The organism is Streptomyces sp. NPDC051576, assembly GCF_040681835.1.
GTDB lineage: Bacteria > Actinomycetota > Actinomycetes > Streptomycetales > Streptomycetaceae > Streptomyces.
The window spans coordinates 1-114,903 of sequence record NZ_JBFAZO010000002.1 but is presented as its reverse complement, the minus strand read 5'-3'; the positions used below and the strand labels follow the sequence as shown (position 1 = coordinate 114,903).

The following is a 114,903-nucleotide window of genomic DNA, read 5'->3' as shown; positions in this document are numbered from 1 at the left end:
CCGAAGTCCGAGATGACGTCCTCGGTGGGCTCCTCCATCTTGGCCGTGAGCATCTTGGCCAGATAGCCGCCCAGCTTCGCGTTGGCCTCCCGGTCCTCCTCGGCGGTCTTGTCGCTGCGGGTCGCGAAGGAGGCCCACTCCTGGAAGAACTCGTGCTCCTCGTACGGCACACCGAGCAGCGCGCAGATCATCATCGAGGGCAGCGGCAGTGACAGCGCGGTCACCAGGTCGACCGGCTTCGGGCCCGCGAGCATGTCGTCGATCAGCTCGTCGGTGAAGCGCTGGATCTCCGGCCGCAGCTTCTCCATGCGGTTGCGCGTGAACGGAGCCGTCATCATGCGGCGGATCCGCGTGTGGTCGGCGCCGTCGGCGTTGAAGATGGTCAGCGGGTGGTGCTGGACGTTCTCCGCCATCGCCTGGTTCGGCAGCGGGAACCCGGGCTGCTTGTCGTTGGAGCTCACCCGCGGGTCGGACAGGATCGCGCGCTGCGCGGCATGCCCGGTCACCAGCCACGGGGTGGAGCCGTCCCAGATACGGCCCCGGGACACCGGCGCCTTGTCGTTCAGCTCGCGCAGCCCGGCCGGCGGCGCGAAGGGGCAGGTGCGGTCGCGCGCGCCCGGGTAGTCGAAGATCTCCGCGTCGGGGGCGGCGAGATCCGTCTCGGCCTCGGACATGGTCGTTCCTCCAGATGAGGGTGGGGTGGGGGGAGTGAGGGGGGTGAGGGGAGGCGTACCGGTGGTCATTCCTCGATACGGATCGCGAGCGCGGGGCACACCGCCGCCGCGTTCCGTACGTCGTCGGCCAGTTCGGCCGGCGGGTTCTCGTCCAGCAGGATGACGATGCCGTCCTCGTCACGCTGGTCGAACACGTCCATCGCGGCGGCGACGCACTGTCCGGCGGCGACGCACTTGTCCTCTTCGACGACAACCTTCATGACAACTCTCCTGATCGTTCAGTGGGCGGGGGAGGGGACCTGATCGACGATCTCCTGACGGCGCTGCCTGGCCTGCTTGGGCATGTTCCAGCCGAGGATCCCGGTGACCCGGCCGCCGCTGCGGTAGCGCACGACGAACCGGCGGGCCGCCAACTCGCCGTCCACGACGTCCACTTCGGCATCGGCCGGCAGGAAGCCGTGCACCTGGAGCTTGGCGTCGAACTGGTCGGTCCAGAAGTACGGCACCGGCTCGTAGGGCCGGTCCTCCCCGAGGATCGCGCCCGCGACCGCCATGGCCTGCTCGGTGGCGTTGGTCCGGTTCTCCAGCCGGATCAGCCGGCCGAGCCGCTCGTGGTGCCAGCGGGCCACGTCACCGACGGCGTAGATGCCCGGCGCGGCCTGGCAACGCGAGTCGCACACCACGCCGTTGTCGAGTTCGAGCCCGCTGTCGGCCAGCCACTCCGTCGCCGGTGTCGCTCCGATCGCGACCACTACGACGTCGGCGGGCAGCATCTCGCCGGTGCTCAACTCCACGCCGCAGACCCGGCCTTGGTCGCCGAGCAGGCCCACCACGCCGTTGCCGAGGCGCAGTCGCACCCCCCGTTCGGTGTGCAGCTCCGCCAGCAGCCCCGACACCAGCGGGCCCACCTGGAGGGCGAGCGGTCCCGTCAGCGGGCCGGCCAGGGTGACGTCCAGGCCCAACGTTCGTGCGGTGGCGGCGATCTCGGAGCCGAGGACCCCTTCGCCGACGACCACCAGCCGTGATCCGGCGAGCAGATCCGTCCGCAGGGCGAGCGCGTCGTCGAGGGTGCGCAGCACATGCACACCGGTCAACTCCCCTTGCCCGGGCAGCACTCGGGGCTGTACACCGGTGGCGATCACGATCGCGTCGGCGCTCAGCTCGCGCCCTGACTCGGTGCGCACGGTCCGGGTCGCCGGGTCCAGGGCGACCGCGGGGTCGCCGAGCACGAACTCGGTGTCCAGGCCGGACAGCATCTCCTCGCTGCGCAGGGCGGACCGGCCCGGTTCCCAGTCGCCGGAGAGGATCTGCTTGGACAGCGGCGGACGGTCGTACGGGGCGTGCGGTTCGGCGCCGAGCACCGTGATCCGGCCCGTGTACCCCTTGCGCCGGAGGGCCTCCACCGTGGTCAGCCCGGACGCGGAGGCGCCCACCACCAGCACGTGGGCCACGGCCCCGGTGTCGTCCTCGATGCTCATGTGCACTCCGTTGCAGCGTCGTTGCGATGTTCCGTGCGGGCTTACGCGAGGTAGCGTCCGCCGTTGGTGCTGAGGGTCTGGCCGGTGACGTAGGAGGCCTCTTCGGAGGCGAGGTACGCCACGGCGTAGGCCACGTCCTCCGGGGTGCCGGCCCGCTTCATCGGCATGTGGGCGGCGGCCGTCTCGATGTCGACCGGGCCTTCGCGGACCAGGGGGGTGTCGATGAAGCCCGGCGGGACGTGGTTCACGGTGATGCCCTTGTCGACGTACTCCATCGCGAGCGTCCGGGTGAGGCCGATGACGCCGCCCTTGGAGGCCGCGTAGTGGGCCATGGAGGGGGCCCCGGTCTGTGCCGAGGAGGACGAGATGTTGATGATCCGGCCCCAGCCCGCCGCCAGCATGTCGGGCACGAGTTCCCTGGTGACCAGGAAGGGGCCCTTGAGGTTGACGCCGATGATGCGGTCCCAGGACGCCTCGGAGATGCTCGTGAACGGCTCGTAGGCGGTGATGCCCGCGTTGTTGACGAGGATCGTGACCGGGCCGAGCTCCTCGCGGGTGCGGGCGGCGGCCGCCGCCACGGCGCCGGCCTCGGCCGCGTCACCGGGGACGGCGATCGCCGTACCGCCGGCCTCCTGGACGGCCGCCGCGGTCTTCTCGGCGCCCTCGCTGTTCAGGTCCCACACCGCGACCGCGGCTCCCCTGGCCGCGAGCACCTTCGCGATCGACTGGCCGATGCCGCGTCCGCCGCCGGTGACGACCGCGACCTTTCCCTGCAGTGACATGTGCGCTCCCTTGCGCTCGTGCGCGGTGCCGGAGGACGGACACCGGTGGTTCGTTCAGTACTCGCCCAGAGCCTCGCCCAGGGCCTCGCGGACCGCGGTGCGGGCCGCCACGGCCCGGGGGAAGCCGGTGTATCCGGCGGCGTGGTAGAGGACCTCGGCCAGCTCGTCCCTGGTCACTCCGTTGGTGAGGGCGACGCGGGCATGGGTCTTGATCTCGGTCTCGGCACCGAGCGCGATCAGGATGCCGAGGGTGACCAGGCTGCGGTCGCGCGGGGCCAGGCCCTCGCGGCCCCACAGCGCGCCCCACACGGTGGTCAGGCCGATCTCGACGAGATCCTCGCCGAGCTTGCCGTCCCGCATGTCGAGATCACCCTCCGCGGGAACCACCCCAGGGAGCGCGGCCCGCAGGGCTTTTACGCCCGCGGCACGCAGATCGGTGGTTTCCTTGACGTCTTCGGCGCTCATGCGCGACTCCCGGTCCATGCGATTGCATTCGTCCCAACCCGAAAGTTAGATCAAACGGTCGGTACAATCAATGCCTGCCGCGTAATGGCCGGTAGAAGCTCTCCGGTCCCCGCCATTGCTCGGGCTCGGGCCCTCATCTACTCTCGGTCTGAATATTCGACCGACTGGTCGAACTATCAAACCAGGCTCGCTGGGAGCCGCAGCCCAGTCACCTTGGAGGGCACATGAGCGCATCTTCGAAACCGGCGGTCCAGGACCGGGTCGACGTCCTCGTCATCGGGGCCGGCGTCACCGGCATCTACCAGCTCTACGCCGCCCGCGAGGCCGGGTTCTCGGTGCGGCTCCTGGAGGCCGGCAGCGGCGTGGGCGGCACCTGGTACTGGAACCGCTACCCCGAGGCGCGCTTCGACTCCGAGAGCTACACCTACGGCTACCTCTTCTCGAAGGAGCTGTGGGAGGAGTGGGAGTGGTCGGAGCGGTTCGCCGGCCAGCCCGAGATCGAGCGCTACTTCAACCACGTCGTCGACAGGTTCGACCTGCGGCGCGACATCCGCACCGGCGTCAAGGTCACCTCGGCCGTCTTCGACGAGCCCTCCGGCACCTGGACCGTCCGGGGCAGCGACGGCACCGAGGTCCGGGCCCGCTACGTCGTCGCGGCCACCGGCAACCTCTCGGTGCCGTTCATCCCCGCCATCCCCGGACGCGAGGACTTCCGCGGCGAGCAGCACCACACCGCGCGCTGGCCGAAGACCCCGATCGACTTCACCGGCAAGCGGGTGGCCCAGATCGGCACCGGCTCCAGCGGGGTGCAGATCATCTCCGCGATCGCGGACGACGTAGCGCAGTTGACGGTGTTTCAGAAGGACGCCGACTGGCTCACGCCGCTCAACAACGGGCCCATCACGCCCGAGGAGCAGGCCGAGCTGAAGGCCAACTACGAGTCCATCCGGGAGACGTTGGACACCTCGCCGAGCGGGTTCCTGCACCAGATCGTCATGCGCTCCGGACTCGACGACAGCCCGGAGGACCGCCAGGCGTTCTACGAGGAGCGGTGGAACGGCCCGGGCTTCACCAAGCTGACCGAGCACTACATGGACATGCTGTCGAACGAGACGGTCAACGCGGAGTGGTGCGCGTTCCTGGCCGACAAGATCCGCAGCATCGTCAAGGACCCGGAGACGGCGGACAAGCTGATCCCCAAGGCCCATGGCTACGGCGGCCGTCGGCCCCCCTTCGGCACCGGCTACTACGAGACGTACAACAAGCCGAACGTCTCCCTCGTCGACATCAACACGATGCCGATCACCCGCATCACCGAGGACGGCATCGAAACCGCCGACGGTGCCCGGGAGTTCGACATCATCATCTGGGCCACCGGCTACGACTTCGGCACCGGCGCCCTCAACAGGCTTGGCGTGCAAGGGCGTCAGGGGCTCTCGCTCAAGGAGTACTGGGCCGAGGGGCCGCGCACCTACCTCGGCACCGTGACGGCCGGCTTCCCCAACTTCTTCTTCCCCGGCGGCCCGCACGGCGCCACGGGCAACAACCCGCGCTACGCCGGCGACCAGGTGGACTTCGTCGTCGACGCCATCGTCCACACCCGGGACAGCGGCCACGACGTCATCGAGGTGACCGAGGCCGCCGAGACGGAGTGGACGGACACCATGAACAACAGCACGATGTCCTCCTTCCTGGAGAGCAGCTACTTCTCCGGCGGCAACATCCCCGGCAAGCCGGTCAAGCAGCTCCTCAACCCGACGGGCCGGTGGGCGCTCCAGGAGGCGATCGCCGCCGTCAAGCAGGAGGGGTTCCCGACCTTCGTCCTGTCCAAGGCCGAGACACCTGATGTCTGAACGCCTGGATGCCTGAACGGCCGGACGCCCGTGCCGCCCCGGACGTGGGCGGCACGGGCGTCCGGGTCTCCGTGCCCTACGGCACGAGGGTCGTGACGCGCTGCTGGAAGAGCCAGCGGCCCTCGTGCAGGCGCAGCACGTCGTCGTAGCGGCCGGTCATCTGGACGCTCCAGCCGGTCTCGCCGCGCGCGAAGAACGCCAGGTTGCTGGTGGCCGTGACCTCGTCCTCGGTCGCCGAGGTGATCACGGTGTTGCCGAGCATGTGCAACTGCGGCTGCTCGGGCGAGAAGCCGCCGAAGCCCTGCCGGATGGCCTCCCGTCCCTCGAACTTGGCCATGCCGACGATCTCGGCGGTGCCGTCGGGGGTGAACAGGTCGGCGATGGCGTCGGTCCGGCCGGAGTCCAGGGCCTGGGCGTAGGCGGCGACGGCGCTCTGTACGGCGGCCGTGACGGACGGGTCGATCGTGGTGGTCATGTCACTCCAAGGTCGAGAAGGCTGGGGAACGCCCAAGTGGGCTGGGGGTGAAGGCCGTTACGCCTGGTACGTCGTCTTCCTGCGGTGCAGCAGCCAGGCGCCGTTCTCGCGGCGCAGGGTGTCGTCGTAGTGCCCGACCACGCCCACCGCCCAGCCCGCCTCGCCGCGCTGGAGAAAGACCACGTCGCTCAGGGCGCGGGCCGTGCCCTCGCCCGTGGACGTCACGACGGTGTTGGTCACCAGGTGGAGCTGGGGCAGCGCCGGGGCCCACCCCTTGAAGGCCTCGCGGAGCGCGTCGTGCCCCTCGATCGGGTCCATGCCCGGCACTTCCAGGACGCCGTCGGGCGTGTAGGTCGCGACGACGTCGTCGGTGCGGCCGGCGTCCTGGGCCTGGGTGTGCGCGCCGAGCACGGCCCGGACGCCCGCCACGACCCACGCCTGTGTGGATTCGCTCATTCTTCGCTCCAAGGTCGGGTGTTTCGACCACTCAGTCTATTGATGAGTCGAAGATAAAGGGAGGGGTGCGCGTCGGATTCGTTGACCGATCGGTACAATTCCAAATAACATGCGGGCGGCCGGTCAACGGGGACTTGTCGCCGAAGGAGGCGTGAACATGACGAAGCGTTGGAAGCAGCGTCCGCCGGGCTCGACGTGGGGCGATTGGGGCGAGGACGACGAACTGGGTCGTATCAACCTGCTCACTCCCGAGAAGGTCCTCCAGGGGGTCCGCGAGGTCGAGGCCGGGGTCAGCTTCAGCCTGAGCCTGCCCCTCGACTATCCCGGTGGGTCCGCGCTGAACCAGCGGCGGTACCCGCCGATCCTCAGGCCCACCGAGGACCTGGCCCACAAGCAGGACGTCTTCTACAACGTCGTCGCCCGCGAGCAGATCGACCCGCAGTTGATCGACGTGTGGTCCGACGACGTGGTCACCCTCTGGCTGCAGTACTCCACCCAGTGGGACTCCCTCGCGCACCAGGGCGCCGAGTTCGACGCGGACGGCGACGGGGTCGCCGAGCCCGTCTACTACAACGGGTTCCGGCCGGGCGAGCACCTCGTGGGACCGCAGGAGGACGCCAAGGGCGACGGCAGCGGAAGCATCAGCTTCGCCCGCAACCTCGGCCTGGAGAAGATGGCGGAGCACGGAGTCCAGGGACGCGGTGTCCTCATCGACATCGCCCACCACCTCGGCACCGACTACCAGCCGGTCAGCTTCAAGCAGTTGCAGGACATCATGACCGCGGACAACGTGGTCGTGGAGCCCGGCGACATGGTCCTGCTGCACACCGGCTTCGCCACCCAGGTCCTCGCCTGGGAGAAGAACCCGGACCCGGTGGCGATCCACCAGACCGCCGCCTACCTCGACGCGGACGACCCGGAGATCCTGAACTGGATCACCGAGTCGCAGATGTCGGCGCTGATCTCCGACAACTACGCGGTCGAGGGCGTGGCCACCACCAAGGCCCAGGGCCCGCACACGCTGCTGCCGATCCACCACCTGTGCCTGTTCAAACTGGGCGTCCCGCTGGGCGAGTTGTGGTACCTGCACGACCTCGCGGCCTGGCTCCGCGAGCACAACCGCAGCCGCTTCCTGCTCACCGCGCCCCCGCTCAACCTGCCCGGCACACAGGGCAGTCCGCTCACACCGGTCGCGACCGTCTGAGAGCGCTACGACGGGAAGGGCCCCCGGAATCTCCGGGGGCCCTTCCCGTCGTAGCGTCACACCGCCGCGATCCTCCGCAGCGTCTCCGCGATCGTGTCCCGCGAGGGCAGCCAGACCCGCTCCAACGAGGGTGCGTACGGCGCCGGGACGGACGGCGGTGCCACCCGGGTGACCGGCGCGTCCAGGTGCCAGAAGCCCTCGTCGACGGCCATGGCGGAGAGTTCCGCGCCGACACCGAAGTCCCGCACCGCCTCGTGCGCGATGACCAGGCGGTTGGTCTTGGCGAGCGAGGCGAGGACCGTCTCGCGGTCCAGCGGGGCGATGGTGCGCAGGTCGATCACCTCGACGCTGATGCCCTCGCTCGCGAGCAACTCCGCGGCGGCCAGGCCGTCCTGGACCATCCGCGACCAGGACACCAGGGTGATGTCGGTGCCCTCGCGGACCACCTTCGCCTTGCCGAGCGGGATCAGGTGGTCGGCCGGCGGCATGGGGCCCTTGAGGCCGTACTGGAGCCGGTTCTCCACGAAGACCACCGGGTTGGGGTCCTGGATGGCGGCGCGCAGCAGGCCGTAGGTGTCCGCGGGGTTGGACGGCATCACGACCGTCAGCCCGGGGATGTGCGCGAGCAGTGCCTCCAGGCTCTGCGAGTGCTGGCTGCCCGAGGAGCGGCCCGCGCCGAACTGCGTGCGCACGACCAGCGGCATGGAGGCCCGGCCCCCGGTCATGAAGCGCAGTTTGGCGGCCTGGTTGAGGAGCATGTCGAGGCAGACGCCGATGAAGTCCATGTACATGATCTCCACCACCGGCTTCATGCCGGCCATGGCCGCCCCCACCGCCGTACCGACGACGGCGCTCTCGCTGATCGGCGTGTCCCGCACCCGGCCGGGGAAGGCCTGCGCCAGCCCGCGGGTGAGACCGAAGACGTTGCCGCCCGCGCCGACGTCGATCCCGGCGACGAACACGCTTGGATCGGCGGTCAGTTCATGCTCCAGAGCCAGTCGTACGGCGTCCATGGACCGGAAGATCTCGGCGTCGGCCGGGAGCGGCGCGGGCTCGGGGACGGGGAGGCGGGGCGCGGAGACGTAGTCGTGCAGGGTCTCGGGGTCCGGTTCCGGCAGGCTCCTCGCCCAGTCGACCGCCGCCTCGATCTCCTTGTCGATCTCCTCGTCCACGGCGTCGGCGGCCGCCGGGTCCAACTGGCGGCGGGCCACCAGCAGCGGGTCGCGTTCCTTGGCGGCGGCGACCTCCTCGGCGGGGCGGTAGCGTTCGGGATCGCCCTCGTAGTGGCCGTGCCAGCGGTACGTCTCGGCCTCCACGAGCACCGGGCCGCCGCCCGCGCGCAGCCGCGCGACCACCCCGGTCATGGTCTGCGCGACCGCCAACACGTCGTTGCCGTCGACGTGTTGGTAGCCGATGCCGTAGCCGGCGGCGCGCGCGGAGAGCGGGGCGCGGTGCTGCTCGGAGGCGGGGGAGAACTCGGAGTAGTGGTTGTTCTCGCAGAGGAACACCACCGGCAGATCCCATACGGCGGCCAGGTTCACGGCCTCGTGGAACATGCCCTGAGCCACCGCCCCGTCGCCGAAGAACGCCACCACCACGTCACCGGCCGCCCGCAGTTTCGCGGCGGTCGCGACCCCGGCGGCGATCGGGAGGCCGGCGCCGACGATGCCGTTGGCGCCGTAGATCCCGAGGCCGGGGTCCGCGATGTGCATCGAGCCGCCGCGGCCGTGGCAGGTGCCCGCCTCCTTGCCCATCAGCTCGGCCATCATCGATGCCGAGTCCAGGCCCTTCGCCAGGACATGGCCGTGGCCGCGGTGGGTGGAGGTGATGCCGTCGCGTGCGCCCAGCGGCCAGCAGGCGCCGACGGCACTGGCCTCCTGACCGATCGACAGATGCAGGAAGCCGGGGATCTCCGTCGCCTTGTACAGCTCGGACGCCCGCTCCTCGAAACGCCGGATGCGGCGCATCCGGCGGTACATCTCCAGGAGCTGGTCCGGTTGTGCGGAGCCGGTGCCGGTGTGATGCGATGCCTGAGTCATGCGGTCCTCGCTTTAATGTACCGTTTGGTCTAGCAAACTAGAGCGACGTCCCCGGATCCGCTTCCCCCAGGCGTGCCGCAGCGCGGCGCCTGTGCGGATACGGGAAGCGCGCACGTCGTCACAGCCAGGGGAGAGAACACATGCCACGACCGCCGGGTCATGGGCCGGGCTTCGAAGTCAGACGCCAGAAGATCATCGACACCGCGGCGTCCCTGTTCGCGCGACAGGGCTACGCGGCGACCTCCATCAACGACCTGGGCCGCGCGGTCGGGCTCGCCAAGGGTGCCCTGTACTACTACATCGGCTCCAAGGAGAACCTGCTCATCGAGATCCAGTCGCGGGTGCTCGGGCCGCTGCTGGCCCGCGCCAAGGAGATCGCGGCCCTCGACGAGGCTCCACTGCTGCGGCTGCGGCTGCTCTCCGAGTCGCTGCTGACGATCATCTTCCGCAGGCTCGACCACATCTGGGTCTACGAGCACGACTACCGCAGCCTCGGCGGCGACGAGCTGGCGACGGTGCTGCGGCAGCGCTCCGACTTCGAGCGGCTGATCACCGGCCTGCTCACCGAGGCCGTCGAGGAGGGGAGCTTCCGCGCCGTCGAACCGCACCTGGCCACCCTGGAGTTCCTCAACCTGCACAACCACACCTACCAATGGGTGCGGCCGGACGGCAGTTGGGACGCCGCGTACCTGTCCGGCGAGTACTGCTCGACGCTCTTCCGCGGTTTCGCCGCGTCCGAGGGCGCCCTGCCGGACGTCGAGGCGCTGGCCGCCGACTTCAAGCGGGCCCGACCCGAACTGCCCCTCGACCCCGAGGAGTTGTGGGAGGAAGCCGTCTCCGTGGCGAGCTGACCGGACCGGTGGTGCGCCCCCGCTCGGGCGCACCACCGGTACCGCCCCGTCACGCGCCCTTGACCAGGGCCCTGGCGATGACATTGCGCTGGATCTCGTTGGTGCCCTCGCCGATCTCCAGGATCTTGGCGTCGGCGTAGAAACGGGAGATCTCCGACTCGCGGACGTAGCCGTAGCCGCCGTGGATCTGGAGCGCCTGGGACGCGGCCCGGTTGGCGACCTCGGAGGCGTACAGCTTGGCCATGGCGGCCTCCGTGCTGTGCGGCCGGCCCTGGTCGGCGAGCCACGCGGCGCGGTACACCATCCAGCGGGCCGCCTGGTACTCCGTACCGATGTCGGCGATCTTGTGCGCGACCGCCTGGAAGTCGGAGAGCGGACGCCCGAACTGGTGCCGTTCCTTGGCGTGTTTGACCGCGAGCGCCAGCGCCGCCTTGGCCAGTGAGAGGCCCAGGGCCGCCACGCTGATCCGGCCGCCGTCGAGGACGGACAGGAACTGCCGCAGCCCGTTGCCCTCCTCGCCGATCAGATGGTCGTCGGAGACCCAGCAGTCGGTGAAGACCAGCTCCCGGGTGTCCATGGCGTGCCAGCCGAGCTTCTTCAGCTTGGCGCCGACCGTGTAACCGGGCGTGCCGGTCGGCACGTAGAAGGTCGCGTACCCCTTGCGTCCGTCCGCGCCCTTGCCGGTGGTGGCCAGCAGGGTGACGCCCTGGCTGATGTCGGTGCCCGCGTTGGTGATGAACATCTTCGTGCCGTTGATCACCCAACCGCCGTCCGCCCGGCGGGCGGTGGTCGCGATCCCGGCCGCGTCGGAGCCGGCCTCCGGCTCGGTCAGCCCGAACGCGCCGATCGCCTCACCCTTGGCCAGCGGGGTCAGCCAGCGCCGCTTCTGCTCCTCGGTGCCGTACGCGAGCAGCGGCAGGGTGCCGATGGTCGAGTGGGCGTTCCACGAGGAGGCCACCGACTGGTCGGCGGCGCCGAGTTCCTCCATCACCGCGACATAGGTGACCGTGTCCGAGCCCGCCCCGCCGTACTCCTCCGGTACGAGCATGCCCATCAGGCCGAGTTCGCCGAGCTTGGTGAAGACCTTGGTGGGGAAGATCTCGTTCTCGGACCACTCGGCCGCGTGGGGCGTGATCTCGTTGGCCGCGAACTCGCGGACCATGTCCTGCAGGGCGAGGGTCTCCTCGGGCAGGTCGAAGTCCATGTCACAGTCCCTTCGGGGTCAGCAGCACCTTGAGGTGCCGGGCCCGGTCGGCGGCCAGGTCCTCGAAGACACCGGCTCCTCCCGAGAGCGGAAAACGGCCGGTGATCAGGGGCGAGGCATCCAGTCGTCCGGTGCTCATCAGATCGATCACGCGCGGGATGTCGAAGTTGTAGCCGAGCGTGCCGACCACCGACCGCTCGTAGAACACGAGTTGGCCCATGTCGAACTCGACGCTGCCGTGTCCGACCCCGGCCAGCACGACCCGGCCGCCGCGCCGGACGATCGAGACGGCCTGCCCCGCGAGCGCGGGCACACCGGTCGCGTCGATGACGACGTCCGGGCCGATCCGCCCGGTCCGCACGAACACCTCGCGCCGTACGTCCGTTTCGCGCGGGTCGAAGGCCTCGGTGACGCCGATGCCGAGCAGCATCTCGCGGCGCCCGGCGAGGGGTTCGCTCACGAACAGCCCTGCCGCACCGGCGATCTGGGCCGCCAGGACGACCGCGACACCGATCGGTCCGCCGCCGACGACGAGAACGTTGTCGCCCGGTTTGACCCCGGCCCGGGTCACGGCGTGCAGCCCGACCGCCAACGGCTCGGCCACGGCGGCCAGTTCGTCGCTGACGTTGTCCGGCAGGCGGGTCAGACCGGCCAGCGGCACAGTGACGCGTTCCGCGAAACCGCCGGGTGAGGCGAGGCCCACGGAACCGCTCTTCGGACAGATGTGGTACTCGCCGCGCGTGCACCAGAAGCAGGTGCCGCAGCGCCAGACGGGGTCCGCGGTGACGCGGTCGCCGACCGCGATGCCGGGCACCTCCGCGCCCAACGCGACCACTGTGCCGCTCAGTTCATGGCCAAGGGCGAGCGGTGGTTTGGTGCCGGTGAGGGGATGCGGACCCTCGCGGATCATGTGCGGGCCTTCGAGGAACTCGTGCAGGTCCGTGCCGCAGATGCCGCACCACGTCACTTCCACGACCGCCTCGTGCGGGCCCGGGTCCGGGGGCTCGGGCACGTCTTCGAGCCGTAGGTCGAGTGCGCCGTGCCAGACGAGTGCCTCCATGTTTTCCGGCCCTTTCGTGTCGTGTGTCGTCTGCGGATCCGCCCCTTATGGGGCGCTTCTCTTGCCGCGATTCAGAAAGGAGTCGAGTCCGTCGGTCGCGTCCTGGGTGCCGAACACCCCGGTGAACAGCGCGCGTTCCAGTGCCAGCCCGGCCGACATGCCCGCGTCCGTGCCGTGGTCCACCGCCTCCTTGATCGCCTCCAGGGCGGCCGGCGGGCCCTCGGACAGCTGACGGGCGTAGGCCAGGGCGGCCTTCAGGGCGGCGCCCTTGGGGACGACCTCGTCCACCAGGCCCAGCCGCAGCGCCTCCTCCGCCTTCACCCGGCGGCCGGTCATCAACAGGTTCTTCGCGCGGGAGGGGCCGATCAGCCGGGCGAGGCGCTGGGTGCCGCCCGAGCCGGGCATGATCCCGAGCTGGACCTCCGGCTGGCCGAGCACCGCGTCCTCGGCGGCCACCCGGTAGTCGGCGGCCAGCGCCAGCTCCATGCCGCCGCCCAGCGCGTACCCGGTGACGGCCGCGATCACCGGCATCGGCAGGTGGGCCACCTCCTCGAAGGTGCGCTGCAAGGCGCGGTTCCAGCCGCGGATCTCCTCCGGGCCCATCGCGGCCAGGGCCTTGATGTCGGCGCCGGCGGCGAAGAGCCGCTCGCCGCCGTAGAGCACCACGGCCCGTACGGCAGAGGCGTCGGCCAGCTCGCGTACGCGGGCGGACAGCTCCTCCCGTTGCAGGGAGTCGAAGGCGTTCATCGGCGGATGGTCGAGGCGGACCGTGACGACCGGTCCGTCGGTGTCGAGCCGGATGCGTGGCACGAAGACCCCTCCTCGTCGGCGGATGCGACATCGCTGTGTGCGGACGGTTGTCGTCGCGGACGCTCCGTCGTAAAGTGCGGCTCCCAGGTTTTATAGACCAAGGGGTACACTAAATCTTGGGAGCGGGCAACCGACCGGTCGGGACATTTCCGGCCGCCGAGCGAGAGAGTCGCCGTGCACAATTTCGCGAGCATCCTCGACTACCACCTGACGCAGCGGCCCGACGCCGTGGCCGTGACGCAGGAGGGACGCGGTCTGACCGTCCGCCAACTGCACGAACGGGTGAACCAGTTGGCCGCCGGACTGGCCGAACTGGGCGTCGGCCGGGGCGATGTGGTGGCGCTGCTGCTCTACAACCAGCCGGAGTTCCTGGAGCTGGTGTACGCCACCAATCGGCTGGGCGCCGTCTTTCTGCCGCTCAACTACCGCCTCTCCGAGGAGGAGTGGCAGTACATCCTGGGGCACGCACAGGCCAAGGTGATCGTCACCGAGCCGGAGTTCGTGCCGGCCGTCGAGCGCAGCGCCGGGTGCCTCACCGATCTGGAGCACCGGGTCCTGATCGGCGGAAGTGATCCGGCCGAGGAGCCGTGGACCGGTTACGAGGAGCTGCTGGCCCGGCACAAGGGCGAGTGGGTGGAGCCCGTGGAGGTCGAGCCCGGTGATCTCCAGCGGCTCATGTACACCTCCGGCACCACCTCACGCCCCAAGGGCGTCCGCATCACCTACGGGAACCTAGAGGCCAAGAACCTGGCCCACATCGTGCACTTCGGTCTGACGGCGGCGGACACCACACTGGTCTGCGGCCCGCTCTACCACGTGGGTGGTCTGGACATGCCTGCCCTGGGGGTGCTGTACGCGGGCGGCGGCGTCGTGCTCCAGCGCAAGTTCGACCCGGTGGGCGTGCTGCACGCGATCGAGAAGCACCGGGTCACCAACGCGTGGCTGGCGCCCGCCATGGTCAACGCGGTCCTGGAGGTCCCCGACCGCGAGGAGTACGACACCAGCTCGGTCCGCTTCATCCTCGGCGGCGGCGAGAAGACGCCCGAACCGGTGCTGCGGCGCATCATGACCGCCTTCCCGAACGCCTGGTTCGCCGACGCCTACGGCCTCACCGAGACCGTCTCCGGCGACACCTTCCTCGACCGCGGGCACGCCCTGTCCAAGCTGGGCTCGGTCGGCCGTCCCGTCCCGCACACGCGCGTACGGATCGTCGACGACAGCGGCCACGAGGTCCCCGCCGGTGAACTCGGCGAGATCACCCTGCGCGGCCCGAAGGTCTTCGCCGGCTACTGGCGCGACGAGAAGGCCACGGCGGCGGCGCTGAAGGACGGCTGGTTCCACACCGGCGACATCGGACACCTCGACGAGGACGGCTTCCTCTACATCGACGACCGCAAGAAGGACATGATCGTCTCCGGCGGCGAGAACATCGCCACGCCCGAGGTGGAGCGCGTCCTGTACGAGCACCCGGTCGTCCTGGAGGCCGCCGTGGTCGGGCTCGACCACCCCCGCTGGGGTGAAGTCCCGCGCGCCTTCGTGGTGTTCAGGCCCGGCGAGAGCGCGGGCGCGGAGGAGCTGCGGGAGTTCTGCCGGGCCCGCCTCGCCAAGTTCAAGGTGCCGGCCCGCTTCGACATCGTCGACGAGCTGCCCCGCACCCCGTCCGGCAAGGTCCTCAAGCGCACCCTGCGCGACATCCCCGCGGAGGGCTGAACCATGACCGACGTGACCACCGAACTCCGGCTCGACGGCCGGACCGCCTGGGTGACGGGCGCGGGCAAGGGCCTGGGCCGGGCCATCGCGGTCGCCCTCTCCCAGGCCGGCGCGACCGTGGCGGCAACAGCCCGCACTGCGGCGGACCTTGAGAGCCTGGAGGCCGAACTCGCCGCGCACGGCGGCAAGGTGCTGGTCCTGCCCGGCTCGGTCGCCGACTCCGCCGCCGTACGGACCATGGTCGAGCGCATCACCGACGGCACCGGCCGCCTCGACGCGGTCGTCAACTGCGCCGGTACGAGCCCCCACTTCACCCGCAGCGAGCGCGTCACCGACGAGGACTGGCAGCAGGTCCTCGACGTCAATCTCCAGGGCACCTTCTACTGCTGCCGCGAGGCCGGCAAGGTGATGCTGGAGCAGCGCTCCGGCTCGATCGTCAACGTCTCCTCGGTGCACGCCCGCACCGGCTTCGAGCGGATCGCCGCCTACGCGGCCAGCAAGGGCGGGGTCGAGGCCCTCACCAAGTCCCTCGCCGTCGAGTGGGCCGACCGCGGGGTCCGCGTCAACGCCCTCGCGCCCGGCTACTTCCACACCGACCTCAGCTCCGGCCTGCTGGCCAGCCGCTGGGGCGAACGCATCGTCGACAGCACCCCGTTGGGCCGTGTCGGCACCGTCGGCGAACTCGGCGGCGCCGCCGTCTTCCTCGCCTCCGACGCCTCCCGCTTCGTCACCGGCACCACTCTCACGGTGGACGGTGGCTGGACCGCGCGGTGACGCCCGTGATCACCGCTCCGGCGCGGGCCGCACGGTGAGGATCTGCTGCGCGTGCCCGACCGGACCGTGCACGTCGTGCAGGACCGTGCTGGTGAGGCCCTGCCCGGTCGGCCCGAACGTGACCGACGTGTCCAGCCCCGTCCACTCGCCCTCGGGCTGCCGGTGCAGGTGGACGGTCAGGTCGAGGTTCGGGTAGATCCACGCGGTGGGCGGCTGTCGTACGGCGATGCCGTTCGCCGTGTCGACCAGCGCGAGGAAGGACGCGAGCGGGCTGCTGGGCTCACCGGCGACGAGAGCGTGCCGGGTGGAGACCCAGGCGGTCGTACGGCCCGGCCGGGGCGGTGCCAGCGGGCGGACGTCCACGGACGCGATGTATCCGCCGGGCCACAGCGCGCTCATCTCCCAGGGGGCGAGCCGCTCGGGAGGCGTGAGCCGGTCGCCCGTGCCGCCCGCGACGGCGGAGGTGTCGACCGCGGCGAGGTACCAGGCCCGGGCCCGCACCACCGGGCGCTCCGCGACCAGCACCACGGCCTCGACCAGCTCGATCGTGCGGCCGGGCCGGACGGTCTCCACCCGGATCTCGCACTCTTCGAGCGCGAGCCGCCCCAGAATGTCGTAGCTGATCCGCGACATCAGGAGGCCGGTCTCCGGCCGTACGGCCCGCTCGATGGCGTGGACGACGAGTCCGCCGAGCGGGCTGAAGTGCAGCTCGTCCGGGTCCCAGGCGCCGCTCGCGTGGGCGGTGGGCTTGTAGCGGTGTTCGCCGGTGCGCTCGTAGTAGCTGTCGGGGGCCGTGGTGCCGGTGTTCAACGGACGTCTCTCCTCGGGCTGTTCGATTCAGCAGCGTAGCCCGCGATCAGTCCGCCGACGCGCTCCGCAGCGGCGGCCGACTTCATGGCGGGTTCCGGCCACGGCGCGTAACGTGACGCACCATGAAGATCCTCATCAGCGCCGACATGGAGGGTGCCACCGGCGTCACCTGGCCTGCCGACGTGTTGCCGGGGACACCGCAGTGGGAGCGGTGCCGTTCGATGTTCACCTCGGACGTGAACGCCGCCGTCCTCGGCTTCTACGACGGCGGCGCCGACGAGGTGCTCGTCAACGAGGCGCACTGGACGATGCGCAACCTGCTCCTCGAACAACTCGACGAGCGGACCCAGATGCTCACCGGGCGGCACAAGTCCCTCTCCATGGTGGAGGGCGTGCAGCACGGCGACATCGACGGCATCGCGTTCGTCGGCTACCACGCGGGCGCCGGCATGGAGGGCGTCCTCGCCCACACCTACCTCGCGAACTCGATCACCGGCGTGTGGCTGAACGACGTCCGCGCCAGCGAGGGTCTGCTCAACGCGCAGGTCGTCGCCGAGTACGGGGTACCGGTCGTCCTGGTCACCGGTGACGACGTGGCCTGCGAGGACGCCCTCGGGTACGCGCCCGAAGCGCTGAAGGTCGCCGTCAAGGACCATGTGTCCCGGTACGCGGCCGTGTGCCGCACCCCGGCGAGGACCGCCGCCGACATCCGCGCGGCGGCGAAGGAGGCGGCGCGACTGGCGGTCCGTCAGGAACCGGTCCAGGCCGGGCCGTTCACCGTCGCGCTCGAATTCGACGCCGAGCACCTCGCGATGGCCGCCACCGTGGTGCCGGGGGTCGGACGGGTGGGAGAGCGGAAGGTGGCGTACACCAGCGACACCATGTACGAGGGGATCCGTACCTTCAAGGCGGTCACCACGATCGTCTCGGCCGCGGTGGAGGAGCAGTATGGCTGACATCGACGAGCGGGCCCTGGACGAGGTCGTCGCGTTCACCTCGGACCTCATCCGGATCGACACGACCAACCGGGGCGGCGGCGACTGCCAGGAGCGGCCCGCCGCCGAGTACGCCGCCGAGCGACTGGCCGGCGCCGGCCTCGAACCCACCCTCCTCGAACGCGTCAAGGGCCGCACCAACGTCGTCGCCCGCATCGAGGGCACCGACCCCTCGGCGGACGCGCTGCTCGTCCACGGTCACCTGGACGTGGTGCCCGCACAGGCCGAGGACTGGAGCGTGCACCCCTTCTCCGGGGAGATCCGCGACGGGGTCGTATGGGGGCGCGGCGCGATCGACATGAAGAACATGGACGCGATGATCCTCGCCGTCGTGCGGGCCTGGGCCCGGCAGGGTCTGCGGCCCCGGCGCGACCTCGTCATCGCGTTCACCGCCGACGAGGAGTCCAGCGCGGTGGACGGCTCCGGGTTCCTCGCCGACCAGCACGCCGGGCTCTTCGAGGGCTGCACCGAAGGCATCAGCGAATCAGGGGCGTTCACCTTCCACGACGGCGCCGGCCGGCAGCTCTACCCCATCGCCGCCGGCGAACGCGGCACGGGCTGGCTGAAGTTGACCGCGCGCGGCCGGGCCGGCCACGGCTCCAAGGTCAACCACGAGAACGCGGTCACCCGGCTCGCCGCCGCCGTCACCCGCATCGGCGAACACACCTGGCCGCTCCGGCTCACCCCGACCGTCCGCGCGGCCCTCACCGAACTCGCCGCCCTGTACGGCATCGAGCCCGACCTCGACGACGTCGACGGACTCCTCAGCAAGCTCGGACCGGCCGGAAAGCTCGTCGAGCCCACCGTCCGCAACAGCTCCAACCCGACGATGCTGAACGCCGGTTACAAACTCAACGTGATCCCCGGCGAAGCCGTCGCGTATGTCGACGGACGGTATCTGCCGGGCGGCGAGGACGAGTTCCGCGCCACCCTGGACCGGCTCACCGGACCGGACGTCGACTGGGAGTTCCACCACCGCGAGGTGGCCCTCCAGGCGCCCGTCGACTCACCGACCTACGCCCGCATGCGGGCCGCCGTCGAGGAGTTTGCGCCCGAGGGGCATGTCGTGCCGTACTGCATGTCCGGCGGCACGGACGCCAAGCAGTTCTCGCGCCTGGGCATCACCGGCTACGGCTTCGCCCCGCTGAAGCTGCCCGAGGGTTTCGACTACCAGGCGCTGTTCCACGGAGTCGACGAGCGGGTACCCGTGGAGGCACTGCACTTCGGCGTCCACGTCCTGGACCGCTTCCTGAGGACGGCCTAGCGAGTGGGGGAGAACGTGCGGACCTCGGCATACGGTTCATGGCCCTCGCCCATCGACGCGGCCCTCGCCGCCGCGCACGACGGACATCCCGAGTACGTCGGCTTCGTCGGCGACGAGGCCTGGTGGACCGAACCCCGGCCCACCGAGGGCGGCCGCCGCACCCTGGTGCGGCGCCGCGCGGACGGCACCCAGGAATCGGTGCTGCCCGCGCCGTGGAACGTCCGCAGCCGGGTCATCGAGTACGGCGGACAGCCCTGGGCCGGAGTCGTCGAGGACTCCCAGCCCCTTTTGGTGTTCGTGCACTTCGCCGACCAGCGGCTGTACCGCTACGACTTGCTCGGCGAGCCGAGACCGCTCACCCCCGTGTCGTCGGTGGGCGGCGGACTGCGGTGGGCGGAACCGCAGTTGCGCACGGACCTGGGCGAAGTGTGGTGCGTCCTGGAGGAGTTCACCGGCGAGGGGCCAGGTGACGTACGACGCGTCCTGGCCGCCGTACCGCTGGACGGATCCGCCGCCGAGGACCGGCACGCCGTACGCGAACTCGCCGACGAGCGGCACCGGTTCGTGTCCGGGCCCCGGCTCTCGCCCGACGGGCGGCGGGCGGCCTGGCTCGGCTGGGACCATCCGCGGATGCCGTGGGACGGCACGGAGCTGGTGCTCGCCGAGGTCGCGGACGACGGCACGTTCGGCGCCCCGCGGATCGTCGCCGGTGGCCCCGAGGAGTCGATCGCCCAGGTCGACTGGGGCTTCGACGGCTCGCTGCTGTACGCCAGTGACCGCACCGGCTGGTGGAACCTCTACCGGGACCACCGGCCGCTGTGCGTCCGCGAGGAGGAGTTCGGCGGGCCGCTGTGGAAGCTGGGCCAGCGCTGGTTCGCGCCCCTGGAGAGCGGTCCGATCGCCGTCGTGCACGGCCGGGGCGCCGCCCTGCTCGGCGTCCTGGACCCGGAGACCGGCGAGGTCGTCGACGCGGCCGGCCCCTGGACAGAGTTCACGTCCACCCTCGCGGTGCACGGCGAGCGGATCGTCGGCGTCGGAGCCAGCCCGCGCAGCGCCCACGAGGTCGTCGAACTCGACACCCGCACCGGCCGCGCCCGGGTCATCGGCGCCGCCCATGACGACCCCGTGGACCCCGCCCACTACCCCGAACCGCAGATCCGCACCTTCACCGGCCCCGTAGGACGCGACATCCACGCCCACATCTACCCACCGCACAGCCCCGGTTGGGCCGCGCCGGGCGACGAACTGCCGCCGTACGTCATCTGGGCGCACGGCGGACCCACCAGCCGGGCGCCGCTCGTCCTCGACCTGGAGATCGCCTACTTCACCTCGCGCGGCATCGGCGTCGCCGAGGTCAACTACGGCGGCTCGACCGGGTACGGCCGGGAGTACCGCAACCGGCTGCGCGAGCAGTGGGGCGTCGTCGACGTCGAGGACTGCGCCGCCGTCGCCCAGGCCCTCGCCGACGAGGGCACCGCCGACCGCGCCCGGCTCGCCGTCCGGGGCGGCAGCGCGGGCGGCTGGACCAGCGCCGCGTCCCTGGTGACGACCGACGTCTACGCCTGCGGCACCATCATTTATCCGGTCCTCGACCTGGCCAACTGGGGCTCGGGCGAGACCCACGACTTCGAGTCCCGGTACCTGGAGACCCTGGTCGGCCCCCTCGCCGAGGTGCCCGCCCGATATGCCGAGCGCTCGCCCGTCGAGCACGCCGACCGCATCACCGCGCCCTTCCTGCTGATGCAGGGCCTGGCCGACGTCATCTGCCCGCCCGCCGGATGCGAACGCCTCCTGGAGCGGATGCGGGGACGCCAAGTCCCGCACGCCTACCTCGCGTTCGAGGGCGAGGGCCACGGCTTCCGCCGCGCCGACACCATGGTCCGCGCCCTGGAGTCCGAACTCTCCCTGTACGCCCAGGTCTTCGGCATCGACCCGCCCGGCATCCCGACCCTGGAGCTCACCAAGTGACGGCACTCGTCCGGCCGTACCGGCTCGCCCCCGGCGCCCGCGTGGCCGTCGTCGCGCCCAGCGGCCCGGTGTCCGAGGAACGCCTGGAGGCGGGCCTCGACATCCTGCGCGGCTGGGACCTCGACCCGGTCGTCGCACCCCATGTGCTGGACCGGCACGGCGAGTTGGGCTATCTGGCCGGGGCGGACGCGGACCGCGCGGCCGATCTCCAGAACGCCTGGTGCGACCCCACCGTGTCCGCCGTCCTGTGCGCACGCGGCGGCTACGGCGTGCAGCGCATCGTCGACCTGCTCGACTGGGAGGCGATGCGCGCCGCCGGACCGAAGGTGTTCGTCGGCTTCAGCGACCCCACCGTGCTGCACCAGGCCTTCGCCACCCGGCTGGGCCTGGTCACCCTGTACGGGCCCGCCGCGGCCGGCGCCGACTTCATCAAGAACGCCCGCGCGCAGGAGCGGTTGAGGGCGACCCTGTTCGACCCGGAGTCCGTGCGGACCATCCGGGCCGTCCCGGGCGGGGGCGGTGCGCTGGTGCCGGGGCGGGCCCGGGGTGTCACCCTCGGCGGCTGTCTGAGCCTGCTCGCCACCGATGTCGGCACCCCGCACGCGCTGCCCGGTGCGCGCGGCGGGCTGCTGATCATCGAGGATGTCGGCGAACTGGTGTACCGCGTCGACCGGATACTGACCCAACTCCTGCGCTCCGGCTGGCTCGACGGGGTCGCGGGCATCGCGCTCGGCTCCTGGGCCGGATGCGGCCCCTACGAGTCGCTGCGCCCGGTGCTCGTCGACCGCCTCGGCGGGCTCGGTGTGCCCATGGTGGAGGAGTTCGGGTTCGGGCACTGCGACGGAGCGCTGACCATACCGCTCGGAGTGAGCGCCGAACTGGACGCGGACGCGGGCACGTTGACGCTGGACGAGCCCGCGCTGCGGTAGCCGCGCGCTTGTTGAATCGCTGTCAAGAAACACCCTGCACGGTGGTTGACCGGGGCTGACACGTGTCACACCATGGCAAGCGACCGGTACTTACTGGTCGGTAAGTCGGGTTGTCCAAGGTCTGGTTGTCCACAGCCTGGTTGTCCACAGCCTGGTTGTCCTCAGTGTGGAGGTCTCTTGTCCCGCCGCCTGCTCGGAATCTGTGCCGCACTGGCTCTCACCCTCACCGCACCGCTCGCACTCGGCGGGCCCGCCGCCGCGACCGACCAACAGACCCTCGACCAATACACCGTCACCGCGCTGAAGTTCACCGTCCCCGCGGGCGGCCGGAAGTGCACGGTCGACGCCGATCTGTACCGGCCCGCGGACGTGGACCGGGCCCACCCGGCGCCGGCCGTGCTGGCGACCAACGGCTTCGGGGGCAGCAAGTCCGACGGCTCCACGGACGGCATCGGCAAGGCCTTCGCGCAGCGCGGCTATGTGGGGCTCGTCTACTCGGGGCTCGGATTCGGCGGCTCGGGCTGTCTCATCTCGCTCGACGACCCGGACATCGACGGGACGGCCGCGTCGGGGCTGATCGACTTCCTGGCGGGGACACGGGCCGCGGACGACGGCACCAAGGCCGACTTCGTGACCCTCGACCGGAAGGGGGATCCGCGGGTCGGGATGATCGGCGGATCGTACGGCGGCGCCATCCAGTTGGCGACGGCGGCAGTCGACCACCGGGTGGACGCGCTCGTCCCGCTGATCACCTGGAACGACCTGGCCTACGCCCTCGACCCGAACAACGCGACCGGCAGCAGCGCAGTGCCCGGCGCCTTCAAGTGGCAGTGGACCAACGGCTTCTACCTCATCGGTGAGAGCCAGCCCCTCACCGCACCGAACCTCGACCCGACCCGCGTCAACTCCCTCACTTGCCTGCACTTCGTCACCAAGGCCTGCGACACCATCCGCACCCTCAACTCCGGCAGCTATCCCGCCAAGGCGACCGCGGACCTGCTCGGCTACGCACGCGGTGTCTCGCCGGTGACGTATCTGAAGCGGGTGAAGGCGCCGACGCTCCTCGTCCAGGGGCAGGCGGACAGCCTGTTCAACCTCAACGAGGCGACGGCGACATACCGGACGCTGAAGGCGCAGGGCACGACCGCGAAGATGATCTGGCAGTCATGGGGGCACAGCGGCGGGATGACGGACCCGGCCGCCGGCGAACTCGACCTGAGCAAGGGCGACTTGGAGTCGAGCTATGTGGGCCGGCGCATCCTGTCCTGGTTCGGCCGCTATCTGCTCGGGCGGAAGGCGGTGGACACGGGACCCGCCTTCGCCTACTACCGCGACTGGATCACGGACCCGGCCGACACCTACGCCACGGCGAGTCAACTCCCCGCGCTCGACGAGAAGTTGTACCTCTCCGGAGACGGGAAGCTGGTGGACGACCGGGCGAAGGTGGCGCGCGGCAGCCGTGGTTACACCAACTGGGCCGTCCCCACGAGCCACTCGGAAAGCTCCCTGAACGGAGTCATCGGCCTGCCCGACCCGGCGCCGTACGACATCGCGGGCACCTACCTGGGCTGGACCAGCGCACCCCTGACCCGTACGACGGACGTCGTGGGCGCCCCGAGGGCGACGCTCAAGGTCGTCTCCCCGCAGGCGGAGCGCACCCAGAACTCCGGCGATGCCGCCGACAAGCTCGTCCTCTTCGCCAAGCTGTACGACGTCGCCCCCGACGGCGGCAAGACTCTCGTCCACCGGCTGGTCGCCCCGGTCCGGGTCCCGGACGTGACCAAGAGCTTCACGGTCACGCTGCCCGGGATCGTGCACCGGTTCGCGAAGGGGCACCGGTTGCGGTTCGTGATCGCGGCGAGCGACGACGCGTACACCGGGAACCGGGGGATCAAGCCGGTGACCGTGGTCAGCTCGCCGCAGGACGCCGGTGTGCTGGAGCTGCCGGTCGTCGGCGGGTGAGCCGCCGGGTGCCCCCGGGGGGGGCAGGGGGCACCCCTTCACCGTGCGTGATGGTCGATTCGGGCTCACCCTGGAGGCATGAGCCCGAAGACCACCGAGAGCGGCGGCAGGACCGGCCGGCGGGAACCCATGCTGACGCCCGCCCGGATCGTCGTCCTGCTGCTCGCCGTCCTGGCCCTGATCTTCATCTTCGAGAACACCCGCGACACCAAGATCCGCCTGCTGATCCCCGAGGTCACCATGCCCCTGTGGATGGCGCTGCTGGGCACGGCGGTCATCGGCGCCCTGTGCGGGGCCTATTTCATGCGACGGCGCCGCTAGGCGGCACTAGGGTGACGGGATGCCGCACTCCGCATCCCGTTATCTCGCCGAGGGCCCCCGCGTGGGGATACGTCACTTCAGTCATGAGGACGGTGCCGAGTTCACCGCCCGGGCACGCGAGAGCAAGGATCTGCACCAGCCGTGGCTGTTTCCGCCGGCGAGCGGGGACGCGTACACCGCGTATGCGGGGCGGCTGATCCAGGATCCGACCAAGGCCGGGTTCCTGGTGTGCGAGCTGGACGGCGGGGGCATCGCCGGGTTCATCAACATCAACAACATCGTCGAGGGCGGCTTCCAGTGCGGTGCGCTGGGCTACGGCGTCTTCGCGCACGCCGCCGGGCGTGGGCTGATGCGGGAGGGGATGAACCTCGTGATCGGGCACGCCTTCGGGCCGATGCGGCTGCACCGGCTCGAAATCAACGTGCAGCCCACCAACGCCGCCTCGATCGCCCTCGCCCGCACATGCGGATTCCGCCTCGAGGGCTTCTCGCCGGACATGATCTACATCGACGGCGCGTGGCGCGACCACGAGCGCTGGGCGATCACCGCCGAGATGCGTGCTTCCGGTTGACCTTCATCGTGTCGAGGTCGGTGACCGTCGACTTCAGATCGCGGAAGCCGTAGCCGAGGTCCTTCAGCGCGGTCTCGGCGCGGTCCTCCGCGAGCGCGGCGGCCATCTCCTCGCCGTCAACCGCGTCCGACACCACCACATAGCGCCACGAGAAGTGCTTGAGCGGCGACGCCTCGTAACTGAGCGAGCCCTCCTCGCTGAACCGCATGCTCAGCATCCCGTGCTCGGCGGCCTCGCCCAGCAGCCGCTGCCGCGCCTCGTCCGTCAGCGCGTCCCAGGTGCCCCGGACGATCACCCGGTACGTGTGCTGCTCGCTCATCCGCCGTTCCACTCCTCGGTCCGTGCCGTCGGTCGCCCGACTCTACGTCGACCGGGACGAACCGCACGCGGAATTTCCCGCCCCCCGCCTTTGCGGAATCCTGACCGACAGCGCCCCTGGCCACCGCACCCGTTGCCGGGTTCCATGGTGATCGTGACGACGATCCGACGTGAGGTACTGACCCTGCCCACCGCCGAGTTGGGTCCGGACAACCCGCTGCCCCCACTGCGTCCCCTCGACGAGGTACACCGTATCGACGACCGGGACCGCGAGGACCTTCCGCGTGACATGGCCCGCCAGGTCGGCTACGAGCCGCTGCGCAGCCTGCTGCCCACCCGCGTCCGCGACGGATACGACAGAGAGCGCACACCCCGCCGGATCGACGCCCTCGTGATCGAGAACGATCGGCTGCGCGCCACCGTGCTGCCCGCCCTCGGCGGCCGGATCGCCTCCCTCGTGCACAAGCCCACCGACCGTGAACTCCTGTACCGCAACCCGGTGTTGCAGCCGGCCAACTTCGCCCTCAACGGCGCCTGGTTCTCCGGCGGCATCGAGTGGAACATCGGCGCCACCGGCCACACCACCCTCTCCTGCGCCCCTTTGCACGCGGCCCGCGTCCCCGCCCCCGACGGTGGCGAGATGCTGCGCCTGTGGGAGTGGGAGCGGCTGCGCGACCTGCCGTTCCAGGTCGACCTGTGGCTGCCGGACGGCTCCGACTTCCTGCACGTCGGCGTCCGTGTCCGCAATCCGCACGAACGGCCCGCGCCCGTCTACTGGTGGTCCAACATCGCGGTACCGGAGGAACGCCGGGTCCTCGCCCCCGCCGACGAGGCCTGGCACTTCGGATACGAGCGGCGGCTGCGCCGGGTGCCCGTGCCGTCGTACGACGGAGTGGACCGGACGTACCCCCTCAACAGCCCTTTCGCGGCCGACTACTTCTACGAACTGCCCGAGGCGCGGCGCCGCTGGATCGCCGCGCTCGACGGCGAAGGGCACGGGCTGGTGCAGACGTCCACGGACGTACTGCGGGGCCGCAAACTCTTCGTGTGGGGCACCGGGAGTGGCGGCCGGCGCTGGCAGGAGTGGCTCACCGAGCCGGGTACCGGCGGCTACTGCGAGATCCAAGCAGGCCTGGCCCGGACCCAGTTGGAACATGTCCGACTCGATCCTGAGAGCGAGGTGTCCTGGCTGGAGGCGTACGGACCGCTCGACGCACCGGCGGAGGGGGAGTGGCCGACCGTCGTGGGGGACGCGGAGGCGCGGCTCGAAGCGGTGCTGCCGCGTGCCGACGTCGATGCCGCCTACGCCGCCTGGAAGCCGTACGCCGACACCGAACCCGGCGAGATCCTCGCCACCGGATCCGGCTGGGGTGCTCTCGAAGTCCTGCGCACCGACTGGAAGTTGCCCGGCACGCCCTTCGAGGAGTCCATGCTCGGCGAGGACCAGCAGCCCTGGGTACACCTGCTGCGCAGCGGTGTCCTGCCCGAGCCGCGCCGGGTCCGGCCGCCCGGCGAGACGCTGGTCGCCCCGCACTGGCGGGACATGCTGGAGACGGCGCACGCCACCCCGCTCACCGAGTACCACCTCGGTATAGCGCAGTGGCACGCGGGCGATCGGGCACAGGCGGTGCGCAGTTGGGAGCGGGCTCTCGAACTCGCCCCGTCGCTCTGGCCGTTGCTGCGCTGTCTCGCCGTGGCGGACCAGGAGGCGGGGAACCACGAGCGGGCCGCGGACCGGTACCACGAGGCCTTCGCCGACCTGTGTCACGAGCGGCGGGACGCCGGGGAGCGGTGGACGGCGGCCACGGCGGCCCTCGGCCGGGAGGCCGTCGAGGCGCTGCTGCGGGTGCGGCGCACGGCGGACGCCCGCGCCGTCTGGGACATGCTGCACCCCGGCACCCGCGAACGCGGCCGATTCCTGCTGCTCCAGGCGGAGTTGCTGCTCGCCGAAGGTCGGCGCGACGACGCGTGGGCGGTCTTCGACGACGGGTTCGAGGTCGCCGACCTGCGCGAGGGCGCCGAGTCGATCGGCCGGCTCTGGGCCCGCCTCACCGACGAACCGCTGCCGGCCCGCTACGACTTCCGGATGCGGCCGCAGACGCCCTGAGACGTGGCGTGGACCGGTGGGTCAGCCCCGCCGGTCCACGTACTCGTAGACCGATCCGTCCGGATGCGCCGCGATCAGATTGCGGCCCACCGGTGTCGCCAGCGGGCCCGCGATGACCCGGGCACCGAGTTCGGTCAGGAGTGTGTGCGCCTCGTCGACGTCCTTGACGGCGATCGTCGCCGCGACCTTGCGCAACACCTCCAGCTCCGCCTCGGGCCCGCTCATCAGCAGGAAGAAACCGACCGCGGCCACCGACACCCCACCGCGCTCGAAACGGAGCGCCGAGGCACCCGTGAGGCGTTCGTAGAAGGGGACGGCGGTCTCCAGGTCGTCGACGCAGATACGCAGCGTGGCTCCCAGAATGTCCATACGGACGAGCCTAGTTGGGAAGACCGGGCCAGGGTGATCCATATCGACGAACCGGCGGGTGTTTGGGCCCCTTGATCAGGGGGACGCGGAATGCCTCGGACGACGATCCCCCCACCGAAGGAGCCGCATGGACACCGCCGAACTCGTCGAACTCGGACAGCAACTTCGGGTGGACAGTGTGCGGGCCGCCGACGCGGCGGGCTCCGGACACCCCACGTCCTCCATGTCCGCCGCGGACCTGATGGCCGTCCTCCTCGCCCATCACCTCCGCTACGACTTCGATCTCCCCGCCCACCCCGGCAACGACCGCTTCGTCCTCTCCAAGGGACACGCCTCGCCCCTGCTCTACGCCGCCTACAAGGCAGCCGGCGCCGTCGACGACGAGGAACTGCTCACCTTCCGCACCCTCGGCAGCCGCCTCGAAGGGCACCCCACCCCGCAGCGGCTCCCCTGGGTAGAGACCGCCACCGGGTCCCTCGGCCAGGGACTGCCGGTCGGCGTCGGCATCGCCCTGTCCGGCAAGCGGCTGGAGCGCACCGGGTACCGGGTGTGGGTGCTGTGCGGGGACAGTGAACTGGCCGAGGGGTCGGTGTGGGAGGCCGCCGAGCACGCGGCGTACGAACACCTCGACAACCTGACCCTGATCGTCGACGTCAACCGGCTCGGCCAGCGCGGCCCGACCCGCCACGGCCACGACCTGCACGCCTACGCCCGCCGCTTCGACGCCTTCGGCTGGCACACCATCGAGGTCGACGGACACGACGTGGAGGCCGTCGACCGCGCCTACGCGGAGGCGGCGGCCACCCTCGGGCAGCCCACCGTGATCCTCGCCCGCACCCTCAAGGGCAAGGGCGTCACCTCCGTCCAGGACCGCGAGGGCCTGCACGGCAAACCGCTGCCGGACGCGGACGCGGCGATCGCCGAACTCGGCGGCCGGCGCGACCTCCGCGTCCATGTCCAGGAACCCGGCGCCGCCCGCGCGCTGCACTCCGTGCGCGCCGACCGTCTGGAACTCCCGCGCTACGACCGCGGTGACGAGGTCCCCACCCGTGACGCCTTCGGCCAGGCCCTCGCCGTGCTCGGCTCCGCCCGCGCCGACGTCGTCGCCCTCGACGGCGAGGTCGGGGACTCCACCCGCGCCGAGTACTTCGCCAAGGAGCATCCCGACCGGTACTTCGAGTGCTACATCGCCGAGCAGCAGTTGGTCGGTGCCGCAGTGGGGCTCGCCGCGCGCGGCTGGGTGCCGTACGCCTCGACGTTCGCGGCGTTCCTCACCCGCGCGTACGACTTCGTGCGGATGGCCGCGGTCAGCGGTGCGGGGATCAACCTCGTCGGCTCGCACGCGGGCATCGCCATCGGGCAGGACGGGCCCTCGCAGATGGGCCTGGAGGACCTGGCGATGATGCGCGCGGTGCACGGCTCGACCGTGCTCTACCCGTGCGACGCCAACCAGACCGCGCGTCTCGTCGCCACCACGGTGGGCCTCGAAGGCGTCCGCTACCTGCGCACCTCGCGCGGCGCGGGCCCGGTGATCTACGGCCCCGACGACGAGTTCCCGGTCGGCGGCAGCAAGGTGCTGCGGTTCTCCAGCCGGGACCGGCTGACGGTCGTGGCCGCCGGGGTGACCGTGCACGAGGCGCTGGCCGCGGCCGACGCCCTCGACCGGGAGGGCATCCAGGTGAGGGTCGTCGACCTGTACTCGGTCAAGCCCGTCGACGTGGAGACACTGCGCCAGGCCGCCGAGGACACCGGCTGTCTGCTCACCGTCGAGGACCACCACCCGGAGGGCGGCCTCGGGGACGCGGTCCTCGACGCCTTCCTCGACGGCCGGCCGGTGCCCCGGCTGGCGCGGCTCGCCGTACGCACCATGCCAGGCTCGGCGAGCCCGGCGGAGCAGTTGCACACGGCCGGCATCGACGCGGAGTCGATCGCGGCGGCCGGGCGGCTGCTGGTGGAGACGGCGGTCGTGCGCTGAACGCACGGGCCCGGGCCGCGCCGATCTCTCGGCACGGCCCGGGCCCGACGTCTGTGCGGTGCCGCGGACGGCCCGCTACCAGCGGTACCAGCGTCCCCTGCCGCCGCTCGCCGAGGTGCCGCGCACCAGGAAGCCGAGCAGCCACACGGCGAGGACGATGAGCGCCACCCACCAGAGGATCTTCACTGCGAAACCGGCGCCGAACAGGATCAGCGCCAGCAGAAGGACGATCAGGATCGGAACCATAGTGTCTAACCTCCTGACCGCCGAGTGCCCCGGATGAGCCGGATCAGACGTCCTTGCGGCACAGGATCTCGCCGTGCAGCACCGCGAACCAGCCGTCCTCGCGCTTCCCCCACTCCCGCCACGCCTCGGCCACGGCGTTCAGCTCCTCCGTGGTCGCGTGGCCGCCGCCGGTCGCGATTCCCGCGTACGAGGACGCGACGGTGCGGTCCGCCCACAGGCCGCTCCACCAGGCCCGCTCCTCCGGTGTGGAGTAGGTCCAGGTGCCCGAGGTGGCGGTGATGTCCGTCAGACCCGCCCGCAGCGCCCACGACTTCAGCCGGCGTCCGGCGTCCGGCTCGCCGCCGTTCGCGCGGGCCACCCTTCGGTACAGGTCGGACCAGTCGTTCATCCCCGGCACCTCGGGATACCAGGTCATCGCCGCGTAGTCCGAATCCCGGACGGCGATGAAACCGCCGGGCTTGGTGACCCGCTTCATCTCCCGCAGCGCCTGCACCGGATCGCCCACGTGTTGCAGCACCTGATGGGCGTGGACCACACAGAACGTGTCGTCCGGGTAGTCCAGCGCGTTGACGTCGGCGACCGCGAAGTCGACGTTCGTCAGGCCGCGTTCGGCGGCGGTCGTCCGGGCCCGGTCCAGGACGTCCGGCGCGTGGTCGACGCCGGTGACGTGCCCGTCGGGGACCAGCGTCGCCAGGTCCGCGGTGATGGTGCCCGGACCGCAGCCGATGTCCAGGATCTTCATGTGGGGCTTCAGTGAACCGAGCAGATACGCGGCGGAGTTGGCGGCGGTCCGCCAGGTGTGCGACCGCAGTACCGACTCGTGGTGCCCGTGCGTGTAGACGGCGGTCTCCTGCGCTTTCGGCATGGCTCTACCTACCCCTTCGCGTCTTCTTCAGCGTAGGAGTCACGGTACGCGCGCATGTCGAATGATGAGACCCACGTTTTACGATGTGGACTGACGGGTGATCAGGGTCTCGGTCAGCGGGCGGTACACCGTCAGCGCCTCGGGCAGCTCCTCCAAGGTCAACTCGCCTTCCACGTCGATGACTTCGCCGTCGTAGGCGAGGAGCGTGCCGGGTTCGAGACCGGTCAGCCGCAGGCGGTGCACCTGGGCCGCCGCGTGGGCGGGGGAGCGGGTGAAGGGGCCCGCGAGGGCCGCCGCGAGGAGGCGCAGCGCGGGCCTGCGGCCGCCGTGCACGACCCGGATGTCGAGCCGTCCGTCCGCCAGGTCGACCCGGCGGCCCGACGCGATCCCCATCCGGTGGTAGGTGCCGTTGCCGGCGAACAGCAGCCACAACGGGCGGGTACGGCCGCCGAGTTCGGCCTCCAGCGGATGCCGGTCCGCGCGCAGCACGCGCAGCGCCGCGAGCACGCCCGCGGGCCAGCCGCCGATCCGGGGCGCCCAGTGCTCCCGCTCCCGCACCAGCTCCGGATAGACGCCCAGGCTCAGGGTGTTGAGGAAGATGCCCCGGGTGGCGCCGGACCGGAACCGGCCGACGTCCACCCGGACGGCGTCGCCCTGCCTGATCGCCCGGCCCAGGTCCCGCGCGCCCTCCACACCGAGGTCGTAGGCGAAGTGGTTGAGCGTGCCGCCCGGGAGGACCGCCAGGGGCAGGCCGTGGCGCAGGGCGACCTCGGCGGCCGCGTTCACCGTGCCGTCGCCGCCGCACACCCCGAGGACCTGGGCGCGGGCCGCCGCCTTCGCCAACTCGTCCCGGACGTCGGCCGGTTCGCAGACGACGAGCTCCGCGCCGGGCAGGATGTCCGTCAGCGTGTCCGCCCGGACCGCGCTGCCCGACGCCGAGTTGACCACCATGACCAGACCCTGGCCGTCCTCCAGCGCCGGCACCTCGGCGCGCGGGCGGGCCGGCGGCACGATCTGCCCGCGGGTCGGCACCATCCCGCGCACCGCGAACGCCGCGCACGCGCCCAGCGCGGCCCCGGCGACCACGTCGCTCGGGAAGTGGACACCGGTGTAGACCCGGGACATGGCGACCGAGAACGCGATCGGGGCCACCACCGCGCCCCAGGCCGGCGACTCCAGGGCCACCCCGGTCGCGAACGCCGCCGCCGACGCCGCGTGACCGGACGGGAACGAGGTGGTGATCGGCTGCCGCTTCAACTGCCGGCCCAGCGGGACCGGGTCGAGGACGGGCCGGGGGCGGCGCACGCTGCGCTTGCCGAGCGTGTTGATGGTGAGGGAGGCAAGGCTCAGCGAGGCGATGCCCCGGGCGGCGGCCCGGCGGGCCCGCGGGGTACGGCTCGCGGCCACCGCGGCGGCCGTCGCGAACCACAGCACACCGTGGTTGGCGCTCCGGCTCAGGCGCGGCAGCACGGGCTCCGCGGCCGGCCAGTTCCGTTCGGCCGCCACCTCGAAGAGACGGGAGTCCAGGGAGAGCAGCCACTCGCGCAGGGCGTGGCGGCCGGGCAGGGGGACGGTGAGGTCGACATCGGGGCTCATGCGGTGCCGGGTACCCTGAAATGGCCGTTTGCTGCCCGGCGGACCGTCGGCGGACCGTTTCATCGGAGGACCCCCGCATGCGCCTGCTCCTCATACGCCACGGCCAGACGACCGCCAACGTGGCCTTTCTCCTCGACACGGCCGTCCCCGGCGCGGAGCTGACCGACCTGGGCCGCCGCCAGGCCGCCGCCCTCCCCGAGGCCCTCGCCGACGAGGACATCGAGGCCCTCTACGCCTCCACCCTCGTCCGCACCCAGCAGACCGCCGCCCCGCTGGCCGCCGCCCGCGGCCTCGACGTACAGGTCCGGGACGGCGTCCGGGAGCTGACCGCCGGCGACCTGGAGATGCTGCCCGGCGACACGGAGCCCGGTCACGAGTACATGCGGATCGTGTTCGGGTGGGCGGCCGGTGACACGGAGTCGCGGATGCCGGGCGGCGAGAGCGGCACGGAGGCCCTCGCCCGCTACGACGGCGTCATCGCCGAGGCCGCGGACAGCGGCGCCCGCACCGTCGCCGTGATCAGCCACGGCGCCGCGATCCGGATGTGGACGGCCGCCCGCGCCGACAACGTCGACGTGGCCTTCGCCGCCGCCCGCCCGCTCGACAACACCGGAATCGTCGTCCTGGACGGCTCCCCGGCCGACGGCTGGAAGGTGCTCACCTGGGCCGGCGCCCTGGTGGAGACCGCGGGACCGGACACCGAGGGCGGCCCGACCGGGCAGCCCCTCGACGCGGACCAGAAGCCGTAGGCCCTGGCACAGCGGGCACAATAACGGTTTGCCCGGCCGCGAGGCCGCCCCACAGAATGCGTGGTCATGGGACATCTGGAAGCCGCACACCTCGAGTACTACCTCCCCGACGGGAGGCCGCTGCTCGGCGATGTGTCCTTCCGGGTCGGCGAAGGCGCCGTGGTCGCCCTGGTCGGGCCCAACGGCGCCGGCAAGACGACCCTGTTGCGGCTGATCTCCGGCGAGCTGAAACCGCACGGCGGTACGGTCACCGTGAGTGGCGGCCTGGGTGTGATGCGCCAGTTCGTGGGCTCCGTACGCGACGAGACGACGGTACGGGACCTGCTCGTGTCGGTCGCCCCGCCGCGCATCCGCGAGGTCGCGGCCGAGGTCGACAGGGCCGAGCACGGCATCATGACCGTAGACGACGAGGCCGCCCAACTCGCGTACGCGCAGGCCCTGTCCGACTGGGCCGAGGTGCACGGCTACGAGTTCGAGACACTGTGGGACATGTGCACCACGGCCGCGCTCGGCGTGCCGTACGACAAGGCGCAGTTCCGGCAGGTGAGCACCCTCTCCGGCGGTGAGCAGAAGCGGCTCGTCCTGGAGGCGCTGCTGCGCGGCGGCGACGAGGTGCTGCTGCTCGACGAGCCCGACAACTACCTCGACGTGCCCGGCAAGCGCTGGCTGGAGGAGAAGCTGGGGGAGACCCGCAAGACGGTCCTGTTCGTCTCCCACGACCGTGAACTCCTCGCCCGCGCCGCCGAGAAGATCGTCTCCGTGGAACCCTCGCCGACCGGCGCCGACGCCTGGGTGCACGGCGGCGGCTTCGCCACCTACCACGAGGCCCGGCGTGAACGCTTCGCCCGCTTCGAGGAGTTGCGCCGCCGCTGGGACGAGAAGCACGCCCAACTGAAGAAGCTCGTCCTGAACCTCCGTCAGGCCGCTTCCATCAGCCACGAGTTGGCCTCCCGCTACGCCGCCGCCCAGACCCGGCTGCGCAAGTTCGAGGAGGCGGGCCCGCCGCCCGAGCCGCCCCGCGAGCAGGACATCACCATGCGCATCAAGGGCGGCCGCACCGGCGTAAGGGCCGTCACCTGCAAGGGACTTGAACTCACCGGCCTGATGAAACCCTTCGACCTGGAGGTCTTCTACGGCGAACGCATCGCCGTCCTCGGCTCGAACGGCTCGGGCAAGTCGCACTTCCTGCGCCTCCTGGCCGGCGACGACGTGAAGCACACCGGCGAGTGGAAGCTCGGCGCGCGGGTCGTGCCCGGCCACTTCGCGCAGACCCACGCCCACCCCGAACTCCAGGGCCGCACCCTCCTCGACATCCTGTGGAAGGAGCACGCCCAGGCCCAGGGGCCCGCCATGTCCCGGCTGCGCCGCTACGAGCTGACCGGCCAGGCCGAGCAGAGCTTCGACCGGCTCTCCGGCGGCCAGCAGGCCCGCTTCCAGATCCTCCTCCTGGAACTCCAGGGCGTCACCGCCCTCCTCCTCGACGAGCCCACCGACAACCTCGACCTCGAATCCGCCGAGGCCCTCCAGGAAGGCCTGGAGGCCTTCGACGGCACGGTCCTCTCCGTCACCCACGACCGCTGGTTCGCCCGCTCCTTCGACCGCTATCTGGTCTTCGGCAGCGACGGCCGGGTCCGCGAGAGCACCGAGCCCGTGTGGGACGAGCGGCGGGTGGAGCGCGCGCGATAGCCCCTCCCTCGCGGAGGCTGCCGGGCCGGAATGTTCGTACAGTGGCCTCAAGGACCGTGAGACTCGACGAGCGGGGCACACCATGACCGGAGTCGACCCTGCGCGCCTGGACGACTCCCAGCTCATGAAGGAGCTGGAGACCATCCACCGCACGCGCCACGACACCCTGCTGTACGGCTCGAACGACGCGCTGCGCGCCCACAACGACCGCATGGCCCGGCTGGAGGGCGAGTACCTGCGCCGCCATCCGCGCCGCCCCGTGGCGCCCGGCCGTACCCGGCAGGGGGCACGGGAGCGCGACTGAGGGGTGTTTGTCCCTTGAGCTCGCGGGCAGGCGAACGTTCAGCGCTGGAGCGCAACCGCGTTCCCACCGACGGTGACCGTCCAACCCGGAGCATGCTCAAGGGAGTTGTGACGCACCATGCCCACTCGCACCGACACCAGGCGACGTTCCCACCCTGACGCCCCCGACACCGGGGCGGCGTTCCGCACCCTGGCCACGCTGCCTCCCGGCCCGCAGCACGACACCGTCCGCGAAGAGATCGTGGAGGCCTGGCTGCCCATGGCCGACCGGCTCGCCGGACGGTTCCGCAACCGGGGCGAGAGCACCGAGGACCTACGACAGGTCGCGGCCCTCGGCCTGGTCAAGGCCGTAGACCGGTACGACCCCGGGCGCGGCAACGCCTTCGAGAGCTATGCCGTGCCGACCATCACCGGCGAGATCAAACGGCACTTCCGCGACCACATGTGGACGCTGCACGTGCCGCGCCGGATCCAGGACCTGCGCAACCGGGTGCGGCTCGCCACCCAGGAACTCGCGCAGACCATCCCGGGACGGCGGCCCACCGTCGCGGAGATCGCCGTACAGGCGTCGCTCTCCGAGGAGGACGTACGGGCCGGCCTGGAGGCGCTGGAGAGCTTCAGCGCGCTGTCGCTGGACGCGGACCTGCCGGGCGGCGAGGACGGGTACGCCCTGAGCGACGTGCTCGGTTCGGCGGATCCGGCGCTGGACGTCGTGGTCGACCGGGAGGCCGTGAAACCCCGGCTCGCGGCGTTGCCCGAGCGGGAGCGGGCGATCCTGTATCTGCGGTTCTTCGGGGACATGACGCAGAGCCGGATCGCCGAGGAGTTCGGGATCTCGCAGATGCATGTGTCCCGGCTGATCAGCCGGTGCTGCCACCGGATCCGCGAACAGGTTCTCGACGACGCCGCGTAGGCGCCGCCCCGACCGTGTTTTCACTCGCTCGGCCCCGCGACGTCCCGCCAATGGCGCCCGGCCGCGCGCGCCCCGCTCCGGGCCGGGCTGTGATGGTGTGACCGCCGTCCTCGGTCTAAGGAGCCCCGCTCATGCGCCGCACCGCCCGTGCCCTGTCCGTCGCCGCCCTGGTCGGCGTCGTCGCGGGCGCCGCCCCGGCCCTGGCCGCCGATCCGGCCGCGGAGGTGACTCCGAGCACCGCCCAGGCGGGCGGGAACGTGACCGTCTCCGTCTCCTGCGAAGCGATCGGCCAAAGCGCCCCCGACACCATGGAGGCCTCCTCCCAGGCCTTCGACGACGGCACCGTCCAACTCCGCCGGGCGCCCGGCACCGACGACCGGGCGGCGGGAGCCGCGTATCGCGGTACCGCACGCATCTCCGCCGACGAGCAGGTCGGACGGGACTCCGCGTGGACCGTCGACGGGACCTGCCCGGCGCCGCCCGGCGGCCAGGGCAGGCCGTGGAGCGCGACCTTCAGCGTGGAGCACGGGGGCGGCGGACAGCAGCCGTGCCAGGAACCCCGGGGCGACTCCTGCGGTGGTGCGGCCGCCGCGGTCGAGCGCGGCGTGCGGGCCGGGGAGGGCGGCACCTTCACGGACTCCGTCCCGGCGCTGGTCGCCGGAGGCGTGCTGATCGCGGCCGCGTGCGGCGGTGCCGTGTACCGGCTGCGCAGGCGGACACCGGGACACTGAGGGCACGACACGGCACGGCAGGCACCAGGGACTGCGCGGAGGCACCATGCGGCAGGGGGACGCGGTAGGACAGGGGCCCGTCCGATACGGGCCGGTGTTCCCCGACGACCCGCTGCCCGTACTGCCGGAACTGGCCGCCGTCCTCGCCGCCGCCGCGAGCCGCGCCGAGGAGCAGCCGGTGGGCGGAGCGCCGGCCCTGCTCGACGCCGCGAGCGGCTACTTCGAACGCCGGGGCCTGCCCGCGGACCCCGCCCGCGTGGCCGCCGCCCCGGGCGCCCCGTCACTGCTGCTCGCGCTGACCGCCGCGCTCGGCGGTGACGTCCTGGTCCCCAGACCCTGCGCCGCCTGGTGGGCGCCCTACGCCCGCCTGCTGGGCAGACCCGTGTTCCATGTGGGCACCCCGGCCGAGTGCGGCGGGGTGCCCGACCCGTACGCCCTGCTGGAGACCGTGCGCAGGGTCCGCGACGAGGGCGGCGACCCGCGCCTGCTCGTCCTCTCCGTGGCCGACGACCCCACCGCCACCGTCGCACCGCCCGAGGTCATGCACGAGACCGTCGAGGCCGCCACCGGCGAGGGCCTGCACCTGGTCAGCGACGAGACCTGGCGCGACACCCTGCACGCACCCCGGGGCACCATGCTGCTCAGCCCCGCCGAGATGCTGCCCGACCGGGTCACCGTCGTCACCGACCTGGCCGGCGCCCTGCTCCCCTCCGGCTGGCCGGCCGCCGTCGCCCGCTTCCCCGCCGGCCGCGCCGGGGACGCGCTCCGCGCGCGCGTGCTCGACGTCCTCACCGCGCTCGGCGCCCGCGTCGCCGCACCCGTCGCCGCCGCGGCAGGACACGCCCTCGGCGAACCCCCGCCCGTCGTCGCCCGCCGCGACAGTGCCGTAGCCCTGCACGCGCGCGTGGCCGCCGCCGCGCACGCCGCCGTCACCGGGGCGGGCGCCTTCTCCCCGCCACCCCAGGCGGGACGCCATCTGTACGTCGACCTCGGGCCGTTGCGCCACGCCCTCACCCCGCAGGGCGTGGGCGACGCCCAGGACCTGGAGGAGTTCCTCACCGCCCGGCTCGGCATGCCCGCGCCGGGCGGCCACCGCTTCGGCGACGACCTGGGCGCACTGCGGGTCAGGCTGTCCACCGGACCGCTGCTGGGCCGTACGGACGAGGAACGCGCGGAATGCCTCACGTCACCCGTGCCGTTGGAACTGCCACACGTGCAACGCGCGTTGATGTCCTTGAGGTCGATCTTCGACGATCTCCGCGACGACGCTCAGCGATGGGAGCCTCCTCGATGACGCAGCAGTCCGAGTCGACCACCAGCGGTACGACCACGCGGGAAACCACCGACCCGACGCCCCCGATCGCCCCCGCCCCCGCCCCCTCCTCCTTCCCGCCGCTCGCCGAGCCCCGCCCGCTCGGCGAGCGGCGCGTGTGGCCCCGGACCTTCCACGACCGGCTCACCGCCCCGCTGCCCGGCCTCAAGGCGATGGCCCGCTTCGCCCGCGAGGGCTCCGTACGGCCCCGCCCGGAGGGGCTCGCCGACATCCCCCGACTCCCGTTCGCCCCCGGGCCGTTGCCCCGGGTCGACACCCTGACCGTCGCCGTCACCTGGGCTGGACACGCCAGTTGGGTGGTGCGCATCGGCGGCCTGACCGTCCTCACCGATCCCGTCTGGTCCCGCCGCATCCTCGGCACCCCGGCCCGGATCACCCCCGTCGGCGTCGCCTGGGAATCACTCCCGCCGATCGACGCCGTCGTCATCAGCCACAACCACTACGACCACCTCGACGCCCCCACCCTGCGCCGACTCCCGCGCCACACCCCGGTGTTCGTGCCGGCCGGCCTCGGCGGCTGGTTCCGGCGCCGCAGATTCACCCGCGTCACCGAGCTCGACTGGTGGGAGGCGGCCCAACTCGACGGTGTCCGCCTCGACTTCGTCCCAGCCCACCACTGGTCCAAGCGCAGCCTCACCGACACCTGCCGCTCCCTGTGGGGCGGTTGGGTGCTGACGGCCCCCGACGGGCAGCGCGTCTACTTCGCCGGCGACACGGGCTACGGCCACTGGTTCTCCCGCATCGGCGCCCGCTATCCGGGCATCGACCTCGCCCTCCTCCCCATCGGCGCCTACGACCCGCGCTGGTGGCTCAGCGACGTCCACTGCGACCCGGAGGAGGCCGTCCGCGCCGCCCAGGACCTCGGGGCCCGGCGGATGGCCCCGATGCACTGGGGCACCTTCGTCCTCTCCGCCGAACCCGTCCTGGAACCCCTCACCCGCGTCAAGGCCGCCTGGGAGAAAGCCGAGTTGGCCCGCGAGGACCTGTGGGACCTGCCGGTGGGAGGCTCAAGAGTGCTCGCCTAGGCGGGAGTTGTCCCGCGCACGCGCCGCCACACGGTCGGGGCCGCGCTGATCACCACGGTCAGCGCGACCGCGGCCACCACGCCCTCCCACGGCTCCGGGAACAGCGAGCCACCGAGGATGCCGATCAACTGGTACGTCACCGCCCACGCCAGACAGGCCGGCGCGTTGCCCCGGGCGAACCGGCGGATCGGCCACTCGGCCAGCAGACAGGCCAGCATCACCGGGATCCGCCCCGCCGGCACCAGCCGGGACAGCACCAGCACCGTCACCCCGTGGTCCGCGAGCCTCTCCTGCGCCTGGGTGAGCCGCTCCTCCGGAGCCCGCGCGCGGATCGCCTCCAGCCAGCGCGAGCCGTTCTTCGAACCCATCCCGCGCCGCCCCAGCCAGTACAGGGCGATGTCCCCGAGGAACGCGGCCAGCGACGCCGTCACGAACACCAGCGCCAGCGCGAACGGCGCCGACTGGTGGAAGGCGACCACGGCCGCCGAACTCACCAGCGCGCCCGTCGGGATCACCGGCACCAGCGCCCCGAACAGCACCAGCAGGAACAACGTCGGGTAGCCGATGGCCTGTTGGGTGGACTCCGGCGAGGTCGTGGCGGTCGCGGACAGCGTGTCCGCGAGCCAGGTCACCGGGCGACCTCCGGCCGTACGCTCTCCCCGTGCCCGAGCCGGTGCACCGCCACCGAGGGCGCGAGCTGCGCCGCGATCCGTACGAACTCGTCGCCGGGCGTGTGGAATTCGTGCGGGCGCACCGCGTCCATCCCGATCGGCCAGTACGTGCCGTAGTGCACCGGCACCGCGCTGCGCGGCGCGAGCCGGGCCAGCGCCTGCGCCGCGCGCCCCGCGTCCAGATGCCCCTCGCCGAGATGCGGCCCCCAGCCGCCGACCGGCAGCAGCGCCACGTCGACCGGCCCGACCTCCTTGGCCATGTCGTCGAACAGCCCGGTGTCCCCGGCGAAGTAGGTGCGCGCCTCGCCCTCGACGACGTAGCCCAGCGCGGGGGAGCGGTGCGGTCCGAGCGGCAGCCGCCGCCCGTCGTGCCGCGCGGGTACGGCCCGTACCACCAGGTCACCGACCACGGTCTGGTCCCCGGCGGCCATCTCGCCGATCTCCAGATGCCGGAGCCGGCGCAGCCCGGACACCGCGCGGAGTGCGCCCCGGGGCACGAGCAGGCGCGTGCCCGGGGCGAGCGCCGCGAGCGAGGGAAGGTGCAGATGGTCGGCGTGCAGATGGGAGACGAGCGCCAGGTCCGCGCGCCGGGCCTCCGGCGCGGGCACGGCGCCCCGGCGGCGCCTGAGATGCGCGAGCCGGCGGGCGAACAGGGGGTCGGTGAGGACGCGCATGTCCGAGTCCTCGATCGTGCAGGTGGCGTGACCCCACCAGGTGATCTCCACCGGCACCTTCATTGCCTCCTTCGCGCGACTCCCCGAAGCCTACGGGCAGGAGTAGGGTCGGCGGCGAAACCCGGAGGTGAGGGGGACGCCATGGGACAGGTACGCGGTGCCTCCGGTATGCCCTCGCGGGTCAGGGTCACGGCGATCGCCAGCCTGACACCGCTGGAGGAACTGGACGAGGACCCCTTCCTGGTCGACTCCCGCAGCCAGCACGCGATGTGCGCCCGCTGGGCCGCCGACCACGGCTATGTGATCGCCCGCGAACTCCTCGTACGCGCCCTGCGCCCCGACCACAGCGCCCTGTGGGACGGCGTCCGCCCCGGCCTCGACCTGTTCGTCGCCCCCAGCCGCCGGGTCCTGGAGAGCGCGTTGTCCTCCGTCGAGGAGTTCACCGACGAGTGCGCGCGACGCGGGGTGCGGATCGAGACGGTCGGCCGCGCGGAACCCTGCTACGACGCCCAGATGAAGGCCCGCGTGCACCGCCGGCTGTCGATGCCGACGGCCGGCTACGACGGCCGCTGACACGGGGGCGGCCACGCCCGTTGTGACAAGGTGGGTGGAGGCCCGCCAGGTCGACGGGCCCGGGACGTGAGGTGTACGGGGCGTGGGCTCAGGGCGTTGGCGACGGCTCGCCAGTCAGATCGGGCGGAGCGTCGCGGTGTGGGCCGTCTCCACGGTCACCATGCTGGTGCTCGCGGGGATCCTGCCGGACTTCAAGCTCCAGTCGGCCGACGGCGACAGCGCGACCCGCATCGGCGTCACGGCCGCGTTCGGCGCCGGTGCCTTCGGTCTGCTGTCGGCCCTGGTCTGGCCGCTGCTGGTACGGCTGTTGCTGCTGGTGCCCGCGCTCGTCCTCGGCCTCCTCGTCTTCGTGCTCAACGGCTCGCTGCTGCTGATCGCCCTGCGCATCAACCCCGACGGCGGCCTGCGCGGCCAGGTCGCCCCCGAGACCGCCGTGGTCGTCGCCGCCGTGATGTCCGCCGTCGCCTCCGCCACCGGCGGTGCCCTCGCCGTGCGCGACGACGACGCCTACCGCCGCCGCCTCTACCGCCTCGCCGACCGCCGCCGCAGAGCCCTCCCGCCCGGCCCGTCCTCGCCCGGCACCGTCTTCCTGCAACTCGACGGCGTCGGCCACGACGTCCTGCTCGCCGCCGTGGCCAAGGGCCTGATGCCGACCGTCGCCAAACTCCTCGGCGGCCCCCGCCCCACCCACCGCCTCACCCCCTGGAGCACCGACTGGTCCAGCCAGACCGGCGCCAGCCAGCTCGGCATCCTGCACGGCTCGAACTTCGACGTTCCCGCCTTCCGCTGGTACGAGAAGGACAGCCGGGAAGTGATGGTATGCAATCGACCGACGAGCGCGGCCGAGCTGCAACGCCGCGCCATACTGCATACAGCCGACGGTGGACTGCTCACCGCGGACGGCGCCAGCCGCGGCAACCTCTTCAGCGGCGGCGCCGACGAACAGGCCCTCGTGCTGTCCATCGCCACCCGCCGCCGGGGCCGCGAGAACCGTTCCCGCGCGGGCTACTTCGCCTACTTCTCCGACCCCGCCAACGCCGTCCGCACCGCGATGTCCTTCGTCGCCGAGGTCGGCCGCGAGATCGGCCAGTCCACCCGCGCCCGCCTCACCAAGCAGCGCCCCCGCGTCAAACGCGGCGGCCTCTACCCCCTCGTCCGCGCCTTCGCGACCGTCGTCGAACGGGACGTCGTCGTCGCCGCCGTCATGGGCGACATGCTCGGCGGCCGCACCGCCGTCTACGCCGACCTCGTGGCCTACGACGAGGTCGCCCACCACTCCGGCCCGCGCAGCCGCGACGCCGCCAAGGTCCTCGGGCGCCTCGACCGCGCGCTCGCGTTGATCGCGAACGTCGCCGAGCACGCCCCGCGGCCGTACCGCATCGTCGTCCTGTCCGACCACGGGCAGAGTCCCGGCGAGACCTTCCAGGGCCGCTACGGCCTCACCCTCGGCGACCTGGTGCGGGCGGGCTGCGGGCTGCCCGTGCCGCGCCGGGCCCGCCGCACCCACAGCGGCGCCGAGGCCCGCGCCGCCGTCCGCGCGGCGCTGCGCAGGCCGGCCAAGGAGGGCAAGGAGGGCGACGAGCAGCACCGCGCGGGCCGCCGCTCGGAGCCGATCGTGCTGGCCTCCGGCAACCTCGGCCTGGTCTCCTTCCCCGACGTGCCGCACCGCATGACCAAGGAGGAGATCGACGCCCGCCACCCCGCCCTCCTCACCACCCTCGCCAACCACCCCGGCATCGGCTTCGTCCTCGTCCGCAGCGCCGAGCACGACGGACTCGTCCTCGGCGCCCACGGATTCCAGGTCCCGGTGGCCGAACTCGACGACAAACAGGGCCCGTTGGCGGACTTCGGCCCCGGTGTCGCGGACGCCGTGCGGCGCACCCACTCCTTCCCGCACACCGCCGACATCATGGTCAACTCCTGGTACGACCCCGCCGAGGGCGAAGTCCTCGCCTTCGAGGAGCAGATCGGCTCCCACGGCGGCCTCGGCGGCTGCCAGGGCAAGCCGTTCCTGCTGTCGCCGTACGCCTTCTCGACCCCGGTCGGCGAGGGCGAGGACCTGGTCGGCGCGGAGCACGTCCACCGCGTGCTGCGGCGCTGGCTGGGCGAGTCGAACGGCCCGCAGGTGCCCCTGCCCACGGCGTCGGAGGAGCGGGCCGCCTGAAAATGGGCTGCGCCGGGTGAGCCGCGAGCACACACTGTTCGAGTCCCACTGCCTCGCCCCTCCTCAGGAGCCGCTGCTTTGCAGGCTGCCGTCACCGTCACTCCCGCCCGAATCCCCGAGCTGCTGCTGGGCCTCGCCACGGTCCGCCCCGTCTTCCTCTGGGGTGCTCCCGGCATCGGAAAGTCGTCCCTGGTAAGGGAGTTCGCCCAGTCCCTTGGGCTGGAGTGCGTTAGCCTGCTGGGCACCCAGCTCGCCCCCGAGGACCTGATCGGCGTCCCCCAGATCCGTGACGGACGCTCGGTGTTCTGCCCGCCGGAGGCCATCGCCCGCGACGAGCCGTACTGCCTGTTCCTGGACGAACTCAACGCGGCCACACCGGACGTCCAGAAGGCGTTCTACTCGCTGATCCTGGACCGCCGTATCGGCAGCTACGAACTCCCCAAGGGCTCCATCGTGATCGGCGCCGGCAACCGCGCCACCGACAACGCGCTGGCCCGCCCGATCGCGTCCGCGCTGGTGAACCGCCTCACCCACGTCCACCTGGAAGCGTCCCCCAAGGACTGGCTCGCGTGGGCCGCGGCCAACGGCATCCACCCGTGGATCCTGGACCACCTCACCGACCGCCCCGACCACCTGTGGTCCAAGCCCCCCAAGACCGAGGAACCCTTCTCCACACCCCGCTCCTGGCACATGCTCTCCGACGCGCTGGGCTCCTTCGGCCCCGACCTCGACGAGGACACCCTGAAGGTGATCGCGCACGGCACACTGATGCCCGCCCACGCGGTCGCCTTCTGCGGCTACGTCAAGATCGTGCGCAGCCGCTTCGGCATCGAGGCCGTCCTCAAGGGCGAGGCCCGCTGGCCCAACCGCCTTGAGGACCGCGACCTCCTCTACTACCTCGCCGAGTCCTTCCGGGGCCGCCTCATCAAGGAACTCCCGGTGAGCAAGGACCACTTGTCGGCGAACGGCCTGCAGACCGCGTACCGTGCCAAGTCGCTTCTCGTGCAGCTCGCCGAGATCTCCGTCGAGGTGGCCCAGAGCGTCATCGCCCCGGACGACGACGGCAATCCCCTGCTGCCCGCCTGGTTCCTGATCGAGGCGGCCCGTGACATGCCCCGGCTGGTCGAGGCCCGGCAGTGAGCCGCACCCGGGGAGGCAAGGGGAAGCCGAAGCCGGATCCCGCGGCCGAGGCCTTCGCGGAGGGACTGCGGCTGGTGCGGGCCAACCGCGCGCTCGCCGCCATCGGGTTCAGCGTCTGCCGCAAGGAGGACTGCCCCCGCACACCCGCCGGCGGCCTGGTCGGCGTCGACTCGAACGGCGTGCTGCACGTCCACCCCACCCGCCGGGCCCAACCAGCCGAGTGGGCCTGGGCGATCGCGCACTGCGCCATCCACCTGGGCTTCGGCCACGTCCCGGCCGGGACGAAGCCGCGCGACCAGCCGGACGGTCCCGCCCTCGCGGCGCGGTGCGCCGTCGTCAACCGATTCCTGCTCGGCTTCCCCATCGGCGTCACCCCGGAGGACCTCCCCGCCGCCTACCCCGGCGGCGACGAGGACCAACTCGCCGCCCGCTGGCGCCGCGACGGCATCCCGCCCCTCTACGAGCGCTGCGGAACGGCGGGCGGCGAACCGGACCAGGCGCTCGTGCCCTGGGACACCTGGCAGGGCGGCCAGGCCCCCGACTGGCAGCTGAACTTCGCGAGCGCCCTCACCCGGACCGTCGCCACGGCGATGGACGTGGCGGGCGGCCGGCGCCCCTCGATGCGCGGCGGACCCACCCGACTCCAGCCCTGGGAACGGGCGTTGAGCTGGTTCGTCTCCAACTACCCCCTCCTCGGCGGCATCGCGGCCGGCATCACCCTCGTCGCCGACGCGGAACTCGCCCGCGCCCACGGCATCTCCGTCGCCGCCGTCGACACCGAGGCGGCCGAGATCTACATAAACCCGCTGCGCCAACTCGACGACGAGGAATGGCGGTTCGTCCTCGCCCACGAGATGCTGCACGCCGCCCTGCGGCACGGCGACCGCTGCGGTACCCGCGACCAGCTCCTCTTCAACATCGCCGCCGACTACGTCATCAACGGCTGGCTGGTCGAGATGGACATCGGCACCATGCCCGAAGGCCTCCTGCACGACCCGGAGTTGAAGGGCCTCTCCGCCGAGGAGGTCTACGACCGCATCGCCGGCGACCTGCGCCGTATGCGCCGCCTGGCCACCCTCCGCGGCAAGGGCGCCGGCGACATCCTCGGCGGCCCGCTCGGCAGCGCACGCGACTACGTCGACCTCGACGAGTTCTACCGGCGCGGCCTCGCCCGCGGCCTGGACCTCCACCAGCAGCACGAACGGGGCTTCCTGCCCGGCGGGTTGGTCGAGGAGATCCGCGCCCTCAGCCACCCACCCCTGCCCTGGGACGCCCAACTCGCCCGCTGGTTCGACGAGTTCGTGCCCCGCCCCGAGCCCGTACGGTCCTACGCCCGCCCCTCGCGCCGCCAGTCCTCCACCCCCGACATCCCACGCGCCGGGCACTATTTCCCGCCCGAGGAGGTCGCCCGCTGCACCTTCGGCGTCGTCCTCGACACCTCCGGCTCCATGGGTCACACCCTCCTCGGCAAGGCACTGGGTGCCATCGCCTCGTACGCCGAGGCCCGTGACGTACCGGCGGCCCGGGTCGTGTTCTGCGACACGGCCCCGCACGACGCGGGCTACCTCCCGGTCACCGACATCGCCGGCCGGGTCCGTGTCCACGGCCGTGGCGGCACCGTCCTGCAACCCGGGATCGACCTGCTGCACCGCGCCGACGACTTCCCGCCCGGCGCCCCCGTCCTCGTCATCACCGACGGCTGGTGCGACGTACTGAGGGTGCGCCGTGAACACGCCTATCTCATCCCGCAGAACGCTCGCCTGCCGTTCACCCCACGTGGACCGGTCTTCCGCGTGCGCTGAACCGGAATGTGATCGGATGGCCCCGAAGGACCGCAGGACATCCGCATCGAAAGGACTCATCGTGGCTACCACGCGCACCGCGCACACCGATTGGGAAGGCAACCTGCTGGAGGGCAGCGGCGTCGTCACCTTCGACTCCTCCGGCATCGGCGAGCAGCCGGTGACCTGGGCGTCGCGGGCGCAGGACGCCAACGGAAAGACCAGCCCCGAGGAGCTGATCGCCGCCGCCCACTCCAGCTGCTTCTCGATGGCGCTGTCGCACGCCCTGGCCGGCGCGGGCACCCCGCCCACCCGCCTGGAGACCAAGGCCGACGTGACCTTCCAGCCCGGCGAGGGCATCACCGGCATCCACCTCACCGTCCGCGGCGAGGTCCCCGGCCTGGACGCGGACGGCTTCAAGGCCGCCGCCGAGGACGCCAAGAAGAACTGCCCGGTCAGCCAGGCGCTCACGGGTACGACGATCACGCTGACGGTGGAATCCGCCTGACCCCCGCTTCCCCTCCCGCCTCGATGCCGCGCCCGGAAAACGGGTGCGGCATTGACATTCCGGTACTCAAGTTTTGTGCTGGAGATCGGGCAGCTCCTGGCGGAAGGGGACGGCGATGGGACGTGCGGTCGGGATCGATCTGGGAACCACGAACTCGGTGGTCGCGGTGCTGGAGGGCGGGGAGGCGACGGTCGTCGCCAACGCCGAGGGGGCGAGGACCACGCCCTCGGTGGTGGCCTTCGCCAAGAACGGCGAGGTGCTGGTCGGTGAGGTCGCCAAACGGCAGGCCGTGACGAACATCGAGCGCACCGCGCGCTCGGTGAAACGGCACATGGGCAACACCGCGTGGCGGTTCCCGGACGAGGGCGCCATCGACGGAACGCGGTACCGCGCCCAGGAGCTTTCCGCGCGGGTGCTGCAGAAACTGAAGCGGGACGCGGAGGCCTATCTCGGCGAGGACGTCACGGACGCCGTGATCACCGTCCCCGCCTACTTCGACGACTCCCAGCGCCAGGCCACCAAGGAGGCCGGCGAGATCGCGGGCCTCAAGGTGCTGCGGATCATCAACGAACCGACCGCCGCCGCCCTCGCCTACGGCCTCGACCGCGGCGAGGAGCAGACCGTGCTCGTCTTCGACCTCGGCGGCGGCACCTTCGACGTCTCCCTCCTGGAGATCGGCGACGGCGTCATCGAGGTGAAGGCCACCAACGGCGACACCCACCTCGGCGGCGACGACTGGGACCAGCGGGTCATGGAGTACCTGGTCAAGAAGTTCCAGGGGCAGTACGGCATCGACCTCGGCAAGGACAAGATGGCGCTCCAGCGCCTGCGCGAGGGCGCCGAGAAGGCGAAGATCGAACTGTCCTCGTCCTCCGAGACGACGATCAACCTGCCCTACATCACCGCCTCCGCCGAAGGCCCGCTGCACCTCGACGAGAAGCTGACCCGCGCCCAGTTCCAGGAGCTCACCGCCGACCTCCTCGACCGCTGCAAGACGCCCTTCCACCAGGCGGTCAAGGACGCCGGCATCAAGCTCTCCGCCGTCGACCACGTCATCCTCGTCGGCGGCTCGACCCGGATGCCCGCCGTCACCGACCTCGTCAAGGAACTCACCGGCAAGGACCCGCACAAGGGCGTCAACCCCGACGAGGTGGTGGCCGTCGGCGCCGCCCTCCAGGCCGGTGTCATCCGCGGCGACGTGAAGGACGTCCTGCTCCTCGACGTCACCCCGCTGTCCCTGGGCATCGAGACCAAGGGCGGCATCATGACGAAGCTCATCGAACGCAACACGACCATCCCGACCCGGCGTTCGGAGATCTTCACCACCGCCACCGACAACCAGCCCTCGGTCGGCATCCAGGTCTACCAGGGCGAACGCGAGATCGCCGCGTACAACAAGAAGCTGGGCGTCTTCGATCTCACCGGTCTGCCGCCCGCCCCGCGCGGGGTCCCGCAGATCGAGGTCGCCTTCGACATCGACGCCAACGGAATCATGCACGTCTCCGCCAAGGATCTGGCGACCTCCCGCGAGCAGAAGATGACCGTCACCGGCGGCTCGGCCCTCGCCAAGGACGACATCGACCGCATGATGCGGGAGGCCGAACAGTACGCGGACGAGGACCGCAGGCGCCGGGAGGCCGCCGAGACCCGCAACCAGGCCGAGCAACTCGTCTACCAGACCGAGAAGTTCATCCGTGAGAACGAGGAACGCGTCCCGGCCGACATCAGGCCCGAGGTGGAGGCGGCGGCCGCGGAGGTGAAATCCCTCCTGGAACACGAGGCGGACACCGCCGAGTTGCGCACCGCCGTCGAGAAACTCGCCACCGTCAGCCAGCGGATGGGCCAGGCCATGTACGCCCAGTCCGCCCAGCAGCAACCGACCGAACAGACGGAGCACACCGAGGAGCACACCTCGCCCCCGGAGGAGGAAGGCGTCGTCGACGCGGAGATCGTCGACGACGAACGCGACGCGAAGGGCGGTGCCGCCTAACTACCCGTCCGCTCCCACCCCCGCCGCTCCGGCCGCGGCCCCAACTCCTTCGGGTCGCGGCTGCGGTAGACCACGTACGGGCGGAACAGGTACTGCACCGGTGCGCTGAACATGTGCACCAGGCGGGTGTACGGCACGAGGGCGATCAGCGCCATGCCGATCACCGCGTGGAACTGGTAGAGCACCGGCACGCCCGCCATCAGCTCTGTTTTCGGCTGGAGCGTGAAGAGGCTGCGCGCCCAAGGGGCGATGGACTGCCGGTAGTCGTACCCGTTGCCGGAGGAGTGGGTCAGCTTCGCCACCATGCCCATCGCGATCGCCGCGAGCAGGACGACGTACATCAGCTTGTCGTTGACCGTGGTCGCCCGGAACACGGGTGCGTTCGTACGGCGGCGGTAGAGCAGGAGCAGGATGCCTGCGACCGTGAGGGCCCCGGCCGCGGTGCCGCCGTAGAGCGAGAACAGGTGGTACGTGTGCTCGCTGATGCCGGCGGAGCGGGTCCACGACTCGGGGACGAACAGGCCGACGAGGTGGCCGGCGAGGACGAAGAGGATGCCGTAATGGAAGGCGGGGGAGGCGATGTTGAGGAGTCTCGACTCGTAGACCTGCGAGGAACGCGTGGTCCAGCCGAACCGGTCGTAGCGGTGGCGCCAGAACAGGCCGGCGACGAGGAGGACGAGGGCGAGGTAGGGCAGGGCGCCCCACAGGAACGTGCTCATCGGCGGGCCTCGGTGGGTGTGTTCGGCAGGGTGGCGCAGACGGCGTCCAGGACGGAGGCGTACGGCGTCCCGAAGTCGGCCAGCCGGGCGCGGAGTTGGTCCAGGGCGCCGCGGTACTCGCGGAGCAGGTCGAGGTTGCCGGTGCGGGAGGTGAACTCCAGGACGGCGGGCAGGAAGTCCGGGAGCTCCTCGCCGGTGAACTCCAACTCGTGTGCGCGGTACAGCTCCTTGAAGCGGACCAGGGACATACCGCGCCGCCGGGTGTCGCCGTCGTGCCACCAACTCAGGTACAGGCTGTGCCGGTTCTTGAAGTCGAAGACCTGGACGTAGTGCGCGGCCAGGTCCTGGGCCGGGGTGAGGGCCGCGTGGTCGACGAACTCCCGTAGCTGCGGGGCGGCTTCGCGCAGCAGCGGGAGCCGGGCGCGGAAGTCGTCGTCGGGGTAGGTCAGGCAGAGCGCGGCCGCCTGGTACAGCACAGCGTCCGAGGGCATCAGGCCTCCTTCGCGTCGTGGTCCGGGTCGTCCGCGGTCTGGCGGTCGCGCAGCGCGTGGAAGTTCTCCACCGACACGATCGGCAGCAGTCTGCGGCCCGAGTCCCGGCCGAACGGCCCGTCGCCGCCCATGCCGGGACCGTCGTGGTGGCCGACGCTGCACTCGTCGGGCAGCGCGGACTCCTCCAGTCGCCGTGCGTCACCGACCGCCGCGGTCGGAATCACGTACCGGTCCTCGTACTTGGCGATCGCCAGCAGCCGGTACATCGCCTCGATGTCCGCGGGCTCCATCCCCACGGCCGCCGCCGACGCCGGGTCGGGCTCCTCACCGAGGTTGATGGCCCGCATGTGGGAGCGCATCGCGGCGAGCTTCTCCAACGAGGCCCGCACCGGGCCGACATCACCGGCGGTGAAGAGCTCCGCCAGGTATTCGAGGGGGATGCGGAGCGTGTCGATCGCGCCGAACAGGTTCCCGGCGTCCTCGCCGTCGTGCCCGGTCTCCGTCAGCGCGTCGACCACCGGCGACAGCGGCGGGATGTACCAGACCATCGGCATCGTGCGGTACTCCGGATGCAGCGGCAGCGCCACCCGGTACTCGCTGATCAGCGTGCGCACGGGGGAGCGGCGGGCCGCCTCCATCCAGTCGTGCGGGATGCCCGCCTCCTCGCACGCCCGCCGCACCTCGTGGTCCTCGGGGTCGAGAAACACCCCCAACTGGGCCTCGTACAGAGCCTTTTCGTCCCGTACCTCGGCCGCCTGCGTCACCTTGTCGGCGTCGTACAGCATCACCCCGAGATAGCGCAGCCGCCCCACACAGGTCTCCGAGCACACGGTGGGCAGGCCCACTTCCAGGCGCGGGTAGCAGAGCGTGCACTTCTCGGCCTTGCCGGTCCGGTGGTTGAAGTACACCTTCTTGTACGGGCATCCGGTCACGCACATCCGCCAGCCCCGGCAGCGGTCCTGGTCGACCAGGACGATGCCGTCCTCGGCCCGCTTGTACATCGCGCCGGACGGACAGGACGCCACACAGGCCGGGTTGAGGCAGTGCTCGCAGATGCGGGGGAGATAGAACATGAAGGCCTGCTCGAACTCGAACTTCACCTTGTCCGAGGCCTGTTGGCGGGTCCGCTCCACCATCGGGTCGAAGTCGCCGTAGGCCGGGGCACCGGCGAGGTTGTCGTCCCAGTTCGCCGACCACTCGATCTTCATCGGCTTGCCGTCGAGCTGCGAGATCGGCCGGGCGACCGGGTAGTCGTCGCCGAGCGGGGCGTCGGTGAGGTTCTTGTAGTCGTAGGTCCAGGGCTCGTAGTAGTCCTTGATCTCCGGGAGTTCGGGGTTGGAGAAGATCCCCGCGAGCTTCCGGAACCGGCCGCCGGCCTTCAGCTTCAGCGCGCCGCGCCGGTTCAGCTCCCAGCCGCCGCGCCAGCGTTCCTGGTCCTCGTAGCGGCGCGGATACCCCTGCCCGGGGCGGGTCTCGACGTTGTTGAACCAGACGTACTCCATGCCCCGCCGGTTGGTCCACGCCTGCTTGCAGGTGACCGAACACGTATGGCAGCCGATGCACTTGTCGAGGTTCATGACCATGGCGATCTGGGCCATCGGACGCATCAGTACTCGACCTCCTGGCTGCTGCGGCGGCGGACGACCGTCACCTCGTCACGCTGGTTGCCCGTCGGGCCCAGGTAGTTGAAGGCCCACGACAACTGGGCGTAGCCGCCGATGAGATGGGACGGTTTGAGGATCAGCCGGGTCAGCGAGTTGTGGATGCCGCCGCGCTTCCCAGTGGTCTCCGTGACCGGCACGTTGACCGTGCGCTCCTGTGCGTGGTGCATGTAGACCGTGCCGGCCGGCATCCGGTGCGAGACGACCGCACGCGCCACCACCACGCCGTTGCGGTTGACCGCCTCGACCCAGTCGTTGTCGACCACGCCGATCGCGTCCGCGTCCTGCGGGGACATCCAGATGTTCTGGCCGCCCCGGGACAGGGCCAGCATGAACAGGTTGTCCTGGTACTCGGAGTGGATGGACCACTTGTTGTGCGGGGTGAGGTAACGGACCGTCACTTCCCGTTGCCCGTCCAGTCCGAGGGCCGGTTCGCCGAACAGCCGGTGCATGTCGAGCGGCGGCCGGTACACCGGCAGCGCCTCGCCGAGTTCGTGGATCCAGTCGTGGTCCAGGAAGAAGTGCTGGCGCCCGGTGAGCGTGTGCCACGGCTTGAGCTGCTCGGTGTTCTGCGTGAACGCCGTGTAGCGCCGGCCGCCGGTCTCGCTGCCCGACCACTCAGGCGAGGTGATGACCGGGACCGGAGCGGCCTGCGTGTCGGCATAGGTGACGCGCTTGCCCTCGTGTTCGGCGGCCAGGTGGGCCAACTCCCGGCCGGTGCGCACCTCCAGAGTGCGGAATCCCTGCACGGCCAGGCGGCCGTTGGTGGTCCCCGACAGCGCGAGGATGGTGTTGGCGGCCTTCACCGCCGTGTCGAGGGAGGGGCGTCCCTGGTAGCCGCTGCCGTTCAACTCCCGTAGCTGCTCGACCTCCTGGTCCGGGTGGAGCGCGATTCCCTTGGCGGGCAGGCCCAGTTGTTCCACCAGCGGACCCAGCGCGGCGAACTTGGCGCCGACCGCCGTGTAGTCGCGCTCCACCACGGTGAGCGTCGGCATGGTCTTCCCGGGCACGGGTTCGCACTCGCCGCGCCGCCAGTCCAGGACGACCCCGCCCGGCTGGGCGACCTCACCCGGTGTGTCGTGCTGGAGCGGGGTCGCCACCAGGTCCTTGCGGACGCCCAGATGGTCCACCGCCAGCTCGCTCAGCCGCTCCGCCAGCGCCTTGAACGTGTCGAAGTCGGTCCGCGCCTGCCACGGCGGATCCACCGCCGGCGTGAACGAGTGGACGTAGGGGTGCATGTCCGTGCTGGACAGGTCGTGCTTCTCGTACCAGGTCGCGGCGGGCAGCACCACGTCCGACAGCAGCGTCGAGGAGGTCTGCCGGAAGTCCAGCGACAGCAGCAGGTCGAGCTTCCCCTCCGGCGCCTCCTCGCGCCAGGTCACATCCCGCGGCCGTACGTCCTCGGGTGCCTCCTCGGCCCGCAACGAGGAGTGCGTGCCGAGGAGATGCTTGGTGAAGTACTCGGCGCCCTTCGCCGAGGAGCCCAGCAGATTGGCCCGCCACAGGGTCAGCACCCGCGGCCAGTTCTCCGGCGCGTCCGGGTCCTCGCACGCGAACTTCAACTCCCCGGACCGGAGTTGGGAGACGGCCTCGGCCACCGGGTCGCCGGAGGCCTCGCCCAGTTCCAGCGGGTTGCGGTCGAAGGTCGGATACGACGGCATCCATCCCGTGCGCGCCGACAGGGCGAGGCAGTCCGCGCCCGTCATCCCCGTGAACCGGCCCTCGCCGAGCGGTGAGGCCAGGACGTCGGCGGCGAACCGGTCGTAGCGCCACTGGTCGGTGTTGAGGAACCAATAGGCGGTGCCGATCATCTGCCGGGGCGGCCGGGACCAGTCCGAGGCCGCCGCCAGCGTTGCCCAGCCGGTCGAGGGGCGGCACTTCTCCTGGCCGACGTAGTGCGCCCAGCCGCCGCCGTTTCGGCCCTGGCAGCCGGTGAGTTGGAGGAGGGCGAGGAACGCGCGGTAGATGGTCTCGGAGTGGAACCAGTGGTTGGTGCCGGCGCCCATCAGGATCATGCAGCGGCCCTTGGACCGCTCCGCGGTCCGCGCGAACTCCCTCGCGATCTTCACGCACTTGGCGGCCGGGACGGAGGTGTGCGCCTCCTGCCAGGCGGGTGTGCCCGGGGTGCGCGCGTCGTCGTAGGAGGCCGGCCAGGTGCCCGGGAGACCGTGCCGGAACACGCCGTACTGGGCCAGCAGGAGATCGTAGACGGTCGTCACGAGCGGGCCGTCGGGGCCGCCGAGCCGGGTCGCCGGGACACCCCGGCTCAGTACCTCGCCGCGCCCCTGTCCGTGCTCCCCGCCCTCGGTGTCGAACCTCGGCAGGAGCACCTCCACGCCCGCCGAGACCTCACTGCCGTAGAGGCTCAACTGCGGTTCCACGTCGCCGAGTTCGAGGTTCCATCTGCCCTTGCCGGACTCGGTCCAGCGGAAGCCCAGGGAGCCGTTCGGGGCGACCGCGCGGCCCGTCACCGTGTCCAGGACGAGCGTCTTCCAGTCGGCGCCCTCGTCGGACTGGCCGAGGTCGGCGGCGCGCAGGAACTTCCCCGGGACGTACGCGCCGTCGCGTTCCGTCAGGGTCACCAGGAAGGGCAGGTCGGTGAACTGCCGTACGTAGTCCGCGAAGAAGGGTGTCTCGCGGTCGACGAAGAACTCCTTGAGGATCACGTGCCCCATCGCGAGGGCCAGCGCGCCGTCCGTGCCGGGGTGCGGGTGCAGCCACTCGTCGGCGAACTTGGCGTTGTCCGCGTAGTCGGGGGCGACGACCACGACCTTCTGCCCCCGGTAGCGGGCCTCCGCCATCCAGTGCGCGTCGGGCGTGCGGGTCACCGGGACGTTGGAGCCCCACATCATCAGATACGCGGCGTCCCACCAGTCGCCCGACTCCGGCACGTCGGTCTGGTCCCCGAACACCTGCGGGGAGGCCACGGGAAGGTCCGCGTACCAGTCGTAGAACGACAGCATCGGGGCGCCGATCAGCGAGTGGAAGCGCGCGCCCGCCGCGTGCGACACCATCGACATCGCCGGGATGGGGGAGAAACCGGCGATGCGGTCGGGGCCGTACTCCTTGATCGTGTGGACGTGTGCGGCGGCGACGATCTCGACCGCCTCGTCCCAGCTCGCCCGGACCAGACCGCCCTTGCCACGCGCCCGCTGATAGCGGCTACGGCGCGCGGGATCGTTCTGGATGTCGGCCCACGCGGCTACAGGATCCTGTATGCGATTTTTCGCCTCCCGGTACATCTCCAGCAGCACGCCCCGGACGTACGGATACCGCACCCGGGTCGGGGAGTACGTGTACCAGGAGAAGGCGGCACCGCGCGGGCAGCCGCGGGGCTCGTACTCGGGGCGGTCCGGACCCACCGACGGATAGTCCGTCTGCTGGGTCTCCCAGGTGATGATGCCGTCCTTGACATACACCTTCCACCGGCAGGAACCCGTGCAGTTCACGCCGTGCGTGGAGTTCACGACCTTGTCGTGGCTCCAGCGGTCCCGGTAGAAGGCGTCCGCCTCCCGGCCGCCCGCCAGCCCGATGCTGTGCAGGTCGGGCGCCGCCGTGCCCGGGCGGAAGAACCGTCCGGCCCGCAGCAGCGCCGCCCCCGGCTCGGTGGGCGGTGTCCGCGTGTCCGTCACCTGCGCTCCCTTGCTCGCCCGTGGTGTCGAACCTAGGGCGGGGCAGGGGAGCACACCCGTTCACCGCAGCCGTACGGGTCAGAGCCCGCGGACGCGGGGATCAGACCTTGCGGGCGACACCGCCGTAGACCGGGACGATGCCCTCCGCCTGGGCGGCCACGTCCTCCGGCTCCGGACGCCAGCCGTAGACGGCGATGACTCCCGGCCCGAGCAGCTCCAGACCGTCGAAGAAGCGCGAGAACTCGGCCAGCGAGCGCGGGTAGAACGGGGTGCCGCTGCGCCGGAAGTGCTCGGCGGCCTGCGCGATGGCCTCGGGGCTGAGATCCGCGGTGACCTGCGACAGCGTCAGACAGCTGCCCGGGACGAGGACGTCGACGTACCGCTTGACCAGGCCGTACACGTCGTCGCCGTCGGTGGCGTCGCCCAGATAGTGGGTGAGCGCGACCAGCGACAGCGCGACCGGCTGAGTGAAGTCGAGGCTCTCGCCGGCCAGCCGCAGGATCGTGTCCGGGTCACGGACGTCGGCGTGCACGTACTCGGTGCTGCCCTCGGCCGAGCCGTGCAGCAGTGCCTCCGCGTGCCGCAGCACGATCGGGTCCTTGTCCGCGTACACCACCTTGGCGTCCGGGGCGACGCCCTGCGCCACCTGGTGCAGGTTCGGCTCGGTGGGGATACCGGTGCCGATGTCCAGGAACTGGCGTATCCCGGCCTCGGCCGCGGTACGCGTCGCCCGGTGCATGAACCGGCGGTTGGCCCGCGCACCGCGCACCGCCGTGCCGTCCGAGGCGAGGATACGGCGCGCCAGCTCCTCGTCCACCGGGTAGTTGTCCTTGCCGCCGAGCCACCAGTCGTACACCCGCGCGGGATGCGGCCGGCTGGTGTCGATGCGGGTGGGCGCGGCTTCGGATCCGGTCATGCGGTGTCGTCTCCTCAGGAGTTCGGGTCGTTGTGCCGGGCCGTGCTGCCGAGCTGTGCTCAGAAGTTCTCGCGGTAGTCCCGCAGGATCTTCTTGGTGCGCTGTGCGGACGCGGCATGCGCCGTCATGTGGTCGAGGACCTCCAGATGCGCGGAGACCTCCGTACGGGAGTCCAGGTACAGGGCGCCGGTCAGGTACTCGGTGAACACCATGTCGGGCAGCTCGGGTTCGGCGAAACGGAACAGCGAGAAGGGGGCGTACGTCCCCGGGTGCGGGCCGTTCTCGAACTCGGCGACCTGGAGCGTGACCCGGTCGCGCTCGGTGAACTCCAGAAGTTTGTCGAGCTGTTCGCGCATCACCTCGCCGTGGATGCTCACCGGGCGCCGCAGTACCGTCTCGTCCATGATCACCCACAGGTGCGGCGGACTGTCCCGCTCCAACAGCCCCTGGCGCGCCATCCGCAGGGACACATGCCGCTCGATGGTCTCCGGGCCGGCCTGCCCGATCGTCCCGGCCTCCAGCACGGCACGCGCGTACGCCTCGGTCTGCAACAGGCCGGGCACGAAGTGCGGTTCGTACGAACGGATCAGCCCGGCCGCGCCCTCCAGGCTCACGTACAGGCTGAACCACTCCGGCAGCACATCGTGGAACCGCTGCCACCAACCCGGCTGGTTCGCCTCCTCGGTGAGCGCGACGAACGAGCCGGCCTCCTCCTCGGGCACCCCGTACAGGGTCAACAGCACCTGCACGTACGGCACCTTCAGCGCGACCTCGGCCATCTCCATCCGCCGTACCGTCGCCGGAGCCACCCGCAGAGCCTGCGCGGCCTCCTCACGCTTGACGCCGGCCGCCTCACGCAGCTCCTGCAGCCTTCTGCCGAGCACCACTTGACCCACAGTGGGCGCGGGCCGCCGCTCACTCACGCCACGCCTCCCCACGCGCCGAAGTCTGGGGGAAGTGTGCCATGTTCCAGCCACTCTCTCAGCGGTTCCGAGGTGATCACCGTCAGCGCCCCAGCGTCTGGAGGTACTTGGCCGTCGCCGGGTCGGCCGGAAGGAACGTCTCGATCGCCAGCTCCGAGACCGTCACGTCCATCGGGGTGTTGAACGTGGAGATCGAGGACACGAACGACAGCACCCGGCCCGCGTGCTCGATCCGCATCGGCAGCGCGAAGTACGGTACGGAACCCGCCGGTTCGTCCCCGTCGTCGGCCGCCTCCGGCACCGGATACCCGGCGACCTCCTCATGCAGCTCCCGCAGCGCCTCGGAGCGGTGCAGGGCGATCTGCCGCTCCATCTGCGCGAGGAGATGCCCACGCCACTCACCCAGATTGCGGATGCGCGGCGCCATCCCCTCGGGGTGCAGCGTCAACCGCATGGCGTTGAGCGGCGGTTGGAGCAGATGCTCCGGTACACCGTCCAGCAGCATGGTGATGCCCCGGTTCGCCGCGACCACGTCGTACCTCGCGTCGACCACCAGCGCCGGATACGGCTCGTAGCACCGGATCAGCCGCTCCAGACCCTCGCGCAACGCGCCCAACGCCGGGGCGTCCAGCGGGGTCTCGGGATAGCGCGGGGCGTAACCGGCCGCCAGCAGCAGGGAGTTGCGCTCCCGCACCGGCACCTCCAGGTGCTCGGCCAGCCGCAGCACCATCTCCTCGCTCGGCCGGGACCGCCCCGTCTCGACGAAGCTGATGTGCCGTGCCGAGGAGTCGGCCCGCAGCGCCAGCTCCAGTTGACTGACCCGCCGCTGCTCCCGCCAGGCACGCAGCAGCGGGCCGACACCCTTGCCGACAGGGGTGGCGGCGGAGGCGGCGGTGCCGGTCGCGACAATGGTCATACGGACGACCGTAGTCGAAGGAGCACACACGTGAACGAGTTGAGGAACCCGTCCGGGGAGGCCACGGCGGTGTACCGGGCCAGAGTCCGGGGCTGCCTCCTCGGCGGGGCCGTCGGCGACGCCCTCGGCTACCCGATCGAGTTCACCTCCCTCGACCGCATCCGCGCGAGCCACGGCCCGCGCGGGGTCACCGGGTACGCGCCCGGCGCGCATGGAGCACGGGGTCTGATCAGCGACGACACGCAGATGACCCTCTTCACCGTCGAGGCCCTGACCTTCGCCCTGGGGCGCGAACGGGAGAAGGGTATCGGCGGCGCCTGGCCCCTCCTGCTGCTCCAGGCGTACCAGCGGTGGCTGGAAACCCAGTCGAAGCCCGCACCGGGCGAGGGCGTCACGGGCGGTCTGCTGGCCGAGCCCTGGCTGTACGCCCGCCGAGCCCCCGGCAACGCCTGCCTGTCCGGAGTCGCGCAGGCGTACGCGCCCGACCCGGGGCTCGTCCTCGACGGCACACCGGGACCCGTCAACCCCGACTCCAAGGGCTGCGGCACGGTGATGCGCTCGGCCCCCTTCGGCCTGGGCACCACGGCCGACCGTGCCTTCGCCACGGCCGCCGCCGGCGCGCAGATCACCCACGGCCACCCCACCGGCTACTACGCGGCGGGCGCCCTCGCCGCCATCGTGGCGCACCTGGTCGCCGGGGACTCCCTGGAGGGCTCGGTCCTGCGCGCGCTACGGCTCCTGGAGCGCCACCCCGGCCACGAGGAGACCTCCGCCGCCCTCCACCAGGCCCTCGACCTGGCCGCCGAGGGCTCGCCCAGCGCCGAGAAGGTCGAATCCCTCGGCGCGGGCTGGGTCGCCGAGGAGGCCCTCGCCATCGGCGTCTACAGCGCGCTGGTGGAACGCGACGTCAAGGCCGCGCTGCTCCTCGCCGTCAACCACTCCGGCGACAGCGACTCCACCGGCTCCATCTGCGGCAACCTCCTCGGCGCCCGGCACGGCGACCACGGCCTGCCGCACCAGTGGGTGCGAGGCGTCGAGGGCCGCGCCACCATCGCCGCCCTCGCCGACGACCTGGCAGCCGAATGCGTACCGCGCTGACCTCCGGGCACCCGTCTGACCAGGGACGCAGCCACCCACCTGTGGCACGCTGAAGAGAGACCGACCCCGACGAAGGAGCGAGGCCATGCCCGTCGTACCGCTCGCGCAGAAGGAGATCGGGGACCGCCTCGCGGAACTCCCCGGCTGGTCCGCCGACGCCGACCGCCTCACCCGCACCTACCGGCTCGGCTCGCACTTCGCGGCCACCGCGATGGTCGTCCACATCGCCCAGGTCCAGGAGGAACTCGACCACCACTCCGACCTCACCCTCGGCTACAACACCGTCTCCCTCACCGTGAACACCCACAGCGTGGGCGGCGCGATCACCGAACTGGACTTCCAACTCGCCCGCAGAGTAGAGGACTTGGCCCCGGGACACGGAGCGGACTGAGCGGACACGAAGGAAAGGGACGGGACGCCAGGACGACGGGACACCAGCGCGTGCTCGACTACGACAAGGAAGCCGACGCCTACGACGCCACCCGCGGCGGCGAGCCCCGCGCCGCCGCCGCTGCCGAAGCCGTACTCGATCTCGTCCCCGGGCAGGCCCGACGCCTGCTGGACGTGGCCTGCGGCACCGGCATCGTCACCCGCCGCCTGGCCGCCGCCCGCCCCGGGCTGCGGGTCACGGGTCTGGACACCGCACCGGCCATGGCCCGCACGGCGGCGACCCGGCTGCCCGGCGCGATACTCCTCGCGGACAGCCGCCGACTCCCCTTCCCCGACGGGGTGTTCGACGTCGTCGCCACCGTCTGGCTGCTGCACCTGGCGGACGGCCCGGCGGACGTCAGGGCGATCATCACGGAGTGCGCACGGGTCCTGCGACCGGGCGGGGTGTACATCACCACGGTCGACAAGGCCGCCGCCCACGACGTCGGCAGCGACATCGACACCGTCCTCGCGTCCCGTCTACGTCGCCCGGCCCAGGACCGCGCCGATCAAGTCCGTGCGCACGCCGCCGAGTTCGGCCTCCACCCGGCCGGCTCGGGCCGCTTCCGGGGGCACGGCCAGGGCCGCAGCCCCCGGAGCACCATCGCGGACCTGCGGCGCGGCTGGTTCACCATGCTCACCCCCGGCGACCCACTGACCGAGGGATTCGCCGCCCGTCTGCGGGAACTGCCGGACCAGGAAGTCCCGCGCGCCGACCCGGAGTTCACCCTGCTGGCGTTCCGGAAGCCGTCCGGGTGAACTCCATCGTCCAGTTGGTCACCCAGGTCTCCCCGCCGTCCACCGAGAACGCCTGCTCCCAGCGGGCGCCGGTCCCGCTGATCCCCGACCACACGAACCGCACCCGCACGTCCTTCCCGTCGTGGGTGTCGTCGCCGTGGAACGCGCCCCGGCCGTCCTCGAACCGCCCCGTCACCGGCGGGAACAGCTTCCCGCTGAGGCTCGACGACCAGCTCAGGGACCACTGTTCGGTCTCCCGGTCGAAGAGCCGCAGGGTCAGCCCCTTCGACCCCAGATACGGCAGGTCGATCTCGTCGACGTTCGCGTCGCCGTCGAAGAGCGGCCAACAACGACTGACTCCCGTGAACTCCACCCATTCACTGTCGGGTTGAAGGAAGTCGGTGCGGCGACGGTGGAGGACCTCCCACTCGCCGTGGAAGAAGTCGAAGTCGCGCGGGCTGCTCATGAGCGGTCTCCAGTGGTCGCGTCGGGCAGGGAGTCGGTCAAGTAGGCGTCCAGGTCCGGCACTTCGGGCGCGAGCAGATGCCGTACCCAGGCGTCCCGTTCGTGCAGGATCGGCGGCAGCTCCCAGACACAGCCGATCCACGGCAGGTCGGGAGTGATGAAGTGCGCCGGGTCGCGGTCCGGGCAGCCGAGCACGGGCTGGCCCGCCGACGCACCCCGGAAGTGCAGAACGTTGTCCCACACCCAGCTGTAGGCGTTGAGATAGGCGCCGTCGTCACCACCCTGGTGCAGCACGACGAAGGTGGCCGGCGGAGTGCCGTCCGGCTCCGGCAGCAGCTTCGGCAGGATCGCGTACGCCGCCTCCTCCACCTCGGGCGCGATCCCGGCGGCGTCGGCGGTGACGTGGTAGCGCTTGATGTGCCGCCCGGCCACCACGATCGGTGGTGGCACGGTCAGCAGTTTCTCCGTGAAGGGCATGGCAGGACGCTAGGACCGGTCCACTGACATCCTGTGTCAGTGAAGTCCAGCCGACTCGTCTCGATCCTCCTGCTGCTGCAGACTCGCGACCGGATGACGGCCGCGGAACTCGCCGAGGCACTGGAGGTCTCCGTCCGCACCGTCTACCGGGACGTCGAGGCGCTGAGCGCGGCGGGCGTCCCGCTGTACGGCGACGCGGGCCACGCCGGCGGCTACCGGCTCCTCGGCGGCTATCGCACCCGTCTGACCGGCCTCACCCGGGACGAGGCCGAGGCCCTGTCCCTCGCGGGCGTACCGGGACCGGCCGCCGAACTGGGCCTCGGCCCGTTCCTGGCCGCCGCCCGGCTGAAGGTCCGCGCCGCGCTGCCGGCCGAGCTGCGCGAGCACGCGGACCGGATCAGCGACCGGTTCCACCTGGACGCACCGGGCTGGTACGCGGATGCCGACGACACCCGGTTTTTGCATACAGTCGCCGACGCCGTATGGAACAACCGTGTTCTGTATGCCATGTACCGCCGCTGGCGCGAGCCCACCGACGTGGAGCGCCGACTGGAGCCGTACGGCCTCGTGCTGAAGGCGGGCCGCTGGTATGTCGTCGCCGGCCCCGGGCCGCGTACCTACCGCGTCGACCAGATCCTCGAACTCACCCCCTCCGACGACGAGTTCACCCGGCCGGACGACTTCGACCTGGCCGCGTACTGGACCGCCCACCAACGCGACTTCCACGACCGCCTGTACCGGGGCGAGGCGGTGGTCCGGCTGGCACCCGGCGCGACCCTCGCCCGGGCGGTGCCCCTCGGCGGAGAACCGGAGCCGGACGGCTGGACCCTGATGTCGGTCCCCATCGAGTCCGTCGACCACGCGCTCGGCGAGTTCCTGCGCCTCGGCACGGACATCGAGGTCCTGTCTCCGCCCGAGCTGCGCGACCGCATCACCCGCACCGTCGCCGAACTGGCCGAAAGGTACGGCAACTTGCTCACGGACAGCGGCGACTGAGGCTCCAGAACCCGTCCGTCCGCTCAGGAGGTACCTCCCGTGAGCCACCCGCACCCGCATGTGCACCCGCCGCACCGGTACCGCAGACGAAGCGCCGTACTCGCCGCGCTGACCGCCGCCGCAGCCCTGGTCCTCGCCGGGCTCACCACCGGCGGCACCGCCCAGGCCGCCACCGCCCGCCAGGTCGAAGCCCTCGACCGCGGGGTCGTCAGCGTCCACACGGACAGCGGCAACCTGGTCAGCTGGCGCTGGCTCGGCACCGACCCCGACACCGTCTCCTTCAACGTCTACCGCGCCGGTACGAAGGTCAACGCGACCCCGATCACCGGCTCCACCGACTACTTCCACGCCGGCGCGCCCGCCCAGGCCGACTACACGGTCCGCGCGATCGTCGGCGGCGTCGAACAGGCCGACTCGGTCCACGCCATCCAGTTCCGCACCGGCTACAAGGACGTCCCCATCACCCCGCCCGCCGGCGGCACGACCCCCGACGGCGTCGCGTACACCTACGAGGCCAACGACGCCTCCGTGGGCGACCTCGACGGCGACGGACAACTCGACTTCGTCCTCAAGTGGCAGCCCACGAACGCCAAGGACAACTCCCAGTCCGGCTATACCGGAAACACCATCCTCGACGGCGTCAAGCTCGACGGCACACGCCTGTGGCGCATCGACCTGGGCCGCAACATCCGCTCCGGCGCGCACTACACACAGTTCCAGGTGTACGACTACGACGGCGACGGCAAGGCCGAGGTCGCCATGAAGACGGCCGACGCCACGGTCGACGGAACCGGCACGGTCATCGGCAACTCGGCGGCGGACTACCGCAATTCGAGCGGCTATGTGCTGTCGGGCCCCGAGTACCTGACCATGTTCAACGGCCAGACTGGTGCGGCGATGGGCACCGTCGACTACGTCCCGTCGCGCGGCACGGTCTCCTCCTGGGGCGACTCCTACGGCAACCGCGTCGACCGATTCCTCGCCGGAACCGCCTACTTGGACGGCAGCCGCCCCTCGCTGATCATGGCGCGCGGCTACTACACGCGCACGGTGATCGCCGCCTGGGACTGGCGGAACGGCGCCTTCACCCGCCGCTGGACCTTCGACACCAACTCCTCGACCAACACCGGCAAGGGCTACGACGCCCAGGGCAACCACCAGTTGGCGGTCGCGGACGTCGACGGGGACGGCAAGGACGAGATCGTGTACGGCTCGATGGCCGTCGACGACAACGGCTCCGGCCTGTGGACCACCAAGAACGGCCACGGCGACGCCATGCACGTGGGCGACCTCGACCCGTCCCGCCCGGGCCTGGAGGAGTTCAAGGTCGACGAGGACTCCTCGAAACCGTCCTCGTGGATGGCGGACGCGAAGACCGGCGCGATCATCTGGTCCACGCCCGCCAACGGCGACAACGGCCGTGGTGTCTCCGGGGACATCTGGGCGGGCAGCGCGGGCGCGGAGTCGTGGTCGTCCCACGCCGACGGCGTCCGCGACCCGCAGGGCACGGTCGTCGCCACCCGCAAGCCCGGCAGCGTCAACTTCCTGTCCTGGTGGGACGGCGACCCGGTCCGCGAACTCCTCGACGACACCCACATCGACAAGTACGGCACCACCGCCGACACCCGCCTGCTGACCGGCTCCGGCGTCCACTCCAACAATAGCACCAAGGCGACCCCGACCCTGTCCGGGGACATCCTCGGCGACTGGCGGGAGGAGGTCGTCTGGCCCACCACGGACAACACGGCGCTACGGATCTACTCCACGCCGTACGAGACGACCACCAGGATCACCACCCTGCTCCACGACACCCAGTACCGCACAGCCCTGGCCTGGCAGAACACCGCCTACAACCAACCACCTCACCCGAGCTTCTACATCGGCGACGGAATGCCGACGGCACCCCGGCCGACCGTCTACACGCCGTAGCTCCCGAGGGGAACCGGCCGGCTCAGCTGAACCCGCCACTGAAGTCGGAGTTCAGCTGGGCCGAGCAGATGTTGTAACCGCCCTGCGCCTGACCGGACTTGGTTCTGCCGTCGATGGTGATGGAGCAGTGGATGTTCCCGCCGCCCTGGAGCTGGGCGGTGACCTGGTAGTACAGGGCGTCACTGTTCACGGTCAGGGTCTTCGTCATGGGCAGGCCCTTGCCCTGGAGGTTGGTGCCGTCGCTGCCGTAGGTGATGTCGACACCGGAGGGCGCGCTGCCCCACACCTTGAAGAGAGCCTTGCCCGAGGGGGCCTCGTCACTGCTCGTCGCGGCCTTCGTCGCCTTGGCCTTCGCGGTCTTCGTGACCGAGACGGTGGTGGTGACAGTGATCGTGGGCGCGGGCTCGGCCTTGGCGACCTTGGCGGCCTCGGGTGTGGCGGTGACCGTCTCCGTCACGGCAGGCTCGGCACTCGTGTTGCCGCTGTCACCACCACCGCCGCCGCCCGCGACCCCGATCACCGCACCGAGTGCGAAGAGGGCGGCGGCGGCAGGGATGGCCACGTGCTTGCGGGCCCATTTCGGCCCGGTCGGCGCCGGCGGTGTCGGCGCGGGGCCGTACGAGGGCGGCATGGGCGGCGGTGGCGGCTGGTACGACATATGGGGTCCCCCTGGCGATTAGTTGGGGGTTGAACTTAACGCCCGAAATAAGGGTGGCGTGAGATGCGTGAAGAAGAGGTGACTAATTTGTGATGTCGAAGTGGAGGGCGCGCACCGATGAGGTGCGCGCCCCTGGTGGGACCACTACCCCCTGCTCAACTCACCGTGCAACTCTGATCGCCCACCTTGAACGCGCCCGGCTTCGTGTTCACCCCCGACCAACTCCCCGTGAACCCGAACCCCACCGACGAACCCGCCGCCACCGTGCCGTTCCAGCTCACGTTCTTCGCCGTCACCGTCGCGCCCGACTGGGTGTAGTCGGCGTTCCACAGTTGGCCGATCCGCTGGCCGTCCGCGAAGGACCAGTCAAGTGACCAGCCGTTCCAGGTGGTTGAGCCGGTGTTGGTCACCTGCACGTCCGCCTGGAAGCCGTCCGTCCACTGGTTCGTGATCCGGTACGAGACCGAACAGGCGCCGGTCGGCGTCGGATCGGTCCCGCCGCCACCCCCGCCGCCGCCGTCACCGGCGTCGGACGAGTCGCCGTAGACGACCCCGCGACCGTTCGTCGACACGTACACCCGGCCGTACACCCGAGGGTCACCGGTGATCGCCGCTCCGGTCCAACCCCACTGGTGGGCATCGTCGTTGATGCGGGTCCAGGTCGCGCCCTTGTCGGTCGAGCGGAAGATGCCGCGTACGCCGCCGATCTTCGCGCTGGTGTAGAGCGTCTGGTACGAGGCGCCGGTCGCCGCCTTGCCGAAGCCGATGGTGTCGGCCTGGTCGACGTTCGCGAGCTTGGCGAAGGTGGCGCCGCCGTCCGTGGAGTGCCACAGCCCGTACGCCCCGTCGCTCGCACCGCCCGCCAGCCAGACGTCCCCCTTCGTGCCGGGCAGCGCCTTGAAGCGCACGCTGTCACCACTGGGCAGCCCGGTCGCCGACGACGCGGTGAAGGTCGCCCCGCCGTCCGAACTGACGTAGAACTTGCCGGACTTGAAACCGTAGAAGGTCTTCGTGTCGACCCGGTCCGACTCCACGACCGCACCCGCCGGAATACCGCTCGACGCCGACCAGGACGAACCGAAGCCCGTCGTGTACTGCACCCCCGCACCCGCCGGACTCCACACGAACCGGCTCCCGTCGGCCGCCGCGGCCACCGTCCCGCCACCGCTCACACCCGAAGGGTCGCTTCCCGCGAACCAGTTGGCGCCGTTGTCCGTCGAGAACGCGATGTGCGGCCCCGAGTCCAGATCGCCCACGCGCACCACGGTGTTCGGGTTGCTCTCCGCGAAGTCCAGGCTCGTGGTCGTCGTGAAGGTCGGCGAAGTGAACATCATCGAGGGGACGTTGGTCAGATCCGTGTGCCGGAACCCGCCGATGTCGCCCAGCGCGCTGAGGAGTTGGGCACCGCCGGACGGGGGAGCGGCGAGGTCGTTGACGGCCGTCTCCTCCAGCCCCCGCACCATCGGCTGCACCGTGAACTGGCCACCGCTGTCCCAGTTCGTGAGGTTCTCCGTGCCGTAGAGCGTCGCACCCGTCCCGTACATCATCCGATTCGAATCGAACGGGTCGATCTCCAGCGACTCGGTCATCCACCCGAGCTTCGGGCTCTGTTCGGGCGGCGACGGATTCGCCCCGAAGGACAGCCAGGGCACGGACGACACGTCCATGGTGTAGCGGTTGGAACGGTTGGGATACGACGTGTAGTCCCAGGCCTTCGTCCAGGTGCCGCCGCTGTCCGTGGAGCGGAAGATCTGCGTGTCCGGCCACCAGGAGCTGTACGCCGTCGCCATCACGGTGCCCGGATGCTGCCGGTCGACGGTCAGCCCGCTGTAGCCGAAGTAGGTGTCGGCGTCCGCGACCGGGCTGATGTTCGTCCACGTACCGGTCGCGGTCGCGTACCGCCACAACTGGCCCTTGCCACCGTCGTACGGACCGCCCTTGTCGCTGTATGCGATGTACAGATAACCGTTGACCGCATCCAGTACACCCTTGTGTGCCAGATAGCCGGTCGGCTGCCCGGCCACCCGACTCCACGTCGCGCCCGCGTCCGTCGACCGGTACACGGCGTTGGCCTGGTCGGCGACCCCGACGTAGATGGTCTTCGTGGCGCTGCCGGACGTGCCCGTCGACTCGTCGAAGGTGACCCAGACGATGCCCTGGTTGTCGCTCGCGTAGCCGCTCGTGTCGGTCGGATCCTGCGCGTAGTTACCGACGTTGGGGAAGTTCGTCACCTGCGACCAGGTGACCCCGGAGTCCGTGGACCGCCACAGCCCCTTCCCGCTGGGCGCGCCCAGATACAGCACGCTGTCCTTGTTCGGATCGACGGCCAGCCGCTCACCCATACCGCGCCCGGGCATGTTCCCGCCGAGCTTGAACGGCAGATCGGTCTTCTGCCAACTCGCGCCCCGGTCCGCCGACCTGAGCACGGCCCCGTTCGTCGGATCCCAACTGTTGGTGTACGTACCGACAGCCGCGTACACCTTGTCCGGATCGACCGCGTCGGACGCGAGGCTCACCACCCCGGTGTGCCCCCACTCGTCCCACCCCACCGAGTCCAGCAACGGAGCCCACGTCTTCGTCGACTCCTGCCAGCGGTAGGCGCCGCCGATGTCGGTACGGGCATAGGCGAGGTTCTTCTCGGTCCGGTTGAAGACGATGCCCGGCACGAAACCACCGCCGTCCATACGGGCGTTGTGCCAGGTGTACGTGTCGGCCGCGAGCGCCGCCTTCGACGCGTTCGCGGCAAGGGCGGACGGACTGCCGGCCAAAAGACCGGCGGCAAGCGCCACAACCGCCATGAGAATGCGGGTTCTTCGCACGAGGGGTCCTCTCGTGAAGAGAAGAGGGAAAAGGCACGAGCACCGGGCGACCCCCAGTGCGGGTGGGGGTCGCCCGGCAGTTGGCCCCGCCGTCAGGTGACGGGGCCCCGCACACGAAGCTTCGAAGCGGTTCCGCGGGAACAAGGGCGGCCTGCAACGCCCCTCCAGGGGCGCGGGGAACTGCGCACCCAGCTACAGCGGGCCCGCACTAAAAGCACCGCCCAACCCGCGGAGCGCCCCGCGGGGGACTATTCGAGAAGCTCCGCATACGAACCCATGGCCAAGGCGACATCCGCCTGAGCCCAGAACCGGTGATACGTGAAGACAGGCGCGGCCCCGCCCGCCAGATAGCTCTGGATCTTCGACCACGCCGGGTCGTTCTTGTAGAAGGACCTCAACGACGCGAACGTGGAAGACGAGTTGATCGCGTCCCCGTTCGGCATCGTCCCGGTCCAGCCGCTCGGGACGTACACACTGTCGTCGAAGCGGTTGTAGTCCGCGCGGGTCTCCGGCACGGCGATGCCCAGGCTGTCCTGGTAGTTGTTCCACATGCCGTCGAGAAGGGCCTTCGCGGTCGTCTTCGCTGTCGCGTTGCCGGACTTGGCGGCGTAGTACGTCAGGGTCTTGGCGTACGCGGCGGCCACACCGACGTCGTTGGTGTAGTCGGCGACGGTGACATGAAGTCCCGTATTGGCGCCGGGACTTGACGCGTTCCAGGTGTCGGGCTGGCCCGACCACTGGAGCGTGGAGGGGATCAGATAGGTGCCGTCCGGGTTGATCGTGGTCTTGGACAGCGCCCACGCGACCCACTTGTCGAGGACCGCCTTCGCGCTCGCGTTCCCCGTCTGCTGGTAGTACTCGGCGACCCGCTCCATCGACCACGCCTGGAAGCCGAACCACTGGTTGGACGGCGGGTCGTGGTAGACGGGCTGCTGGTCGTAGTACATGCCGTAGAAGGTCGACGTCCCGGCCGGCGGGGTGGCGTACCGGCCCTGCCAACTGTTGGACGCCCCGCCCGCGATGGCGCCCTCGCTCGACTGCAGCCAGCGGTAGAACTCCAACTGCCGGCTCAGCGAGGTGCCCCAATCCGCCGCGCCCGTCGTGGACTTGGGCTTCAGGTCCGCGTACGAGCTCAACGCGTAGGCGGCCAGCGGGTTCTGGTAGCCGCCGTGGACGTGGCTGGAGCCGATGCGCCAGGCCCAGCCCGCGCTGGTGTCGTTGGCGCCGCCCCACGCGTAGTACCAGGACAGCAGATAGTCCGAGGCGTCCTTGCCGGTGCCGGCCGGGCAGGTGGACGGCCCGACGCAGTTGCCTATTTTCTTGAAGTACTTGTCGTACATGGCGTACCGCAGATAGTCGCCCATCTTGGCGGCCTTGCCGACGGTCGTGGAGACGTCGGAGCCCTTGCCCTGCTCCTTGGCCCACACATCGGCCCAGTACGCGGCCTGCACGGCCCGCGCGTCGGCGTCGGGAGCGTCGGTGTACTTCCACTGCTTCGCGTACGAGGAGTCACCGGTGAAGAGGTCCAAGTACCCGTTCGTACCGCCGTACTTGAAGGCGTCGCAGGTCGGCTGCGGCACCGTCTCCCAGACCGACTCCTGCGGTCCGCGCTGGAAGGTGTTGATGTACGAAGGACCGCTCGCCGTCGGACCCGCCTCGCACCCGCCGCCCGGTGTGTCGCCGTAGCCGTAGGTGTTGTCTACATCCTCCAGCCAGTGCATACCGTAGACATCGTCCGTACCGTATGCGGTCTTCAGTTCACCGGCGATCGGATCCGATCCCACCGACACCGAGGTGTCGAGCTTCGCCGGATACTCGTTCGGGGTGTCCAGCTCGGGCGCGTAGGTGGCCGGCTTCGAGGCGTTGTAGAAGGAGTTGGTCGGCTGGTCGGCGTGGGTGGGGATCATGTACTTCTCCATGAGGTCCCAGGCGCCGTTGAACTTCGACCAGTCGCCCGTCACCTTGCCGTACATCGCCTGCAGCCACAGCAGATAGCTGTACGCCTCCGACGTGGTCTCGTGCCCCTGGTCCGGCGCCTCGACGATGAGGGTCTCCACCGAGTGGTAGGGGATGCCCTGCGGCGAGAAGTAGCCGTTCGCCGGGTTGGTGATCTTCCCGTAGAGGTCCAGGAAGCGGGCGTCGTACGCGTTCGCCGCCGCCAGCTCCGTCACCGTGACCGTCGCCTTGGTGAAGCCCGTCGCCGTCGACTCGAAGGACGCCGAACCGGTGCCGGAGGCGTCGGCCGTGAGGGTCACGGTCTGCGCGGTGTTCCAGTTCGACGGCGTGAACGTGAGCGAAGCGCCGCCGGTGACGGACAGCCCCGTGTTGCCGCTCGCGCGGGCCGTCGTGACCGTCACGTTGGCGGTGGGCTGCGAGGACAGCGACACCGCGTACGTGCCCGTCTTGCCCTGCTGGACGCCCAGTTGACTCGGCGATGCGACGACCGCGGGTCCCGAGGCGACCGTGATACCGACCGGTGTGGACTCCCCGGACGCGCCCAGGCTGTCGTACGCCTTCGCGACCAGCGAATGACTGCCCACGGTCAAACCAGAGGCCGAGAAAGAGTACGGCGAGGTCGTGTCCGTGCCGAGCAGCGTGGTGTCGTCGTAGAACTCGACCTTGCTGATCGTCGCGTTGTCGGCCGCCGCCGCGGTCGCCGCGAGCGGGACCGCGGCCCCCTGCGTGTAGATCGCGCCCGCGCTCGGGCTGGTCAGCACGGTGATCGGCGGCTGATGGGCGCCCACGCAGGCGGTGCCGTTGATCGCGAACGAGGTGGGCGCGGTGTTGGTGCCGCTGTAGGTGAACTGCGCGCCGGTGGAGACGGCCGCGCCCGCGGCGATCGTCCCGTTGTACGACGCGTTCGTCACCGTGACCGCGCTGCCGGACTGGGACCAGGTGCCGTTCCAGCCGTTGCTGAGCTTCTGGTTGCCCGAGTAGGCGTACGTCAGGGTCCAGCCGTTGATCGCGTCCGTACCCCGGTTGGTGAGGGTCAGGTCCGCGGTGAAGCCGGAGCCCCAGTCGTTCGCCTTGTAGTCCACGCTGCACTGAACTGTCGCCGCCTGGGCGGGAGTTGTGCCGGTCGCCAGCATCGACAGGGGAAGCGCGAGGGCCGCCACGACAGCGGTCCACAGTCGCCGTGTCACACGGCGTCTCCGTCTGGGGTGCATGTGCTGGTTCCTCCTTGCGGCTCGGAGAAGGTGAGGGCGGAGCAGCAACAAGCCTTGAACCAGTGGGAGCGCTCCCATCGTGAGGACGGGGGTGAGAGCCGTCAAGGTGCTTACGGAGTCGAAAAAATTCGACGCACGAGGTTGAGGGAAAGTCAGCGAAAGTCTGTGACTCCCCTGTCCTTTGCCGTCACTTGGCGCTACCTTCCTTGACACCAGTGGGAGCGATTCCGTCAGTCGACGCGTCCGTGCGACGCGCCCGAGCTGCAAGGAGTCGCTCATGCGACATCCCCCGCGTTCAATGCTTTTAGCCGCCACCGGTGCCGTCGCCCTCGTCGGGGCGATGGTCGTCCCGGTGGTCACGGCGTCCGGTGCCACCCCCTCGTGCACGGTGGAGTACTCGGTCACCAGCCAGTGGGACACCGGCTTCCAGGGCTCAGTGCGGATCACCAACAACATGGCACCGGTGAGCGGTTGGAGCCTGAGCTTCGACTTCGCCGGCGGCCAGAAGGTCACCCAGGGCTGGAACGCCAAGTGGTCCCAGTCCGCGACGACGGTCACCGCGACCAACGAGAGCTGGAACGGCTCGCTGGGCACCGGCGCGAGCGTCAGCGCCGGATTCCTCGCCGACTGGTCCGGCAGCAACGCCGTACCGTCCGCGTTCAAGCTCAACGGCACGACCTGCAACGTCGATTCGGAACCGACACCGCCGACCTCGCCGCCCCCGACCTCACCACCGCCGAGCACCACCGCGCCCGCACTGCACGTCTCCGGGAACAAGCTCGTGGACGCCGACGGCACGGGCCGCCGTCTGCTGGGCGTCAACCGGTCCGGCGGCGAGTTCATGTGCGTGCAGGGCTACGGCATCTGGGACGGCCCGGTGGACGACGCGGCCGTCGCGGCGATCGCCGACTGGAAGGCCAACACCGTCCGCATCCCGCTCAACGAGGAGTGCTGGCTGGGCCTTTCCAACATCAAACCCGAGTACGCGGGCGCCAACTACATCGCCGCCGTCAAGGACCTGGTGGCGAAGGTCGAGGCGCACGGCATGACACCGATCGTCGAACTGCACTGGACCTACGGCCAGTACACCGGCAACTCGGCGGGCTGCTCCGACGTGCACGCCACCTGCCAGAAACCGATGCCGGACGCGCAGTACACGCCGTCCTTCTGGTCCTCGGTCGCCAGCACATTCAAGGCCGACCAGGCCGTCGCGTTCGACCTGTTCAACGAGCCCTACCCGGACCGCGCCACCTCCACGACCACCCAGGCGTGGGAATGCTGGCGGGACGGCGGCACCTGCCCCGGCATCGGGTACGAAGTCGCCGGTATGCAGGATCTCGTCGACGCCGTACGGTCCACCGGCGCCCAGAACGTGATCATGGCAGGCGGGCTCGCCTACTCGAACGACCTCAGCCAGTGGCTGACGTACAAGCCCACCGACCCGACCGGCAATCTCGTCGCCGCCTACCACGTGTACAACTTCAACACCTGCGCGAACGAGAGCTGCTGGAACTCCACCCTCGCCCCCGTCGCGGCCCAAGTGCCGCTGGTGGCAGGGGAGATCGGCGAGAACACCTGCTCCCACGCGTTCGTCGACCAGGTCATGAAGTGGTTCGACGACCACGGGCTCTCGTATCTCGGCTGGACCTGGAACACCTGGGACTGTTCCGCCGGCCCGTCACTGATCTCCGACTACGACGGTACGCCCACCGCGTACGGCACCGGGCTGCGTGACCATCTGCGCGCCCTCGACGGATAGGCGCCCGCACACCGCACATCACAGCACCCGCAACCAACTCCATTGGCAGACAAGGAAACCCGCACTCATGAGCCGTACCAGAACAGCGTTGCTCGCTGCCTTGGTGCTCGTCGCCGGGGCCTCGGGGACGGCGGTCGCCGCCACTCCCTCGGCGGACGCCGGTATCGCCGCGATCCCCTGCAGTGTCGACTACAAGGTGCAGAACCAGTGGGACACCGGCTTCACCGCCGCCGTCACCGTCACCAACAACTCGACGGCCAAGTCGAGTTGGGCCCTGAAGTGGTCGTACGCCGGCAACCAGCAGGTCACCAGCGGCTGGAACGCGAAGATCAGCCAGAGCGGGACCGCCGTCACGGCGGCCAACGAGTCCTACAACGGAAGCCTGGCGACCGGCGGTTCGGTCAGCTTCGGCTTCAACGGCACCTACAGCGGCACCAACGCGCTCCCCACCACCTTCACCCTCGACGGCGTGACCTGCAACGTCGACGACGGCAGCAGCGGGGGAGGGGGCGGCACCACCGATCCCAGCGGGCGGGTCGACAACCCGTACGCGGGCGCCAAGGTGTACGTGAACCCGGAGTGGTCCGCGAAGGCCGCCGCCGAGACCGGCGGCAGCCGGATCTCCAACCAGCCCACCGGCGTCTGGCTCGACCGCATCGCCGCCATCAACGGTGTCAACGGCGGGATGGGCCTGCGCGCCCACCTCGACGCGGCGCTCGCCCAGAAGGGCAGCGGCGAAGAGGTCGTCCAACTCGTCGTCTACGACCTCCCGGGACGCGACTGCGCGGCCCTCGCCTCCAACGGCGAACTCGGCCCGACCGAGATCGGCCGCTACGAGACCGAGTTCATCGACCCGATCGCCGCGATCCTCGCCGACAGCAAGTACGCCTCGCTGCGGATCGTCACCACGATCGAGATCGACTCGCTGCCCAACCTCGTGACCAACACCGGCAGCAAGGCCACCGCCACCCCGCAGTGCGACACGATGCTCGCCAACGGCAACTACGTGAAGGGCGTCGGCTACGCGCTGAACAAGCTCGGCGCGATCCCCAACGTCTACAACTACATCGACGCCGGCCACCACGGCTGGCTCGGCTGGGACGACAACTTCGCCCCGTCGGCGAACCTCTTCTACCAGGCCGCCAACGCCGAGGGCGCGACCGTGAACGACGTGGCCGGCTTCATCACCAACACGGCCAACTACAGCGCCCTGAAGGAGAACAACTTCACCATCAACGACAGCGTCAACGGCGTCTCCGTACGCCAGTCCAAGTGGGTCGACTGGAACCGCTACGTGGACGAGCTGTCGTACGCCCAGGCGTTCCGCAACGAGTTGGTGTCCGTGGGCTTCAACTCCGGTATCGGCATGCTGATCGACACCTCCAGGAACGGTTGGGGAGGCTCGGCCCGGCCGACCGGCCCGGGAGCGACCACCAGCGTGGACACGTACGTCGACGGCGGACGCTACGACCGCCGTATCCAGGTCGGCAACTGGTGCAACCAGTCCGGAGCCGGCCTCGGTGAGCGCCCGCAGGCGGCCCCCGCCACCGGGATCGACGCCTATGTGTGGATGAAGCCGCCGGGCGAGTCCGACGGATCCAGCACGGCCATCGCCAACGACGAGGGCAAGGGCTTCGACCGCATGTGCGACCCGACGTACACGGGCAACGCCCGCAACGGCAACAACATGTCGGGCGCGCTGCCGAACGCCCCGCTGTCCGGGCACTGGTTCTCGGCACAGTTCCAGCAGTTGATGGCGAACGCGTACCCGCCTCTGTAGAGCACGTACACGCTTCTGTAGATCACATACGGAAGTCGTCGCCTACCGCATCGCACATGGCATACGGCCATGCCATATGGCATACCGCCGCACCACAGTCCACACCCCGCCCACCGATGCGGTCCCCGCCGGGGTCAGCCCTCCCGGGCCAGGCCCCGGCGGATCGCGAACTCCACCGCCGAGTAGTTCCCGTCCGGACGGTCCAGCTCGTAGGGGACCGCCGGATCCAGCGGGGGCTGCGCCAGGAAACGGGGGCGGGTGCCGTGGTTCGGCTGGGCGGCGTGCACCAGGAAGGGATGGCACAGGTAGACGTCGCCGGGGCTGCCGGTGGCGTACGCGAGCGGGCGGTGGGCGGTGGCCTCGACCAGCCGAGGGGCGATCTCCAGGCCGGACACGCCCGCCTCGCCGTACGGCTCAAGCAGCGGCGGCACATCGAGATGTGAGCCGACGCGGATGCGGGTCGGGGCGTTGTCCTCGGTCACCTCGGTGAACAGGAACAGCATCAGCAGCGCCCGGTCCCGCGACCGCAGATTGACGTGGTACCCCTTCCTGCCCTCGGGGGTGTAGCTCCCGTCGATGTGCCAGCCCGCGTCGTCGGGTTCCTCCTCGTGCGGAAAACGCAGCGGGAAGGCGCCCAGGCCGTAGCGCGTCGCCCAGCGTCCCTCGCCGACCAGGACGTCGAACGCCTCATGCAGAACGGGGGAGTTGACGGCCGCGGCGAACGGGCCCTGGCCCAGGCCCGGTATCCAGACCACGGGGTCCTTCCAGGTGCCGGGATCATCGGGGTCGTAGCCCGTCTCCCGCCACAGCAGCCGTGCGCAGTCCTCGGCGACCCGTGGCGGAAAGGCGCCTTCGATCTTCACGAACCCGTCTTCGAGGAAGCGTTCCACCAGCACGTCGTCCATACCGGCATGCTCGACCACCGACAGCACCCCGCGCATCCGGTTTTTTGCCGCTTCGGCAACGGAGGTGGCCCTCGGACGGTGCGTCGGCGCAGGCTGGCGGCACGCGGACGAGAGGCTGACCACCATGGCGCACGATCACGACCACGACCACGGGCCCGGCGAGCACCACGACCACAAGCCCGGCCAGGATCACCACCACCACGACCACACCGACATCGACTGGGCCGTGATGGGCCCGCTGCTGGAGTCGCAGGCGGAGCTGTTCGCCCCGCTGTACGAGCGGGCCATGGCGTGGCTCGCGAAGGAGCGGACCGAGCCGGGCCTGATCGTCGACGTGGGCAGCGGACCCGGTGTGGTCGCCTGTCTGTTCGCGGAGACGTTCACGGGCGCCCGGGTCGTCGCGGTGGACGGTTCCGAACCGCTCCTGGAACGGGCCCGCGCCCGCGCCGACCGCCAGGGCTTCGGTGACCGTTTCAGCACGCTGACCGGTGAACTGCCGGACGTGCTGGGGGAGTTGGAGTACCCGGCCGACCTCCTGTGGGCCAGTCGCAGCCTGCATCACCTCGGCGACCAGCGCGCCGGTCTCGCCGCTTTCGCGCAGCGCCTCGCCCCCGGCGGCACCCTCGCCATCATGGAGGGCGGCCTGCCCTCCCGGTTCCTGCCCCGCGACTTCGGCATCGGCCGCCCGGGTCTCGAGGCCCGGATCGACGCGGTCGAGGCCGAGTGGTTCGCCCGGATGCGCGCCGACCTCGCCGGCTCCGTCACGGTGACCGAGGACTGGCCGGCCCTCCTGGCCTCGGTGGGCCTGAAGCACACGGGCAGCCGCAGCTTCCTCCTCGACCTGCCCGCCCCGGCCCCGGACCGTGTCCGCGCCTACGCCGCGACCTGGCTGACCCGCATCCGTGACACCGTCGGCGACGCCCTCGACGCCGACGACCGGGCCACCCTCGACCGGCTCGTCGACCCGCAGGACCCTCAGAGCGTGCACCGGCGCGCCGACGTGTTCGTGCTCGCCGCGCACACCGTCCACACGGCGGTGCGCACGAGCTGAAGGGCCCGTGATCTCGGCGGCTTGACTTCGAGAGTGCTCAAGATGATGAACTGCCCCTCCGAATGTGCGGAGTTCACCGACCCACGGGGGGACCACCACCATGAACGACAACTCTCACGTCGCGCTCATCACGGGCGGCGGCAGCGGGATCGGCGCCGCCGTCGCCCGGCAACTCCTCGGTGCCGGGGGCCGGGTGGCCGTCACGGGCCGCAGCGAGCAGCGGCTGCTCGCCTTCGCCGACCAACTGGGCCGTCCCGAAGGCCTGTTGACGATACCCGGCAGCGCCTCCGAGTACGAGCAGGTGCAGGCCGCCGTCGAGACCACCCTGAAACAGTTCGGGCGGCTGGACGCGGTCGTCGCCAACGCCGGGGTCGCCACGCACGACGCCGTCGCCGACGGCGATCCGGCCGGCTGGACCGAGATGGTGCTGACCAACGTCCTCGGTCCCGCCCTGCTGATCCGGGCCTCCGTCGACGCCCTGAAGCAGACGCACGGCCGGATCGTGCTGATCGGCAGCGTCGCCGGGTTCGTGAACACGCCCGGCAACATCTACGGCGCCACCAAGTGGGCGATGACCGGTCTCGCCGAGAACACCCGGCGCCAGGTCACGGAGTTCGGCATCGGCGTGACCCTGGTCGCGCCGGGCCGGGTGGAGACCCCGTTCTGGGACGGCAACGGCAGCCCGCCGCCCGGCCGTCTCCTCACCGCCGACCACATCGCCGACACGATCCTGTGGGCGATCCGCCAGCCGGCCGGCGTCGACATCAACACCGTCGTCGTACGGCCGATCGGGCAGCCCAACTGACGTACGGGCGAGGCCCGTTGCCACCAGCGGTCGCGGCAACGGGCCCTTCTCCCACTCCTGGGCTCAGTTGTTCTGCAGGAACTGCTTCGCGAGCTGGTCGCCCAGCGAGACCGCCGCGCTGTGGCTCTCGATGGGGGACACCGTCGAGTTCTTGAAGAGGATGTACGTCACGCCGGAGTCGGCGCCGCCGGTCGCCGGGTCGGGGTCGATGCCGAGGGCCTGGGCGGTGGCGTACGAGGCCTCGCCGATGATGTTCGTGGGGCCGGTGTCGCCGACGACCGCGTACTCGACCTTGTTGCCGTAGATCACGGCGACCACGCCGCCGCCCTTGATGCCGTAGCTGGAGTACTTCCAGATGCTGCTGGAGCTGGGCACCACGATGTACGGCAGTGAATCCGCCTTCAGGGGCTGCCCGTTGGACTGGTGGAACGCGGTGTCGTCCTGGTACCAGGGGTCGGCGTTCTCATTGCAGTTGGAGGTGCGCTGGCCGTCGCAGTCGATGTCCATGTCGGCCTTCCAGAACACGGCGCCGTTCTTGCCGCACACCGGGATCGTGGCCGAAGTCTCGTCGTCGGTACGGTACTTGCCGTTCGATATCTGCGAGCAGGACGTCACCTTGGAGAGCAGGTCGGCCGCGCTGACCGAGCCCTCCTGCGCCGACTTGGGGGTGGCGCCGGAGGCGCTCGCGGGGAGCACTCCGGCGGCGAGCAGGGCGGCACCTGAGGCCGCGGCGAGGGTCAGTGTTCGTATGCGCACTGTGGGGGACCCTTCTGTTAGGAAAGTTTCCTTACCGGGTGCGCAACAAGGTGGCCCCATCGACATGCCCGCGTCAAGACCCTGGTACGAACCAAGACGCGCGAAGTGCCCCGGAGCAGGCGGGCTCCGGGGCACTTCGCGGTACGTCGGTCGAGCGGTTGTCCTGTGGGCCGGTCGGCTCAGGCCTCGTTGAACGTCGAGGGGTCGGGGCCCAGCCGCCGGTCCTCGCCCAGCGCGCTGATCGCGGCGAGGTCCTCGGTGTCCAGGCTGAAGTCGAAGACCTCGATGTTCTCCTTGATCCGCGACGGCGTCACGGACTTGGGGATCACCACGTTGCCGAGCTGGATGTGCCAGCGCAGCACGACCTGGGCCGGGGTACGGCCGTGCTTCTGCGCGATGGCGACGATCGCCGGCACCCCCAGCAGGCCCCTGCCCGAGCCGAGCGGGGACCAGGCCTCGGTCGCGATGCCCTGCTCCGCGTGGTACTCGCGCGCCGCGTGCTGCTGGAGCTGCGGGTGCAGTTCGATCTGGTCGACCGCCGGGATGACCGACGTCTGGGCGATCAGCCGCGCCAGGTGGTCGGGTTCGAAGTTGGAGACGCCGATGGCGCGCACCCGGCCGTCCGCGTACAGCTTCTCGAACGCCCTGTAGCTGTCGAGGTACTTGTCCCGGGCCGGCGTCGGCCAGTGGATCAGATACAGATCCAGGTACTCCAGGCCGAGCTTCTCCAGCGACACGTCGAAGGCGCGCAGCGTCGAGTCGTACCCGTGGTCGCTGTTCCAGAGCTTGGTGGTGACGAAGAGATCCTCGCGCGGGACGCCGGACGCGGCGATGGCCTTTCCGGTGCCCTCTTCGTTGCCGTAGGCCGCCGCCGTGTCGATGCTGCGGTACCCGGCCTCGATGGCGGTGGCCACCGCCCGCTCGGCCTCGTCGTCCGGCACCTGCCAGACGCCGAAGCCCAGCTGGGGCATCTCGACACCGTTGTTGAGGATGATCGGGGGGACCTTGCTGCTCACTGGCTCTCGATCCTTCAGTCGTCGGGTGGTACTCACATCGTCAACGATCACGGGCCGTGCCGCATTCCTGACCGTGAATTCCGTGCGCGTGCCGGCCCCCCGACCGCATGCCCCGTCGACGGCGGCTCAGGCCCGGTACAGCGCCTCGACCTCGCCCGAGTAGGTGTTCTCGATGGCCTTGCGCTTCAGCTTCAGGGACGGGGTCAGCAGACCGTGTTCCTCGGTGAACGGCTGGGCCAGTATCCGGAAGGTGCGGATCGACTCGGCCTGGGAGACCAGGGTGTTGGCGGCGACAACCGCGCGTCGCACCTCGGTCTCCAGGTCGGCGTCCCGCACCAGTTCGGCGGGGGTCATCCGGTGCTTGCCGCGCATGGTGAGCCAGTGCTCGACGGCCTCCTGGTCGAGGGTGACCAGGGCGGCGATGTAGGGGCGGTCGTTGCCGACGACGATGCACTGCGAGACCAGCGGATGGTCCCGCACGCGCTCTTCGAGGAGTCCGGGGGCGACGCTCTTGCCGCCGGAGGTCACCAGGATCTCCTTCTTGCGCCCGGTGATGGTGAGATAGCCGTCCTCGTCGAGGGCGCCCAGGTCGCCGGTGGCGAGCCAGCCGTCGTGCAGGGTCTCGTCGGTGGCCTTCTCGTTGTTGAGATAGCCCTGGAAGACGTTCTCACCGTGCAGCCAGATCTCGCCGTCGTCCGCGATGTGCACGGTGACGCCCGGGATGGCCTGGCCGACCGTGCCGTAGCGGGTCCGCTCGGGCGGGTTGGCGGTCGCGGCGGCCGTGGACTCGGTGAGGCCGTAGCCCTCGTAGATCTGCACGCCCGCGCCCGCGAAGAACAGTCCGAGGCGGCGGTCCATGGCCGACCCGCCGGACATGGCGTTGCGGATCCGGCCGCCCATGGCGGCCCGCACCTTGGAGTAGACGAGTTTGTCGAAGAGCTGGTGCTGCATCCGCAGACCGGCGGACGGGCCGGGGCCGATGCCCCAGGCCTTCGCCTCGATCGCGTCCGCGTACCGCACCGCGATGTCGACGGCCTTCTCGAACGGGCCGGCCTTGCCGTCCTTCTCGGCCTTGCGGCGGGCCGCGTTGAAGACCTTCTCGAAGATGTACGGCACGGCGAGGATGAATGTCGGCTTGAAGGCGACCAGGTCGGGCAGCAGGGCGGCGGCGTTGAGCTGGGGCTGGTGGCCGAAGCGGACCCCGCCGCGGATCGCCGCGACCTGCACCATCCGCCCGAAGACGTGCGCGAGCGGCAGGAACAGCAGCGTCGCCGCCTCGTCGCCCTTCTTCGAGTGGAAGACGGACTCCCAGCGGTCGATGACCGTGTCCGCCTCGTACATGAAGTTGCCGTGCGAGATGACACAGCCCTTGGGTCTGCCCGTGGTGCCCGAGGTGTAGATGATCGTCGCGGTCGAGTCCGGGGTGACGGCCTGGCGGTGCCGGTGCACCACCTCGTCCTCGATGTGCGCGCCGGCGTCGTACAGCTCCTGCACGGCGCCCGTGTCGAGCTGCCAGAGCTGGTGCAGCGCGGGGAGGCGGTCGATGACGGTGGCGATGGTCATCGCGTGGTCCTCGTGCTCGACCATGGCCGCCGACACCTGCGCGTCGTGCAGCATCCAGAAGCACTGCTCGGCCGACGACGTGGGGTAGACCGGCACCACCTGGGCGCCGATCGTCCACAGTGCGAAGTCGAACAGCGTCCACTCGTAGCGGGTACGGGACATGATCGCGACCCGGTCGCCGAAGCGGATGCCCCGGGCGAGCAGGCCCTTGGCGAGGGCGAGGACCTCGTCGCGGAACTCGGCGGCGGTCACGTCCCGCCATTCGTCCAGTTCGTCCTTGCGGCCGAGGGAGACATGGAGGGGGTCCTCCTGGGCACGCTGGAAGACGACGTCGGCCAGACCGCCCACCGGCGGTGCCAACGCCAACGGAGGGTTGTTGAACTCGCGCAAACCCCGCTCCCCGCTCCTGTTGGCACTCCCCACAGCGCGGTGAAAGCTACCCCACCGGACCGACGGGCGGGAGAGGGTGGCAAAGCGAGCAGTCCTCACGTCCGCACTGGTCAGCGCCGGAAAATGCCCGCACAAGGGGAAGGGTCGGACAGAAATCCTTACGGTTCCGTAGGTTTCGGGCCCGTAATCTCCACTGAATCTGTACGACCCGATTACCCCTGGCGTCCCGGCCCCACGACATCACCCGGGTGACGTCGTCTCCTCTCCGGTCAGCGTCCGCGCGGCGGATTCCGTCACTGCCGCCGTCCCCGCGGGCCGCTCCGCGCGCCCCGCCCCGACCAGGACGAGCACCAGCGCGCCCGCCGCCGTCCCGACGAGGCCGGCCGTCACGAGCGCCGCGTCCAGACCCGACGCGAACGCGCCCCGCAGCGCGTGCTCGGAGAACGCCCCGCGCAGTGCCCCGGCCCCGCCGCCCGCCAGCGTGTGCGCCGCCCCGTCCGGAAGGGTGCCGCGCATCCGCGACGTCAGTACGGTCCCGGACACGGCGACGCCGAGGGCATACCCCAACTGCCGTACGGTATTCACCGCGCCGCCCGCCATGCCCGCCCGCTCGGCCGGTACCGCGGCAAGGGCGGCCCCGGCGATCGACGGCGACACCAGCCCCGTACCGACACCCACCAGGACGAGCCCCGGTACCAATGTCGTCCAGTCCGAACCGGCGCCCAGGACCGCCTGGCAGAAACAGCCCGTGCCGATCAGCAGCAGGCCACCGCCGATGGTCAGCCGTGCCGGCACCCCGTGCAGCAGCTTCCCGGCGAGCACCGACACCACGACCGCCGCACCCGTCAGCGGCAGCAGTGTCAGCCCGCCGCGCACCGGGCTCATCCCCAGCAGCGTCTGCATCCAGATCGACAGATACGGCATCGCCCCGAACGCCACCCCGCTGAAGGCCAGCGCCCCCGCCATCACCCCCACGAAGGCACGCTCGCGCAGCAGCGACAGATCGAGCAGGGGGTGCGGCACCCGCCGTTCCACCAGCCCGAAGCAGACCAGCGCGAGGACCGCGACCGCGAAGGAGGCGAGCGTCGGCGTCGCGCCCCAGCCGTCCTCGCCGGCCCGCACCACCGCATACGTCACCCCGCCCGCGAACCCGGCGAAGGCGACCGTCCCCGCCCAGTCGACGCGCATCCCGCGCGGCCCCCGCGACTCCGGCACCAACTTCAGCGTCAGCCACACCGCGACCACGCTCACCGGCAGGTTCACGAAGAAGATCCACCGCCAGCCCGGCCCCGCGGTGAGCACCCCGCCCAGCACCGGCCCGACCGCCGCGGCCCCGCCGCTGACCGCGCCCCACACCCCGAGCGCCGTCGACCGCTGCCGTCCCTGGTAGACCGAGCCGAGCAACGGCAGCGTCGTCGCGAACATCGCCGCCGCCCCCACACCCTGCACCGCCCGGGCCGCCACCAGCGTCCCCGGACCGTCCGAGAGCCCGCACAGCAGCGACGCCACCGCGAACAGCACCACCCCCGCCACGTGCACCCGCCGCCGCCCCAGAATGTCGGCGGCGGCCCCGACCCCCAGCAACAACGCGGCCAGCGCCAGCGCGTACCCGTCGACCACCCACTGCAGATCACTCAACGACGCGTGCAACGACCGCGCCATGTCCGGCAGCGCGACGACCACGATCGTCACGTCCAGCAACAACATGAACGTGCCCAGGCATATCGCCGTGAGCGGCCCCCAAGTACGCATGTGCCCTACTCCCTTGTGTGACGGCTGAGTTGCGCGACACTCCGTACGATGGGACGGTCCGGCCGATCACCGTGGCCACCGGCGCCCGGGTGCCGGAATCCGACAGGAGAGGGCGGTATGGAGACGGAAACCCACGCGCGGGTGTCTTCGGGTTTCGACCGGCTCGATCTGCGGCTGCTGTCGGCGCTGGAGGTCGACGGCAGGGCCCCGTTCAGCCGGATCGCGGCGGTGCTCGGCGTCTCCGACCAGACCGTCGCCCGCCGCTACCGCAGACTCTGCGCCGAGGGCGGGCTGCGGGTCGTGGCGATGCGCGACGCCGTCCGGCTCGGCAAGGACCAGTGGATGCTGCGGGTGCGCTGCGCGCCCGACAGCGCTCTCGCCATCGGCAACGCGCTCGCGAAGCGCCCCGACACGTCCTAGGTCGGGCTCGCCTCCGGCGGCACCGAGGTCCTCTGCGTGACCCGCCCGCGCAACCCCGACGACCGTGACGACCTGCTCCTCGGCAAACTCCCGCGCACCCCCCGCGTGATGGAGATCCGCGCCCACCAGTTGCTGCACCGGTTCTACGGCGGGGTGAACGGCTGGATCGGCAAGCTCGGAGCCCTCACCGCCGAGGAGACCGACGCCCTGCGCCCCGGCCCCGAGCCGGCGCCGGGACCCGCCCGCATCGAGGCGGAGGACGAGCCCCTGGTGACCGCACTGGAGCTGGACGGCCGCGCCACCTACCCCGAACTGCAGCGCGCCACCGGCCGTTCCGAGTCCGTCGTCAAGCGCCGCCTCGCCGCACTGCGCGCCTCGGGGGCCCTCTACATGGACTCGGAGTACGACACGGAGGTCCTCGGTCACCCGGTGGCCGCCGTGCTGTGGATCACCGCCGCCCCGGCCGCCCTGCACGCGGTCGGCGAGGCCCTCGCCGGTCACCGCCGGATCGCCCACGTCTCCGCGTCGACGGGGCCCTGCAACATCGTCGCGACCGCGCTGGCCGAGAACTCCGCCGACCTGTACGCCTACCTCAGCGGACCCCTCGGCCGCCTGGAGGGCGTCCAGCACGTGGAGGCCACGCCCTTCCTGCGCCGGATCAAGCAGCTCACCTACCCGCTGCCGGCCCGCTGACCGAGCCGACCCGGTGAAGTCCGGTACGTAACGGTGATCTGCTGGGGGGCGGTCACACCGACTGCCCGTCCGGCGAAGCGCTCAGCGCCGGTGCAACCGGTCCCCGCCCGCCAGGATCGCCCCCGCCAGCGCGTCGGCCGCCCCCTGCGCGGAAGCCCGCCGCCGCCCGTGCACCAGCACGAAGTCGACCTCGCCCAGCTCCGGCAGCCCCGCCCGCTCCGGCATCCGCACAAGTCCCGGCGGAACCAGCCCCCTTGAGTGCGCCATCACCCCGAGTCCCGCCCGGGCCGCGGCGATCAGCCCGTTCAGACTCCCGCTCGTGCAGGCGATCCGCCAGGCCCGCCCCTGCCGCTCCAGCGCCTCCATCGCGAGCGCCCGCGTGATCCCCGGCGGCGGATAGACGATCAGCGGCACCGGACGGTCCGCGTCCAGGCGCAGCCGCTCCGCGCCGATCCACACCAGCTTGTCGTGCCAGACCAGTTCGCCCCGGGGATCCTCGGCCCGCCGTTTCGCCAGTACCAAGTCCAGTTTCCCGGCGGCCAGTTGCTCGTGCAGCGTCCCGGACAGCTCCACCGTGAGTTCGAGATCGACCTCGGGATGGTCGTAGCGGAAGCCCTCCAGGATCTCCGGCAGCCGGGTCAGGACGAAGTCCTCGGACGCCCCGAAGCGCAGCCGGCCGCGCAGCCGGGTGCCGGTGAAGAACGACGACGCCTGCTCCTGCACCTCCAGGATCCGGCGCGCGAAGCCGAGCATCGCCTCGCCGTCCTCCGTCAGCTCCACCGAGTGCGTGTCCCGGGTGAAGAGCTGCCGTCCCGTCGCGTCCTCCAGCCGCCGCACATGCTGGCTCACGGTCGACTGGCGCAGGCCGAGCCGCCGCGCGGCCTGCGTGAAACTCAGGGTCTGGGACACCGCGAGGAAGGTACGCAGGTGAGAGAGGTCGTACACGCACACCACGGTAGCCGCTTATCGCGAAACGTGATGGCAGTCAGAGCGGTATGACGGATTCCCGATCAAGAAGTGGGAGAGGAGGATGGGGAGGGCACGATTCCGTGCCGGACGACGGACGTACAGCGAAGTAGTGGAGCACAGTGAAACGCCTGCGATGGCCGAGTCGGATGCCGATCGACCCCTACATCCTGCTGCTGCTCGGGACGGTGGGCATCGCCGCACTCCTCCCCGCCCGAGGCACCGGCGCCGACGTCGCCTCGGGCGCCTCCACGGCCGCGATCGCCTTCCTCTTCTTCCTCTACGGCGCCCGCCTCTCGACGCGGGAAGCACTCGACGGGCTCAAGCACTGGCGATTGCACACGACCGTCCTGGCCTGCACCTTCGTCGTCTTCCCGCTGCTCGGCCTGGCCGCCCGGGGGCTCGTCCCGGTGCTGCTCACCCACCCCCTCTACCAGGGGCTGCTCTTCCTCACCCTCGTCCCGTCGACCGTGCAGTCGTCGATCGCGTTCACCTCGATCGCGCGCGGCAACGTGCCCGCCGCGATCTGCGCCGGCTCCTTCTCCTCGCTCGCCGGCATCGTCATCACCCCCCTCCTCGCCGCGGCCCTGCTCGGCGGCAGCGGGGGCGGCTTCTCCGCCGACTCCCTCGTCAAGATCGTGCTGCAACTCCTCGTGCCGTTCCTGGCCGGTCAGGTGCTGCGGCGCTGGGTCGGGGGCTTCATCACCCGGCACAAGAAGGTCCTCGGCTACGTCGACCGCGCCTCGATCCTCCTCGTCGTCTACACCGCGTTCAGCGAGGGCATGGTCCAGGGCATCTGGCACCAGGTCAGCGCCCTCCGCCTCGCCGCACTCCTCGCCGTCGAGGCCGTCGTCCTCGCCGTGATGCTCACCCTGACCTGGTACGGCGGCAAGGCGCTGCGCTTCGACCGGGAGGACCGGATCGCCATCCAGTTCGCCGGCTCGAAGAAGTCCCTCGCCTCCGGGCTGCCCATGGCCAGCGTCCTGTTCGGCGCCCACGCCTCCCTCGCCGTGCTGCCGCTGATGCTCTTCCACCAGATGCAGTTGATGGTGTGCGCGGTCATCGCCAAGCGCCGCGCCCGCGATCCGCGGCCGGAGGTCATCGAGGCGGCGGCCCCAACCGCAGGGTCACGAACCGCGGTCGGTACAGGGACACGTTCCGGCTGAGGTTCAGCGCGGCCGAAGTGGCCGTCGCGTCCAGCCAGTTGACGTCATAGCTGAGGACGACGCGCCCGTCGTCACCCAACTCCGGGTGCGCCTGCGGGTTGTAGGCGGCGACCTGCCCCGGCGGCAGCGGCGGGCTGAAGCTCCTGGCCGGCCCGTGCCACGGCCCGACGGGCGAACAGGCCCAGTACGAGGTCACGGTGGTCAGCCCCCGGCTGCCCGCGGCCATCGTGAACAGGACGTACGTCCCGCCGTCCCGCACCACCGAGAACGCGCTGCCCACCCCCGTGCGCCGCCCGTCCCCGAGCACCGGCCGCGGCCCCGCCCGCACCCTCCACGCCGAACCGTCCCAGTACTCCCAGGCACCCGGCTCCCCGAGCCGCCCCTCCGGGACGCGCGCCACATACGCCGAGGAGGTCGGCCGGGCCGCGGCCTGGGCGTCGTTCCCGCCGAAGACATACGTCCAGCCGCCCGCCACGACCGCCGTCGTCCCGAACTGCACCCGCTGCGAAGGATCTTGGACCAGCCGCTGGTCGAAGACGTTCACGATCGACTCCACCCGCAGATCCGGCAGCGACAGCGTGGCGACCTCGGTCGCGGTCGGCACCCCGTAGATCCACGGATACGGTCCGGCCGTCCGCGTCCACAGCAGCACCCGTACGACGGACTCGGCCGAGCCGGGGGAGCGGGGCTCGACCCGGGCCGCGACCGGCCAACGCCACTCGTTCGGCGCCGGATCGGGGAACAGCGGGGCGGGCAGGGTGAGTTGTGGCCGTCCGTCGCGCATCACGACCGCCGAGTTGCGGACCAGCGGCGCGGTGGTGTCCCGCCAGGCGTACGACTCGCCGACCGGGTTCGGCGGGCCGTGCACCTGCCCGAGATAGGTGTCGGAGAAGAGCCACAGCACCCGGCCGTCCGGCAGCCGCACCGAGTGGGTGCCGTCGCCGCCGGTCCAGTCGTCGGCGCGGGACTCGTCGTCGCCGTACGCGGCAAAGGAGTTCGTCAGCCGGGTGTCGGCCGACCAGGAGCGCACCGTACGGGCCGTGCACGCGCCGCCGCCCTGCCGGGAGTGGTCCTTCGGGAGGGCGGTGAGCAGCACGGCCCCGAGAACCAGGGTCAGCAACAGGCCGACCCCGGCTCCCGTCCGCTGTCGTGCTCGTCGGTCCTCGGGCACGCCCGGGACGTTAGTGGCTGCCGCTCACATGGTCCATGGGCAGCCACAGCACGGTCCCCGCGGTGGGCGGGTGCTGCGCGGCCAGCTCGTCGTCCGTCAACAGCCGGTCCCAGACGTGGACTTCGTCGATCGACCCGGTCAAGTACTGCATGCTGTCCATGCGTTGGCCGATGTGCACACCGAACGGCGAGTTGCGGCTGACGGAGCCCACGATGTCCGCCGTGCTCACCGTCGTACCGTCCACGGACAGCGTCAACTGCCCGCCGCCGCGTCGCACCACGGCCTGGTGCCACTGGCCGTCGTTGTAGGCGCCGGCGGTGACCACCGAGGTGGTGTGCACGGCTGTCGCACCGTCGCGGGTGGTGATCAGCGCCCGGACGTGGTTCCCGGCGGGCTCGCCGCGCAGCCAGACCTGCGGCTGGGTGGTGCCGACCCCGCCCATCCACAGGAACGGCTGATCACCTGTTGTGGCGGTGTAGCGGAACCAGAGGGACGCCGTGAAGTCCTTTGTCCCCAGAGGCAGTCGGTCGCTGTACGGCAGGCGTACGGCGTCGTCGACACCGTCGAAGGACAGGGCGCCGCCGGACACGCCGTCGGTCTCCTCGGCGCCGCCGAGCACCGCGGCGCCCTTCGCGTGCGGGGCGAGGTCGGCGGTGGTCGGGTCGGGGCCCCGACGCGGTTGCAGCCAGGCCTCGTTGAAGCGGGCGAAGCGGATCTCGTCGGTGGCGGTCACCGCGCCGCCCTCGTAGAGCAGGCCCACCGTGTCGCCGTCGATCCGCGCCATGTCCGAGTAGCCCGACCAGTCCGTCGTCACGACCGTGCCGCGATCCACGCTGTCCCAGGTGCGGCCGCCGTCGTAGGAGGAGCGGATCATCATCGTCCTGCGGCGGTCGGGGTCGGCGTCGCAGGCCAGCAGGGCGCGAGCGCCGACGCCGAGCGTCGAGCACTGGACCTGCGGGGCGTACAGGTCGGGCAGGTCGTGGAAGGGCGCGGTGAAGCTGTCGCCGCCGTCGCGGCTGACCGCCTGGGTGCGGTGGCCGAGGTCGGTGCCGTCCTGCTCACGGCCGCTCACCAGGATCGAGCCGTCGGTGCGCTCGGTGAGCGTCACCTCGGACGGCTTCTGCCGCCACGTCCCGTCCGTCGCGATCGGCCACGAGTCGGTGGCGCCGATCTTCCAGTGGCCGCCGTCGTCGTCGCTCACGATCAGTGCCGCGTTGTTGGCGGTGACCCGACTCCCGTCCCAGGTCTCGGTGTTGACGCCGAAGACGAGCCGGCCCTTGTGCCGTCCGCGCGTCAGCTGGATACCGTGCACGGGGCCGGTGGCGTACCAGGAGTTCCAGTTCGGGGGCAGGATCTCGTCGCTCAGGTCACGTGGCTGCGACCAGGTGAGACCGTCGTCGTCGCTGTACTGCATGTGCGGGGTGCGGTCGCAGGGGACCGAGCAACCGGCGCCGTCCGTACGGCCAGTGTTGTACGTCTCGGCGAGCAGGATGCGGCCCGTCCTGCGGTCCACGATGGGGGCGGGGTTGCCGTGCGTGTCGCCACCGCCGTCGTTGACGACCTCCAGCGGGCTCCAGGTGCGGCCGTCGTCCGTGGAGCGCTTGACGACGATGTCGATGTCGGCGGCGTCACCGCAGTTGAGGACCCGGCCCTCGGCGAAAGCGAGCAGGGTGCCGTCGTTCGTCCTCACGACGGCGGGGATGCGGAAGCAGGCGTAGCCCGGGTCCTGGGAAGCCTTGAAGATGACCTGCTGGTCGAACTCCGGTGCGGGGGAGGGGGTCTGGGCGGTGGCGTGCGCCGGGCTCGGGAGCATGAGCAGCGCGGCCAGGGTGAGTGCGGCGGTGAGGGTGGATCTCAGACGTGCGCGAAGCCTTGACGGCATGGAGCGACCTGCCCTTCATTCGTCTGGACATCCGGACATCCCACGTCCAACGGGCGCGTCACAGACGTTAGTTGCCGTCTCGGGCGCCTCACAAGAAGCGTGCAGCGGTCGTCGTCGCCCAAGTTCACGGCGCAGGGGCTTCGATGAGGGATCGTCAGCCGGGACGGGATCGGATCAGGGCCGCAGCACGACCTTGCCGAGGTTGCTCCGCGAGGCGATCACCCCGTGCGCCTTCGCCGCCTCCGCCAGCCCGAACTCCCCGTGCACCACCGGTTTCAGGGCGCCCTGCGAGAACAACCGCCACAGCTCCTGCCGCCACCGCTCGTACACCTCGGGCTTCCCCCGCGCGATCCGTGCGATCTGGAACCCGATCACGGACTTGGTGCCCACGAGCAGGTCGTACGCCTGGATCGTCCCGCCGCCCGAGCTGTACGCCACGAGCCGCCCGCCCGGGACGAGTGCCGCCACGGCCGGGGTGAGCAACTCGCCGCCCACAGCGTCGAGTACGTAGTCGACGGGGTCGCCCGAGCCCAACCCGTCGTAGGTGATCACCTCGTCGGCGCCCAGGGCGCGCACGAACTCGCCCTTCGCCGGATCGGAGACCGCGCCCACGACCCGCCCCGCGCCCCTGATCCTCGCGAGCTGGACGGCGAGATGCCCGACCCCGCTCGCCGCGCCCGTGACAAGCGCGGCCTCGCCGGGCTCGGGGCGGGCCGCGTCCAGCGCGCCCAGGGCCACCAGCCCGCTGCGGAGGAGCGCGACCGCGTCGACGGCGGAGGCGCTGTCGGGCACGGGCGAGGTCATGGCCTCGTGGAGGACGGCGAAGTCGGCGTACCCGTGCCCGAAGCACAGCCCCGTCACCCGCTCGCCCGCCCGGAAGCGGGTCACGCCCTGTCCTACGGCGACCACCTCGCCCGCGATCTCGCCCCCGAGCGGGATCGGCTCGGCGGCCTCGGTGACCTTGCGGACGACGGGCAGGGTGACCCCGATCGCCTCGGCGCGGACGAGGAGTTCGCCGGGGCCCGGTTCGGGGACGGGGACCTCCTCCAGGAACAGCGGGCCGCCGGTGGCCTCGTACCGGACGCGACGCATCGCACCTCCAGGAACCGTGGAGAGAATCGTTGGGATTCCCAATGGTATTCACGATGTCGTTGGGAAGTCCAATGATTTCTGGGTAGGGTGGACGTATGGCCGAAGCACCCCTCCCAGCGATGCGCTCCCTCCCTAGTTGGCTCCTGGGCCGGGCCGCCGCCCGTGGCCGGACCCTCGTCGCCGACGCCCTGGCCTCCGAAGGCCTGAAGATGTGGCACCACGTGGTGCTCTCCGCCGTCCGCGATCTCGCCCCCGTCGCCCAGGCCGACCTTGGTCGCAGTGTCGGGCTCGATCCCAAGGACCTGGTCGGCGTTCTCAACGACCTCCAGTCCACCGGCCTCGTCGTGCGGGAGCCGGACCCGAAGGACCGCCGCAAGAACGCGGTGTCGCTCACGACGGAGGGCGCACGCCTCCTCAAGCGCTGCGAGAAGGCGGCCCGCGCGGCCAACGAGCGACTCCTCGCCCCGCTGTCGGTGGCCGAACGCGAGCGGTTCATGGACCTGTTGATCCGGATTTCCGGTACGGACGGCTGACGACGGCTAACGTTCCGTCATGACCCGACCGCAGACTCCCGAACCCCGGCTCGCCCTCGACCCCGAGCGCACCGCCCTGGTCCTCGTCGATCTGATGGACCGCATCGTCGCGCTGCCGCTCGAACCGCACAAGGGCACCGAAGTCCTCGCCGCGGCCGAGGAGTTGGCCGCCGGATTCCGCTCCGCCGGCGCCCTCGTCGTCCTGATCCGGGTCGAACGCCCCGGCATCGCCGAACAGCCCGCCGGCAGCGGACTCGCGGCCGGCCTTGCCCGGGCGGGCGACCTGGAGATCGTGAAGCGGACGATCGGCGGCTTCCAGGGCACCGGACTCGACGACCGCCTGCGCGAACGGGGCGTCACCACGCTGGTGTTCGGCGGGATCGCCACCAACCTCGGGGTGGAGTCCACCGCGCGCGCCGCCGGAGACCTCGGCTACCAACTCGTCTTCGTCGAGGAGGCCATGAGCGCGTTCACCGCCGCCGAGCACCAGGCCTCCGTGAAGCTCGACTTCCCGCGACTGGGCACGGTGGTGGCCGCGGCGGAGGTGCGTTTCGCGCCGGGCGGCTGAGGCGCGCGGCCCGGACGGGTGGCCGGGCGGTCAGACGAGGACCGTGCCGCCGTCCACGACCACCGTGGAACCGGTGGTGTAGCCGCCGCGCATCAGATACAGATACGCCTCGGCGATGTCCTCCGGCTCGCCGATCCGGCCGACCGGGAGCGACCCGGCGACGGACTCGAACAGCCCGTCCCGGTGCTCGTCGCCCATCTCCCGCCACAACTCGGTACGGACCACACCGGGCGCGACCACATTGACCCGCAGCGGCGCCAGCTCCAGGGCCAGCGCCCGGGTCAGCGACTCCATCGCCCCGCACAGCGCGGCGGCGACGCTCGTGCCGGGCAGCGGCCTGCGCCCGGCAGTCCCCGTGGTCAGCACCACCGACCCGCCCTCCCGGATCGACCCGGCGCCGTACTTCACCGCCGTGTACGCACCCCACAGCCGGGTGTCCAGGAAGGCCCGGGCCCGCCCGAGGTCGGACTCGGCGAGGCTCTCCATCAGCAGCGCCTCACCCGCCGTGTACACCAGGTGGTCGTAGCCGCCGAGCTCCTCGAAGAAGGCCCGTACCGCGTCCTCGTCGCTCGCGTCGAGCACCCGGCCCTCGGCATCCTCCGGGAGCCGCTTCAGCGCGGCGTCCACGCTGTCCCGCCGGCGTGAGGCGACCACCACCCGGGCGCCCTCCCGCGCGGCCGCCTCCGCGACCGCGAGCCCGATTCCCGCCGTTCCGCCGATGACGACGATCCGCTGTCCTCGCAGTTCCATGGCCTGCCCCTTTCGTACCGCCGTGACGTCGTGGTGCCGTGACGCCGTATCGCTGTGCCGCGATCCAGCCTGCGGCCGGCGTCACCCCGCCGTCCAAGACCTCTTCCGACGGTGGCGATACCCTGAAGGCATCGCCGATGCGGGACGGAAGGAGCGGCTCCCATGGACCTCGACCTGCGGAAGATCCGCTACTTCGTGGCGGTGGCCGAGCTGCTGCACTTCGGTCGCGCGGCCGAGCGACTGCACATCGCGCAGCCGGTGTTGAGCCGTCAGATCCGGTCCCTGGAAAAGGACTTGGACGCGACGCTCTTCGAACGCGACAGCCACGGAGTGACGTTGACGGCGGCCGGCCGTCAACTCCTCGACGACGGACAGGCCCTGCTCGCCTCCGCGAACGCGACACGGAGGCGGGTGCACCGGTCCGCGCGGGGCCCGCACCGCCTCGTCGTCGGCTTCCGCGCGGGCGTCGTGATCACCCACACCCTGCGCGCCTTCGCCGCCGCCCACCCCGACATCGAGGTCAAGGCCCGCCGGGTCGAATGGGACGACCAGGAACAGCTGATCCTCGACGGCACCGTCGACCTGGCCTATCTGCGCCGCCCGGTCCGCGAACAGGGACTCGCGCTCCTCCCCCTGTTCACCGAGACCCGGGTGGCGATGCTCCCCGCCGACCACCGCCTCGCCGGCAAGCAGGACCTCGTGCTCGCCGACCTCGAAAGCGAGACCTGGCTGCGCTACAACGACCCCGGGCCCGACGACGTGCCGATCCGCAGCATCGAGGAGAAGTTCGAGGTCGTGGCGTCCGGAGCGGGCATCACCCTCGTCCCCGCCTCCGTCGCCGAGCAGTACTCCCGCCCCGACATCACCTACGTCCCCGTCACCGACGCCGCACCCGACGAAGTGATCCTCGCCTGGGAGGCGGCCCGCCGCTCACCCCTCATCACGGCGTTCACGCGGGCCGCACAGGGCCTCGGCGGGCAGGACTGAGGCGGGGCCCCGCGGCGCAGGGGGCGCTCCCCGCCGGCCGGGGCCCCGCCGCCGTGCCGCGGGACGGGGACGTCAGCCCTGGGCGGCCGCGGCCCGCAGGGCGATGCGGTCCTCGCCCGCGTACACGTTCATGTTGGCGCCCCGCAGGAAGCCCACCAGGGTCAGGCCCGTCTCCACCGCCAGGTCCACGGCCAGCGACGAGGGCGCCGACACCGCCGCCAGCACCGGGATGCCCGCCATCACGGCCTTCTGCGCCAGCTCGAACGAGGCCCGGCCCGACACCAGCAGGATCACCCGGGACAGCGGCAGGTCACCGTTCTGCAGGGCGCGGCCGACCAGTTTGTCGACCGCGTTGTGCCGGCCCACGTCCTCCCGTACGTCCAGCAGCTCGCCCTCCTCGCTGAACAGGGCCGCCGCGTGCAGACCCCCGGTCCGGTCGAAGACCCGCTGCGCCGCGCGGAGCCGGTCGGGGAGGCTCGCCAGCAGGGCGGGCTCGACACGGACCGGGGGAGTGTCGGCGATGGGCCAGCGGGCCGTCGTACGCACCGCGTCCAGGCTCGCCTTGCCGCACAGACCGCACGAGGACGTCGTATACACGTTCCGCTCCAGCGTGATGTCGGGAATCACCACGTCCGGGGAGGTCCGCACGTCCACCACGTTGTACGAGTTCGAGCCGTCGACCGTCGCCCCCGCGCAGTACACGATGTTCTGTAGATCGTATGCAGTCGCCAGTACGCCCTCGCTGACCAGGAATCCGGCGGCGAGCGCGAAGTCGTCGCCGGGCGTGCGCATGGTGATCGCGAGCGGCTTGCCGTTGAGCCGGATCTCCAGGGGTTCCTCGGCGACCAGCGTGTCCGGGCGGCTGGAGACCGCGCCGTCCCGGATCCGGATCACCTTGCGTCGTTCCGTGACTCGTCCCATGTCCTGATCAGCCCCGGTTCTGTACGTGCTGGTAGCCGAAACGGCCCTTGATGCAGAGGTTGCCGTGGGTCACCGGGTTGTCGTGCGGCGAGGTGACCTTCACGATCTCATTGTCCTGCACGTGCAGAGTGAGGTTGCAGCCCACTCCGCAGTACGCGCACACCGTGGTCGTCTCGGTCTGCGCCGACTCGTTCCACGTACCCGCCGCGCGCATGTCGAACTCGGACTTGAAGGACAGCGCCCCCGTCGGGCACACCTCGACGCAGTTCCCGCAGTACACGCATGCCGAGTCGGTCAGCGGCGCGTCGTGCTCGACCGCGATCCGCGCGTCGAAACCGCGCCCCACGACGGAGATCGCGAAGGAGTTCTGCCACTGCTCACCGCACGCGTCGACGCACTTGTAGCAGAGGATGCACTTGTCGTAGTCGCGCACATACAGCTCGTTGTCGACCCTCGGCTCCTCGCCGAGCCGGGCCGCGTCCGGGCCGAAACGGTCCGGCTCCGCCCCGTACTCCTCGATCCATTCGGCGGCCTTCGGCGTCGTCGACAGGTCGACCGAGGACGCGAGCAGTTCGAGGACGACCTTGCGGCTGTGCCGGGCCCGTTCGGTGTCGGTCCGCACCTCCATACCGGGCTCGGCCCGGCGGGAGCAGGCGGGCACGAGGGTCCTGGACCCCGCCACCTCCACGACACACACCCGGCAGGCGTTCTTCGGGGCGAGCGTGTCGCCCTGGCAGAGGGTCGGCACGTCCTTCCCGGCGGCCCGGCAGGCGTCCAGCACCGTCGAGCCCTCGGGTGCGCGCACCGGCTCCCCGTCGATCGTGAACTCCAGCATCCGACGCGGAATCCCCAGCGGTATCGCGGTCATTCGTACGCTCCCAGACGGTCTACGGCCGATTCCACGGCGTTCCACGCGGTCTGCCCCAGACCGCAGATCGAGGCGTCCCGCATCGCCCGCCCGACCTCCCGCAACAGGGCGATGTCGCCGGACGCGTCGGCTCCGGTGCGCTCCACGATCCGGTGCAGCGCCTCCTCCTGCCGTACGGTCCCGACCCGGCACGGCACACACTGCCCGCACGACTCGTCCCGGAAGAACTCGGCGATCCGCAGCAGCAGCCGGGGCAGCGGCACGGTGTCGTCGAAGGCCATCACGACCCCCGAACCGAGCGTTGTGCCCGCCGCCCGGGTCCCTTCGAAGGTCAGCGGGATGTCGAGTTCGTCGGGCCGTACGAAACCGCCGGCCGCCCCACCGAGCAGCACCGCCCGCAACCGGCCCCGGACACGGGCGAGTTGGAGCAGTTCGCCGAGCGTCGCGCCGAACGGCAGCTCGTAGACACCCGGCCGGTCCACACTCCCCGACACACAGAACAGCTTGGGACCGGTCGACCCGCCGGAGCCGATCGCCGCGTACGCCGGTGCGCCCATGGTCAGGATCGGCAGCACGTTGACGAGCGTCTCCACGTTGTTCTCGACCGTCGGCTTCCCGAACAGGCCCTTCTCCACGGGGAAGGGCGGCTTCGAGCGCGGCTCGCCCCGGTAGCCCTCGATCGAGTTGAAGAGGGCGGTCTCCTCACCGCAGATGTACGCGCCCGCGCCGCGCCGGATCTCGATGTCGAAGGCGTACCCCTGGCCGAGGACGTCCTCGCCGAGGAACCCACGCGTGCGGGCCTGGTCGACGGCATGCTGCATACGATGTACGGCTCTTGGATACTCGCCGCGCAGATACAGATAGCCCCGGTGGGCGCCCGTCGCATACCCGGCCACGGTCATCGCCTCGACCAGCGCGTACGGGTCGCCCTCCATGACCACCCGGTCCTTGAAGGTGCCCGGCTCGGATTCGTCGGCGTTGCACACCAGATGGTGCGGACGGTCGGGCTGGGACGCCGTGGCCTGCCATTTGCGGCCGGTGGGGAAGGCGGCGCCGCCACGCCCGACCAGGCCGGAGTCGGTCACCTCGCGGATGATCCCGGCCGGACCGAGCTCGAAGGCCCGCCGCAGGGCGGTGTAACCGCCGTGTGCGCGATAGTCGTCCAGCGAGGCCGGATCGACGACACCGACCCGCCGCAGCAGCGTCAGCGCCGGGTCGCCCGCCTGCGGTACGGCCGTCACCGGGGCCGGTTCCTCCGGCGCCGAGTCCGGGGCGGTCGCCGCGACTACGGCCGTCTCGACGGTCGCCGGTGCGGACACGGCCGTACGCACCGGGTCGCCGGCCCTGATCGCGAGGGCGGCCGGAGCGCGTTCGCACAGGCCCAGGCAGGGGCTGCGCTCGACGGCGACCCCGCTGCCGGGCCCGAGCCGCGACTCGATCCCGGCGCACAACTCGCCCACGCCGGCAGCCGTGCACGCGAGGTCCGTGCACACGTGCAGCACGGTCGAGGGACGCGGCCGCACCGAGAACAGGGCGTAGAAGGTGGCGACCCCGTACGCCTCCGCGGGCGGGACCGTCAGACGCCGGCACAGATAGGCGAGGGCGCCCTCGCTGATCCAGCCGACCCGGTCGTTGACCGCGTGCAACCCCGGCAGCAGCAGATCACGCCGGTCCCGCGCCTCGCGCCCGCCACGCGCCCAGCGCAGATCGGCGTCGGACCGGTCGGCGCCCTCCCACGAGGACTCCGGAGGCCCCAACAGGACGTCCACCGCGGCCCGTTCCTCGTCCGTCGGCTTGCTGTCGCCGAAGTGCAGGTCCACTTGCGTCACCTCACGTAGGCCGTGACCGGAAGCTTCTCGATGCGGATCGCCGACGCCTTGAACTCCGCCGTCCCCGCGATCGGGCAATTCGCCTCGATCGTCAACTGGTTGGTGTCCACCTCGTCGGGAAAGTGCATGGTCATGAAGGCGAGCCCCGGCCGCAGCGCCGTGTCCACCCAGACCGGCGCCACCACCGCCCCGCGCCGCGAGGACACCCGCACCTCCTCACCGACCACCACGCCGTAGCGCTCGGCGTCCTCCGGGCACAGCTCGACGAACTCGCCGCGCCGGAGCGGGGACGCGAAACTCCCGCTCTGCACACCGGTGTTGTACGAGTCCAGCCGCCGCCCGGTCGTCAGCCGGATCGGGTACTCCTCGTCCGTCAGGTCGACCGGCGGATCGTGCTGGACCAGCCCGAACGGCGCGCGCACGCCCCGCCGCGCCGGGTCCGACTCCCACAACCGGCCGTGCAGATAGGTCGGTTCGAGCTCCTCGATGCTCGGGCACGGCCACTGGATGCCCTGCTGCTCCTCCAGGCGTGCGTAGGTCATCCCGTGGTGATCGGGTGACAGCGACCGCAGTTCGTTCCACACGGCCTCGGAGTCCGCGTACTTCCACTCGTGCCCGAGCCGCTGCGCCAGCGCGCAGATGATGTCGATGTCCTCGCGGGCCTCCCCGGGCGGGGCGACGGCCCGCCGTACGCGCTGAACCCGCCGTTCGCTGTTGGTGGTTGTGCCCTCGGTCTCCGCCCAGCCGGCGGTGGCGGGCAGGACCACGTCCGCCAACTCCGCTGTCTTCGTGAGGAAGATGTCCTGGACGACCAGGAAGTCGAGCGCCGACATCCGGCGCACGGCCTGCTCGCTGTCCGCCTCCGACTGCGCGGGGTTCTCGCCGATGCAGTAGACCGCCCTGAGCGTGCCCTCCTCCATCGCCTCGAACATCTCGGTGAGGTTCAGCCCGTAGTGCGGTTCGACGACGGTGTCCCAGGCCGACTCGAACTTCGCCCGCGCGTCCGGGTCGAGGATGTCCTGGAAGCCGGGCAGCCGGTTGGGGATCGCGCCCATGTCGCCGCCGCCCTGCACGTTGTTCTGACCGCGCAGGGGCTGCAACCCGCTGGCGTAGCGCCCCACATGGCCGGTCAACAGCGACAGGTTGATCAGCGCGCGCACGTTGTCCGTGCCGTTGTGGTGCTCGGTGATCCCCAGCGTCCAGCACAACTGGGCCCGCTCCGCGCGGGCGTAGGCGTGCGCCAACTCCCTTATCGCGGCGGCCGGTACGCCCGTCACCTTCTCCGCGAGGGACAGCGTCCACGGCTCGACGAGGGCCCGGTACTCGTCGAAACCGGAGGTCGCCCGCTCGACGAACGCCTCGTTGACCAGCCCCGCGTGGATGATCTCGCGGCCGATCGCGTGCGCCATCGGGATGTCCGTGCCCACATTGAGCCCGAGCCAGCTCTCCGCCCACTCGGCGGTCGACGTACGGCGCGGGTCGACCGCGTACATCCGGGCCCCGTTGTGAATCCCCTTCAGCACGTGCTGGAAGAAGATCGGGTGCGCGAAGCGGGCGTTGGAGCCCCACATCACGACGACATCGGTGTGCTCGATCTCCTCGTACGACGAGGTCCCGCCGCCCGAGCCGAACGCGGCCGACAGGCCCGCCACGCTCGGGGCGTGACACGTCCGGTTGCAGGAGTCGACGTTGTTGGTGCCCATGACGACCCGGGCGAACTTCTGCGCCACGAAGTTCATCTCGTTGGTCGCCCGGGCGCAGGAGAACATGCCGAACGCGCCGCGCGCCGCCGCCAGACCCCGGGCGGCCCGGTCCAGGGCCTCCTCCCAACTGGCTTGCCGGAAGGGCTCGTCGCGGGAGTCGCGGACGAGGGGGTGGGTGAGCCGGGGGTAGGTCTTCCGGTCGCGTCGTTCACGTCGATCGCGTCGTCCGGTTCCTTCGCGTCCACTCATGCGGCACTCCTCAGCGCGAGCAGGTCCGAGATGGCGTGCACGGTGCGCAGGGTGGGCACCTCCACGCCGGTGATCTCCGCCAACTCGACGACGGCCGCGAGGAGTACGTCGAGTTCGAGCGGTTTGCCGCGCTCCAGGTCCTGGAGCGTGGAGGTGCGGTGGTCGCCGACGCGTTCCGCGCCCGCGAGCCGCCGTTCGATGGAGACGCCGACCTCGCAGCCCAGGGCCTCGGCGACGGACAGCGTCTCGGTCATCATGATCTCGATGACCTTGCGGGTGCCGCCGTGCAGGCACATCTGCCGCATGGTGGCCCGGGCCAGCGCGCTGATCGGGTTGAAGGAGATGTTGCCGAGCAGCTTGAGCCAGATGTCGTTGCGCAGCTCCGGCTCGACCGGGCACTTCAGCCCGCTGGCCTGCATGGCCTCGCTCAGCGCCAGGCAGCGCGCCGAGACGCTCCGGTCGGGCTCCCCGATCGAGAACCGGGTGCCTTCGAGATGGCGGACAACTCCCGGCCCCGCAAGCTCCGTTGCCGCGTAGACGACACAGCCGACGGCCCGTTCGGGCGCGAGCACCGCACTGACCGCGCCGTCCGGGTCCACACTCTCGACGCGTTGCCCGTCGTAGGGGCCGCCGTGCGCGTGGAAGTACCACCAGGGGATGCCGTTCTGGGCGGCCACCACCGCCGTGGTGTCGTGCAGCAGGGGCTCGATCAGCGGCCCGCACGCCGCGTACGAGTTGGCCTTCAGGCCGAGGAGGACGAAGTCGGCCGGGCCGATCTCGGCGGGGTCGTCGGTGGCGTGGACGCGGGCGGTGAAGTCGCCCCGCGGGCTGAGCACGTGGACGCCGTGCTGCCTCATGGCCGCGAGATGCGGTCCACGGGCGACGAGATGCACATCGGCGCCCGCACGGTGCAGCGAGGCTCCGACATAGGCGCCGATCGCACCGGCGCCGAGGACTGCGACTTTCACTGGAGACTCTCCGTTCGGTCGAGGGAGTACCGCGGAGGTGGCTGCCGTCCGGCCGGCGTGGCCGGTGCGGGCGGCGCCGAACAGTGTCGACGAAATATTGTCTACAGTATGGAGTCGAGGTCGACAAGGGTTCGGACAGCGACCGTCCGCAAGGACTGTTCCGGCAAGGTCCGTTCCGGCGGAGACCGTTCCAGCAGGGACCGTTCGGCGCACACTGCATACCGCTCATCGCATACGGTCGACGCGCCGCCTTCTCAACTCCCTTGCCACTCCCTACCGTCCGGGATCATGAGTCCCCCAGTAGCACCTCCGGCGTGGAGCCGCTGGCTGGTTCCGCCCGCCGCCCTCTCGGTGCACCTCTCCATCGGCCAGGCCTACGCCTGGAGCGTCTTCAAGCCGCCGCTCGAATCCTCACTGAACCTCAGCGGCACGCAGAGCGCGCTGCCCTTCCAGCTCGCGATCGTGATGCTCGGTCTGTCTGCCGCGTTCGGCGGCACGCTCGTCGAACGCAACGGGCCGCGCTGGGCGATGACCGTCGCCCTGATCTGCTTCTCCTCCGGCTTCCTGATCTCCGCGCTGGGCGCGGAGACCAAGCAGTTCTGGCTGATCGTCCTCGGCTACGGCTTCGTCGGCGGGATCGGCCTCGGCATCGGCTACATCTCACCGGTCTCCACCCTGATCAAGTGGTTCCCGGACCGGCCCGGCATGGCCACCGGCATCGCCATCATGGGCTTCGGCGGCGGCGCGCTCATCGCCTCCCCGTGGTCAGCCCAGATGCTGAAGTCGTTCGGCTCCGACAACACCGGCATCGCGCAGGCCTTCCTCGTGCTCGGGCTGTCGTACGCCGTCTTCATGACGCTCGGCGTCCTCCTGGTGCGGGTGCCGCGCACGGACAAGCCCGTCGAGAACGCCCCCAGCGTCCTGACCGGCGTGCAGGTCTCCGCCAACAGTGCCGTGCGCACCCCGCAGTTCTGGTGCCTGTGGGTCGTCCTGTGCATGAACGTGACCGCGGGTATCGGCATCCTGGAGAAGGCCGCCCCGATGATCACGGACTTCTTCGCGGACACCTCGACGCCGGTCTCGGTGTCGGCCGCCGCCGGTTTCGTCGCGCTGCTCTCGGCGGCCAACATGGCGGGCCGTATCGGCTGGTCGTCGACCTCGGACCTGATCGGACGCAAGAACATCTACCGCGTCTACCTGGGCGTCGGCGCGATCATGTACGCGCTCATCGCACTGTTCGGCGACTCCTCGAAGCCGCTGTTCATCCTGTGCGCGCTGGTGATCCTGTCCTTCTACGGCGGCGGCTTCGCGACCGTGCCCGCCTACCTGAAGGACCTCTTCGGGACCTACCAGGTCGGCGCGATCCACGGCCGGCTCCTCACCGCCTGGTCCCTCGCCGGTGTCCTCGGCCCGCTGATCGTGAACTGGATCGCCGACCACCAGAAGGACGCCGGCAAACACGGTGCCTCCCTCTACGACACCTCCTTCCTGATCATGATCGGGCTGCTCGTCATCGGGTTCGTCGCCAACGAACTCGTCCGGCCCGTCAACGCCCGCCACCACATCCCCGCCCAGAGGGAGGCCGTCGATGTCGAACGACACCAGTCAGAGTCCGCCTGACCGGCGACCGCTGATCGCCTTCGCCTGGCTCTGGGTGGGCGCACCCCTCGTGTACGGGCTGTACGAACTGATCCTCAAGGCGAAGCAACTGTTCACCGGCTGAATGTCCCCTCCCCGGCGTCAACCCCGGGACGGATGACAGAAGCCGACAACCCGGACGGCAGTTTCCTGTGGCATCACCTGCCGCCGTACCCGCGAGTCACTGGCAAGACTGGTGGATCCCGCTACCCAAGGCAACGAGGGGGACCACCCATGAACGGCACGCGGATCGCCGCCGTCGGTCATTACCAGCCCGCCAAGGTACTCACCAACGAGGACCTGGCGGGCATGGTCGACACCAGTGACGAGTGGATCACCTCCCGGGTGGGCATCCGTACCCGTCACATCGCCGGGCCCGACGAACCGGTCGACGAGCTGGCCGCGCACGCCGCCGCCAAGGCCCTCGCCGCCGCCGGCCTGACGCCCGGGGACATCGACCTGGTCCTGGTCGCCACCTCCACGGCCATCGACCGCTCCCCGAACATGGCCGCCCGCGTCGCCGCCCGCCTCGGCATCCCCTCGCCCGCCGCCATGGACGTCAACGTGGTGTGCGCCGGCTTCACCCACGCCCTGGCCACCGCCGACCACACCGTCCGCGCGGGAGCGGCCACCCGGGCCCTGGTCATCGGCGCCGACAAGATGTCCGAGGTCACCGACTGGAGCGACCGTACGACCTGCGTCCTGGTCGGCGACGGAGCGGGCGCCGCCGTCGTCGAGGCCGCCGACGAACCCGGCATCGGACCGGTGCTGTGGGGTTCGGTGCCCGAGATGGGGAACGCCGTACGGATCGAGGGCACGCCCCCGCGGTTCGCGCAGGAGGGCCAGAGCGTCTACCGCTGGGCCACCACGCAGCTCCCGCCCATCGCCCGCAAGGCCTGCGAGAAGGCCGGCCTGACCCCCGCCGACCTCGCCGGTGTGGTCCTCCACCAGGCGAACCTGCGGATCATCGAGCCCCTCGCCGAGAAGATCGGCGCCGTCAACGCGGTCGTCGCCCGCGATGTCGTCCAATCGGGCAACACCTCCGCCGCGAGTATCCCCCTCGCGTTCTCGAAGCTCGTCGAACAAGGTGCCGTCCGCACCGGCGACCCCGTCCTGCTGTTCGGCTTCGGCGGAAACCTGTCCTACGCCGGCCAGGTCGTCCGGTGCCCGTGACCTGCGCACACGTTCGGATGTGACGAGGCCGACGCACGCTCCCCCTGGCTGCTGTGCGCCGTAGACTGTAGACGAAAGACAATCCATACTGGCTTTCCGGTATGCACACAGCAGGATGCCGTCAAGGAGGGGGACCGCGATGTTGTCCGCAGGACTGCCGCAGGGGGCGGTGCCCAAGCTCGAACGCCCGGGACCGCTGCGCGACCGCGTCTACGAGGCACTGCTCGAACTCATCACCACGCGCGCCCTGCAGCCCGGTCAGCATCTCGTCGAGAGCGAACTCGCCGGGCACCTCGGGGTGTCCCGGCAGCCCGTGCGGGAGGCGCTGCAGCGGCTCAACACCGAGGGCTGGGTCGATCTGCGGCCCGCGCAGGGCGCGTTCGTGCACGAGCCGACGGAGGAGGAGGCGGACCAACTCCTCACCGTACGCACGCTGTTGGAGGCCGAGGCGGCCCGGCTCGCCGCCGCCAACGCGGGCAGCGCCGGCATTGCCGTCCTGGAGGAGCTGTGCGCGGAGGGCGAGCGGGCCGTCGACGCGGACGACGTGGACGCCGCCGTCACCATGAACGCCCGCTTCCACGCGAAGGTCATGGAGCTGGCCGGCAACGCGGTCCTCGCCGAACTCGCCGCGCAGGTCGACCGCCGGGTCCGCTGGTACTACACGCCGGTGGCCCGCCAGCGCGGGCTGAAGTCCTGGATCGAGCACCGCACCCTGATCGACGCGATCGCGGCCCGCGACGAACTGCGCGCGAGCCTGCTGATGCGCGAACACACCGAGCACACCCGGCGGTCGTACCACGAGCGCGAGAAGCCCGAGCGTTCGTAGGGGTGGTGTCACCGGGCCTGTGGGGCGCCGTCGGAGGCGTCCTGCACGCCGGCGTGCAGCCAGTCCGCCTGGTTGTCGTCGGCCCGGGCAGCCGCGAGAGCGATGAGCTGTGCGGCGGCCGCCGTCCCCACCCGGGCCAGGGCCTCTGCCGTCCGCCGGATCACCGCCGTGTCCTCGGGATCCAGCAGCAACTGCACCAACACGTCCGCAGCCTCAGGAACATCGGCGAAGGCGGCGAGGTCCCGCCCGGCGCGAGCACGTCGCGTCCAGGACGAGGACGATGCCTCGGCCAAGGCCGCCGCCAACCCACTCGTCATCTCCGGCACGGGCACACCGTTTCACACCCGCGCCGGATGGCCCTCCCATCAGGGAGGGCCATCCGATGTGCGACGTGTCGGGCGGGAACTGTCAGGTCGCGGGCTGTGGTTGGGGAACCGGAGCCGATTCCCGGTCCTCACGGCCCGGTTGGCGCAGGAGCAGTGCGATGGCCGCTGCCACCATCGAGACGCCGCCGGCCAGTGCGTACGCGCCGTTGTAGCCCCAGGCCGCGACCACCATGGAGCCGAGGCCGCCGCCGAACAGGCCGCTGACCAGCTTTCCGCTGTACACCAGGCCGTAGTTGGTGGCGTTGAAGTTCTCGCCGAAGTAGTCCGGGGTGAGGGCGGCGAACATCGGGTAGAAGGCGCCGCCGCCGAAGCCGGAGAGGAAGGCGAAGAACAGGAACAGCCATTCGCTGCGCAGATGGCCGGCCCAGATCACGCCGAACTGGGCCAGGCCCAGCACCACGATGACGAAGACCAGGGTGAGTTTGCGGCCCCACAGGTCGGACAGCCAGCCGACGACCGCGCGGCCGATGCCGTTGATGACGGCCATGACGCCCATCGAGGAGGCCGCCACCAGCGGGCCGAAGCCGACGTCCTTGGCGAAGTCGACCTGGAAGGAGATCCCGAAGATCGACACCCCGGCGGTCAGTACGATCGACAGCCACATCAGGGGCAGCATGCCGGTGCGGATGGCCTCCTTGGGGGTGAACTGCCGTACGGCGGGCGGGTTCTTGGCGAGGCTCGTGGCGCTCTTGGCGTTGCCGCCGTAGGTCAGCGGGTCGATGTCGGCGGGCCACCAGTTCTTCGGCGGGTCCTTGAAGAAGAACGCGCACCCGAACACCACGACCAGGATGTAACAACCGATCAGATCCAGGACCCGGTGGTAGTTCCCGGTGTCGAAGGCGTAGTTGAAGATGAAGATGAAGGGCAGCGAGCCGTAGGCGAAGCCGCCGTTGACGAACCCGGTGCGGGCGCCCCGCCGTTCGGGGAACCACTTGCCGACCATGTTGATGCAGGTCGCGTAGACCAGTCCGGCGCCGACGCCGCCGACGACACCGAAGCCGATGATCGCAAGCCACACGTTGTCCAGGTGGGACAGCGCGAGGAAGCCGATGACGCACAGCACCGAGCCGACGTACATCGCCCTGCGGGCCGTCAGGATGCCCTTCTCCCGCATCCAGCCCGCCGGGAAGGCGATACCGGCCTGGAAGAAGACCCAGACGCTCAGGATCCAGAAGGTGTTGCTCTGCGTCCAGCCGTGCGCGCTGGACAGGGTGTCCTCCGCCGAGCCGTACGCGTACTCGAAGACACTGATCGCCATCATGGCGATCCACGGCAGATAGACCATGATCTTGCGTGAGTGGCCGAGGAGGTCCCGGTCGGTCTCGCCGACGCGGTAGACACGGCCGTTGGCGTCGGTCACTTCACGGTAGGGACGGTTCGCGGCGCCGGAATCGTTCGTGGTGATGGGATCTGCGGTCATGTCACGCCATCTCCTCGCCGAGCGGGTGCGGGTTGGGGACGATGCGCCGGGCGCTGGGCCTGCCCGGAGCCTTGAGGAAGAGCGCCAGCACCGCGGAGGCCAGGCCCACCGAACCCGCCAGGACGAACGCGCCGTGGTAGTCCCACTCACCGACGACGACCGCGCCCAGACCGGAGCCGACGAGCCCCGAGATCAGCTTCGAGCTGTAGACCATCCCGTAATTACTGGCGTTGTTGTTCTCACCGAAGTAGTCCGCCGTCATGGCCGCGAACAGCGGGAAGATCGCCCCGCCGCCGAAACCGGAGACCATGGAGCAGAACAGGAAGAACGGCATGCTGCCCATCTGGCCCGAGACCAGCACCCCGAACTGCGCGGTGCCGAGCACGAGACACACGATGATCAGCGTGTGGCGGCGGCCGAAACGGTCGGAGATCCAGCCGATGACACCGCGCCCGGTGCCGTTCACGATCGCCTTGAGGGACATCGCCGTGGCCACGATCCCGCCCGCGAAGCCCATGTCCTTGCCGAACGGCACCTGGAAGGCGATGCCGAAGATATTGATACCGGCCGTGCACAGCAGACAGAACCACATCATCCAGAGCACGGGTGTGCGGGCGGCCTCCTTGGGTGTGTACTGCTTGACCGCCGGCGGGTTCTTCTCCAACGCCCGCCGGATCCTGGGGTCTTGGGACGTCGTCAGCGGATCGACGTGCGCGGGCCACCAGTTCTTCGGCGGATCGCGGAAGAACCAGCCCGCCGAGGCCACCACCAGACACAGCCCGATGCCGACCAGGCTGAGCAGCACCTTGTAGTTGCCCAGGTCCAGCACCGAGGTGAACAGGAACACGAACGGCACGGACCCGTAGGCGAATCCGCCGTTGACGAAGCCCGTCTTGCCGCCCTTGCGCTCCGGATACCACTTGCCGACCATGTTCACGCACGTCGCATACACAAGACCGGCGCCGATACCGCTGCACATGCCGAAGCCCAGATAGGCGACGAGCACGTTCGGTGCGAACGCCAGCGCCAGATAGCCCAGCAGGGTGCCGAGCGCGCCGATCAACATGGCCGTACGGGCGGGCAGTCGGCCGCTCTCCCGTAGTTGTCCGGCCGGGAAGGCCACGGCCGCCTGGAAGAACACCCAGACGCCCATCAGCCAGAAGATGTGTCCGCCGCTCCACAGATGCGCGTCATGGAGCGTGTCCTCCGCCGACGTGAACGCGTACTCGGCGGAACTGATGCCCATCATGCCCACCCAGGGCAGGACGACCATCCACCTGCGGGAACGGCCCATGATGTCGACATCGGATTCTCCGATGCGGTACACGCGGCCGTGACGGTCCGTCACCTCCCTGAAAGGGACGGACGTCGAACAGTCCGTTGTTGCCATCGTTCAGTGCCCCTTGCGTCGAAAGTTCTGGCCAGCGCCCCCTGTCCAATGCCTTTCGTGTGCGCACGGGTCCCCGGGGCCGGCCGACCGCACTGTCGGCCGACCCCGTGATCGCCTACGTCATGAACCACCGCCCAACAGGCCTGCCGCACGGGCCCATCGGTACTTCGCGCCCAGCACGGCCACCGGCTTCTCGGTCGTGTACGGGTACGCCACCACCCCGCGCTCGTACAGGTACTGGCAGGCCTCCTCGACCTCCACGTCACCCGCGAGCGACGCCACCACCGGCTTCTCGATGCCGCGTTCCCTGAACTCGGCCACCACGCGGGCGGTGAGTTCCGCGAAGACCATCGGGGGAGTGACGATGGTGTGCCAGTAGCCGAGGACCAGTGCGTGGATGCGCGGATCCTCCAGACCGAGCCGGATCGTCGCCTCGTACGTCGACGGCGGCTCGCCCCCGGTGATGTCGACCGGGTTGCCCGCGGCGCCGAAGGGCGGGATGAACTCCCGGAAGGACGCGTCGAGATCCGGCGGAATCTCCATCAGGGAGAGGCCGTTGTCGGTCACCGCGTCCGAGAGCAGCACACCGCTGCCGCCCGCGCCGGTGATGATGACGATGTTGTCGCCCTTGGGGGCGGGCAGCACCGGCAGTCCGCGCGCGTACTCCAGCATGTCGTTGAGCCCGGGGGCACGGATGACACCGGCCTGCTTCAGGATGTCCTCGTACACGGCGTCGTCGCCGGCCAGCGCACCCGTGTGCGAGCCCGCGGCCTTCGCGCCCGCCGCCGTACGGCCGGCCTTCAGCACCACAACCGGCTTGCGGGGAACGGTCTTTCGGGCCGCCTCGACGAACGCCCGCCCGTCCTTGAGGTCCTCCAGGTGCATCGCGATGCACTCGGTGTGCGGATCCTCGCCGAACCAGGTCAGCAGGTCGTCCTCGTCCAGGTCCGACTTGTTGCCGAGCCCCACGATCGCCGACACACCCGTCTTCGTGGTCCGCGCGAAGCCCAGGATGGCCATGCCGATGCCACCGGACTGCGAGGTCAGCGCCACCCCGCCCTTCACGTCGTACGGCGTGCAGAACGTGGCGCACAGATCCTGCCAGGTCGAGTAGTAGCCGTAGATGTTCGGCCCGAGCAGCCGGACGCCGTAGCGCTCGGCGATCTCCACGATCTCTTCCTGGAGTTGTACCTCACCGGTCTCGGCGAACCCGGAGGGGATGAGGACGGCGTTGGGGATGTTCTTGCGTCCCACCTCCTCCAGTGCCGCTGCCACGAACTTGGCGGGAATGGCGAAGACGGCCACATCCACCTCACCGGGAACGTCCGTGACACTCTTGTACGCCTTGCGGCCGAGGATGTCATCGGCCTTGGGGTTCACCGGGTGGATCTCGCCGGCGAAACCGCCGTCGACGAGGTTGCGCATGACCGAATTGCCGATCTTGCCCTGCTCGTTGGAGGCACCGATCACGGCGACCGAGGTGGGCTCCATCAGCCGGCGCATGGTCGTCAGGATCTCGTCGCGTGTATACCGTCGACGAGGTACCGGCTGCGACTCGGCGAGGATGACGCGGATGTCGGCCGCGACCGCGCCCTCCGGTGTCGCGATCACGGGATTGAGGTCCACCTCGGCGATCTCCGGGAAATCCGCGACCAGTTGGGACACCCGGCGGATCTGCTCGGCGATCGCCCACCGGTCCACCGCCGCCTGCCCGCGCACCCCGCGCAGGATCTCCGCCGCCCGGATCGAGTCCAGCATCGACAGGGCCTCGTCCGCGCTCACGGGCGCGAGCCGGAACGTCACGTCCTTGAGCACCTCGACCAGCACCCCGCCGAGCCCGAACGCGACCACCTTCCCGAACGTCGGGTCGGTCACCGCACCGACGATGACCTCCTGCCCCTGCGGCAGCAACTCCTGTACCTGGACGCCCTCGATACGGGCCTGCGCGTCGTAGGCACGCGCGTTGTCCACGATCCTGTGGAACGCCGCCCGTACGTCCGCCGCGCCCTCGACCCCGACGATGACCCCGCCGGCGTCGGTCTTGTGCAGGATGTCGGGCGAGACGATCTTCATCACCACTGGCCCGCCGAAGCGCGCCGCGTACGCGACGGCCTCGTCGACGTCCGTCGCCAACTCCTCGCCCGGTACGGCGATCCCGTACGCGTCGGCGATCACCTTGCCCTCCGGCGCGGTGAGCGCGAACCGACCCTCGGCCCGCACGGAGTCGAGCAGGGCGCGCACCCTCAGGGTCCGGTCCTCTGCCATCACGTCAGATCACCCCGTCCGTCTTGAGCAGGCGCAACTCTTCGTCACCGAGACCGAGTTCGCCGATGAAGACCTCTTCGTTGTGCTCGCCGAGCAGCGGTGAACTGGTCACGTCCACCGGGGAGTCGGAGAGCTTGAGCGGGCTGCCCACGGTGACGAACTCGCCGCGCTCGGGGTGCGGCACCGTCACGACCATCTCGTTGGCGACCAGCGAGGCGTCCTCGATGATCTCCCGGGTCGACAGGATCGGCCCGCACGGGATGTTGTGGGCGTTGAGCTTCTCCAGCACCTCCCACTTGGGCAGCGTGGCCGACCACTCCTCGATGAGCTGGAACATCTTCGCGAGCTGAGGCAACCGGGCCTCCGGAGTCGCCCACTCGGGGTCCTCGGCCAGCTCGGGCCGGCCGATCAGCTCGGTCAGCGGCCGCCAGCCGACCGGCTGCACGATGACGTACACATAGTCGTTCGGGCCGCCCGGCGCGCACTTGACCGCCCAGCCGGGCTGGCCGCCGCCGGACGCGTTGCCCGAGCGCGGGACCTCGTCCCCGAAGTCCTCGTTCGGGTACTCGGCGAGCGGCCCGTGCGCCAGCCGCTGCTGATCGCGCAGCTTCACCCGGCAGAGGTTCAGCACGGCGTGCTGCATGGCCACGTTGACCCGCTGCCCGCGCCCGGTGCTCTCCCGCTGGAACAGTGCCGCCAGTATCCCGGCTACTGTATGCACTCCGGTGCCCGAGTCACCGATCTGAGCGCCCGTGGCCAGCGGTGGCCCGTCCTCGAAGCCGGTGGTCGACATCGACCCGCCCATCGCCTGCGCGACCACCTCGTACGCCTTGAAGTCGGTGTACGGGCCGTCCCCGAAGCCCTTGATGGACGCATACACGATCCGGGGATTGATCTCCTGTATGCGATCCCAGGTGAATCCCATACGGTCGACCGCGCCCGGCCCGAAGTTCTCGACCATGACGTCGGAGCGCCGGATCAGCTCGGTCAGGATCTGTTTGCCGCGCTCGGTCTTCGTGTTGAGGGTGATGCTCCGCTTGTTGCAGTTGAGCATCGTGAAGTAGAGGGAGTCGACGTCCGGGAGGTCACGCAACTGCTTGCGCGTGATGTCACCGGTCGGCGCCTCCAGCTTGACGACGTCGGCGCCGAGCCAGGCGAGCAGTTGGGTCGCGGAGGGCCCGGACTGGACATGCGTCATGTCGAGGACGCGGATGCCCTCAAGTGCCTTGGCGGTCATGGCCGTTCACCTCACTTGTACATCGTCTGGTTCATGGTTCCGGGGGCGTACGCGTCCGGGTCGACCCAGACGTTGATCAGCGACGGCTTGCCCGACTCACGGGCGCGCCGGAGCGCGGGGCCGATGTCGGCGGGGTCGCGGACCTCCTCGCCGTAACCACCCAGCATCTGGGCGAACTTGTCGTAGTGGACGTCGCCGAGGGTGTTGCCGACCCGCTCGCGCTCCAGGCCGTACTTCTGCGCCTGGCCGTAACGGATCTGGTTCATCGAGGAGTTGTTGCCGACGATGCCGACGAAGGGGAGGTCGTAGCGCACGAGGGTCTCGAAGTCCCAGCCGGTCAGCGAGAACGCGCCGTCGCCGAACAGGGCGACGACCTCCTTGTCGGGCCGTGCCTGCTTGGCGGCGAGCACGAAGGGGATGCCGACGCCGAGGGTGCCCAGCGGGCCCGGATCCATCCAGTGCCCGGGCGACTTGGGCTGGACGACCTGCCCCGAGAAGGTGACGATGTCGCCGCCGTCGCCGATGTAGATGGAGTCCTCGGTGAGGAAGTCGTTGATCTCGCTGACCAGACGGTAGGGATGGATGGGTGAGGCGTCCGACCGCAGGCTGGGCAACCGCTTCTCGATCGCGGTCTGTTCGGCCGCGCGCAGCTCGTCGAGCCACTCCTTGCGCCTGGACGCACCGCCGTTGAGGCGTCCGGAGGCGGCCTCGGCGACCGACTTCAGTACGAGGCCCGCGTCACCGACGATCCCGAGGTCGATGTCGCGGTTCTTGCCGACGGTGCGGTAGTCGAGGTCGATCTGCACGACGGTCGCGTCGGGGGAGAGGCGCTTGCCGTAGCCCATGCGGAAGTCGAAGGGCGTGCCGACGATCACGATGACGTCGGCGCCCGAGAAGGCGTACCGGCGCGAGAGCTGGAAGTGGTGCGGATCGCCCGGCGGCAGGGTGCCGCGGCCCGCGCCGTTCATGTACGCGGGGATGTTGAGCGTGCGCACCAGATCGATCGCCGCCTCGGTGCCGCGGGTCGTCCACACCTGGCTGCCCAGCAGGATCGCCGGCTTCTCGGCGTGCACGAGCAGGTCGGCGAGCTTCTCGATCGCCTCGGGGTCGCCGGCCGAGCGGGTCGAGGCGCGGTAGGCGCCGGGCTTCGGCACCCGCGCCTTGCTCACCGGCACCTTGGCGTCGAGGACGTCGCGCGGGATCTCCAGGAAGGAGGGGCCCGGCGCGCCGTGGTAGCACTCGCGGAACGCCATCGACACCATGTCGGCGGCCCGCGCTGTGTCCGGCACCGCCGCCGCGAACTTGGTGATCGGCGTCATCATGTCGACGTGCGGGAGGTCCTGGAGGGACCCCATCTTGTGCTGGGTGAGGGCGCCCTGGCCGCCGATCAGCAGCATCGGGGACTCCGCGCGGAAGGCGTTGGCGACACCGGTGACGGCGTCGGTCGTACCGGGACCAGCGGTGACGACCGCGCACCCCGGCCTGCCGGTGATACGGGCGTAGCCGTCCGCCGCGTGGGCCGCCACCTGCTCGTGGCGTACGTCGACGACTTCTATGCCCTCGTCGACGCAGCCGTCGTAGATGTCGATGATGTGGCCGCCGCACAGGGTGTAGATGCGGTCGACCCCCTCGGCCTTCAGGGCTTTGGCGACGAGATGACCACCGGAAATCACGTCCTGGGTGTCGTCGGGCATGGCGAAGTCCTGTCCCTTCGTAGGGGGTTGGAACGCTCTCGCGGTACATTGCATACAGTCGACGAATACTGTATGAAACTTGTTATCCCGCATCCGGTGGGTGGTGTCCAGGGGGCGTGCGGCACTTTCGAGTCAGGAGCCGAGATGGACCTGTACGAGCACCAGGCAAGGGAACTCTTCGAAGAACACGGCATCCTGGTGCCCCGGGCCGAGGTCACCACCTCGTCCAAGGAGGCACGTGGGATCGCCCGCCGGCTGGGCGGCCGGGTCGTGGTGAAGGCCCAGGTGAAGACCGGCGGGCGGGGCAAGGCGGGCGGGGTGAAGCTCGCCGCCGACCCGGCCGCGGCGGAGCTGACCGCACGGCAGATCCTCGGCATGGACATCAAGGGCCACACGGTCGGCACGGTGATGCTGGCCCAACCGGTCGACATCGAGAGCGAGTTCTACGTCTCCTACGTCCTCGACCGCGCGGCCGGCCGGTTCCTCGCGATCGCTTCCGCCGAGGGCGGCATGGAGATCGAGGAGGTCGCCGCCCGTCGACCGGACGCGGTCGCCCGTATACACATCGACCCGGCCGAGGGAGTGACCTCCGCGAAGGCGGGCGAGATCGCCGAGGCGGCCGGGCTGCCGCCACAGACCGTCGACGTCCTCGTACGGCTGTGGGAGGTGCTGGTCCGCGAGGACGCCGTCCTCGTCGAGGTCAACCCGCTGGTACGCACCCGGCAGGGGCAGATCCTCGCCCTCGACGGCAAGGTCACCCTCGACGACAACGCCCGCTTCCGGCAGGCCCGTTGGGGCGTCGGGGGCGAGGTGCACCAGGACCCGCTGGAGGCGGAGGCCGCCGCGAAGGGACTCAACTACGTCAAGCTCGACGGCGAGGTCGGCATCATCGGCAACGGCGCGGGGCTCGTCATGTCGACGCTCGACGTGGTCGCCGGCTGCGGCGCCCGCCCCGCCAACTTCCTCGACATCGGCGGCGGCGCCTCGGCCCGGATCATGGCCGACGGGCTGTCCGTCATCCTCGCCGACCCGGCCGTGAAGTCGGTCTTCGTCAACGTCTTCGGCGGCATCACCGCGTGCGACGCGGTCGCCGACGGCATCGTACGGGCCCTGGACACCGTCGAGTTGACCAAACCGCTGGTCGTCCGGCTCGACGGCAACAACGCGGCCCGCGGCCGGGCCGTCCTCGACGAGCACGCCCATCCACTGATCCAGCAGGCCACCACCATGGACGGCGCCGCCCGCCGCGCCGCCGACCTCGCCAACGCACGCTAAGGAGCCGGGACATGGCGATCTACCTCACCAAGGAGAGCAAGGTCCTCGTCCAGGGCATGACCGGCGGCGAGGGCATGAAGCACACCCGCCGGATGCTCGCCGCCGGCACGAACATCGTCGGCGGGGTCAACCCCCGCAAGGCCGGCCGCACCGTCGACTTCGACGACCGGGCCGTCCCCGTCTTCGGGTCGGTCGCCGACGGTATACGGTCGACCGGAGCCGATGTCACCGTCGTGTTCGTGCCGCCGCCCTTCGCCAAGGCCGCCGTGACCGAGGCCGCCGACGCGGGCATCGGCCTCGCCGTCGTCATCACCGAGGGCATCCCCGTCCACGACTCCGTCGCCTTCACGGCGTACGCGAAGTCGAAGGGCACCCGGATCATCGGCCCCAACTGCCCCGGCCTGATCACCCCCGGCCAGGCCAACGCGGGCATCATCCCCGCCGACATCACCAAGCCGGGCCGCATCGGCCTGGTCTCCAAGTCCGGCACGCTCACCTACCAACTCATGTACGAACTCCGGGACATCGGCTTCTCGACCTGCGTCGGCATCGGCGGAGACCCCGTCGTCGGCACCACCCACATCGACTGCCTCGCCGCGTTCCAGGACGACCCCGACACCGAACTCGTCGTCCTCATCGGGGAGATCGGCGGCGACGCGGAGGAGCGGGCGGCCGCGTACATCCGTGACCACGTCACCAAACCCGTCGTCGGCTACATCGCCGGCTTCACCGCACCCGAGGGCCGCACGATGGGCCACGCGGGAGCCATCGTGTCCGGCTCCTCCGGCACGGCGGCGGCGAAGAAGAAGGCGCTGGAGGCCGTGGGAGTCAGGGTCGGACACACCCCGACGGAGACCGCCCGACTGGTCCTGGACCGGCTGGACCACCTGGAGCGCTAGGTGATGTCACTCATAGTCGATGTGACGTGACTGTCGCGCTCCTTCGAGCGCAACTAGCTTCACCTGTACGACAGTTCCTGCCTCACCCCGCCCCGACTGTGCACCGAGAGCGGAGCAGAAGCATGGCATCAACCCTCAAAGCGGGCACGTCCTGGAGCGACGCCTGGCGGCGTTGTCTCGCCGTCGCGCCCGAAGCCTTCCAGGACGACCGCCTCCTCAACCTCTGGAACACCGCCTGGCAGCGGGACGGCCGGGCCCTGCCCGCCACCACCCCCGTCGACGGCAGCCCGATCGCGGGTCCGCCCAGGCTGGACCGGTCCACCGCCCACCAGGCCGTACGCGCCTCCCTCGACCAGCACCGGGCCTGGCGGCACGTCCCGCTCGACGAGCGGCGCGCCCGCGTCGCCGCCACGCTGGACGCCCTCACCGAACACCGCGAACTCCTCGCATTGCTGCTGGTCTGGGAGATCGGCAAGCCCTGGCGACTCGCGCAGGCGGACGTGGACCGGTCCATCGACGGTGTGCGCTGGTACGTCGACGGCATCGAACCGATGCTGGCCGGCCGCAGCCCACTGGACGGCCCGGTGTCGAACATCGCGAGCTGGAACTACCCGATGAGCGTGCTCGTCCACGCCATGCTGGTCCAGGCGTTGGCCGGTAACGCGGTCATCGCCAAGACCCCGACCGACGGCGGCGTCGCCTGCCTCACCCTGGCCGCCGCGCTCGCCGCGCGCGAGGGAATCCCCGTCACCCTTGTCAGCGGCAGCGGGGGCGAGTTGTCGGAGGCGCTGGTCCGGGCGCCCGAGATCGGCTGCGTCTCCTTCGTCGGCGGACGGGACACCGGAGCGGCGGTGGCCACTGCCGTCGCCGACCTCGGCAAACGGCATGTACTGGAACAGGAGGGACTCAACACCTGGGGCATCTGGAACCACACGGACTGGGACACGCTCGCCGCCGTCATCCCCAAGCTCTTCGACTACGGCAAGCAGCGCTGCACCGCGTATCCGCGTTTCGTCGTCCAGCGCGAACTGTTCGACGAGTTCCTCACCGCCTACCTCCCCGCGGTCCGAACTCTCCGCGTCGGCCACCCTCTTGCCGTCCAACACACCCAAGACCCCTACCCGGACCTGGACTTCGGCCCGGTGATCAACGCGGCCAAGGCCAAGGATCTCCACGACCAGGTGGCCGAGGCGATCGACCGCGGCGCCGTACCGCTGCACCGCGGCACGCTCTCCGAGACCAACTTCCTTCCAGGCCAGGACACTTCGGCGTACGTCCGACCCGTCACCCTCCTCAATCCGCCGTCGTCGTCGCCGCTGCACCACGCGGAACCGTTCGGCCCGGTCGACACCATCGTCCTGGTCGACACGGAGGCGGAGCTGCTCGCCGCGATGAACGCGTCCAACGGCGCGCTGGTCGCCACCCTCTCCACCGACGACCGGGCGACCTACGACCGACTGGCCCCGCAGATCCGGGCGTTCAAGGTCGGCCACGGCAAGCCGCGCTCCCGCGGCGACCGCGACGAACTGTTCGGCGGGTTCGGCGCCTCCTGGCGCGGCGCCTTCGTCGGCGGCGACCTCCTCGTCCGCGCGGTGACTCAAGGTCCGGTGGGGGAGCGGCTGCCCGGCAACTTCCCGGAGTACCAGCTCATGCCGTGACCGACGGGCACCGGCTCACGTCGTGACCGGCGGCCGGGGGGGGGCGGCGGGCGCCCCCCGAGGCCCGGCGCCGGGGTCGGCGCGGGCCCCCCC

The 114,903-nt window shown here is 70.7% G+C and carries 99 protein-coding genes and 1 pseudogene (1 of these 100 only partly in view); 48 read left to right on the top strand and 52 right to left on the bottom strand.

The genetic code is table 11. The features are described 5' to 3' along the window. The 5 genes from AB0M63_RS06440 to AB0M63_RS06420 all read right to left on the bottom strand — a co-directional run. Positions 1–674: the 5' portion of a cytochrome P450 gene (locus AB0M63_RS06440; RefSeq protein WP_366018614.1), read on the bottom strand. The gene continues 568 nt to the left of window position 1, outside the view; 674 of the gene's 1,242 nt are visible here — the first part of the coding sequence; its start codon is at positions 672–674; the stop codon falls past the left edge of the window. Between the two features lie 65 nt (positions 675–739). Continuing rightward, entirely contained in the window at positions 740–934 is a 195-nt protein-coding gene (locus AB0M63_RS06435; protein ID WP_355906788.1) for a ferredoxin, read from the bottom strand. Positions 935–952: 18 nt separating this feature from the next. Next, a complete protein-coding gene (locus tag AB0M63_RS06430) occupies positions 953–2,152 on the bottom strand; it encodes an FAD-dependent oxidoreductase (RefSeq protein ID WP_366018613.1) in 1,200 nt (399 codons plus the stop codon). 41 nt (positions 2,153–2,193) lie between these two features. After that, positions 2,194–2,934: an SDR family NAD(P)-dependent oxidoreductase gene (locus tag AB0M63_RS06425; RefSeq protein WP_355906782.1), complete on the bottom strand. Its 741-nt coding sequence runs from the start codon at positions 2,932–2,934 to the stop codon at positions 2,194–2,196. A gap of 54 nt (positions 2,935–2,988) precedes the next feature. Continuing rightward, on the bottom strand, positions 2,989–3,399 hold the full coding sequence (locus AB0M63_RS06420) for a carboxymuconolactone decarboxylase family protein (RefSeq protein WP_355906779.1): 411 nt from the start codon (positions 3,397–3,399) through the stop codon (positions 2,989–2,991). Positions 3,400–3,623: 224 nt separating this feature from the next. Between AB0M63_RS06420 and AB0M63_RS06415 the strand changes: the two genes are divergently transcribed. Next, entirely contained in the window at positions 3,624–5,252 is a 1,629-nt protein-coding gene (locus tag AB0M63_RS06415) for an NAD(P)/FAD-dependent oxidoreductase (protein ID WP_366018612.1), read from the top strand. A 76-nt stretch (positions 5,253–5,328) separates the two neighbouring features. Here AB0M63_RS06415 and AB0M63_RS06410 read toward each other — a convergent pair whose 3' ends face one another. Together AB0M63_RS06410 and AB0M63_RS06405 are read right to left on the bottom strand one after the other, a co-directional pair. Then, a complete protein-coding gene (locus AB0M63_RS06410) occupies positions 5,329–5,727 on the bottom strand; it encodes a nuclear transport factor 2 family protein (protein ID WP_355906773.1) in 399 nt (132 codons plus the stop codon). Positions 5,728–5,784: 57 nt separating this feature from the next. After that, positions 5,785–6,183: a nuclear transport factor 2 family protein gene (locus AB0M63_RS06405; RefSeq protein ID WP_355906770.1), complete on the bottom strand. Its 399-nt coding sequence runs from the start codon at positions 6,181–6,183 to the stop codon at positions 5,785–5,787. Between the two features lie 157 nt (positions 6,184–6,340). Here AB0M63_RS06405 and AB0M63_RS06400 point away from each other — a divergent pair, with 157 nt between their 5' ends. After that, positions 6,341–7,387: a cyclase family protein gene (locus tag AB0M63_RS06400; RefSeq protein ID WP_355906767.1), complete on the top strand. Its 1,047-nt coding sequence runs from the start codon at positions 6,341–6,343 to the stop codon at positions 7,385–7,387. Between the two features lie 56 nt (positions 7,388–7,443). On the opposite strand, the gene AB0M63_RS06395 is transcribed toward AB0M63_RS06400, so the two are convergent. Continuing rightward, a complete protein-coding gene (locus AB0M63_RS06395) occupies positions 7,444–9,426 on the bottom strand; it encodes a dehydrogenase E1 component subunit alpha/beta (RefSeq protein ID WP_366018611.1) in 1,983 nt (660 codons plus the stop codon). A 140-nt stretch (positions 9,427–9,566) separates the two neighbouring features. On the opposite strand from AB0M63_RS06395, the gene AB0M63_RS06390 reads away from it, so the two are divergent. Beyond that, a complete protein-coding gene (locus AB0M63_RS06390) occupies positions 9,567–10,277 on the top strand; it encodes a TetR/AcrR family transcriptional regulator (RefSeq protein WP_366018610.1) in 711 nt (236 codons plus the stop codon). A 49-nt stretch (positions 10,278–10,326) separates the two neighbouring features. Here AB0M63_RS06390 and AB0M63_RS06385 read toward each other — a convergent pair whose 3' ends face one another. From AB0M63_RS06385 to AB0M63_RS06375, 3 genes are read right to left on the bottom strand one after another with little or no spacing between them, the layout of a single operon-like run. Then, positions 10,327–11,481, bottom strand: coding sequence for an acyl-CoA dehydrogenase family protein (locus tag AB0M63_RS06385; RefSeq protein ID WP_366018609.1), 1,155 nt, complete (start codon positions 11,479–11,481; stop codon positions 10,327–10,329). 1 nt (position 11,482) lies between these two features. Beyond that, on the bottom strand, positions 11,483–12,541 hold the full coding sequence (locus AB0M63_RS06380) for a 2,3-butanediol dehydrogenase (protein WP_355918705.1): 1,059 nt from the start codon (positions 12,539–12,541) through the stop codon (positions 11,483–11,485). Positions 12,542–12,586: 45 nt separating this feature from the next. Continuing rightward, a complete protein-coding gene (locus tag AB0M63_RS06375) occupies positions 12,587–13,351 on the bottom strand; it encodes an enoyl-CoA hydratase-related protein (RefSeq protein ID WP_366018608.1) in 765 nt (254 codons plus the stop codon). Between the two features lie 174 nt (positions 13,352–13,525). Here AB0M63_RS06375 and AB0M63_RS06370 point away from each other — a divergent pair, with 174 nt between their 5' ends. Continuing rightward, positions 13,526–15,061: a long-chain fatty acid--CoA ligase gene (locus AB0M63_RS06370; RefSeq protein WP_366018607.1), complete on the top strand. Its 1,536-nt coding sequence runs from the start codon at positions 13,526–13,528 to the stop codon at positions 15,059–15,061. A 3-nt stretch (positions 15,062–15,064) separates the two neighbouring features. Then, entirely contained in the window at positions 15,065–15,835 is a 771-nt protein-coding gene (locus AB0M63_RS06365; RefSeq protein ID WP_366018606.1) for an SDR family oxidoreductase, read from the top strand. Positions 15,836–15,844: 9 nt separating this feature from the next. On the opposite strand, the gene AB0M63_RS06360 is transcribed toward AB0M63_RS06365, so the two are convergent. Next, on the bottom strand, positions 15,845–16,645 hold the full coding sequence (locus AB0M63_RS06360) for a thioesterase family protein (protein ID WP_366018605.1): 801 nt from the start codon (positions 16,643–16,645) through the stop codon (positions 15,845–15,847). Positions 16,646–16,767: 122 nt separating this feature from the next. On the opposite strand from AB0M63_RS06360, the gene AB0M63_RS06355 reads away from it, so the two are divergent. The 7 genes from AB0M63_RS06355 (at position 16,768) to AB0M63_RS06325 (ending at position 24,655) form a co-directional block, all read left to right on the top strand. Continuing rightward, entirely contained in the window at positions 16,768–17,601 is an 834-nt protein-coding gene (locus AB0M63_RS06355; protein WP_366018604.1) for a M55 family metallopeptidase, read from the top strand. Further along, positions 17,594–18,904, top strand: a complete 1,311-nt coding sequence (locus AB0M63_RS06350) for a M20/M25/M40 family metallo-hydrolase (RefSeq protein ID WP_366018603.1) — start codon at positions 17,594–17,596, stop codon at positions 18,902–18,904. The genes AB0M63_RS06355 and AB0M63_RS06350 overlap by 8 nt, the downstream gene beginning before the upstream one ends. Positions 18,905–18,919: 15 nt before the next feature. Beyond that, positions 18,920–20,872, top strand: coding sequence for a prolyl oligopeptidase family serine peptidase (locus AB0M63_RS06345; protein ID WP_366018602.1), 1,953 nt, complete (start codon positions 18,920–18,922; stop codon positions 20,870–20,872). Beyond that, entirely contained in the window at positions 20,869–21,801 is a 933-nt protein-coding gene (locus AB0M63_RS06340) for an LD-carboxypeptidase (protein ID WP_366018601.1), read from the top strand. Before AB0M63_RS06345 ends, AB0M63_RS06340 begins: the two co-directional genes overlap by 4 nt. A gap of 177 nt (positions 21,802–21,978) precedes the next feature. Further along, complete coding sequence (locus AB0M63_RS06335; RefSeq protein ID WP_366018600.1) at positions 21,979–23,763, top strand: CocE/NonD family hydrolase; 1,785 nt, start codon at positions 21,979–21,981, stop codon at positions 23,761–23,763. A gap of 78 nt (positions 23,764–23,841) precedes the next feature. After that, positions 23,842–24,084: a LapA family protein gene (locus AB0M63_RS06330; RefSeq protein WP_355918735.1), complete on the top strand. Its 243-nt coding sequence runs from the start codon at positions 23,842–23,844 to the stop codon at positions 24,082–24,084. A gap of 19 nt (positions 24,085–24,103) precedes the next feature. Beyond that, positions 24,104–24,655, top strand: coding sequence for a GNAT family protein (locus AB0M63_RS06325; protein WP_355918738.1), 552 nt, complete (start codon positions 24,104–24,106; stop codon positions 24,653–24,655). Here AB0M63_RS06325 and AB0M63_RS06320 read toward each other — a convergent pair. Then, positions 24,627–24,974 (bottom strand): DUF6204 family protein, encoded by a 348-nt coding sequence (locus AB0M63_RS06320; protein WP_366018599.1) that lies wholly within the window; start codon positions 24,972–24,974, stop codon positions 24,627–24,629. The two genes, AB0M63_RS06325 and AB0M63_RS06320, sit on opposite strands and share 29 nt — an antisense overlap. 144 nt (positions 24,975–25,118) lie before the next feature. On the opposite strand from AB0M63_RS06320, the gene AB0M63_RS06315 reads away from it, so the two are divergent. Next, positions 25,119–27,080 carry a DUF5107 domain-containing protein gene (locus AB0M63_RS06315; RefSeq protein WP_366018597.1) on the top strand — a complete coding sequence of 654 codons (1,962 nt, stop codon included), beginning with the start codon at positions 25,119–25,121 and terminating at the stop codon, positions 27,078–27,080. Positions 27,081–27,101: 21 nt separating this feature from the next. Here AB0M63_RS06315 and AB0M63_RS06310 read toward each other — a convergent pair whose 3' ends face one another. Next, complete coding sequence (locus AB0M63_RS06310; RefSeq protein WP_355918747.1) at positions 27,102–27,449, bottom strand: VOC family protein; 348 nt, start codon at positions 27,447–27,449, stop codon at positions 27,102–27,104. 58 nt (positions 27,450–27,507) lie between these two features. Here AB0M63_RS06310 and AB0M63_RS06305 point away from each other — a divergent pair, with 58 nt between their 5' ends. Beyond that, positions 27,508–29,424 (top strand): transketolase, encoded by a 1,917-nt coding sequence (locus tag AB0M63_RS06305; RefSeq protein ID WP_366018596.1) that lies wholly within the window; start codon positions 27,508–27,510, stop codon positions 29,422–29,424. A 75-nt stretch (positions 29,425–29,499) separates the two neighbouring features. Here AB0M63_RS06305 and AB0M63_RS06300 read toward each other — a convergent pair whose 3' ends face one another. The 3 genes from AB0M63_RS06300 to AB0M63_RS06290 form a co-directional block, all read right to left on the bottom strand. Beyond that, the gene (locus AB0M63_RS06300) at positions 29,500–29,670 is read right to left on the bottom strand and encodes a hydrophobic protein (RefSeq protein ID WP_355918753.1); all 171 of its coding nucleotides are present in this window, start codon (positions 29,668–29,670) and stop codon (positions 29,500–29,502) included. A 43-nt stretch (positions 29,671–29,713) separates the two neighbouring features. Then, positions 29,714–30,535, bottom strand: a complete 822-nt coding sequence (locus AB0M63_RS06295) for a class I SAM-dependent methyltransferase (protein WP_366018595.1) — start codon at positions 30,533–30,535, stop codon at positions 29,714–29,716. Positions 30,536–30,613: 78 nt separating this feature from the next. Further along, positions 30,614–32,131, bottom strand: a complete 1,518-nt coding sequence (locus tag AB0M63_RS06290) for a phosphatase PAP2 family protein (RefSeq protein WP_355918758.1) — start codon at positions 32,129–32,131, stop codon at positions 30,614–30,616. A gap of 77 nt (positions 32,132–32,208) precedes the next feature. Here AB0M63_RS06290 and AB0M63_RS06285 point away from each other — a divergent pair, with 77 nt between their 5' ends. The 7 genes from AB0M63_RS06285 to AB0M63_RS06255 all read left to right on the top strand — a co-directional run bounded on the left by AB0M63_RS06285 (position 32,209) and on the right by AB0M63_RS06255 (position 38,871). Further along, entirely contained in the window at positions 32,209–32,880 is a 672-nt protein-coding gene (locus tag AB0M63_RS06285; protein ID WP_366018594.1) for a histidine phosphatase family protein, read from the top strand. Positions 32,881–32,946: 66 nt separating this feature from the next. After that, positions 32,947–34,566: an ATP-binding cassette domain-containing protein gene (locus tag AB0M63_RS06280; protein WP_366018593.1), complete on the top strand. Its 1,620-nt coding sequence runs from the start codon at positions 32,947–32,949 to the stop codon at positions 34,564–34,566. A gap of 82 nt (positions 34,567–34,648) precedes the next feature. After that, positions 34,649–34,870 (top strand): DUF6158 family protein, encoded by a 222-nt coding sequence (locus AB0M63_RS06275; protein WP_355918767.1) that lies wholly within the window; start codon positions 34,649–34,651, stop codon positions 34,868–34,870. 117 nt (positions 34,871–34,987) lie between these two features. After that, positions 34,988–35,782, top strand: a complete 795-nt coding sequence (locus AB0M63_RS06270) for an RNA polymerase sigma factor SigF (protein ID WP_366018592.1) — start codon at positions 34,988–34,990, stop codon at positions 35,780–35,782. Positions 35,783–35,913: 131 nt separating this feature from the next. Then, positions 35,914–36,513 (top strand): hypothetical protein, encoded by a 600-nt coding sequence (locus AB0M63_RS06265; RefSeq protein ID WP_355918773.1) that lies wholly within the window; start codon positions 35,914–35,916, stop codon positions 36,511–36,513. 46 nt (positions 36,514–36,559) lie between these two features. Next, positions 36,560–37,807 carry an aminotransferase class I/II-fold pyridoxal phosphate-dependent enzyme gene (locus tag AB0M63_RS06260; RefSeq protein ID WP_355918776.1) on the top strand — a complete coding sequence of 416 codons (1,248 nt, stop codon included), beginning with the start codon at positions 36,560–36,562 and terminating at the stop codon, positions 37,805–37,807. Continuing rightward, entirely contained in the window at positions 37,804–38,871 is a 1,068-nt protein-coding gene (locus AB0M63_RS06255; RefSeq protein WP_366018591.1) for an MBL fold metallo-hydrolase, read from the top strand. Before AB0M63_RS06260 ends, AB0M63_RS06255 begins: the two co-directional genes overlap by 4 nt. On the opposite strand, the gene AB0M63_RS06250 is transcribed toward AB0M63_RS06255, so the two are convergent. Continuing rightward, a complete protein-coding gene (locus AB0M63_RS06250; RefSeq protein ID WP_366018590.1) occupies positions 38,868–39,503 on the bottom strand; it encodes a VTT domain-containing protein in 636 nt (211 codons plus the stop codon). The two genes, AB0M63_RS06255 and AB0M63_RS06250, sit on opposite strands and share 4 nt — an antisense overlap. Continuing rightward, positions 39,500–40,273 (bottom strand): MBL fold metallo-hydrolase, encoded by a 774-nt coding sequence (locus AB0M63_RS06245; protein WP_366018985.1) that lies wholly within the window; start codon positions 40,271–40,273, stop codon positions 39,500–39,502. The genes AB0M63_RS06250 and AB0M63_RS06245 overlap by 4 nt, the downstream gene beginning before the upstream one ends. Before the next feature lie 84 nt (positions 40,274–40,357). Between AB0M63_RS06245 and AB0M63_RS06240 the strand changes: the two genes are divergently transcribed. The 6 genes from AB0M63_RS06240 to dnaK all read left to right on the top strand — a co-directional run bounded on the left by AB0M63_RS06240 (position 40,358) and on the right by dnaK (position 48,372). Beyond that, a complete protein-coding gene (locus AB0M63_RS06240; RefSeq protein WP_355918786.1) occupies positions 40,358–40,789 on the top strand; it encodes a hypothetical protein in 432 nt (143 codons plus the stop codon). A gap of 82 nt (positions 40,790–40,871) precedes the next feature. Further along, on the top strand, positions 40,872–42,953 hold the full coding sequence (locus tag AB0M63_RS06235; protein WP_366018589.1) for a phage holin family protein: 2,082 nt from the start codon (positions 40,872–40,874) through the stop codon (positions 42,951–42,953). Positions 42,954–43,031: 78 nt separating this feature from the next. Further along, positions 43,032–44,093, top strand: coding sequence for a MoxR family ATPase (locus AB0M63_RS06230; protein WP_366018588.1), 1,062 nt, complete (start codon positions 43,032–43,034; stop codon positions 44,091–44,093). Continuing rightward, positions 44,090–45,895, top strand: coding sequence for a hypothetical protein (locus tag AB0M63_RS06225; protein ID WP_366018587.1), 1,806 nt, complete (start codon positions 44,090–44,092; stop codon positions 45,893–45,895). Before AB0M63_RS06230 ends, AB0M63_RS06225 begins: the two co-directional genes overlap by 4 nt. 61 nt (positions 45,896–45,956) lie before the next feature. Beyond that, complete coding sequence (locus AB0M63_RS06220) at positions 45,957–46,382, top strand: OsmC family protein (protein WP_355918798.1); 426 nt, start codon at positions 45,957–45,959, stop codon at positions 46,380–46,382. A gap of 115 nt (positions 46,383–46,497) precedes the next feature. Continuing rightward, positions 46,498–48,372 (top strand): molecular chaperone DnaK, encoded by a 1,875-nt coding sequence (gene dnaK / locus AB0M63_RS06215; protein WP_355918801.1) that lies wholly within the window; start codon positions 46,498–46,500, stop codon positions 48,370–48,372. Here the strand turns inward: dnaK and narI are convergent. From narI to AB0M63_RS06180, 7 genes are all read right to left on the bottom strand, one after another. Further along, a complete protein-coding gene (gene narI, locus AB0M63_RS06210) occupies positions 48,369–49,091 on the bottom strand; it encodes a respiratory nitrate reductase subunit gamma (RefSeq protein ID WP_355918804.1) in 723 nt (240 codons plus the stop codon). The genes dnaK and narI overlap by 4 nt on opposite strands. Further along, the gene (gene narJ, locus AB0M63_RS06205; RefSeq protein WP_355918807.1) at positions 49,088–49,582 is read right to left on the bottom strand and encodes a nitrate reductase molybdenum cofactor assembly chaperone; all 495 of its coding nucleotides are present in this window, start codon (positions 49,580–49,582) and stop codon (positions 49,088–49,090) included. The genes narI and narJ overlap by 4 nt, the downstream gene beginning before the upstream one ends. After that, positions 49,582–51,189 (bottom strand): nitrate reductase subunit beta, encoded by a 1,608-nt coding sequence (gene narH, locus AB0M63_RS06200; RefSeq protein ID WP_366018586.1) that lies wholly within the window; start codon positions 51,187–51,189, stop codon positions 49,582–49,584. Before narH ends, narJ begins: the two co-directional genes overlap by 1 nt. Then, a complete protein-coding gene (locus AB0M63_RS06195; RefSeq protein WP_366018585.1) occupies positions 51,189–54,875 on the bottom strand; it encodes a nitrate reductase subunit alpha in 3,687 nt (1,228 codons plus the stop codon). The genes narH and AB0M63_RS06195 overlap by 1 nt, the downstream gene beginning before the upstream one ends. 100 nt (positions 54,876–54,975) lie before the next feature. After that, a complete protein-coding gene (locus AB0M63_RS06190) occupies positions 54,976–55,791 on the bottom strand; it encodes an SAM-dependent methyltransferase (protein ID WP_366018584.1) in 816 nt (271 codons plus the stop codon). 59 nt (positions 55,792–55,850) lie between these two features. Continuing rightward, positions 55,851–56,714 (bottom strand): helix-turn-helix transcriptional regulator, encoded by an 864-nt coding sequence (locus tag AB0M63_RS06185; protein ID WP_366018583.1) that lies wholly within the window; start codon positions 56,712–56,714, stop codon positions 55,851–55,853. 82 nt (positions 56,715–56,796) lie between these two features. Continuing rightward, positions 56,797–57,630, bottom strand: coding sequence for a helix-turn-helix transcriptional regulator (locus AB0M63_RS06180; RefSeq protein WP_366018582.1), 834 nt, complete (start codon positions 57,628–57,630; stop codon positions 56,797–56,799). Positions 57,631–57,660: 30 nt separating this feature from the next. Between AB0M63_RS06180 and AB0M63_RS06175 the strand changes: the two genes are divergently transcribed. The 3 genes from AB0M63_RS06175 (at position 57,661) to AB0M63_RS06165 (ending at position 59,916) form a co-directional block, all read left to right on the top strand. Then, a complete protein-coding gene (locus AB0M63_RS06175) occupies positions 57,661–58,728 on the top strand; it encodes an ADP-ribosylglycohydrolase family protein (protein ID WP_366018581.1) in 1,068 nt (355 codons plus the stop codon). A gap of 85 nt (positions 58,729–58,813) precedes the next feature. Continuing rightward, the gene (locus tag AB0M63_RS06170) at positions 58,814–59,119 is read left to right on the top strand and encodes a 4a-hydroxytetrahydrobiopterin dehydratase (protein WP_366018580.1); all 306 of its coding nucleotides are present in this window, start codon (positions 58,814–58,816) and stop codon (positions 59,117–59,119) included. Between the two features lie 50 nt (positions 59,120–59,169). Next, entirely contained in the window at positions 59,170–59,916 is a 747-nt protein-coding gene (locus AB0M63_RS06165) for a class I SAM-dependent methyltransferase (protein ID WP_366018579.1), read from the top strand. On the opposite strand, the gene AB0M63_RS06160 is transcribed toward AB0M63_RS06165, so the two are convergent. Continuing rightward, positions 59,882–60,361, bottom strand: coding sequence for a hypothetical protein (locus AB0M63_RS06160; RefSeq protein ID WP_366018578.1), 480 nt, complete (start codon positions 60,359–60,361; stop codon positions 59,882–59,884). The genes AB0M63_RS06165 and AB0M63_RS06160 overlap by 35 nt on opposite strands. Further along, positions 60,358–60,837, bottom strand: coding sequence for a hypothetical protein (locus tag AB0M63_RS06155; protein WP_366018577.1), 480 nt, complete (start codon positions 60,835–60,837; stop codon positions 60,358–60,360). Before AB0M63_RS06155 ends, AB0M63_RS06160 begins: the two co-directional genes overlap by 4 nt. A 39-nt stretch (positions 60,838–60,876) precedes the next feature. Here AB0M63_RS06155 and AB0M63_RS06150 point away from each other — a divergent pair, with 39 nt between their 5' ends. Together AB0M63_RS06150 and AB0M63_RS06145 are read left to right on the top strand one after the other, a co-directional pair. Further along, positions 60,877–61,833, top strand: a complete 957-nt coding sequence (locus AB0M63_RS06150; RefSeq protein WP_355918840.1) for a YafY family protein — start codon at positions 60,877–60,879, stop codon at positions 61,831–61,833. A gap of 39 nt (positions 61,834–61,872) precedes the next feature. Next, entirely contained in the window at positions 61,873–63,762 is a 1,890-nt protein-coding gene (locus AB0M63_RS06145; RefSeq protein WP_366018576.1) for a rhamnogalacturonan lyase, read from the top strand. A gap of 22 nt (positions 63,763–63,784) precedes the next feature. Here AB0M63_RS06145 and AB0M63_RS06140 read toward each other — a convergent pair whose 3' ends face one another. The 3 genes from AB0M63_RS06140 to AB0M63_RS06130 form a co-directional block, all read right to left on the bottom strand. Beyond that, positions 63,785–64,420 (bottom strand): hypothetical protein, encoded by a 636-nt coding sequence (locus tag AB0M63_RS06140; RefSeq protein WP_366018575.1) that lies wholly within the window; start codon positions 64,418–64,420, stop codon positions 63,785–63,787. A 155-nt stretch (positions 64,421–64,575) separates the two neighbouring features. After that, entirely contained in the window at positions 64,576–67,239 is a 2,664-nt protein-coding gene (locus tag AB0M63_RS06135; protein WP_366018574.1) for a cellulose binding domain-containing protein, read from the bottom strand. Between the two features lie 248 nt (positions 67,240–67,487). Further along, positions 67,488–70,406 (bottom strand): glycoside hydrolase family 48 protein, encoded by a 2,919-nt coding sequence (locus tag AB0M63_RS06130; protein ID WP_366018573.1) that lies wholly within the window; start codon positions 70,404–70,406, stop codon positions 67,488–67,490. Between the two features lie 277 nt (positions 70,407–70,683). Between AB0M63_RS06130 and AB0M63_RS06125 the strand changes: the two genes are divergently transcribed. Together AB0M63_RS06125 and AB0M63_RS06120 are read left to right on the top strand one after the other, a co-directional pair. Beyond that, positions 70,684–72,165: a cellulase family glycosylhydrolase gene (locus AB0M63_RS06125; RefSeq protein ID WP_366018572.1), complete on the top strand. Its 1,482-nt coding sequence runs from the start codon at positions 70,684–70,686 to the stop codon at positions 72,163–72,165. A 67-nt stretch (positions 72,166–72,232) separates the two neighbouring features. Then, positions 72,233–73,945: a glycoside hydrolase family 6 protein gene (locus tag AB0M63_RS06120; RefSeq protein ID WP_366018571.1), complete on the top strand. Its 1,713-nt coding sequence runs from the start codon at positions 72,233–72,235 to the stop codon at positions 73,943–73,945. Between the two features lie 134 nt (positions 73,946–74,079). Here the strand turns inward: AB0M63_RS06120 and AB0M63_RS06115 are convergent, their stop codons facing one another. After that, positions 74,080–74,850 carry a phytanoyl-CoA dioxygenase family protein gene (locus AB0M63_RS06115; RefSeq protein WP_366018570.1) on the bottom strand — a complete coding sequence of 257 codons (771 nt, stop codon included), beginning with the start codon at positions 74,848–74,850 and terminating at the stop codon, positions 74,080–74,082. Between the two features lie 124 nt (positions 74,851–74,974). Between AB0M63_RS06115 and AB0M63_RS06110 the strand changes: the two genes are divergently transcribed. Continuing rightward, positions 74,975–75,901, top strand: a complete 927-nt coding sequence (locus AB0M63_RS06110) for a class I SAM-dependent methyltransferase (RefSeq protein ID WP_366018569.1) — start codon at positions 74,975–74,977, stop codon at positions 75,899–75,901. Between the two features lie 100 nt (positions 75,902–76,001). Next, on the top strand, positions 76,002–76,706 hold the full coding sequence (locus tag AB0M63_RS06105; RefSeq protein ID WP_366018568.1) for an SDR family oxidoreductase: 705 nt from the start codon (positions 76,002–76,004) through the stop codon (positions 76,704–76,706). A 63-nt stretch (positions 76,707–76,769) separates the two neighbouring features. Here the strand turns inward: AB0M63_RS06105 and AB0M63_RS06100 are convergent, their stop codons facing one another. From AB0M63_RS06100 to AB0M63_RS06085, 4 genes are all read right to left on the bottom strand, one after another. Beyond that, positions 76,770–77,462, bottom strand: a complete 693-nt coding sequence (locus tag AB0M63_RS06100; protein WP_366018567.1) for a glycoside hydrolase family 75 protein — start codon at positions 77,460–77,462, stop codon at positions 76,770–76,772. Between the two features lie 179 nt (positions 77,463–77,641). Continuing rightward, a complete protein-coding gene (locus tag AB0M63_RS06095; protein WP_355918874.1) occupies positions 77,642–78,478 on the bottom strand; it encodes an aldo/keto reductase in 837 nt (278 codons plus the stop codon). A gap of 126 nt (positions 78,479–78,604) precedes the next feature. Beyond that, the gene (locus AB0M63_RS06090; RefSeq protein WP_355918877.1) at positions 78,605–80,431 is read right to left on the bottom strand and encodes a long-chain fatty acid--CoA ligase; all 1,827 of its coding nucleotides are present in this window, start codon (positions 80,429–80,431) and stop codon (positions 78,605–78,607) included. Positions 80,432–80,671: 240 nt separating this feature from the next. Then, on the bottom strand, positions 80,672–82,183 hold the full coding sequence (locus AB0M63_RS06085) for an MFS transporter (RefSeq protein ID WP_366018566.1): 1,512 nt from the start codon (positions 82,181–82,183) through the stop codon (positions 80,672–80,674). 117 nt (positions 82,184–82,300) lie between these two features. On the opposite strand from AB0M63_RS06085, the pseudogene AB0M63_RS06080 reads away from it, so the two are divergent. Then, positions 82,301–83,296, top strand: a pseudogene (locus AB0M63_RS06080) (Lrp/AsnC family transcriptional regulator). An 81-nt stretch (positions 83,297–83,377) separates the two neighbouring features. Here the strand turns inward: AB0M63_RS06080 and AB0M63_RS06075 are convergent. Further along, positions 83,378–84,241, bottom strand: coding sequence for a LysR substrate-binding domain-containing protein (locus AB0M63_RS06075; RefSeq protein WP_366018565.1), 864 nt, complete (start codon positions 84,239–84,241; stop codon positions 83,378–83,380). A 170-nt stretch (positions 84,242–84,411) separates the two neighbouring features. On the opposite strand from AB0M63_RS06075, the gene AB0M63_RS06070 reads away from it, so the two are divergent. Continuing rightward, positions 84,412–85,428: a bile acid:sodium symporter family protein gene (locus AB0M63_RS06070; RefSeq protein ID WP_355918888.1), complete on the top strand. Its 1,017-nt coding sequence runs from the start codon at positions 84,412–84,414 to the stop codon at positions 85,426–85,428. Here AB0M63_RS06070 and AB0M63_RS06065 read toward each other — a convergent pair. From AB0M63_RS06065 to AB0M63_RS06055, 3 genes are all read right to left on the bottom strand, one after another. Next, the gene (locus AB0M63_RS06065; protein WP_366018564.1) at positions 85,361–86,599 is read right to left on the bottom strand and encodes a DUF4185 domain-containing protein; all 1,239 of its coding nucleotides are present in this window, start codon (positions 86,597–86,599) and stop codon (positions 85,361–85,363) included. The two genes, AB0M63_RS06070 and AB0M63_RS06065, sit on opposite strands and share 68 nt — an antisense overlap. Before the next feature lie 10 nt (positions 86,600–86,609). Continuing rightward, positions 86,610–88,481 (bottom strand): sialidase family protein, encoded by a 1,872-nt coding sequence (locus AB0M63_RS06060; RefSeq protein ID WP_366018563.1) that lies wholly within the window; start codon positions 88,479–88,481, stop codon positions 86,610–86,612. A 174-nt stretch (positions 88,482–88,655) separates the two neighbouring features. After that, positions 88,656–89,573 (bottom strand): zinc-binding dehydrogenase, encoded by a 918-nt coding sequence (locus AB0M63_RS06055; RefSeq protein WP_366018562.1) that lies wholly within the window; start codon positions 89,571–89,573, stop codon positions 88,656–88,658. Positions 89,574–89,668: 95 nt separating this feature from the next. Here AB0M63_RS06055 and AB0M63_RS06050 point away from each other — a divergent pair, with 95 nt between their 5' ends. After that, entirely contained in the window at positions 89,669–90,106 is a 438-nt protein-coding gene (locus AB0M63_RS06050) for a MarR family winged helix-turn-helix transcriptional regulator (protein ID WP_366018561.1), read from the top strand. A gap of 19 nt (positions 90,107–90,125) precedes the next feature. Beyond that, positions 90,126–90,674, top strand: a complete 549-nt coding sequence (locus AB0M63_RS06045; RefSeq protein ID WP_366018560.1) for an isochorismatase family protein — start codon at positions 90,126–90,128, stop codon at positions 90,672–90,674. 30 nt (positions 90,675–90,704) lie between these two features. On the opposite strand, the gene AB0M63_RS06040 is transcribed toward AB0M63_RS06045, so the two are convergent. After that, on the bottom strand, positions 90,705–91,424 hold the full coding sequence (locus AB0M63_RS06040) for an SDR family oxidoreductase (RefSeq protein ID WP_366018559.1): 720 nt from the start codon (positions 91,422–91,424) through the stop codon (positions 90,705–90,707). Positions 91,425–91,586: 162 nt separating this feature from the next. On the opposite strand from AB0M63_RS06040, the gene AB0M63_RS06035 reads away from it, so the two are divergent. Continuing rightward, entirely contained in the window at positions 91,587–92,411 is an 825-nt protein-coding gene (locus AB0M63_RS06035) for a LysR substrate-binding domain-containing protein (RefSeq protein ID WP_366018558.1), read from the top strand. Between the two features lie 72 nt (positions 92,412–92,483). On the opposite strand, the gene fdhD is transcribed toward AB0M63_RS06035, so the two are convergent. Genes fdhD through AB0M63_RS06010 form a run of 5 tightly spaced genes read right to left on the bottom strand, consistent with a single transcriptional unit; the run spans position 92,484 to position 98,949 of the window. Continuing rightward, positions 92,484–93,332, bottom strand: a complete 849-nt coding sequence (fdhD, locus tag AB0M63_RS06030) for a formate dehydrogenase accessory sulfurtransferase FdhD (RefSeq protein WP_355918911.1) — start codon at positions 93,330–93,332, stop codon at positions 92,484–92,486. A 7-nt stretch (positions 93,333–93,339) separates the two neighbouring features. Next, the gene (locus AB0M63_RS06025) at positions 93,340–94,200 is read right to left on the bottom strand and encodes a 2Fe-2S iron-sulfur cluster-binding protein (RefSeq protein WP_355918914.1); all 861 of its coding nucleotides are present in this window, start codon (positions 94,198–94,200) and stop codon (positions 93,340–93,342) included. Then, positions 94,197–96,020 carry an NADH-ubiquinone oxidoreductase-F iron-sulfur binding region domain-containing protein gene (locus AB0M63_RS06020; RefSeq protein WP_366018557.1) on the bottom strand — a complete coding sequence of 608 codons (1,824 nt, stop codon included), beginning with the start codon at positions 96,018–96,020 and terminating at the stop codon, positions 94,197–94,199. Before AB0M63_RS06020 ends, AB0M63_RS06025 begins: the two co-directional genes overlap by 4 nt. 5 nt (positions 96,021–96,025) lie before the next feature. Continuing rightward, positions 96,026–97,981 carry a molybdopterin-dependent oxidoreductase gene (locus AB0M63_RS06015; RefSeq protein ID WP_366018556.1) on the bottom strand — a complete coding sequence of 652 codons (1,956 nt, stop codon included), beginning with the start codon at positions 97,979–97,981 and terminating at the stop codon, positions 96,026–96,028. Further along, positions 97,978–98,949 carry a 2-dehydropantoate 2-reductase gene (locus AB0M63_RS06010; protein ID WP_366018555.1) on the bottom strand — a complete coding sequence of 324 codons (972 nt, stop codon included), beginning with the start codon at positions 98,947–98,949 and terminating at the stop codon, positions 97,978–97,980. Before AB0M63_RS06010 ends, AB0M63_RS06015 begins: the two co-directional genes overlap by 4 nt. A 288-nt stretch (positions 98,950–99,237) precedes the next feature. On the opposite strand from AB0M63_RS06010, the gene AB0M63_RS06005 reads away from it, so the two are divergent. From AB0M63_RS06005 to AB0M63_RS05990, 4 genes are all read left to right on the top strand, one after another. Continuing rightward, positions 99,238–100,569: an OFA family MFS transporter gene (locus tag AB0M63_RS06005; protein ID WP_366018554.1), complete on the top strand. Its 1,332-nt coding sequence runs from the start codon at positions 99,238–99,240 to the stop codon at positions 100,567–100,569. Continuing rightward, positions 100,538–100,672 (top strand): hypothetical protein, encoded by a 135-nt coding sequence (locus AB0M63_RS06000; protein ID WP_267930280.1) that lies wholly within the window; start codon positions 100,538–100,540, stop codon positions 100,670–100,672. Before AB0M63_RS06005 ends, AB0M63_RS06000 begins: the two co-directional genes overlap by 32 nt. A 149-nt stretch (positions 100,673–100,821) precedes the next feature. After that, complete coding sequence (locus tag AB0M63_RS05995) at positions 100,822–101,760, top strand: beta-ketoacyl-ACP synthase III (RefSeq protein WP_366018553.1); 939 nt, start codon at positions 100,822–100,824, stop codon at positions 101,758–101,760. Between the two features lie 139 nt (positions 101,761–101,899). Next, positions 101,900–102,586, top strand: a complete 687-nt coding sequence (locus tag AB0M63_RS05990) for a GntR family transcriptional regulator (protein WP_355918933.1) — start codon at positions 101,900–101,902, stop codon at positions 102,584–102,586. A gap of 8 nt (positions 102,587–102,594) precedes the next feature. Here the strand turns inward: AB0M63_RS05990 and AB0M63_RS05985 are convergent, their stop codons facing one another. The 6 genes from AB0M63_RS05985 to AB0M63_RS05960 form a co-directional block, all read right to left on the bottom strand. Next, complete coding sequence (locus tag AB0M63_RS05985) at positions 102,595–102,903, bottom strand: HEAT repeat domain-containing protein (protein ID WP_366018984.1); 309 nt, start codon at positions 102,901–102,903, stop codon at positions 102,595–102,597. Positions 102,904–102,994: 91 nt separating this feature from the next. Further along, positions 102,995–104,392 (bottom strand): OFA family MFS transporter, encoded by a 1,398-nt coding sequence (locus tag AB0M63_RS05980; RefSeq protein ID WP_366018552.1) that lies wholly within the window; start codon positions 104,390–104,392, stop codon positions 102,995–102,997. A gap of 1 nt (position 104,393) precedes the next feature. After that, a complete protein-coding gene (locus AB0M63_RS05975; RefSeq protein ID WP_355918939.1) occupies positions 104,394–105,782 on the bottom strand; it encodes an OFA family MFS transporter in 1,389 nt (462 codons plus the stop codon). A 120-nt stretch (positions 105,783–105,902) separates the two neighbouring features. After that, positions 105,903–108,047, bottom strand: a complete 2,145-nt coding sequence (locus tag AB0M63_RS05970) for an acetate--CoA ligase family protein (protein WP_366018551.1) — start codon at positions 108,045–108,047, stop codon at positions 105,903–105,905. Positions 108,048–108,051: 4 nt separating this feature from the next. Further along, entirely contained in the window at positions 108,052–109,284 is a 1,233-nt protein-coding gene (gene frc, locus AB0M63_RS05965) for a formyl-CoA transferase (RefSeq protein WP_366018550.1), read from the bottom strand. A gap of 11 nt (positions 109,285–109,295) precedes the next feature. Next, positions 109,296–110,978, bottom strand: a complete 1,683-nt coding sequence (locus AB0M63_RS05960; RefSeq protein WP_366018549.1) for a thiamine pyrophosphate-binding protein — start codon at positions 110,976–110,978, stop codon at positions 109,296–109,298. 144 nt (positions 110,979–111,122) lie between these two features. Between AB0M63_RS05960 and sucC the strand changes: the two genes are divergently transcribed. The 3 genes from sucC to AB0M63_RS05945 all read left to right on the top strand — a co-directional run bounded on the left by sucC (position 111,123) and on the right by AB0M63_RS05945 (position 114,810). Beyond that, positions 111,123–112,253: an ADP-forming succinate--CoA ligase subunit beta gene (gene sucC / locus AB0M63_RS05955; protein WP_366018548.1), complete on the top strand. Its 1,131-nt coding sequence runs from the start codon at positions 111,123–111,125 to the stop codon at positions 112,251–112,253. A gap of 11 nt (positions 112,254–112,264) precedes the next feature. After that, entirely contained in the window at positions 112,265–113,152 is an 888-nt protein-coding gene (gene sucD, locus AB0M63_RS05950) for a succinate--CoA ligase subunit alpha (protein ID WP_366018547.1), read from the top strand. Between the two features lie 122 nt (positions 113,153–113,274). After that, positions 113,275–114,810, top strand: a complete 1,536-nt coding sequence (locus tag AB0M63_RS05945) for an aldehyde dehydrogenase family protein (RefSeq protein ID WP_366018546.1) — start codon at positions 113,275–113,277, stop codon at positions 114,808–114,810. Positions 114,811–114,903: the final 93 nt, after the last annotated feature.

Excerpts from the sequence above, each read along its gene's own strand:
- AB0M63_RS06435 (WP_355906788.1), bottom strand. The coding sequence starts at position 934 with ATGAAGGTTGTCGTCGAAGAGGACAAGTGCGTCGCCGCCGGACAGTGC.
- AB0M63_RS06430 (WP_366018613.1), bottom strand. The coding sequence starts at position 2,152 with ATGAGCATCGAGGACGACACCGGGGCCGTGGCCCACGTGCTGGTGGTG.
- AB0M63_RS06425 (WP_355906782.1), bottom strand. The coding sequence starts at position 2,934 with ATGTCACTGCAGGGAAAGGTCGCGGTCGTCACCGGCGGCGGACGCGGC.
- AB0M63_RS06420 (WP_355906779.1), bottom strand. The coding sequence starts at position 3,399 with ATGAGCGCCGAAGACGTCAAGGAAACCACCGATCTGCGTGCCGCGGGC.
- AB0M63_RS06415 (WP_366018612.1), top strand. The coding sequence starts at position 3,624 with ATGAGCGCATCTTCGAAACCGGCGGTCCAGGACCGGGTCGACGTCCTC.
- AB0M63_RS06410 (WP_355906773.1), bottom strand. The coding sequence starts at position 5,727 with ATGACCACCACGATCGACCCGTCCGTCACGGCCGCCGTACAGAGCGCC.
- AB0M63_RS06405 (WP_355906770.1), bottom strand. The coding sequence starts at position 6,183 with ATGAGCGAATCCACACAGGCGTGGGTCGTGGCGGGCGTCCGGGCCGTG.
- AB0M63_RS06400 (WP_355906767.1), top strand. The coding sequence starts at position 6,341 with ATGACGAAGCGTTGGAAGCAGCGTCCGCCGGGCTCGACGTGGGGCGAT.
- AB0M63_RS06395 (WP_366018611.1), bottom strand. The coding sequence starts at position 9,426 with ATGACTCAGGCATCGCATCACACCGGCACCGGCTCCGCACAACCGGAC.
- AB0M63_RS06390 (WP_366018610.1), top strand. The coding sequence starts at position 9,567 with ATGCCACGACCGCCGGGTCATGGGCCGGGCTTCGAAGTCAGACGCCAG.
- AB0M63_RS06385 (WP_366018609.1), bottom strand. The coding sequence starts at position 11,481 with ATGGACTTCGACCTGCCCGAGGAGACCCTCGCCCTGCAGGACATGGTC.
- AB0M63_RS06380 (WP_355918705.1), bottom strand. The coding sequence starts at position 12,541 with ATGGAGGCACTCGTCTGGCACGGCGCACTCGACCTACGGCTCGAAGAC.
- AB0M63_RS06365 (WP_366018606.1), top strand. The coding sequence starts at position 15,065 with ATGACCGACGTGACCACCGAACTCCGGCTCGACGGCCGGACCGCCTGG.
- AB0M63_RS06355 (WP_366018604.1), top strand. The coding sequence starts at position 16,768 with ATGAAGATCCTCATCAGCGCCGACATGGAGGGTGCCACCGGCGTCACC.
- AB0M63_RS06350 (WP_366018603.1), top strand. The coding sequence starts at position 17,594 with ATGGCTGACATCGACGAGCGGGCCCTGGACGAGGTCGTCGCGTTCACC.
- AB0M63_RS06330 (WP_355918735.1), top strand. The coding sequence starts at position 23,842 with ATGAGCCCGAAGACCACCGAGAGCGGCGGCAGGACCGGCCGGCGGGAA.
- AB0M63_RS06325 (WP_355918738.1), top strand. The coding sequence starts at position 24,104 with ATGCCGCACTCCGCATCCCGTTATCTCGCCGAGGGCCCCCGCGTGGGG.
- AB0M63_RS06320 (WP_366018599.1), bottom strand. The coding sequence starts at position 24,974 with ATGAGCGAGCAGCACACGTACCGGGTGATCGTCCGGGGCACCTGGGAC.
- AB0M63_RS06315 (WP_366018597.1), top strand. The coding sequence starts at position 25,119 with ATGGTGATCGTGACGACGATCCGACGTGAGGTACTGACCCTGCCCACC.
- AB0M63_RS06310 (WP_355918747.1), bottom strand. The coding sequence starts at position 27,449 with ATGGACATTCTGGGAGCCACGCTGCGTATCTGCGTCGACGACCTGGAG.
- AB0M63_RS06300 (WP_355918753.1), bottom strand. The coding sequence starts at position 29,670 with ATGGTTCCGATCCTGATCGTCCTTCTGCTGGCGCTGATCCTGTTCGGC.
- AB0M63_RS06295 (WP_366018595.1), bottom strand. The coding sequence starts at position 30,535 with ATGCCGAAAGCGCAGGAGACCGCCGTCTACACGCACGGGCACCACGAG.
- AB0M63_RS06290 (WP_355918758.1), bottom strand. The coding sequence starts at position 32,131 with ATGAGCCCCGATGTCGACCTCACCGTCCCCCTGCCCGGCCGCCACGCC.
- AB0M63_RS06285 (WP_366018594.1), top strand. The coding sequence starts at position 32,209 with ATGCGCCTGCTCCTCATACGCCACGGCCAGACGACCGCCAACGTGGCC.
- AB0M63_RS06280 (WP_366018593.1), top strand. The coding sequence starts at position 32,947 with ATGGGACATCTGGAAGCCGCACACCTCGAGTACTACCTCCCCGACGGG.
- AB0M63_RS06275 (WP_355918767.1), top strand. The coding sequence starts at position 34,649 with ATGACCGGAGTCGACCCTGCGCGCCTGGACGACTCCCAGCTCATGAAG.
- AB0M63_RS06270 (WP_366018592.1), top strand. The coding sequence starts at position 34,988 with ATGCCCACTCGCACCGACACCAGGCGACGTTCCCACCCTGACGCCCCC.
- AB0M63_RS06265 (WP_355918773.1), top strand. The coding sequence starts at position 35,914 with ATGCGCCGCACCGCCCGTGCCCTGTCCGTCGCCGCCCTGGTCGGCGTC.
- AB0M63_RS06260 (WP_355918776.1), top strand. The coding sequence starts at position 36,560 with ATGCGGCAGGGGGACGCGGTAGGACAGGGGCCCGTCCGATACGGGCCG.
- AB0M63_RS06255 (WP_366018591.1), top strand. The coding sequence starts at position 37,804 with ATGACGCAGCAGTCCGAGTCGACCACCAGCGGTACGACCACGCGGGAA.
- AB0M63_RS06240 (WP_355918786.1), top strand. The coding sequence starts at position 40,358 with ATGGGACAGGTACGCGGTGCCTCCGGTATGCCCTCGCGGGTCAGGGTC.
- dnaK (WP_355918801.1), top strand. The coding sequence starts at position 46,498 with ATGGGACGTGCGGTCGGGATCGATCTGGGAACCACGAACTCGGTGGTC.
- narI (WP_355918804.1), bottom strand. The coding sequence starts at position 49,091 with ATGAGCACGTTCCTGTGGGGCGCCCTGCCCTACCTCGCCCTCGTCCTC.
- narJ (WP_355918807.1), bottom strand. The coding sequence starts at position 49,582 with ATGCCCTCGGACGCTGTGCTGTACCAGGCGGCCGCGCTCTGCCTGACC.
- narH (WP_366018586.1), bottom strand. The coding sequence starts at position 51,189 with ATGCGTCCGATGGCCCAGATCGCCATGGTCATGAACCTCGACAAGTGC.
- AB0M63_RS06190 (WP_366018584.1), bottom strand. The coding sequence starts at position 55,791 with ATGACCGGATCCGAAGCCGCGCCCACCCGCATCGACACCAGCCGGCCG.
- AB0M63_RS06180 (WP_366018582.1), bottom strand. The coding sequence starts at position 57,630 with ATGACCATTGTCGCGACCGGCACCGCCGCCTCCGCCGCCACCCCTGTC.
- AB0M63_RS06170 (WP_366018580.1), top strand. The coding sequence starts at position 58,814 with ATGCCCGTCGTACCGCTCGCGCAGAAGGAGATCGGGGACCGCCTCGCG.
- AB0M63_RS06160 (WP_366018578.1), bottom strand. The coding sequence starts at position 60,361 with ATGAGCAGCCCGCGCGACTTCGACTTCTTCCACGGCGAGTGGGAGGTC.
- AB0M63_RS06155 (WP_366018577.1), bottom strand. The coding sequence starts at position 60,837 with ATGCCCTTCACGGAGAAACTGCTGACCGTGCCACCACCGATCGTGGTG.
- AB0M63_RS06140 (WP_366018575.1), bottom strand. The coding sequence starts at position 64,420 with ATGTCGTACCAGCCGCCACCGCCGCCCATGCCGCCCTCGTACGGCCCC.
- AB0M63_RS06130 (WP_366018573.1), bottom strand. The coding sequence starts at position 70,406 with ATGCACCCCAGACGGAGACGCCGTGTGACACGGCGACTGTGGACCGCT.
- AB0M63_RS06125 (WP_366018572.1), top strand. The coding sequence starts at position 70,684 with ATGCGACATCCCCCGCGTTCAATGCTTTTAGCCGCCACCGGTGCCGTC.
- AB0M63_RS06120 (WP_366018571.1), top strand. The coding sequence starts at position 72,233 with ATGAGCCGTACCAGAACAGCGTTGCTCGCTGCCTTGGTGCTCGTCGCC.
- AB0M63_RS06115 (WP_366018570.1), bottom strand. The coding sequence starts at position 74,850 with ATGGACGACGTGCTGGTGGAACGCTTCCTCGAAGACGGGTTCGTGAAG.
- AB0M63_RS06110 (WP_366018569.1), top strand. The coding sequence starts at position 74,975 with ATGGCGCACGATCACGACCACGACCACGGGCCCGGCGAGCACCACGAC.
- AB0M63_RS06105 (WP_366018568.1), top strand. The coding sequence starts at position 76,002 with ATGAACGACAACTCTCACGTCGCGCTCATCACGGGCGGCGGCAGCGGG.
- AB0M63_RS06085 (WP_366018566.1), bottom strand. The coding sequence starts at position 82,183 with ATGCGTACTTGGGGGCCGCTCACGGCGATATGCCTGGGCACGTTCATG.
- AB0M63_RS06070 (WP_355918888.1), top strand. The coding sequence starts at position 84,412 with ATGCCGATCGACCCCTACATCCTGCTGCTGCTCGGGACGGTGGGCATC.
- AB0M63_RS06060 (WP_366018563.1), bottom strand. The coding sequence starts at position 88,481 with ATGCCGTCAAGGCTTCGCGCACGTCTGAGATCCACCCTCACCGCCGCA.
- AB0M63_RS06055 (WP_366018562.1), bottom strand. The coding sequence starts at position 89,573 with ATGCGTCGCGTCCGGTACGAGGCCACCGGCGGCCCGCTGTTCCTGGAG.
- AB0M63_RS06050 (WP_366018561.1), top strand. The coding sequence starts at position 89,669 with ATGGCCGAAGCACCCCTCCCAGCGATGCGCTCCCTCCCTAGTTGGCTC.
- AB0M63_RS06045 (WP_366018560.1), top strand. The coding sequence starts at position 90,126 with ATGACCCGACCGCAGACTCCCGAACCCCGGCTCGCCCTCGACCCCGAG.
- AB0M63_RS06040 (WP_366018559.1), bottom strand. The coding sequence starts at position 91,424 with ATGGAACTGCGAGGACAGCGGATCGTCGTCATCGGCGGAACGGCGGGA.
- AB0M63_RS06035 (WP_366018558.1), top strand. The coding sequence starts at position 91,587 with ATGGACCTCGACCTGCGGAAGATCCGCTACTTCGTGGCGGTGGCCGAG.
- fdhD (WP_355918911.1), bottom strand. The coding sequence starts at position 93,332 with ATGGGACGAGTCACGGAACGACGCAAGGTGATCCGGATCCGGGACGGC.
- AB0M63_RS06025 (WP_355918914.1), bottom strand. The coding sequence starts at position 94,200 with ATGACCGCGATACCGCTGGGGATTCCGCGTCGGATGCTGGAGTTCACG.
- AB0M63_RS06015 (WP_366018556.1), bottom strand. The coding sequence starts at position 97,981 with ATGAGTGGACGCGAAGGAACCGGACGACGCGATCGACGTGAACGACGC.
- AB0M63_RS06005 (WP_366018554.1), top strand. The coding sequence starts at position 99,238 with ATGAGTCCCCCAGTAGCACCTCCGGCGTGGAGCCGCTGGCTGGTTCCG.
- AB0M63_RS06000 (WP_267930280.1), top strand. The coding sequence starts at position 100,538 with ATGTCGAACGACACCAGTCAGAGTCCGCCTGACCGGCGACCGCTGATC.
- AB0M63_RS05995 (WP_366018553.1), top strand. The coding sequence starts at position 100,822 with ATGAACGGCACGCGGATCGCCGCCGTCGGTCATTACCAGCCCGCCAAG.
- AB0M63_RS05990 (WP_355918933.1), top strand. The coding sequence starts at position 101,900 with ATGTTGTCCGCAGGACTGCCGCAGGGGGCGGTGCCCAAGCTCGAACGC.
- AB0M63_RS05985 (WP_366018984.1), bottom strand. The coding sequence starts at position 102,903 with ATGACGAGTGGGTTGGCGGCGGCCTTGGCCGAGGCATCGTCCTCGTCC.
- AB0M63_RS05980 (WP_366018552.1), bottom strand. The coding sequence starts at position 104,392 with ATGACCGCAGATCCCATCACCACGAACGATTCCGGCGCCGCGAACCGT.
- AB0M63_RS05975 (WP_355918939.1), bottom strand. The coding sequence starts at position 105,782 with ATGGCAACAACGGACTGTTCGACGTCCGTCCCTTTCAGGGAGGTGACG.
- AB0M63_RS05970 (WP_366018551.1), bottom strand. The coding sequence starts at position 108,047 with ATGGCAGAGGACCGGACCCTGAGGGTGCGCGCCCTGCTCGACTCCGTG.
- frc (WP_366018550.1), bottom strand. The coding sequence starts at position 109,284 with ATGACCGCCAAGGCACTTGAGGGCATCCGCGTCCTCGACATGACGCAT.
- AB0M63_RS05960 (WP_366018549.1), bottom strand. The coding sequence starts at position 110,978 with ATGCCCGACGACACCCAGGACGTGATTTCCGGTGGTCATCTCGTCGCC.
- sucC (WP_366018548.1), top strand. The coding sequence starts at position 111,123 with ATGGACCTGTACGAGCACCAGGCAAGGGAACTCTTCGAAGAACACGGC.
- sucD (WP_366018547.1), top strand. The coding sequence starts at position 112,265 with ATGGCGATCTACCTCACCAAGGAGAGCAAGGTCCTCGTCCAGGGCATG.
- AB0M63_RS05945 (WP_366018546.1), top strand. The coding sequence starts at position 113,275 with ATGGCATCAACCCTCAAAGCGGGCACGTCCTGGAGCGACGCCTGGCGG.